Genomic DNA, 115343 nt, shown 5'->3' with positions numbered 1-115343 from the left:
AACGCCGACGGCGATCCCACAGCCGGAATGGCAGGCGGACCCTCACTCCACAAGAGGGTAGAAGCCGTTATGGTGACGCTGGGCAAGCAGGTGCGCGCCCAGCTGCCCGGGGATCACGAGATCATCGGGCATGCTTCCCGGCTCGATGAGTACGGCTCGCTCCTGGTGGTTGACTCCGCGTCGCGGGAACACGTAGTGACTGCAGGTGACGTTGTTCATTTGAGGCCCTGGACGCCCCCAGGCAAGGGCAACGAAAGCGGCTATGCGTAAAGACCTCCTGCCGGGGGAGCAGGTCATTGTCGTCACCCGGCCGCAGCCCAGGAAGCTGATACTCCCGGCGGCGGCATTTATCCTGGCCCCTGCGTTTGCCGCGTTCGCCATTGCCTGGATCATCCGGGGAGAGCCTGCTCGGCTGCTCCCGGTGGTTACCGGGGAATGGACATTCTGGCTGGTCGCGGCGTGCGTCTTGGCTGCCGCATGGGTACTGTGTGGATATTGCCTGCCTCGGCTGCTCAAATGGCATGGCACCCGCTACATACTGACCAGCCGGAGGATTGTTGCCCGCTACGGCGTGCTGCGGCGCAGGGACCAGCAGGTATCGCTGGCATCGTTGCGTAACGTGGTGGTCAGCCAGTCGCTGCTTCAACGCATATTGCGTTCTGGGAATATATCCTTGGAAGCCTGGCATCAGGGCAGCACCGTGGTGCCTGACGTTCCGGAGGTCGCCACGTTCCGTAACTACTTACTTGACGCAATCGATGATCTCCCGGATGGTGAGGTTTTTGACGCCGACGAAATATCGGAAGCGCTGCCATGGGACTTGAGAGAAGGTGGAAGAGATGAACGCTGAGCAACCGGACCAGGAGCCTGCCGGCGTGACTGGTGCCGTCTCCCCTCCCACCGGCACCCTCTCCTCGGAAAGGATGGCCGCCAAAGCCCTCGAAACCCGTCTTCTGGGCGGTGAACGCAAGCTCCGCCGCCGTGAGGTGGCGGCCGGGGCCGGCCTGTCACTCCTGTCCGCCCGCAAACTCTGGCGCGCCCTTGGCTTTCCGAACCTCGGCGACGAAGACGTCGCCTTCACCGAGCGGGACCAGGCCGCGCTGTCTACGGTGGTTGACCTGGTGCGTTCCGGAAAGCTCACCGAAGAGGCGGCCATTTCCGTGACCCGCTCCATCGGTCAGATGACGGACCGCATGGTGGTCTGGCAGATCGAGGCGCTGGTTGAGGACATGGTCCATGAGCAGGGTGTCACCGATGCAGTGGCCCGCAAACGGCTGGTGAACGACCTCCCCGCGCTGGTGGACGCGCTTGAGGAAATGCTGGTCTATTCGTGGCGCCGGCAGCTGAACGCCGGTGTCCAGCGGCTTGCCCTCCGGGCAGAAGCAGGTCTGCAGGCCAGCGAAGAGGGACGTGAAGGGGACGAAGACGATGCCCCGCTGCCCCTGGCGCGGGCCGTGGGCTTCGCCGACCTCGTCTCCTATACCAGTCTGTCCAGACGGATGAATGAAAAGACCCTGGCCAGGCTGGTCCAGCGCTTCGAGAATAAGTGTGCCGAGATCATTTCCGTAGGCGGCGGACGCCTCGTGAAGACCGTGGGCGACGAAGTCCTCTACATCGCCGAAACCCCGGCGGCCGGCGCGGAGATCTCGCTCGCCCTTGCGCAGGCATTTACCGAGGATGAAATCCTGCCGGAGGCCCGTGTGGCCATGGTGTGGGGCAGGATCCTGTCCCGGCTGGGCGACATTTACGGCCCCACTGTGAATCTCGCCGCACGGCTGACAACGCTGGCTGATCCGGGAAGCGTGCTCGTGGATTCAATGACCGCGGCAGCACTCAACCAGGACGAGCGTTTTGTGCTCATTCCGCAAGAGCCTGAGAATGTCCGCGGCTTCGGCGAAATCCATCCTGTGGTGCTCGCCCGGGGAAGCGGCCGGGGCCTGATCCTGGACTGATTTCCGTCGGATCCTGCGGATGCGGGCGAGTCCGGCTGGTTTCTCCAGTTGATGGTCAAACACGATATAGTCAGACGTATCTGGCGGCATCCGGCCAGCGTCCGGCCGCGCCCGGCGAGTCCTATTTGGGGGAACACTGGCAATGAGAATTCCTGGCACCGCGCGTTCCAAGGGCCTGGACGTCCGACGGGCCCGCCGCCCGCGCTGGCTCGGCGGCACTGCGCTCCTCGCAGCCTGTACGGTTCTGGCCGCCGCCGCAGTCATTTATCCGGGGTTTAAGACCACTGAGGTGGAGTTGAACGACGGTGGTGTGTGGGTTGTGAGTAAGTCCAGGAATGCTGTGGGCCGGTTGAATTATCCGTCGCGTGTTCTTGATGGTGCGGTGACTCCGGCGGGTTCGGCTTTTGACGTTCTTCAGAGTGCGGGGGATGTGTTTGTTGATGATGAGGTTGGTTCGACGTTGAATCAGGTGTCTGCGCCGAATATGCGGTTGGGCGGGGAGAAGCAGCTGCCGGGTTCGGCGGAGGTGAGTTTCGGCTCGAAGGTCTTGTCGGTGACGGATCCGGGGCAGGGCAAGGTGTGGGCGTTGTCGCCGTCCACGGTGAATGGTTTTGATGAGGAAGCCAGTGAGCCGGTTTTTGTGGGGTCCCGGGGTCTGGTGTCGGCGGTGGGTGCTGATGACCGGATCTTTTCTGCTGATCCGGAGACCGGGCAGGTGACTGTTACGGCGGTGGATGCCGATGGTGGGGCGGTGTCCTCGGAGTCGGAGACGTGGGATGGGCTTAAGGGTGCCGGTGATCTGCAGCTTGCTGTGGTGGGGGATGAGCCGGTGGTTCTGGATGCTGCGGGTGGGGGGTTGTTTTTGCCTGGCGGGCGGCGCCTGCAGCTGGACAACGCGCGTGATGCGAAGTTGCAGCAGAGCAGCCCGGCTTCTGATGTGGTGGCCATTGCCACTCAGAAGGCTTTGTTGAAGCAGCCGTTGGATGGTTCGCCGGCGAAGACTGTGGTGTTTGGTGGTGAGGGTGTTCCGGCGGCGCCGGTGCAGCTGGGTGGGTGTATTCATGCGGCGTGGTCGGGGGCGAACAGGTATGTCCGGGATTGTGTCAATGATGCTGAGGATAAGAATGTTGCTGTGCCCAAGGCCAGTGCGGCGCCGAGTTATGTGTTCCGGGTTAACCGGGATCTGGTGGTTCTCAATGATGTGAATTCGGGCAATGTGTGGCTGGTGAACCAGAACATGCAGCTCGTCAACAACTGGGACGACGTCATCCCGCCCAAGAACGAATCCGATGAGCAGGACGAGGATTCAGCGGACAACAACACCGTCAACGTCCTGCCGGACCGCACCAAACCCAACCGGCCGCCGGAAACCAAACCGGACACCATTGGCGTCCGCCCTGGCCGGGCCACCGTCCTGAGCGTGCTGGACAATGACTCCGATCCTGACGGCGACGTCCTCACGGCCTCCGTCGGCAACCGGGGCCCCGAATCCGGCAGCCTTGAGAACATCTACGGCGGAACAGCCTTCCAGATCACGGTCCCGTCAGATGCACGGTCCGGCAGCGAAACCTTTGACTACAACGCCGCGGACGGGCGCGGGCTCTCTGCCACCGGAAAAATCACCCTGAATGTTGTTGGCCCGGACGAGAACAAGCCGCCGGCCTTCAAACGCGGTGACTCCACCACCATGCTGGTGGAGCAGGGAAGAACAGTCAGCCTGAACATTCTCACGGACTGGAGCGACCCCGACGGCGATGACCTCGTGCTGATGGATGCCAAAGCCGACAACGATCAGGACCATGTAAAGGTCCGCCGCGACGGCTTGCTGACTTTCCAGGACTCCGGGGCAACGGCCGGCAAGAAGGAGGTCACAGTGACCATCTGGGACGGGCGGGCAACCGTCACCGGAAAGGTGGTGGTGAACGTCCAGCCGCCGGGTGCGCTGGCGCCGGTGGTCAACGCCGATCACGTCACCGCCGTCGTCGGGCAGGATCTGGTGATCGCCCCCTTGACGAACGACGTCGATCCCAACGGCGGCGCGCTGCGTCTGGCCCAGGTGGAGGCCAACGGGCCGGCAGAGCTTGGCCCGGTGTCGGACGGCGGAGCGTTCAATTTCCGCAGTTCCACCGCAGGGCCTGTCTACCTGAGTTATATTGCGAGCAATGGCCCGCAAAGCAGCCAGGGCCTGATCCGCGTAGATGTTGAATCCGGAAAGGACACCGGAAATCCCGTGGCTGTCCATGATGTTGCCCTGATGCCGGTGGGCGGCAGCGTGCTGCTGGATCCGCTTGCCAACGACTCCGATCCTTCGGGAGGAGTACTGGTGCTCCAGTCGGTCAAACTGCCTGAGAACTCCACCGCTTCGGTCAGCATCATTGACCACAGCGTCCTGCGCATCACCGATGTTGTAGGGACCAAAGATCCGTTCCTCTTCCACTACAGCATGTCCAACGGCAAGAAGTCTGCCACCGGGAGCGTCTCCGTTGTCCCGGTCCCGGCTCCCGCTGTCGTCGAAGCACCACAGCCGAAACCGGACGAAGTAAACGTCCGCGTCAACGATGTGGTGACTATTCCGGTATTGGAGAATGACACTCATCCGCAGGGCGAAAAGCTAACTGTGGACCCCGTCCTGCCGCAGGCAGTGCCCGCAGAGGACGGCAGGAGCTTCGTGTCGGAGAACACCGTCCGTTTTATGGCCGGGCCCCAGCCGAAAACTGTCCGCGCCATCTACAACGCCGTGGATCCGCAGGGCCAGAAGAGCGCCGCAGCCGTCACCATTCACATCCTGCCGCTCGAAGGCGCCGAGAACTCACGTCCCCAGCCCCGGAACGTGACGGCACGTGTGGTTGCCGCCGGATCCGTGCGCATCCCCGTTCCGCTGGACGGAATTGATCCCGACGGCGACTCGGTCCAGCTGACGGGAATCGACGGTACGCCCAATATGGGCACCGCGACGGTCGGAAGTAACTTCATTGATTTCACCGCCGCCGGCGACGGCGCCGGGACGGATATGTTCCGGTATAAGGTGGTGGACCGCCAGGGTGCCGTGAACACCGGTAGCGTCACTGTGGGCATCGCGCCCAGGAATGAGGCCAACCAAAAGCCCACACCGGTGGATGACGAGGTGAACGTCCGCCCGGGACGCCAGATTGCCGTGGATGCGACGGGCAACGACACCGACCCCGACGGCGACCTGATCCGTATCCTTGCCGACGGCATCGAAGCCGATGCCGCGCTTAAGGCCACCGTCAGTAAGCAGAGCGGACGCATCATCCTACTCGCGCCCGGGGCTGAGGGCACAGTAAACGTCCGTTACACCATCGCCGATGACCGGGACGCGTCCGCGCAGGCCGCCATCAAGGTGCTGGTGGACAGCAACGTTCCGCTGCAGGCCCCGACCGCCCGCGATGACAGGGTGACGTCCGCCCAGACGCTCGGCAAGACTGCGGTTGATGTTCCCGTATTGAAGAACGATGAAGATCGCGACGGCGTGGGGGAGAACCTCAAAGTCACCAGCGAAGCCGAAACGGCGCGGCCGGGTACCGATGGAAACATGATTGTCGAGCTGACTGAGAAGCCCCAGCTGATCCCGTACACCGTGGAAGACGTCGACGGGCAAAAGTCCACCGCCGTCATCTGGGTGCCGGGGGCCGGCCAGCAGGTTCCCGCGCTGGCCAAAGACGAGGTCCTTGAGGTCATTGCCGGACACTCAGTCATGGCGGACCTGAATGAGTGGGTGAAGGTCCGTGAAGGTCGCAAGCCGCGCCTGACACAGACCGACCGCGTCAAGTTGATCGGTGATGACGGCGGCGATTCTGTTGCCGGCAACGGAACCGCGGTCAAGTATACGGCCGGCGTGCATTACGTTGGCCCGGGTTCGATCAGCTTCGAGGTGACCGACGGTTCCGGTCCGGATGATCCCGCCGGGCTGAAGTCCACATTGAGCATCCGCACCATGGTGCTGCCTGATCCGAACCGCAATAACCCGCCAACGCTGCTCGGCGGCACGGTGGACGTGCCCAAGGGGGACTCCGCCAGTGCCGAGCTCGGCAAACTCACGGCCGATCCTGACCGTGACGACGTCGGGAACATGAAATACGAGATCGTCGGCGGGAACCCGACCGGTTTCAACGCCACCATCGAAGGCAGGTCCCTGAAGGTCTCTGCCAATGACAGCAGCGCCGCCGGTACCGCCGGCGCCATCCAGGTCAAGGCCAAGGACCCCCGCGGGCTCGAGGCTACTGCAACATTCCAGTTGGCCGTCACAGCGTCCAACCGGCCAAAACCGGTAGCGAACGACGACCTCGAACCCAACGCGGCGGCAGGCAAGCCGGTCACCGTCAAGGTCCTGGCCAACGATTCGAATCCATTCCCTGAATCGGCACTGAAAATCATTGCCACGTCTGCGGAAACCGGGCAGGGCAGCGCCGCAGCGAGCGGCGATTCAGTCACCGTTACACCCGCCGCAGGCTTTACCGGCACCATGATTTTTTCCTACACGGTGGCGGACAAAACCGACGACCCTTCGCGGTACGCCACCGCCCGCATCCGCCTGACCGTCAGGGACAAGCCCCTGGCGCCCAACGCGCCGCAAGCGCAGAGCGTGGGGGACCGCACTGCGCTCCTCAATTGGTCAGCACCCGCCGACCGAGGATCAGCCATCACCAAGTACACGGTGTATGGCGAGGGCTATAGGCAGGACTGTCCGGCCAACGCCTGCACCCTGAACGGCCTGACCAACAACGCCAAGTACCAGTTCCAGGTCACGGCGACCAACGAATTTGGCGAATCCGAGCGTTCACCCGCCTCTGCCGAGGTCCGCCCGGACGTAAAGCCGGACACTCCGCTGCCCCCGGAACTGAAGTTCGGCGACAAGCAGCTGGCCGTAACCTGGGTGGCTCCGGCCAGCAAGGGTTCCCCGGCCAAGTCCTATGATCTTGAGATCTCGCCGGCTCCGGCCGGCCAGAATGCCCAGGTCCAAAAGCTGACGTCGGTGAGTTACGTGTGGAAGGGCCTCAGGAACGGCGTGGCCTACAAGATGCGGGTGCTGGCCCGCAACGATGCCAAGGATCCGTCCGAATGGAGTCCCTACTCTGCTGCGGAAGTTCCCGCCGCTGTGCCGGTTACGCCGGCAGCCCCTTCGGTCGCGGGCGCCGGGTCCGTGGGGCCCCAGAGCCAGCTCAAGGTCAGCTGGACACCTCCCAACAATAACGGCGACACCATTTCGCCCTACACGCTGACCACCCTGCGTGCAGGAGCTGTCGTAGCCACCCAGAAGATCCCGTACGGCACATCACAGAATGTCACGGTGGCCAACTCGGAGGCAGATTACCGCTTCACAGTCTCTGCCACCAATAAGGCAGGAACCAGCGGTACCAGCGCAGCGTCCGCACCCATCAGGGCGGCCGGAAAGCCGGGCTCTGTCAACAGTGGAACAGCGAAGGCGACCGGCAGCAGCGGGCAGCTGGCCGTGACATTTACCCAGCTCACCCAGGCGCAGCGCAACGGTTCGCAGTCCGACGAGATCCGATACAGCTACCGCACGTCCAGCGGACAGACCGGGAGTATCGCGGCAGGCGGAGGTAATATCAGCGGGCTCCCGAACGGTACCAACGTGACGATCAATATCATCGCCACGTCCATAAAGAACAACACCGCAGGCGATGCCAAGGCGATCGACTCGGCGGATCCCTACGGGCCGCCCAACGCGCCAAACGTTGCCGGCGGAAAGTCTGCGTCGGGTGATGGCGAAGTGCATTGGACCTGGAATAATCCGGCAAACAATGGCCGTGCGATACAGCGCTTCGAAGTCAGTTACGACGGCGGCGGCTGGATCAACGTTGGCTTGGCCAACCGGTATGACCGTTCCGGGGGTGGCTGGGACAAGGGGCACACACTGCGGGTCCGGGCTTTCACGGTGGTCTATGGCTCCGCCGGCAGTGCTTCTTCCACGACCGGAAACGATCCGACTCCGCCACCTCCGGCATCGCAGATGCAGGTGGACGCTGCGAGTACCCGGACCTGTCCCGGTAAACCCGGAGTGAGTGATCAGTACAATCCCGGACCGCCCAAGACCTGCGGCTCAGGCTGGGTGGAACGGTCCTGGGGCAAGCTCAACATTGACTGCACCAAGGACATCTACGGCAACGGCACCCCGTGGTACCGGCTTGCCGAGCGGAAGACCGGCTGGTACGTAAAGTCCACAACCGTGGACCTCTACGGACCAAGGCCCGGCGGCTGCTGACGCAAGTGCAATCACTTAGACTAATCGCTGGATGAAGCCGACGAACAGGCCCGCAGTCACACCCAAACAGGGAAACACCCAAAACGGAAGAGGATCCACCCCATGACAATGACGACTGAGCAGGCTGCCTGGTTCTCAGGAACATTTGAAAAGCTCGTTGCCAACGTCGGCCAGGCGGTGCTCGGCAAGGCCCACGTCATCCGGCTGACCTTCACCGCCATGCTTGCCGAAGGCCACGTGCTGTTCGAGGACGCCCCCGGCACCGGCAAAACATCGCTGGCCCGCTCGCTGGCGGCCACGGTGCAGGGCTCCAACAACCGCATCCAGTTCACCCCCGACCTCCTGCCTTCGGACGTCACAGGTGTGACCATTTATGATCAGAAAACGCAGAAGTTCGAGTTCCACAAGGGGCCCATCTTCAACAACATCGTTCTGGCTGACGAAATCAACCGTGCATCGCCGAAAACCCAGTCCGCCTTGCTTGAGGTGATGGAGGAATCACGCGTCACTGTTGACGGCGTCACCTACGAGGCCGGACGCCCGTTTATGGTGATGGCAACCCAGAACCCGATTGAGCAGGCAGGAACCTACCGGCTGCCTGAGGCCCAGCTGGACCGCTTTCTGATCAAGACCTCCATCGGCTACCCGGACCACGCTTCCACCGTGCAGATCCTCGGCGGTGCCAACATCAAGGACCGTTCCAAGGAACTGTCCCCCGTCATCACCACCCAGGCACTCGCGGACATGGCGGATCTTGCCGCCACGGCACACGTTGACACCGCCGTGCTTGAATACATTTCACGGCTCTGTGAGGAAACCCGCAACGCCCCGGAAACGCGGCTCGGGGTCTCCGTCCGCGGCGCACTTGCCATGGTCCGGGCAGCCAAGGTCTGGGCCGCAAGCCAGGGACGCAACTTCGTCCTGCCGGACGACGTCAAGGACCTTGCCGCCGTGGTCTGGACGCACCGCTTTGTGATGGACCCGGAGGCTGAATTCTCCGGCGCCACGCCAGAAGCCGTGCTCAACCGGGTGATGACCGACGTCGCCGCGCCACAGCAGCGCGCCGCGGTCTGACGGACTCCCCGCCCTCACCGGCAAGCTAAATCACCAGCGCGAACAAAGGCCCATATATGTCCAGCAACACTCCGTTGACCCGGCTTGCTGAACGACTGAGGCAGCCCTTTTTGCGGGATGGCAGGCCCACCCGCCTCCACCCCTTAGCAGTCTGGGCGGAGGCCGGCAGCACTGCCGGCGCGGCCCTGGCGCCTGCCTGGCGCGCAGTTCGCGGCCTGTGGCTCCGCTCTGTGTGGCCGGTGCTGTCCGTCGTCAGTGTCCTGGGCTGGTCCGTCCTCGGCGCCTCCATTCTGCTGTGGTCCGCCGGCCAGGCATACGGCTGGCAAGAGGCCAAGGCCGCTGCCATGGCCGCGTTTGTGCTGTTCCTCATTGCGGTCGGGTTCATCCTCGGCAGGTCCTCATACGGCGTGCTGCTCGACCTGGCCAGGACGCGGGTGGCTGTGGGTGACAGCGCCGTAGGAAGCATTGCAGTTTCCAACACCTCAGCACGGCCGCTGATGCCGGCCACCCTCGAACTTCCGGTGGGCTCCGCAACGGCGGTCTTCCACCTGCCGCGGATGAAGCCGCAGCAGGTCCACGAGGACCTCTTTACGATTCCTACGGCCAGGCGGGCCGTCATCGTGGTGGGCCCCGTCCGTTCCGTCCGCGCCGATCCGCTTCTTCTGTTGCGCCGGCAGGTCCTGTGGACCGAGCCGGAGGACCTGTACGTCCACCCCAAAACGGTGGCACTGGCCGGATCCGCGGCCGGCTTCATTCGTGACCTTGAGGGCATGCCCACTGCTGACCTTTCCAGCGCGGACGTGTCCTTCCACGCCCTGCGTGACTACGTGCCGGGCGATGACCGCCGACACATCCACTGGAAGACCACCGCCAGGACCAACAAGCTGATGGTGCGCCAGTTCGAAGAAACACGCCGTGCACACCTGGCAATCTCACTGTCAATCAACACGGACGAATATTCTTCCGAGCACGAGTTCGAGATGGCCATCTCGGCTGCCGCCTCCATTGGCCGCCAGGCCATTCGCGAACAACGTGAACTGGACGTCCTGACCCAGAAGGGACCCCTCCGCTGCGAAACCGGCCGCAACATGCTGGACGAAATGACCAGGATCGTTGGAGCCCCGATGCGCAAGACCGCCGTCGACCTTGCGCGGACGCTGGCCGACACGGTTCCCAACGCGTCTGTGGTTTTCTTCGTGGTGGGTAGCAACGTCACCCCCACACAACTTCGATCAGCGTCTGCTTCGGTGCCGCCGGGTGTCCGTTGCCTCGCAGTGCGGATGCAGGCGGGCGCCGCACCGGCCCGGGCGAACATCGCGGATCTGACCGTGCTGACCCTGGGCGATCTGTCCGATCTGGCCATTGTCCTGAGAAAGGCGGCCGCATGAGCTCTGCAACCGGCCTCCGCCCACGCCGGCAGCAGCCGAAAGCCGCGCAGTCCGGCTTCGCGGACGGCCACCAGGCCTGGCACTTCGCGCTCGACGCCGGTGCACTTACAGCGTTGCTCGGGCTGGGTGTCCTGGGATTCAGCCTCAGTTTCGGCGGTGACGCTTCCTACCTGATCGCCGGTTTCGGCGGCATCCTCCTTGGCCTTGCGATCGCGGCCTGCAACGTGTATTTCTCGCTTGGGCTGCTGATCACCACCGCCATGGCGCTGGGAGCCTACCTGATCTTCGGGACAGCACTGGCAGTGCCGGATGCAGCCATTGCCGGATTCATCCCCGGCCTTGACTCGCTGCGGACGCTATTGCTGGGCATCGTCTTTGCATGGAAGGACATGCTCACAGTAGGGGTGCCGGTGGGAACCGCGGGCGGCGTGCTTATTGTGCCGTTCCTCAGCTCGCTCATCACGGCACTGCTTGCCGGCCTGCTGATCTGGCGCCTGAAGAGTCCCTATTGGCCGCTGCTCCCGGTGCTGGTTCTGTTCGTCACGGGCATTGCGTTCAGCACAAACGCCGGATTCCTCACCGTGGGGCGGGGCATTGCCCTGACGGTGGTGGCCATCGCCTGGGCAACGTTCCGCCGGGACGCGCTTCGCCGCAGCGACGCCCGCAAGGTGTCCGTCAACCGGCCTCAGAGCGATGCCGCCACGGCGAACCGCGCGAAAATCCGCCGCCTTGCCACCGCTGCCGCCGTTATTGCGGCCAGCGTGGGGATCACGGCCGTGGCGTCGCCGCTGCTGACCACAAGTGATGACCGGAAGGTTCTTCGCAACGCCATCGTGCCCCCGTTCGATCCCAAGGACTACATCACACCGCTGGCGAGCTTCCGCAACTTCGTCAAGGACAAAAAGGACGACAACCTCTTTCTCGTCGAGGGGCTGCCCAAGGACGCGAGAGTCCGGCTGGCAGCACTCGACGCCTTCAACGGCACCAACTACAACATGGATCCGAACGGTTCCGGCAACTTCAGTAAGGTGGGTGATGCCAAATCGATCAATACGCTTGCCGACTCCGCGGGCATCGTGCCCACAAACGACTACACGCTTGACATCACGATCGAGGATTACCAAGGCTACTTCCTACCCGGCGGCCGGAAGACCACGGGCATCAGTTTCGGCCAGAACACTTCCGGTGCAGCTTCCGGGCTGTACTTCAACCCGGGAACCGATACCGCAGTCACCACAAAGGGCCTGTCCGGCGGAGACTCCTACAGCATCCAGGTTGCAGATCCTGCCAAGCTCGAACACGGCCAGCTGACCCAGTACGACTTCGCCAAGGTGACCCTGCCTGAAGCTGCCGAAGTTCCGCCGGTGGTGGGCTCGCAGGCCAACGATCTCTCTGCCGGCGCTCCCACCGCGATTGACCGCGTGAGGCAGATCGAGGCGCATTTCCAGAAGAAGGGGGCTTTCAGTAACGGGCTGGTCACTGAAGGGCAGCTGCCGAGTGTTTCCGGGCACGGATCATCACGCATCCGGAACCTGCTGACAGCCAAGCAGATGCTGGGCGACGACGAACAGTACGCTGTGGCCATGTCACTGATGCTGTGCCACCTGGGAATCCCGTCGCGGGTGGTGATGGGTTTCTACCCGGACCCCACGAGCCCGGAAAACGGGGCGGGTGAATTGCAGATCACGGGCAAAAACGTCCATGCCTGGGTGGAAGTGGCTTTCGACAGGGTTGGCTGGGTTTCCTTCGATCCCACACCGCCCAAGGACAACATCCCCATCCCGCCGGACCCTGAAAACAAGTCCAAGCCCAAACCCCAGGTCCTTCAGCCGCCGCCGCCGCCCCAGGAACCGGCGGACCTGCCGCCGGATTCCTCACCGGACGCGTTGGACGCGGATCAGAAGAAAAACAACCCGTGGCTGTTCTGGGGGCCGCTCCTCAGCGCCATCGGCATCGCACTGATCCCCCTCGGGATTCTGGCCCTGCCGTTGCTGCTCATCGCCCTGCTCAAGTCGCGGCGACGGAAAGCGCGCTTTGTGGACGGGCACCCGGCCCAGCGTGTGGGCGGAGGCTGGAACGAAGTGCTCAGCCTCGCCACCGACATGGGTGCCGGAGTGGACACCCGTGCCACGCGGCGTGAGAGCGCGGAGGTGGTTGCTGACGCGTTCCCGGAAACCCAGGCCACAACTACCATGCTGGCGAACCGGGCTGACGCCTCTATTTTCGGGGCCGGCCAGCCGAGCGAAGCGGAAGTGCAGGAGTACTGGACCATTGTGGACAGTTCGCTGAAGGAAATGACGGGAACTGCCGGATTCTGGCGCCGCCAGCAGGCGCGGTTCTCGCCCCGCTCCCTGCTTGCCGACGGCCGCAACGCGCTCAAGCTGCGCGGGACCCGCACCGTCCCGCCAGGAAGAACCACACGGAACCATGAGCGTTGACGCCGAGCGCTGCCAGCGCTGCCAGCAGCTGATCCGTCCGGGGGCGACTTTCTGCACCGCGTGTGGCGCCCCCCTCACTAACCGGGCGGCGCGAAGCATGCGCAACGTTGACCATGCGCAGAATGCCCTGATGGAACAGGCCGCGGCGCACGGAACCCAGATTCCCGGTAATATCCCGGTAATGCAGACGGATCCGGCCGCGACAGGTCAAGGGAGCGCCGATTCCGGCGCCGGCGACCCGGGTCACAGCTACCCCGGTCAAAGCCAGGCGGGCCACGGGCCTGCTGGGCGTGGTCAACGGGGAGGAACTCGAATGGCAGCCAATTCAGGGCTGGTTCCCGCAGCCGCAGGCAGACGCCTCGGTGCAGCAGTACTGGACTGGCTGGGGCCCCTTGTCGTCCTGGTGGCTATGTTTGCCGTCGGCTTCGCCGGCGTCACCCGCACCCGGAGCGGGGGCTTCATCGTTTATGACACGGGATCGCTGGTTCTCTTCGGCGGCATCGCCATCGGGCTGGTGCTGATCTACATGTCTGTCATTATGGGTCTGGAAGGCCGGTCCGGCAACACCATCGGGAACCAGCTCATGGGCATCCGCAGCGCGGACAATGACGGCTATGCGCCGGGCGCAGGCGGGGTTTTTGTACGCGGGATCGTAACCGGAGGGGGCATTCTGCTGGCCGTCATCGCCGCCATCTTTGTGGTCATTTTCAAATGGTTCGATCCTGCTCTATTCATTTTGGGACCGTTGGTGGTCATCGGCGCCGCGTGGGCTGTCGTGGTGGTGCTCTCCAATTCCTGGGATAAAAATGCCAAGCTGAGGGGCTGGCACGACGCCGCAGCCAAAACCCTGGTTTTCGATGTCAAGGCCGGCCGCAATCCCATAGCCACAGGTGGCATCCAGGGCCCGTACAGCTTCGCGCCGCTGGATCTTCCTCCTATACAGCAGGTTTCCTCTCCGGTCGCCGCCACACAGTCGCCGGCCGCCGCTCAGCAGTCAACTCCGCAGCCGCAACCAATCCCGAAGCCACAGGCCGTCCAGCCGCCGCAGGCAATCCCGCAGCCGCAGGCCCACCTGGACGATGACCACGACCGCACGCAGATGAGGGGCGGCGCCCAACAGCCTGCTCCGCTGGCTGTGCTGCGGATCAGGCTCGACGACGGACGGGACTTCCGGCTGGACCGGAACGTTCTCATCGGCCGGAATCCGAACGGTCACCCGGGGGAGCAGCAGGCGCAGTTGTTTGCAGTTGTGGATCCGGGCCGCTCCATCTCCAAAACGCACCTCCATCTCCTGACGGATGGCGCCGGAGTCTGGGTCACGGACCGGAATTCCACCAACGGCAGCGCTGTCACCACACCGGACGGCGTCCGCACGCCCCTGCGTGCCGGCGTGCCGGCGTTCGTCAGCCCAGGTTCCACCGTCCACTTCGGTGACCGCAACTTCCACTTAGGACAGGCATGAATTCCCAGCCCGCCGCTTCCTCTCCCACCACCGGCCGCGAGCCGGGACTCAGTCTGAGCTACGGCTATGGCACGGACCGAGGACTGCGACGGGAACTGAACGAGGACTCATTTATTGCCTCTGACCCGGTGTTTGCGGTGGCTGACGGCATGGGCGGCCATGAAGCGGGCGAAATTGCCAGCGGGATGTGCGTCCGTGCTCTGGCCGGAATGCCGCAGCTTGCCACGGGCGAGCGGACGGCCACGGCAGCTGTCCTTCAGCAGTATCTGATCCAGGCCGACGACAGCATCCGCAGGGCCGCCGGCGCACGGGCCGGCACCACACTCACCGGTGTGGTGGTGGTTGAACAGATGGGCATGCCGTATTGGCTGGTGATGAACATCGGAGATTCGCGGACGTACCGGCTGAGCCAGGGCCAGTTTGCGCAGGTCAGCGTGGACCACTCCGAAGTCCAGGAACTTGTGGACGCCGGCGAGATCACCCCGGAACAGGCTGCGGTCCACCCCCGCCGGCATGTGGTCACACGGGCACTGGGCACCGGCGACGAGACCGAGGCCGATTACTGGCTTCTGCCGGTGGAGGAAGGCGACCGGATCCTGGTCTGTTCGGACGGTCTCAACGCAGAACTCACTGATGACCACATGTTCCGCATCCTCAGCACAGTGGGCCACCCGCAGGACGCGGTGGATGCGCTGATCCAGGCGGCACTCCGCAACGGAGGCAGAGACAACGTCACTGTGATTGTGATTGACGCCAAGAACGTGATGAACGACGCCGGCGTTGCCACCACCGCACCGCGCGCCTCCTCTTCTGCTGAGGACGAGGGCACACTTCCGCGCACGGAAGTTCCGGATTTCCAGGACCTTGACTCCTCTGCCGCTGGCCCCGACGGGACAGATGCGGCAGAGAGCGACGAACCCGAATCAGGTTCCGCCGAAAGCGAGGACTCCGGTCATGGTCGCCAGTAACTACATTTCCGGCTCCTGGCTTGGAATTGTCCGATCACGGACTGCCGTGGTGCTGCGGGCGGATACTACGCCTGCCCTGGTGCAATCGCTCTGGGAGCTTCTGGAAACCGGGCCTGAAGTCCATGAAGTGCTCCATGCCGTGACCAGGAGTTTCGGGGTGTCGCTGGCAAAGGTCCCGCCGTTCGGAATCGTTGATTTCCAGGACTCGCTGGGTGTTTTCCTGCGCGGCGACATCGATCTGACGGTGCAGTTGCCCACTGGCCCGGTGGAGCTCAACGGCCGCGACGTTACGACCTGGACCGAACGGTGGCTCTTGGCCCCGGAGTGGTACAGCCTGACTGTGCCGGGCGAGGCCACCGGCAGTGTGGAGCTTCCGCTGAGTGAGGGGGTGGTGCTGCTCCAGGGGCTGAGGGTGGCCGTTGCGGGCGCCGGGAATGGTGCCCGCGGCCGTCCTTCCCCTGCGTCAGCTGAAGCAGGTGCCACGCCGGAAGCCGCCGCGGCCGTTTTCGCCGCCCCCTCACCTGCCCCCGCACCTGCAATCGCCCCTGGGCCTGCAACCATGGCAGCGTCCGCTGCGCTGCCGTCACAACCGCCTCCTGCTGTTGTGCCGCCGTCGAAAATTACCGGTACGGAGGATCCGCAGGAAGCAGAGGATCCACCGGAATCAGCCAGCGCAGGTACCGCAGGATCCGGGGACGGTTCCGCACCTGAACCTTCGGCCGAGGAAGTGCCCGCTGAAGTTTCAACGGCTGCCGGTTCGGACGGCACTGTCACGGATGAACCGGCCACGGATGAACCGGTCGCGGAAAGCACCGAGCACGGCGCCTCCGCAGAGACAGTGATGGGCGTCAGCGACGACGACGCCCATCCGGACTTGGGCCGGCCAGCCCGCGCAGCTGTTCCGGCCAACGAGCATACGGGGACGTACGACCACCTGTGGGAAAAAACCGTAGTGCGCAGCATCGAGGACGCCGCTGTGCGTGATGAACCCGAAAACGGCGGCGGGCACGGCTCCGCCGGACAGCAGCCTGTTGCTGGAGAAGCCGGAGAGGCCGGCTCCGCCGGATCTGACAGCGACGGCCCCGATCCGGGTCGGGCGTCGGAAGACGCCGGCGCATCCTTGCCGCAGACACCTCCCCTCCCCGTTCAGGAAGCCGCCGCGCGGCCCCCGGCCAGCGTAGAGCTGATCGACTCGGTTCCCTGGCATTCAGGCGGGGATAACCCGCCCCGGCCAGGGACGCCGTCGTCCTTCAACGCCACTCCGGCCACTCCGGCCCCTCCGGTGGCGGGACTTCCCATGCCCCGCCGGCAGAACCAGCCCGGACGGCCAGTCGACAACGACGGCGACCACGACGGCCAGACCATCATGAAAAGCGATCTGGCCGGCACGGCCGCCCATCAGGCACGGCTCCCGGCTCCGGATTCGGAGGCAGCCTGCCCGCTGGTTCTGGCCCGGGTATGTGCCCAGGGCCATGCCAACCCGTCCACGAATTCACGGTGCTTCAGCTGCCGGATGCCATTGCCGGCCGACGCAGTGCAGGTTCCGCGGCCCCGGCTGGGGCGGGTGCGCCTGTCCACCGGCGAGGTTGTGGATCTTGACCAGTCTCTGGTGATCGGACGGCAGCCGTCGGTGTCCAGGGTCCAGGGCGGTGTGATGCCCAGGCTCGTCCAGGTGGCGAGCCCCAGCGGCGACATTTCGCGCTCGCACGTGGAGGTACGCCTTGAGGGGTGGCACGTGATGCTGTGCGATCTGAAGGCAACCAACGGCACAGTCCTGGTCCGGGAAGGCCAGCAGCCCCGTCGCCTGGCGCAAAATGAAATGGCGATCCTCCTGGACGGCGATATTGCGGAACTGGGCGATGACATTTCGCTGCGTTTTGAGGAGATCCTTTGAGCTCCAAGCGCCCAGTTGCGCCGCCGCCGCATATACCTGGCTTTAGCTACATCAGCCTGCTGGGCTCCGGCGGGTTCTCCGACGTCTACCTTTACGAACAGGACCGTCCGCGCCGAAAAGTGGCCGTTAAGGTTCTGCTTTCGGACCTGAAGACCGAGGGTGCCCGGCGCCGCTTCGAGTCCGAAGCCAACCTGATGGCCCAGCTGTCCTCCCACCCGTATATCGTGACCATCTTCGAAGCCGAAGTCACTGAGGGCGGCCACTCCTACCTCGCCATGGAATACTGCTCGCGCCCGAGCCTGGACGTCCGGTACCGCCGGCAGCGCTTCAGCGTGGATGAAGTCCTGGCCGTCGGCATCCAGGTGGCGTCCGCCGTCGAAACCGCCCACCGGGCCGGCATCGCGCACCGCGACATCAAACCGGCCAACATCCTGGTCACCGACTACAACCGCCCTGCCCTGACTGATTTCGGCATTTCCGGAACCCTGGGCAGCGACGCCGATGAAGACGCCGGGATGTCCATCCCGTGGTCACCGCCTGAACAGTTCCGCGACGGAAACGTTGACGGCGTCATGGTGGACGTGTGGGCTCTCGGCGCGACGCTCTACACCCTGCTGGCCGGCCGCTCACCGTTCGTCATGCCTGGCGCAGATAACTCCCAACGCGAGCTGATATCCCGGATCACCGGCATGCCCGTTCCGAGGCTGGGCCGCGCAGACGTTCCCGAGTCGCTCGAGCTGACGCTTTCGACGGCGATGGCGAAGTCCGCGGCGTCCAGATATTCCTCCGCCCACGCCTTTGCCCTTGCCCTGCAGCGGATTCAGGCCGAGCTGAACCTTTCGGTGACTCCCTTTGAGGTGCTCGAAGAGCAGCACCACGACGAAAGCCACCCCGACGACGGCTGTGAAGAGACCCGTGTCCGGAGCATCGCCTCCATCGATCCGGAAAGCACCGGCAGCGCGCCGACCTTTCCCGCGAGAACGCGTCCACTGGCTGGCCAACCGGCACCGGCCGCCTCCCCCCGCGCCCCGCAACGGTCCCAGGTCTCTGCGCCACGGCTTTTCGGCGGACAGGTTCCCGGGAGTCCCGGGCGAAGCAATGAAGCAAACGCAGGTCAAGGAGATGACTGGGCGCAGGCCACCATGCTGCGCAGCAGGGGCGGCACGGCTGCACCGGAAACGGCCAACGAGGATGCGACCATTCAGCATTCCGGCCCGGCGCCAACCGATCTCAACGTGCAGGCAGGGCTGCGCGCCCCGTCGGGGCAGGATCCGGATCTTGCGGCCACCGTCAACCGTCCGGCTCTTCCGGGGGAGTGCGAGGAGGAACTTCCCGCCGACCACGGGAAGCGCAACCTGTGGATGGCCATTTCCGGCGGCGCACTGCTGGTCCTCGCCGTGATCGTGGGAGTTGTGGTGGCAACCTCCGCCCCTGAACCGAAGGTCCTGCCATCGGATGTGATCAGCAAGGCACCGGCCGACGCGCTGGACAACGGCACCGTGCCGGACGTGACGAAACTGGTCGGAGTTGCGGGGTCTTCGGGCAGGGTGCGGTTCAGCTGGACCAATCCGCAACCGAAGGACGGCGACACGTACAAGTGGCGGGTGAAAACGGTCAGGGGCGGCGGGGACTACGCACCGGCGTCCGCTCCGCAGGCGGATGTCAGCGCCAACCCGGACGAGGCTACCTGCATTCAGGTGATCATCGTCAGATCCGATGGTTCGGCCTCTCCGGAAGGGGAGGATTCCATCGAGTGTGTGGACGCGAAATAACCCACGCAAGTGAAAGCAATCATTGCCCTAAGAGGAGGCACGGAAAATGGGGGATCTAGCAGTAGATTTCTGTGGCGAGTGGTACGAACCATCGGATGAGGACGTCTTCAGCATCGGGCGGGAGGGCGATCTTGAAGTGGATGACAATCCGTACCTCCACCGCCGGTTCCTGCACATCGCCCGCTACGACGGCATCTGGTGGCTCAGCAATGTGGGCAGCATGCTGTCGGCGACCGTGGCTGACGGTTCCGGCGGTATGCAGGCCTGGCTTTCGCCGGGCGCCAGAATACCGCTGGTGTTCAGCCACACCAACATCGTCTTCACCGCCGGGCCAACCACCTACGAGTTTGCGGTCCATCTGAAGACGCCGTCTTTCCGCCAGGAGGCCCGCGACGACGACAGCAACGGTGAGACCACCATTGGCCCGGTGGTATTCACGGACTCCCAGAAGGCATTGATCGTTGCGCTGTCCGAGCCCATGCTGCGCCGCGACGGCACCGGTTTCAGCGCCATTCCGTCTTCGGCAGCGGCCGCGAAGTCCCTGGGGTGGGCTCTTACCCGATTCAACAGAAAGCTGGACAACGTGTGCGACAAGCTGGACCGGGTTGGCGTGGTGGGCCTCCGGGGCGGTGGCGGAAAGCTCGCCACGAACAGGCGCGCGAGACTCGTGGAACATTCCGTGACGTCCCATCTGGTGACTGCCGATGACCTGTACCTGCTCGAAAAGATGAGAGGGGTCGAGGAAGGGTGAGAATCCGACTGACCCTGCGCCGGGACCCGGGCGAAGCCAAAGATCTCGCCGTGACCGTTGACGGCCGGGCAACCGTGGCAGACATCGCCACACAGCTCTGGGCAGCTGACCCGGAACGGCGGGGCACGCCGGCACCGGCCAACCTCTCGCTCAGCATTGACGAGGCCTTTGTGGCCGGCGGCATGAAGGGCAACATCCTGACCCGTACGGACAATCTGCTGGAATCAGGCCTCAGGCCTGGTTCCATTGTTTCGTTGACCCGGGTCAGCGAGCACTTCGCGGCACCCGGAGCCAACCGAGGACCCGCGGCAGCCACCCTGCGGATTCTCTCCGGACCCGACGTCGGCCAGGAATTTTCGCTGCCATCCGGCACCAGCTACATCGGCCGGGACCGGGACGTGGACGTCAGGCTTTCGGATCCGATGACCTCCAAGCGGCACGCCCGAATCACGGTGGGCGAGACCGTGGAGATCGTGGACACAAACTCTGCCAACGGCCTCCTGATGGACGGATTCCCGGTCACCCGGGCCACACTGGACTCCTCGGACACCGTGACGTTGGGCGACACCACGGTCACGGTGGTGCCGCTGGCCCGCAACCAGGCGGCAGCACCGACGTCGCCCCTGGTCGATTTCAACCGCTCGCCGCGGGTGGTTCCCCGGTTCGAGCCCGGAAAGCGCGTGGTGCCGGCCGGACCCAAGCGGCAGGATCATCAGCCGTTCCCCTACATCATGCTGATTGTGCCGTTGCTGATGGGCGGCATTGTGTTCGCCTTTACAAGCAACCTCCTTTCGGTGGTGTTCATGATGATGATGCCGCTGTTCATTGTGGGCCATTACATGGATCACAAGATGCAAGGCAAGCGCGAGCGCAAGGGGCAGCTGAAGCAATTCCGCGAATCCATGGCGGCGTTCAGGCAGGACATCACCGAACTGCAGCATGTGGAGCGCGCCGTCCGGCTCCAGGAGGCGCCGTCTGTCAGCGACACGGTGGACGCGATCTACAAACTGGGGCCGCTGCTGTGGACGCACCGGCCCGAGCACACCGGTTTCCTGGGGCTGAGGTTCGGACTCGGCACAGCGCCGACGCGCATTCCCCTTGAAGAGTCCAACAGCAACGACACCGAAGCGGAATACACGCGGGAAATCCAGGACTGCCTGAAGCAGTTCCAGGAGCTCGAGGGTGTGCCCGTTGTCTCGCAGCTGCGGACGGCAGGCTCGTTCGGCCTGGCAGGTTCCCGCGGGCTCGTTGATGACGTGGCCCGCGGCGTGGTGCTCCAGTTGGTGGGCCTTCACTCGCCTGCCGAAGTTGTGGTGGCCGCCATTACTTCCGCCCGGTCGAAAGAGCGCTGGAACTGGCTCCAGTGGCTTCCCCATGTTGGCTCCGGCCATAGTCCGCTCAGCGGTGACCACCTGGCGGCAGGCTCCGCCAGCGGCTCAACACTGCTGGCGCGGCTTGAAGACCTGGTAGATACCCGTGAGTCCGCGGTCAAAGCGTCCCATCCGGCACCGCGGCCCGGAATCCATCCGGATAAAGCGGAAGTGCCCGGACCCGTGTTGCCTGCCGTGCTGGTCATCGTGGAGGACGACGCCCCGGTGGACCGCGGGCGGCTCACCAAACTGGTGGAGCGGGGACCGGACTCGGGAGTCCACGTGATGTGGGTGGCTACGAGTGTGCAGGCGCTTCCGGCGGCATGCCGCGATTTCATGGCGGTCGACGGCGATCACGGCACCACTACGGGCCACGTCCGGCTGGGGCGACACACCTACCCGGTGAGCTGTGAGAGTCTCGACGCTGAACTGGCCGCCCAACTGGCCCGCATGCTGGCGCCGGTGGTGGATGTCGGCAAGCCGGTGGATGATGACTCCGACCTCCCGCGTGCCGTGTCCTATGCCACCCTCATCGGCAAGGATTTCATGGACAGCCCGCAGGCTGTTGCGGACCGCTGGAAAGAGAACAACTCTGTCCGCTCCACCGCCGTCGCGAACCGGAAGGACAACGGCACCCTGCGTGCGCTCGTTGGTTCCAAGGGCATCGAGCCGCTGTATCTGGACCTGAAAAACGAGGGCCCACACGCGCTGGTGGGCGGTACCACCGGTGCCGGAAAGTCCGAGTTCCTGCAGTCCTGGGTGATGGGCATGGCCGCGGCCTACAGCCCGGACCGGGTGAGCTTCCTGTTTGTGGACTACAAGGGCGGGGCAGCCTTCGCCGACTGCCTGCACCTGCCCCACACCGTGGGTCTGGTCACGGACCTGTCGCAGCACCTGGTCCGCCGCGCCCTGACCTCGCTCCGTGCTGAGCTGCACTTCCGGGAGCACCTGCTGAACCGGAAGAAAGCCAAGGATCTTCTGGGCCTGCAGCGTGAGGCCGACCCCGAGGCACCGCCGTACCTGATCATCGTTGTGGACGAGTTCGCGGCCCTGGCCACCGAGGTCCCGGAATTCGTGGACGGTGTTGTGGACGTTGCCGCCCGGGGCCGGTCACTGGGCCTGCATCTGATCCTGGCCACGCAGCGGCCGGCCGGTGTCATCAAGGAAAGCCTGCGGGCCAACACCAACCTCCGGGTGGCCTTGCGGATGGCCGATGAAGACGACTCGAGCGACATCCTCGGGGTGCCGGATGCGGCCTACTTTGATCCGTCGATTCCAGGCCGTGGAGCAGCCAAAACAGGCCCCGGCCGGATCCAAGGCTTCCAGACCGGCTACGCCGGCGGCTGGACCACGGAAAAACCCCAGCGGCCGCAGATCGACATCGTGGAGATGGCCTTCGCCTCGGGCCCGAGCTGGCATGCTCCGGCGCCTGAGAACAAAGTGAAGGAAGAACCGGCAGGTCCAAACGACATCGCCCGGATGACTGCCAACATCATCAGGGCCGCTACAATGCTCTCGATCGAACCGCCACGGAAACCATGGCTGAACGAACTGGCCACGACCTACGATTTCTCCAAGCTGCCCAACCCGCGCTCCGATGAACGGCTCCTTCTGGGGGTCGCGGACGACCCCGCACACCAGGACCAGCCCACGGTCTTCTACGAACCGGACAAAGTCGGCAACATGGCCATCTACGGAACGGGAGGCTCCGGGAAATCGGCTGCACTTCGCGGAATTGCCATTGCGGCGGCGGTCACGCCCCGCGGTGGTCCGGTGCACGTGTATGGAATCGACTGTGGTTCCTCGGGCCTGAAAATGCTAGACGAGCTGCCGCACGTGGGAGAGATTATCAACGGCGACGACGTCGAAAGGGTGGGGCGGCTCCTGCGCTGGCTGCGCGAGGTGGCCGACGACCGTTCCGCGCGGTTTGCCCAGGTCAGGGCTTCCACCATTGTGGAATACCGGAAGCTGGCCAACCGGCCGGAAGAAAAACGAATATTCGTCCTGGTGGACGGCATGTCAGCCTTCCGTGAAGCCTACGAATACAGCCGCCTGTCGGCCCTGTGGGATATCTTCCTGCAACTCGCCACGGACGGGCGTCCCCTTGGCATCCACCTGGTAGTCACCGGTGACCGCCCCAACTCTGTCCCGGCGTCGTTACTGGCCTCCATCCAGCGGCGGCTGGTGCTGCGCCTGTCCTCCGAGGACGATTACATGTCCATGGACGTCCCCAAAGACATCCTGGGCCAGAGCTCACCTCCAGGACGCGGGCTCCTGGGCAGCCATGAGGTGCAGATTGCAGTCCTGGGCGGCAACTCCAACCTCGCGCTGCAGGCCCGTGAAGTCCACAAGCTGAGCGAAGCCATGCTGCGCCAGGGTGTGGAAAAGGCCCCGCGGATCGAGCGGCTGCCGGACCAGGTGGCCCTGGATATTCTTCCCCCGGGCAGCATGGATCTCCCGGTCATCGGCGTGGACGACGAAACACTCCAGCCGGCCGACATCATGGCAAAGGGCCCATTGCTGCTGGCGGGACCGCCGGGCGCCGGACGAACCGTGGCCTTGGTGACCATGGCCTACGCGCTCCGCCGCTCCAACCCGGACACAAAACTGATCTACCTCGGCTCGCGCCGGTCCGCTGTGGCGTCCCTTCGGATCTGGACCCGCTCCATAGCGGGTCCGGACGACGTCGAGGAAGCCATCGACGAGCTGGTCGACCACTCCTCGGCGAACCCGGGCAAGCTGGGCATCTTCATTGAGGGCCTGACTGAATTCACCGACACCGGTGCGGAGTCCGGGGTGGAACGCCTGGTGACAACGTCCATCAAGGCTGACCAATGGGTGATCGGTGAGTCCGAGACCTCCACCTGGTCCTCGGCATGGTCACTCGCACAACCGTTCAAATCGGGGCGCCGGGGCCTCCTGATCAACCCGGGCGATATTGACGGCGACAGCCTCTTGAACACCTCACTGGGACGGATCAGTACCGACTTCATCCCGGGCCGCGGCTACATTGTGGGTCGTGGGAAGGTCCGGAAGCTGCAGATCGCTCTCCCCCCGGAAAACCGGAACTGAGCATCCTTCGGTGACACCATGGCGGACCCCGAAAGCGCCTGTTGGGTGAAGATGGGCAGTGCATGGGGAGCGGTGCCCATCGACAGAGTTTCGGCGCCGGGATAGTTTTTAGGTGATGGATCTTCCGGATGAGCCGGGGGCCGCTGGGGATGCCGATCTGGATCGGATCCGTAAATTTGAAGGAGAAAACCAATGGCTATTTGGGGTGCCGACATTGCTCAGCTCAAGAACCTGGGTACCAAGCTTCAGGCAGGTTCGTCTGAGATCGAAAAGCAGAAGTCCACGCTGACCAAGGTGCTCGAGGGCACTGACTGGAAGGGCCCGGACGCCGATAAGTTCCGCAGCGAATGGTCGGGCCAGCATGTTGCGGCTCTGGCCAAGGTTGCCCAGGCCTTGCAGGAAGCAGGCAAGCAGGCCGCCAGGAACGCCTCCGAGCAGGAGACCGCTTCCCGCTAGCGAATGCGGCTTCACGGCAGGGCCCGGACGCAGCAAAGCGTCCGGGCCCTGCCGAATTTCACCGGTGACCGGGTCTGGGCCTCCGTACGCCGCTAAACCGCCTCTTTCCGGGCTTGCCCGAAATCTGTCCGAACAATGTCCGGAGTGTAAGGCAAGATAGGTCTGTGAGCACAGCACCCGGCCCCGCAGACAAATCAGCCCCCGGTATTGAGCCGGAGGATGTCCCGTCCGAATCCCTCCGAGACGAATACGAGAATCTGGCAGATCGTGTCCGTACCTACCGGTTCGCGTATTACCAGGATGACTCGCCGGTTGTTTCCGACGCCGAGTTCGATGAACTGTTCCGGCGGCTGGAGGAACTGGAGGCGCTGCACCCGGAACTGGTGGCGAACGATTCGCCAACCCAGGAGGTAGGGGGCGAAGTCTCGGCGGCGTTTGCCGCCGTCGAGCATCTTCAGAGAATGTACAGCCTCGAGGACGTGTTCTCCCTCGAAGAGCTGGAAGCCTGGCTCACCAAGGCGGAAGCCAGTGTGGGCAAGCTCGGCGGAACCACAGCGGCGCCGGCCTGGCTGACGGAACTCAAGATTGATGGCCTTGCCGTCAACCTGCTCTACCGGGATGGAAAACTGGTCCGTGCCGCCACGCGAGGGGACGGCACCACCGGCGAGGACATCACGCACAACGTACTGACCATCAAGGAAATCCCGCAGGAGCTCTGCGGCAGCGGCTTCCCCGCCGAGATGGAGGTCCGCGGCGAAGTGTTCATCCCTTCCAAGGCTTTTGCCGAGTTCAACGAGGCACTGATTGAGGCAGGCAAAGCGCCGCTCGCCAACCCGCGTAACGCCGCCGCAGGCTCCCTCCGGCAGAAGGACCCGGCAGAAACAGCCAAGCGTCCGCTCCGGATGTTCGTCCACGGAATCGGTGCCCGTGAAGGGCTCGAAACCACCAGCCAGTCGGAAACCTACGCGCTGCTCGCGCAGTGGGGACTGCCCATCAGCCCATACTTTGAGGTCCTGGGCGGGCTGAAGGACGTTCTGGAGTTCATTGCGCGGTACGGCGAGCAGCGGCACAGCATTCTGCACGAGATCGACGGCATCGTGATCAAGATCGATGACTTCGCCACCCAGCGCGCCCTCGGCTACACCTCCCGTGTGCCGCGCTGGGCTGTCGCCTACAAGTATCCGCCCGAGGAGGTCCACACCAAGCTGCTGGACATCGCCGTCAATGTGGGGCGCACGGGACGAGTTACGCCCTACGGGATCATGGCTCCCATCAAGGTGGCCGGGTCCACCGTGGAAATGGCCACCCTCCACAATCAGGATGTGGTCAAGGCCAAGGGCGTGAAAATCGGCGACATCGTTATCCTCCGCAAGGCGGGGGACGTCATTCCGGAGATTGTCGGTCCGGTGCTCGCACTGCGGGGCCAGCAGAATCCGCCGGTCCGTGACTTTGTGATGCCGTCCGAGTGCCCTTCCTGCGGAACACCGCTGGCTCCCGCGAAAGAGGGCGACGTAGACATCCGCTGCCCTAATACCCGCTCCTGCCCGGCGCAGCTCAGCCAGCGTGTGGCGCACCTCGCCGGCCGGGGTGCCTTTGACATTGAAGCCTTGGGAGACGAAGCCGCTTTTGCCCTGACCCAGCCGGCCGAACCGGAGGCCCCTCCGCTGACCACCGAGGCGCGTCTTTTTGACCTGGTTCCAGAGGACCTTGCCGCCGTGCGGATCCGGCGCGAAAAGCGGTCCAGGGGTGTGGCCACCGGCGAGTTTGAACTCGTGCCCTACTTCTTCAGCAAAGCAACGGCGAAGGCCCCGTCCAAACCGACCAGCAACACCGGCAAGCTCTTCAACGAACTGGAGAAAGCAAAGACCCAGCCGCTCTGGCGCGTGCTTGTGGCCCTTTCCATCCGGCATGTGGGTCCCCGGGCCTCACGCGCACTGGCCACGGCGTTCGGCACCATGGACGCAATCCGCGAGGCGTCGGAGGAAGAACTCGCCAGTGTGGACGGCGTCGGCCCCACCATCGCCGCCGCGCTCAAGGAATGGTTCGCAGAAGACTGGCACCGGGAAATCGTTGACAGCTGGGCGGCCGCCGGTGTGCGGATGGCCGATGAGCGGGACGAATCAACCCCACGGACTTTGGCAGGGCTGACGATCGTTGTCACCGGCTCGCTGCCCAATTTCAGCCGCGACGAGGCAAAGGAAGCAATCCTCATCCGCGGAGGAAAGGCAGCCGGTTCGGTATCGAAGAACACCAGCTACGTGGTGGCCGGCGAAAGCGCGGGTACCAAACTGGACAGGGCCGAACAGCTCGGCGTTCCGGTCCTGGACGAGGACGGATTCCGCGAACTCCTGACCAACGGTCCGGCCGCGGCACCGGATGAAGCTGCTGAACCGGAAGGTGACTCCGAATGAGCCCGGATGCGCAGGCCCTGCCGGATCCAGCCGAGCTTCTTGCCGTTGCCAAACAGGCGGCTGCGGCCGGGGCTGCAGTGCTTTCCACCAGAAACGGTGCCGCGCTCGACGTCAGCAACAAGGGCGCAGCGGGGGACTGGGTGACGGCCTTTGACCTTGCCGCCGAGAACGCCGTCCGCGATGTCATCACACATGCCCGTCCGAACGACGCCATTACGGGCGAGGAACACGGCACCACGCGGCCGGAAACCCCCAGCGGTTACCGCTGGTCCATCGATCCGCTCGACGGCACTACCAATTTCATCCGCAATATCGTCTACTACGGCACCTCAGTGGCAGTGGCCGATTCCGACGGAGTCTGGTTGGCCGGCGTCGTCAACGCCCCTGCTTTGGGCCGCGTGTATTACGCGGTCCGTGGCCACGGTGCGTGGCTCGAGGAGCGGGGCCAGCTGGCACAGCTCAACGGACCGGTGCCCGGCCGCAAGGGGCAGATTCTCGCGACCGGGTTCAGCTACGATCCCGGTGTCCGCGCCGAGCAGGCCTCCCTTTTAGGTGGGCTCATGGACGGCTTCGCTGATGTCCGGCGGCTGGGATCGGCCGCTCTGGACCTGTGCCTTGTGGCAGACGGGACGCACGATGCCTACGGGGAACGCGGCCTGAATGAGCACGATTTCTCCGCCGGCGCGCTGATCGCGGAAGAAGCCGGCTGCTGGGTCCGCAGGCCCAGGCTCACCAGCCCTCTCGCCGGCGGGCCATCGGATGACGAACGGCTGGCAGCCTGGACCTGCGCCGGGACGTTGGAGCTGTCCGGCAAGTTTCCGCTCTGAGCAGTCCGCTGAGACCGCACGCTGAACCGCGCCCTGCAATCTCAGGCCCGGAGGCCGGCTGCAAGTCCAGTGGCATCCGAGTAGCGGTTGACCGGCCGCTCCAGCCCATAGTGGCCGCGAAGGGTCTCGGCCGTGTAGCCGTTCCGGAACAGGCCGCGGCGTCGAAGGATCGGCACCACCTGGTCCACAAACGTCTCCAGGCCTGAGGGCAGCACCGCGGGCATGATGTTGAAGCCATCTGCGGCGCCGTTGTCGAACCAGAGCTGGATGGCGTCGGCCACCTGTTCAGGAGTGCCGGAGAAGGTCCGGTGCCCGCGGCCTCCGCCCAGCCTGCCAATGAGCTCACGCACTGTCAGTTTCTCGCGGCGGGCGAGTTCCACGATGAGCGTGTAGCGGCTCTTGGCGCCCTGGACGGAGTCCTCATCCGGGAGCGCAACCGGCAGCTGACGGTCCAGCGGCAGGTCTTCGGGGCTCACCCGGAGTGTCCGGGCGAGCTCGATCCGGGCGTACTCCGGCCGGATAAGCTCATCGAGCTCCCGTTCCAGCTGCTTGGCTTCTGCTTCGGTGGGAGCAATGACAGGCACAATCCCGGGAAGGATCCTGATGCCCTTCGGATCCCTGCCCAGGCAGCCGTGCGGGCCTTCAGGTCGCTGTAGAAGGCCTGCCCATCCTCCAACGTCTGCTGCGCCGTGAAGACAGCCTCGGCATAGCGCGCCGCCAGTCCCTTGCCGTTCTCCGAAGACCCGGCCTGGACAATCAGCGGATGGCCCTGGGATGACCGGGGAACATTCAGGGGTCCGCGAACCCGGAAATGCGTGCCAACGTGGTGGATCGGGCGGACCTTTCCGGCGTCAGCCCAGACACCCGACTCCTTGTCCGCCACCACGGCGTCGTCATCCCAGCTGTCCCACAGCTTTCCTGCCACCTCAAGGAATTCCGCCGCCCGCTCGTAGCGACTGGCGTGGGCCGGTTGGTCCTCCATACCGAAGTTCCGGGCGGCCTCGGGCCCTGCGGTGGTCACTACATTCCAGCCGGCCCGGCCACCGCTGACGAAGTCCACGGACGCGAAGCGCCGAGCCAGGTTAAACGGATCGTTGTACGTCGTTGACGCGGTGGCGATCAGCCCGATCCTGTCCGTCGCGGCCGCGATGGCGGTCAGCAGGACTGTAGGTTCCAGCTTGCCGGCCGGCCGCCGGCCGCCGGCCCACATCCCCGAAAATCACCGGGGAGTCGGCAAAGAAAATGGAATCGAAAGTGCCGCGTTCGGCGATCCGGGCCAGATTGACATAGTGGCTGATCTCCGTGCCGGCGCGTGGGTTGCTTTCCGGAAGCCGCCACGACGCTTCGTGGTGTCCGGTGCTCATCAGAAAAGCGTTCAGGTGCAGGGTGCGCTGGGGCGTGGCCATGGGGTGTTCCTGTCGTTTGGGGCTGGTGTTGGAGCCAATCAATCACAGCGCCGCGGTGCCTGCCAGCATCCAGGACGCGGGGCGCAACGGCAGGAAACCGTGGGCAACAGCGGGCAATTCGGGGCAATGGTTCGCAACACGGCGGCCCGGGTTCGCAACACGCGGTCACGGGCTTGCGGGCTGATAGTTCAGTCACGGAAAGTACCATTTCGGCACCCGGGTTCCAGCACCGCCATTACCATGAACAGGTGCAGCCGCAGATACTCATACGTCCAGCCGTCGAGGCAGATTACGACGCCGTAGCCCGGATTACCCGGGACGCCTACCTAGCCGCGGGCTACTTTGAGAGCGCTGACCACCCCTACATGCAGCAGATCCAGAATGTTGCGCAGCGGGCGGGCAAGGCTACCGTCTGGGTGGCCGAACGCGACGGGCAGATTGTTGGTTCCGTGACTCTGGCTGTGGCCGGGGAACCGTACGCGGACATTGCTTTGGCTGATGAACTTGAGTTCCGCATGCTGGTGGTTGATCCGGCCGTGCAGCGCAGCGGGGCAGGGAAAGCGCTGGTGCATGCGATTATCGAGCACGCCAAGTCCAGCCAAGGCATCAAGGCCGTGGCGCTGACCACCGGCGCAACGTGGGAAAGCGCGCATGGCCTTTACCGGAAGACCGGCTTCCAGCGGGTCCCTGAGCGTGACTGGTTTGTGCCGGACACCGACATAAAGCTGCTGGTTTACCGGCTGGACGTCTAGCCGCCACAAAGTGGCGCCGAATCGCAGCCCTTGAATCACAGCCGCTAAATCGCGGATTTCAGGGCCTCAAGTGCTCGTTCGCGCTGGAAGTCCGGGGTGTGCGGGCTGCGGTGGGAGCCCGTAGCGGTGTTCCGGACGGCCGGTTGTTCCGTAGCGCAGCTGGATGTCTACGGCGCCGTCATCGGCGAGCGAGGACAGGTACCGCTGCGCAGTGGCCCGGGAAACCCCAACCCGCCCGGCGACCTCCGCCGCTGAATACTGTTCGCCGGGCAGCAGCGACTCCAGCACCGCGGCCTCGGTGGCGGACCGCGGTTTTACGGACGATGTGACGTCGCCCGGAATGAGCGCGCGCTTGGCCCGTTCCACCGTCTCCTGGACCGCGGCTCCTGGCTGCGCCAGGATGCGGCGGTAGCGGGCATATGAACGCAGTTGCCGGGACAGGGAGTCGGCAGTAAACGGCTTCAGCAGATAGCCGAGTGCTCCGCGCCGGAACGCCACCCTCAACGACGCGGCGTCCGAGGCCGCGCTCAGGATCATGGTGTCCACATCCAGCTGAAGCAGCAGGTCCAGCCCCGAGGCGTCCGGCAGGTAGACGTCCAGCAGCACCAGATCAGGGCGCAGGCTGTGGATGGCCTGCAGCGCCTGCGACGCCGATCCCACAGGTGCCAGCGACATAAACCCCGCCACAGAATCCACATAAGCCGCATGCAGCTTCGCCACGTGGAAGTCATCGTCCACAATCAGCACTCTGAAATCGTCAGACATCGTTGTCCCTTCCTGGTAAGTCTCCGCTTGAGGCCACAGAATTTCCGGCAGTGGTCCCGGGCAGCGTGGCCATGAATACGGCTCCCGGACCGCCCGCGGTTCCGGCTTCCAGAACCTTGACGTCGCCGCCCCTGCGGCGGGCGAGCTGCCGGGCAAGCGCCAGCCCGAGTCCCTGGCCGGCGCCCGTACGGACGGGGCCTGCCGACGTCGTAAATCCTTCGGCAAAAACTGTCTCCGGCCCTGTGGAATCCGCAAGCCCATCGCCGGAATCGGCGACGACGATGTGAAGCGTGCCGCCGTCGGCTCCCGGTTCGTCCAGCAGCTCCAGTTCCACCCAGCGGTCCGCTGAGGTGCCGGCGACGGCGGCGTTGACGGCGTTGTCGATCAGGTTGCCCAGCACGGTGGTGACGTCCTGCGGTTCCGTGACCTGGCCTCGGACCAATGTTTCCGGTCCAATCCGCAGGGCCACCCCGCGTTCGTCAGCCTCCACTCCTTTGGCCCCCACAAACGCCTGCAAATAGGGATCCTGAAGGAGCTCGGCCTGGTCCACCGGGAACTTCAGCGGGCCGGTGGCCGCAAGCCGGGCCAGATAATCGCGGGCCTGCTGGTGCTGGCCCATACTCATAAACCCTGCGATGGTGTGGAGCTGGTTGGCAAATTCGTGGCGCTGGGCGCGGAGTGCTGTGGACATGGTTCCCACGGCGTCGAGCTGGCGGGTGAGGTGCTGCAGTTCGGTGCGGTCGCGGAGCATGATCACCCAGCCAAGATCCTCCTGCCGGTGGAGTGCCTTTCGGGCGCTTGCCACGAGCACCTGCCCTCCGGCCACCAGCTCCAGCGCGTCTGCCTCGCCGGCATCGGGGCGGGTGAGTGACTTGAGTTGTTCCGGTACGGGTGCCTGGGCCCACGGCATTCCGGCCAGGTCAGCCTGCCCCAGCAGACGTTGGGCTGCCGCATTGAACACGCTGATCCTGCCGTCCGCAGCCACACCGATCACGCCGTCGTCCACGCCCTGGAGTACGGCAACCTGGTCATGGACCAGGGTGCTGATTTCCTCGGGTTCCAGGCCAAGGGTTAGGCGCTGAAGCCTGCGCCGCAGCAGGAACGAAGCCAGGACTCCGGCCAAGAGTGCGCCTGCTGCCGTCAGGAGGATCGGCCCGATATCGCGGGACAGGCTCTGGCCCACGGTCTCCATGGAATACCCCACGCTGACTTCGCCCACCACGGTGCCGGAATCCGGCCCATAGACCGGGACCTTGGCGCCGGCGGACGGCCCCAGCGTGCCGGTATTCCGGGTGGTGAGCTCCTGGCCCGCCAAGGCCCCGGAGGGATCGGTGCTGACTTTTTCTCCCAGCCGTTCCGCGTCCGGGTGGGCCAGCCGCAGCCCCGTTTCGTCCGTGATGACAACAAACAGTGCGCCGGTCCGTGCCCGAGCTCCTTCCGCCGCCGCCATCAGCGGGCCGGTTACGAGCTCGGACGCCGGGGGAGTGCCCGGCTCTTTGCTGATGGCCTGGACATCGTCCCGGACTGAAGGATCAGAGGCCACGGTTCTGGCCAGAGTCAGTGCCTGGTTTTCCGCTTCGCGTCCCAGCCTGTCGTAAGTCAGCCAGGCATGGACCGCGCCGCTCAGCAGCACCACCAGCAGGACCACGGCCAGCTGCAGGAGCAGCGTCTGAGTGGAGAACCGCAGCGGCAGCCGGGGTGCGGGGCTCTTCATGGTCCTCCTGGTCTGCAGTCGCAGTGATGGACACGGTAGGGACGGTCGAAGTCCGTGCAAAAGTCCGGGCAAAAGTCCGGGCAAAAGTCCTGGTGAGCTAAATGAGCAAAATGCTCCCAATAAGCAGTATGCCAATCAATTGAGCCAAAGGCACTGCCGTGACGGACGCCACTCTAACGTCTGTAGTGCGCATCACACCGTTGTGGTGCCATTCACAAAAGAAGGAGCCGGCCGTGCTGGTACTACTCGGGTTCGCCATGATTGCGGTATTCATGGTGCTTATCATGACGAAGAGGTTGACGCCCGTGCTGGCGCTGATCGTCGTTCCAACCATCTTCGGGCTGTTCGCCGGCGCCGGGCTGGGCATCGGTGACATGGTTCTGGAATCGATGAAGTCCATGACCTCCACCGCCGCCCTCCTCATGTTCGCCATCATCTACTTCGGCCTGATGATCGACGTCGGGCTCTTTGATCCACTGGTGCGGTTCATCCTGCGCAAGCTCGGCAACGACCCCGCCAAGGTTGTCCTGGGCACCGCCATCCTGGCCGCGGCGGTTTCCCTGGACGGCGACGGTTCCACCACGTTCATCCTCACCACCGCTGCCATGCTGCCCGTGTACCTGCGGCTGAAGATGAGCCCCGTTGTGCTCACCTGCGTAGCGGGTCTGGCCAACGGCACCATGAACATCCTGCCCTGGGGCGGCCCCACCGCCCGCGCCGCCTCCGCCCTGAAAATCAGCGTGTCCGAGGTCTTTGTCCCCATGATCCCGTCCCTGATAGCAGGCCTGGTCATCGTGTTTGTCTTCGCGTGGCTCCTGGGTCTGCAGGAGCGCAACCGTCTCCGTACCGTCGCCCCCGAGATCTGGGGTGAGCGTTCTGCCGAGAAGTTCGACGGCGGCGCGCCGGCTGGCGGCGGCACCGGCCGCTTCGGTTTCGGACGCAAGGGTTCCCGCCCCACCGGCGGAAGTACCGCCGTCGGGAGTTCTGCCGTTGCAGTCCTGGACCGGCCGGAAACGCTCGCGGACAACGGTCACACCGCCATGGCTGACACGGCCCTGGACCCCAACCGCAAGACCCTCCGCCCCAAACTGCAGTGGTTCAACCTGGGGCTCACCTTGGCCGTGATGGTCATGCTCGTGGCGGACCTGGTTCCCCTTCCGTTTGTATTCATGGTGGGATCCGCAATCGCCCTGCTGGTTAACTTCCCCAAGGTGAAGGACCAGAGCGCGCAGCTCATTGCGCACGCTCCGTCGATCGTGGCCGTGGTCAGCATGGTCATGGCAGCAGCGGTTTTGACCGGTGTTCTCAACGGCACGGGAATGGTCAAGGACATGTCCGCCTGGCTCGTGGCCATCATCCCCGCGGACATGGGTCCTTTCATGGCAATCATCACCGGCATCCTGAGCATCCCCATGACGTTCTTCATGAGCAACGACGCCTTCTACTTCGGCGTGCTTCCGGTCCTCAGCGAGACCGCGGGCCACTACGGCATCAGCGCCGCCGAGATGGCGCGGGCCTCCATCACGGGCCAGCCGTTCCACCTGCAGAGCCCGCTGGTGCCCGCCATCCTTCTGCTGGTCTCGCTCGCCAAGGTGGATCTGGGTGACCACCACAAGAAGGTCCTGTGGCGCACAGCAGTGGTTTCCCTCGTGATGCTCGGCGTGGGGGTGCTGACGGGAGCCATCGGTATCGGCTAACCTGAAGCTGCCGGCGGCTATGCTGCGGGCCCGAGGTGCCCGTCTGACGCCCGCTGGGGGTCGTCAGGCGGGCACTGACGTTTGCCACGTAGACTATGGGGAAACCAACTACATTGCAGGGGAGATCCATGGCTGCGATCAACCGTGACGACGTCGCGCATCTCGCGCGGCTCGCTCACATCGAGATGAGTGCCGAAGAGCTGGACAGGATGGCCGGCGAACTCGCCGTCATCGTTGATTCGGTCAAATCCGTCAGTGAAGCCGCCGGTGACGACGTCCCGGCCACGTCCCACCCCATCCCGCTGCGCAACGTGTTCCGCGAGGACATAGTGGGCCACACATTGACGGCCGAACAGGCTCTGTCCGGCGCTCCGGATTCCGATGAGAACCGCTTCAAGGTCCCGGCAATCCTGGATGAGGGCTAGAACATGACTGAAACCAACAGCGAACTGATCCGTTCCTCCGCCGCCGCTCTGGCCGGCAAGCTGGCTGCCCGTGAAGTCTCCGCCGTCGAGGTCACGCAGGCGCACCTGGACCGCATCGCCGCCGTCGACGGCAAGGTCCATGCGTTCCTGCACGTCAACACGGACGAGGCGCTCGCCGTCGCCGCCGAGGTGGACGCGATCCGCGCCGCCGGCGGTGCCGCTGCCGAGGAGCTCCACGCCCTCGCCGGCGTGCCGATTGCCGTCAAGGACCTCATCGTCACGATCGGCCAGCCCACCACGGCGGGATCGAAGATCCTCGAAGGCTGGCACAGCCCCTACGACGCCACGGTGGTCAAGCGCCTCCGCGCCGCGAAGATGCCGATCCTGGGCAAGACCAACCTGGACGAATTCGCGATGGGCTCCTCCACCGAGCACTCCGCCTTCGGTCCCACCCACAACCCGTGGGACCTGGACCGCATCCCGGGCGGCTCGGGCGGGGGCTCGGCTGCCGCCGTCGCCGCCTTCGAAGCGCCCCTGGCCCTGGGCACCGACACCGGCGGATCCATCCGCCAGCCCGGCGCCGTCACCGGAACCGTGGGCGTCAAGCCCACCTACGGCGGGGTTTCCCGCTACGGCGCCATCGCCATGGCCTCGTCACTGGACCAGATAGGCCCGGTATCCCGTACGGTGCTGGACTCTGCGCTCCTGCACCAGGTCATCGGCGGGCACGATCCTTTCGACTCGACGTCCCTGACCGACCCGCTGGCGGATCTTGTGGCCGCCGCGAGCCTCGGCAACGTGGACGGCATGAAGATCGGCATCATCAAGGAACTCCACGGCGAGGGTTACCAGGCCGGGGTAGAGAACCGCTTCAACGAGTCGCTGGAGCTGCTCAAGCAGGCCGGGGCCGAAATCGTTGAGGTTTCCTGCCCCAACTTCAAGTACGCGCTCGGCGCCTACTACCTGATCATGCCGTCGGAAGCCTCTTCAAACCTGGCAAAGTTCGACGGCGTCCGGTATGGCCTGCGTGTTCTGCCGGAAGACGCTCCCCTGACGATCGAACGCGTCATGGCAGCCACGCGCGCCGCCGGCTTCGGAGACGAAGTCAAGCGTCGCATCATCCTCGGCACCTACGCGCTGAGCGCCGGCTACTACGACGCCTACTATGGCTCAGCGCAGAAGGTCCGCACCCTGATCCAGCGTGACTTCGACGCCGCATTCGCCAAGGCAGATGTTCTGATCTCGCCGACAGCTCCCACCACTGCCTTCAAGCTGGGGGAGAAGCTGAACGATCCGCTGGCCATGTACCTCAACGATGTTGCCACCATTCCGGCCAACATGGCTGGAGTCCCCGGCCTGTCCCTGCCTGGCGGTCTGGCTGACGAGGACGGGTTGCCGGTGGGTATCCAGCTCCTGGCCCCGGCCCGCGAGGATGCCCGGCTGTACCGCGTGGGCGCCGTCCTTGAGTCGCTGCTGGAAGCGAAGTGGGGCGGTCCCATTCTGGACAGCGCACCTTCCCTGACGGAGCTCGTGAAGAGCCACGGAGGTTCAAACTGATGTCTGATGCAACCCTGAGCTTCGAAGAGGCCATGGAGAAGTACGATCCCGTTCTGGGGTTTGAGGTCCACGTTGAGCTCAATACCAAATCCAAGATGTTCTCCTCGGCCCCCAACGTCTTCGGCGACGAGCCCAACACCAACGTCAACGAGGTGGACCTCGGCATGCCTGGCGTCCTCCCGGTGGTGAACAAAACGGCCATTGAGTCTTCCATCAAGATCGGCCTGGCGCTGAACTGCAAGATCGCCGAATCCTGTACTTTTGCCCGGAAGCAGTACTTCTACCCGGACACCCCCAAGAACTTCCAGACCTCCCAGTACGAGGACCCGATTGCGTATGACGGGTACCTCGACATCGAGCTCTCGGATGGCACCGTGTTCCGCGTCGAAATCGAGCGTGCGCACATGGAAGAGGACGCCGGAAAGCTGACCCACATGGGTGGCTCCGCCGGCCGCATCCAGGGCGCGGACTTCTCGCTGGTGGACTACAACCGGTCAGGAGTTCCGCTCGTGGAAATCGTCACCAAGCCGATTGAAGGGGCCGGTTCGCGTGCCCCCGAGCTCGCCAAGGCCTACGTGGCAGCCGTCCGCGAGATCGTGAAGAACCTCGGCGTGTCCGACGCCAAGATGGAGCGCGGAAACGTCCGCTGCGACGCCAACGTGTCGCTGCGCCCGCACGGCCGCGAACGCTTCGGCATCCGCTCGGAAACCAAGAACGTGAACTCGCTGCGCGCCGTCGAACACGCCGTCCGCTACGAGATCCAGCGGCACGCCGCCGTCCTGGACTCCGGCGAGCCGGTGATCCAGGAAACCCGCCACTGGCACCAGGACACCCGCACGACGACGTCGGGCCGGGCAAAGTCCGACGCCGATGACTACCGCTACTTCCCGGAGCCGGATCTCGTCCCCATTGTGGCATCGCGCGAGTGGGTGGAGGAGCTCCGCGCCACGTTGCCCGAGCCGCCTGCCGAACGCCGCAAGCGCCTGCAGAGCGACTGGGCCTACTCGGACCTGGAGTTTCGCGATGTGGTCAACGCCGGCGTGATGGACGAGATCGAAGAAACCATTGCCGCGGGGGCCACCGCTTCGGTTGCCCGGAAGTGGTGGATGGGCGAGATCGTGGGCCGCGCCAAGAATGCGGACGTGGATCCCGGACAGCTTGGTGTTGAGCCGCAGACCATCGTTGAGCTGAGCAGGATGGTTGAAGACGGCAGGATCAACAATAAGATGGCCACCGAAGTCCTGGACGGTGTACTCGCCGGCGAGGGCACCCCTGCGGAGATCGTCGAGAAGCGCGGACTGGCCGTGGTTTCCGACGACGGCCCTCTGCTGGAAGCCATCGATGCGGCTCTGGCTGCGCAGCCTGACGTCGCCGAAAAGATCCGCGGCGGCAAGATCCAGGCCATCGGCGCGATAGTTGGCGGTGTGATGAAAGCCACGCGTGGCCAGGCTGATGCCGGTCGTGTCCGCGAGCTGATCCTTGCGAAGCTCGGCGTCGAAGGCTGACGCACCCGCTGTATCCAACTGGGTCGCAGCACATGCCGTTTTGAGGGCGGCGAAACGGCATTATCTGCGACCCAGCCGGGCATCATCGTTTCTGACTCCCGCCGTACACTGGGATTCAGGATGCCGTTGCCCCATCGCAGTCCTGCCGGTGCTGTGAAAGGACCGCCATGACACGTCGTGAGCCCGTGAAAATGCGCAAGGCACTGCTCGCCGGTGCACTAGTGGCCGCCCTGACGGTTACCGGTGCGGCCGTGGTCTGGGCCGCGAGCGACCCCGCCCTCGCCGCCCACCGCCTCACTATCCTCCACGGGGCCGTCCACTGAAAACGGCCACGGAAACGGCGACGTCCACGACAAGTCAAGGGTGCGCCCGGACAAGAGCCAGCGGACACGCCTGCTGCACAGCGAAAGTGTGTTCAAAAAGAGCGATGGCACGTTCGAGACACTTGTGACACAGCAGGGCACTGTGGACGCCATCAGTGATTCGGCCATCTCGGTCAAAAGCGAAGACGGTTTCAGCCAGAGTTACGCGCTTAACGCAGACACAAAAATAGTCAAGGTTCCCGGCCCCGCTGCGAACAGCAAGCCGTCAATGGGCGACGACGGCAAGCGGCGTAGGCCCGCGGACATTACCGCTGCCGAGATCGCAACGGGCGGCACCGTGCGGATTCTCGGCGTCAGGAACGGCTCCGACGTGGCGGCGCGCCAATTGATTGACGGGCCTCTATCCGAGCCGGGCGTGGGGTTCGGCCATGGGCGGGGCCTGGGTCACGGTCAGAGCCTCGGATTGGGACGCACCCCGGCCAAGGGCACCAAGGACTGACGCACCGAGCGCCCTATGCACCGAGCACCCCCGAGCACCAACCCCACCCCGGGCACCCGTTGGGCTTTAACCGCGCCAAGAACGGGGAGCGAACGCCTCGACCACATGACGAAACATGATGTTTACGTCGGCTTCCAATCATGTTCTTGCAAATGAGACCCCCATCACTTACGCTTTGTTAAACGGTTAACGAACGTGGTTTACATCACATGGCCCAAAAGACCAGTGCTTTGGACTGTGGCCGCATCAAACGAGGAGAGAGCATGAACTCGACGACGGAGGAGGTGCCGGCGCTCCCGGCGCCGGACCGCGTCCAGGCTTCGGCCGGAACCGGCACCACGCCATCCCCGAAGGCCCGCCGGTCACGGAAGTCAGGGCCGCAGACGGCATCGCCGGTACACCCACTTCAGAAGAAGAAGAGTTTCAAGAGCCGCCTGCGCAGCGACAAGCAGATGCTGCTGATGATGGTGCCTGGCATCCTGTTCCTGCTGCTGTTCTTCTACATCCCCATCATCGGGAATGTCATCGCGTTCCAGGACTACCAGCCGTACCTGGGCATCGGGGACAGCCTCTGGGTGGGCTGGCAGAACTTCTCGGATCTGTTTATCAACCCGGACTTCGTCCAGGCGTTCTGGAACACGCTCTACCTGGCTGCCTGGCAGCTGGTGTTCCTCTTCCCGGTGCCGCTGATCCTGGCCCTCATTGTGGATTCACTGACGAGTCCGCGCATCCGCAAGGTCTTCCAGAGCATTGCCTACCTGCCGCACTTCCTGTCCTGGGTGCTGGTCATCGCGTTCTTCCAGCAGATGCTCGGCGGGGCAGGGTTCATCAACAACTCGCTGCGCCACCTCGGCGTGGACGCCATCCCATTCATGACCAATCCGGACACCTTCCCTGTGCTGGTGGTTGTCCAGATGATCTGGAAGGACGCCGGCTGGGCCATGATCATCTTCCTGGCAGCCATTGCCAGCATTGACGCTTCGCTCTACGAGGCTGCCGCAGCCGACGGCGCCGGCCGCTGGCGCAGGGTCTGGCACATCACGCTGCCCGGACTGCGCCCCGTGATCGTCCTGCTGCTGATCCTGCGGATCGGTGACATCCTTTCCGTTGGCTTTGAACAGTTCATCCTCCAGCGCGATGCCGTGGGGGCAGGTGCAGCCGAAGTCCTTGACACATTCACGTACTACACCGGCGTTGTCGGGGGCGGCTGGAGCTCAGGTGCAGCGGCCGGCCTGGCCAAGGGCGTGGTCAGCCTGTTGCTTATCTGGGGAGCCAACAAACTGGCCCACAAGTTCGGTGAAGACGGAATTTTTGCGAAGAAGGTCGGCTAGCCGGATCCGGCCGCCGCAAAAGGAGACCCACATGGCAACAACACTGTTTACCAAGAAAGCTTCCGGGCTGAGCTACGATTCCAAACGGCCCGTCTGGAAAGAGAAACCCTCACCGCTCTACCAGAGCATAAAAGCGCTGGTTCTGGTGCTCTTCAGCATCTCCATCCTGGCTCCCATGCTGCTGGTGGTGTCCACCTCGCTCGCCGACAACGAGCAGCTCGTGGCCGCAGGCGGCTTCGTGATGTGGCCGGAGCGGCCAACGCTCGAGGCCTACCAGACCATCTTCCGTGGCCCCATGGTCCTGCAGTCGCTCGGAGTGAGCCTCTTCATCACAGCGGTCGGCACGCTGCTGGCGCTGTTCGTGACCATCACCATGGCCTACGCCACCAGCCGCTCGGTCCTGTTCGGCCGGCCTGTCATCCTGGCCATCCTGTTCACCCTGTTGTTCGCCCCCGGACTCATCCCTTCCTTCCTCATGATCCGTGAGCTCAACCTGCTGGACTCGCTGTGGTCACTGATCCTGCCCGGCGCCTTCGGGGCCTTCAACTTTGTGGTGATGCGCTCCTTCTTCATGAACATTCCGGGCGAACTGATCGAAAGCGCCCGGATTGACGGAGCCAGCGACTGGCAGATCCTGTGGAAGATCGTGCTTCCGCTTTCCAAGGCCGTGGTTGCCGTGGTGGGCCTGTTCTATGCCGTGGGCTTCTGGAACTCATTCTTCAACGCCCTCCTGTACATCAACGACCACAGCAAATGGCCCATCCAGCTGCTCCTGCGCAACTTTGTTGTCCAGGGCAGCGGTGCGGCCGACCAGCTGGGAATAACCACCACACCGCCGCCACAGTCCATCCAGATGGCAGTGGTTGTTGTGGCACTGGTCCCCATCCTCATGGTGTACCCGTTCCTGCAGAAGCACTTTGCAAAGGGCGTTATCACCGGCGCAGTCAAGGGCTAGCCCCCCCCCCAACCCTGAACCCATCGCACCTCACTACCAAACTCCCCAAGAAAAACTAGAAAGGTCCACGCCATGACGAGTACTACCTCCGGACAGACTGGATTCAGCCGACGCGGCTTCCTTGGCCTTGCAGGCCTGGCCGTCACCACTGCCGGCCTGGCCGCCTGTGGCACCGGCGGAGGTGGCTCAGGCAGCGGAGGCGCCGCTGCCTCATCTGCCGTGAAGCTCCCCACGTACAAGGAATTCACCGGCTTCACCGCCGACATTCCCGGCAATGAAAAGGGTCTGCAGGCAGCATTCTTCAAGCTCCCCGAGGCCATGCAGTCCGTCAAGGCTGCGCCGCTCAAGGGCAAGGTCACCGGCCTCACCGAGACTTTTGACACGATGAGCCCGGCCATGAAGGACAACCACTTCTGGCAGCGACTCAATGCCAAGCTCGGCGGCGAGCTGGAGCTGCAGATTGCCGAGGACATCGGAGACGGCTACCCGGCAAAGTTTGCCACCGTCCTTGCCAGCAACGATCTCCCCGACATGATGTGGGTTCCGCCGAACCAGGGGATCCCGAACATCGGTCCCATGCTTGAGGCCAAGTTCCAGGACCTGACCAAGTACCTTTCGGGCGATGCCGTGCTGGAGTATCCCAACCTGGCCGCGCTGAAGCCGGATTCCTGGAAGACCGCCGTCGTCAACGGCAAGATCTGGGGAGCTCCCATCCCCAGCACCCCGTTCGGTCAGGTAATGACCGGCCGAAGCGATATTTGGGACGCAGTAGGCGGCTTCAACGCAGCCAATGCCGACGAATTCCTGGAAAAAGCCAAGGAACTGACACGCCCGGGCGAGCAGAAATATGCGCTGGAACCCGCCTACACCAACATGCTGCACATGGTGACCGAGTGGTTTGGCGCCCCCAACAGCTGGGCCGTCAACAAGGACCGCACCCTGACCCACCTCTTCGAGACGGACCAGTATGCTGCCGGCATCGAGTTCACCGCGAAGATGTTTGCGGCCGGGGTGTTCTACCCGGACAGCAAGGCATCTGACATCAAAACGCGGGTGGCCAACGGAAGTGTTGCTGCTCAGGTCATTGTGGGTCCGCACGACATCAGGGGCTACCGGGCCCTCAACAAGTCCACCCGGTTCGATGTCCTGGTTCCGTTCAGCGCTGACGGCAAGATCAAGCCCACCTATGACATGGGCTACGGCACCGTCGGCTTCACACCGTTCAAGAAAGCCGAAGAAGGCAAGATCCGCGAACTTCTCGCACTGATCAACTACCTTTCGGCACCGTTCGGCACCGCGGAGTACATGCAGAAGAACTACGGCGAAGCGGGCCAGGACTACACCCTGAACGGCGAAGGCAACCCCGTGCTCAGCGAGTCCGGGTCCACCAACGTCCCAGGCCTCGCATCGGCGCTGAACATCATGTCCAGTCCGGAGAACGTCGTCTTCAACCCGGGCTTCGACGACGACACGAAGTACGTCAACGAGCAGGAGAAGAAGCTGCTCGAGCTTGCCTGGCGCAACCCGACCAACGGCAGCTACTCGGACACCAACGCGAAGGTGGGTGCAAAGCTCACCAAGCAGCTTCGCGACAAGGTGGTTGACATCATTACCGGCCGCGAGAAGATCGACGCCCTCAAGGACGCAGTCAAGCGCTGGCAGTCCGAGGGCGGCAATAAGATGCGTGAAGAATACCAGGCCGCATTGCCCGCGGGCGTGCCGGTCTTCAACTCATAGAATGACGGTTGTGCGGCGGGGCCAGTGGCACCGCCGCACAACCCGACATCCAGCAGCCAGCCGGCCCCGGTCGAAGGACTGCTGCCGGGTCCACAAGGGGGATTGATGACGGTGACAAATCGCACGGCACTTCGTCCGACCATCAGGATGGTCGCCGCGGAAGCCGGGGTGTCCACAGCAACTGTTTCCTATGTGCTGTCCGGCCGGCGCGGTGAATCCGGTCCGGGCGTCTCGGACGCCACTGTCAGCCGGGTCAGAACCGCTGCGGACCGGTTGGGGTACAAGCCCAACCAGGCCGCCCGCGCCATGCGGACCGGGCGCACCAACACCGTGATCCTGTCCCTGACCATGCTTTCGGACCCGTGGGCTCTTGCCGTGATTGAAGCTGTCCAGCGGGCGGCGGCTCCCTTGGGCATCACGCCCATGATTCTTGCCGACGCCGACTGGGCCAAGGTCCTCCAGAGCCACAGTGCCGATGCAGTCTTTGTGGATGCTGTCCAGGGGGACGACGAACAGGCACTCGTTAAATTGGCGGGCCGGGGGACCAAGCTGCTGGTGTTCCACGAGTCAATGGAGCCTGAGGGCTTTGACGTCATCCGGTCCGTTGCGGGACCCGGCTGTGAACTTGCCATGGGACACCTCTTGGCCAGCCACAGGAAAATAGCGTGCCTAACGGCCACGAGTGCCCTGCAGGGTCCGCGGTTCAAGGCATACCTGGACGCTCACAGAACGGCCGGGCTGCCTCTCCGGGACGACTACGTGGGGACTTTTGACGGAACATCCGCCGGCGCCTATGCAACCACCATCAGGTTGCTGTCGCTGGATGATCGGCCAACGGCCATCTATGCCACCACCGACTATGCGGCCGTCAGCGCCATCAATGCGGCGCACCGCATGGGTCTGGCTGTTGGCACGGACATCGACATCATCGGTGTGGGCAACACGGTGGAAGGGGAACGGATGACACCCTCCCTGAGTACCGTGGGCCCGGTTGACTTCTTTGACAGCCTGGCACGGCGGCTGATGGACCGCGCGCTGGGAGCCGATGAGAATCCCGGCGTCCTGGACTTCCCGTGGGAGCTGTTCGTCCGCGAATCGGCTCCGCTGAAACCGAAACACCCCGAAATTCAATAAGTTTCATGCGCCGGCGTTCCTGGGAATCCAGGCGCATCCGGGGACGCATGTTGGCCCCGAGGGGCTGCAACCAAGCAGGAGGAATCGTTTAGTAATGGGAACTGTTGACATGAAGGTCGGCCTGGTCGGATTCGGCCTGCGGGCAAGTCTGTGGAAGCACGTCCACAAGCCGGGCCATGGTTCTGCGGTGACTATTGTGTGCGATACCAGCGAACGCGGCCGGGCGGATGCCGCGGAAAAGATCCCCACGGCCAGGGTCACGGCTGATCTCAACGATCTGCTCACCAGCGGCATCGATGCGGTCATGGTCCTGACACCGGACAACAAGCACGCCCTGGTGGCCGTGGACACACTCAAGGCCGGTATTGCCACGTTCTGCGAAAAACCGCTTGACGTCACACTGGAGGCTGCGGACCTGATCCTGCAGACCGCCTATGAAACCGGAACACGGCTGTACGTGGGGCACAACATGCGCCATATGCCGGTGGTGGTGCAGATGCGCGAGCTGATTGAAGACGGCGTGATCGGAGATGTCAAAGCAGTCTGGTGCCGGCACTTTGTAGGCAACGGCGGCGACTATTACTTCAAGGACTGGCATTCCGAGCGCAAAAATGTCACGTCGCTCCTGCTCCAGAAGGGTGCCCACGACATCGACGTCATCCACTGGCTGGCGAACGGTTACACCAGGCGGGTGTCCGCCGTCGGGGATCTTGCCGTCTACGGCGACGTCAAGGACCGCCGGGACAACACCGGCCGGCGCATGGGTGACTGGTTCTCGCTGGAGAACTGGCCTCCCACGGAACAGACCGAGCTCAGCCCGGTGATCGACGTGGAGGACATCTCCATGATGCAGATGGTGCTGGACAACGGCGTGTTGGCGTCCTACCAGCAGTGCCACTTCACACCCGACTACTGGCGGAACTACACGGTGATCGGCACCAAAGGCCGGATCGAAAACTTCGGCGACGGCCCGGGCGACAAGATCAACGTCTGGACGTCCCGGACAGCCACCGGTTTCGCGGAGCCGGACCAGGTGATCGAGATTCTCGACGGCGAAGGCGGCCACGGCGGCGCCGATCCACTCCTGATCGCAGAGTTCCTGGAGTTCGCCTCACATGGCGGACAGACCCAGACCAGCCCCATCGCAGCCCGCCAGTCGGTGGCCGCGGGTGTGCTGGCCACCCAGTCCCTCCGCGGAGACGGTTCTGCCCGCGAAGTTCCCGCGTTGCCGGCGGAGCTGGAGGAGTACTTCAACGCGGGTCAGCCGGCCCGGAGTGAACAGGCGGTCTGAACGGAGTCCGGTGGTTGAGCCTGCCGACCCCCGCCGGGATCTCGGCAGGCTCGATCACCGGCGGCAGGCTCGATCACCGGGGACGGGCTCGATCACCCGATACAAGCCCGGTCATGATGGTCTGCAGCGCATCGCAGACCATCATGACCGAGGTCCGTTTAAGGTTCTCCGGCCGCGCCAGAATGTCGATCCGCCTGCGCGTACTGATGCCCTGCAGCGGCCGCAGCACAATGCCGGGGTTCAGCACCGGCCGCGCTGTGTGCCTCGGCAGCAGCCCGATCACACCGCCGGCGGCCACGAGCGCCGCCACTGTCGAGTAGTCATTGATCCGGTGGACAATGTTCAGTTCCCTGCTGGAAACGGCGGCGACGGCGGACAACACGTCAGCGGGGGAGTATCCGGTGTGGCTGGTCACCCATGGTTCGCCGACGACGTCGTCCGCCGTCAGCGCCTGCTGGCCTGCCAGCCGGTGCCCGGCAGGCAGCGCCACATCCAGCGGCTCATGTGCCAGCGGGATCACTGCCACGCGTTCCGCCGGCCACCGGGGGCTGTGGTCCATCCGGTGCGCCAGGACCAGATCATAGCGGGCCGTGAGTGCCGGAAAGTCCTGCTGTGCCACATCTTCGTCGGACAGCAGGACCTTCGGCTTGCCCGGCGCATCCAGGAGCCGCGCCAGCGGCGCAAAGAGTGCCTGGCCGGCACTGTGGAACCCGCTGACTGTTACCGGACCCACGGGGGAGCCGTGATAGGCGCCGATCGCCATTCTGGCATCAGCCATGGCACTGACGACGGCGGCACCCGCGTCAGCGAGCACCTGTCCGGCTTCGGTCAGCACGAGGTTCCGGCCCTCCTTGCGGGTGAGCGGAACCTCGACGCTCTTTTGCAGCAGTGCCAGCTGCTGCGAGACCGCGGAGGGCGTGACCAGCAGCGTTTCGGCAACAGCCTTGACGCTGCCCAGGGCGCCGAGTTCGCGGAGCATCTCCAGCTGATGGATTTCCATGTCTCAGATTCTATGCCTTAGTAAAACCTAAATCGTCGATTGAGAAATTCCCGGTTGTGCTAATGCTTTTTAGTCGCTCTAATGAAGTGAGTCATCCCACAGCCCCGGTGGCGCAAGCTGCCCGCGGCTCCAAGAGTAAGGAAGCCCATGAAGGCTCTGTACAAGGCCGGCGCGCATGCCGGGTTTGAGCTGGTTGACCGCCCCGAGCCCGAAACCGGCCCCGGCGACGTCAAGATCCGTGTGATGACCACCGGCATCTGCGGCACGGACCTGCACATCCAGTCCTGGGACGCCTGGGCGCAGAGCATCATCGCGGCACCGCTTATTGCCGGCCACGAGTTCTACGGCGAAGTGGTGGAGACCGGCGAGGACGTGATGGACGTCAGGGTGGGCGACCGCGTTTCCGGCGAAGGCCATATCGTCTGCGGGATCTGCCGCAACTGCCGCGCCGGGCGCAAGCAGATGTGCATCAACACCGTCAGCGTCGGCGTCCAGCGTGACGGGGCGTTTGCTGAGTACGTGGTCATTCCCGAGACCAACGTGTGGGTCCATCAGGATCCGTCCGTGACGCCGGAACTCGGCGCCATCTTCGATCCCTTCGGCAACGCCGTCCACACAGCCCTGAGCTTTCCGCTGGTAGGCGAGGATGTGCTGATCACCGGTGCCGGCCCCATCGGACTGATGGCAATCGCCGTCGCCCGCCACGCGGGTGCACGCAAGATCGCCATCACGGACGTTTCGGCGCCCCGGCTGGAACTGGCCAGTCAACTGGGCGTGGACCTGGCCATCGACGTCTCCAAGATGCGGATCAAGGATGCGCAGCGCGAACTCGGCATGCGCGAAGGCTTCGATATCGGCATGGAGATGTCCGGCCACCCAACAGCCCTGCCGGAAATGATCGAGAACATGAACCACGGCGGCAGGATTGCCATGCTTGGCCTGCCGAGCCAGTCCATCAACATCGACTGGGGCAAGGTGGTCACGCATATGCTGACCATGAAGGGTATTTACGGCCGGGAAATGTTCGAAACCTGGTACGCCATGAGCGCCATGCTGTCCTCCAACCCGGCACTGCATGCGAACATTTCCGCCGTGGTGACGGACAAGCTTCCCGCAACCGAATGGGAAAAGGGCTTCGAAATCGCCCGCGCCGGCGTCGGCGGCAAGGTCGTCCTCGACTGGACAGAAATCTAAGGAGAGCTATGTACACCGCAATCAAGGACCAGCTGCAGGCCGAGCTGGACGAGATCCGCACCGCCGGACTCTTCAAGACCGAGCGCAGCATCAACTCTGCGCAGTCCAGCCACATCAACGCCGGCCAGATCGGCGGGGCCGGCACCAACGTCCTGAATTTCTGCGCCAACAACTACCTTGGCCTGGCCGATCACCCGGAGATCATCGCCGCGGCAAAGTCCGCCATGGACGAGCGCGGTTTCGGCATGGCCAGCGTACGGTTCATCTGCGGCACCCAGGATCTGCACCTGGAACTGGAGGCCCGTGTCGCCAGGTTCCTCGGCACCGAGGACACCATCCTGTTCTCCAGCTGCTTCGACGCCAACGGCGGTGTTTTCGAATCCCTTTTCGGCCCGGAAGATGCCATCATCTCCGATGCCCTGAACCACGCCTCCATCATCGACGGCATCCGGCTCTGCAAGGCACAGCGGTTCCGCTATGCCAACCAGGACATGTCGGACCTCGAAGCGAAACTGATTGCTGCAAAGGGTGCGCGCCGCAAGATCATCGTCACGGACGGCGTGTTCTCCATGGACGGCTATCTGGCGCCGCTGGAAGCCATCTGCGATCTCGCGGAAAAGCACGATGCCCTGGTAATGGTGGATGACTCCCATGCCGTGGGCTTTATGGGCGCCACCGGCGCCGGCACGCCGGAACACGCAGGTGTCAGCCACCGCGTGGACATTTACACCGGTACGTTCGGCAAGGCCCTGGGTGGCGCGTCCGGCGGCTACGTTTCCGGCCGCAGCGAAGTGGTGGCCATGCTCCGCCAGAAGGCCCGCCCGTACCTTTTCTCCAACTCGCTGGCACCGGCAATCGTGGCGGCAACCCTGAAGGCACTGGACCTCGTGGAGACGTCCGGTGAGCTCCGCAGCAGGCTCTTCGAGAACGCCGCGCTTTTCCGCAGCCGCATGACGGAAGAGGGCTTTGAGCTGCTCGACGGCGAGCATGCCATAGTCCCCGTGATGTTCGGCGATGCCGTGATGGCCGCCAAGGTCGCAGACGAAATGCTGCACAACGGCGTTTTTGTCACGGCCTTCAGCTTCCCGGTAGTGCCGCGCGGGGCAGCCCGCATCCGGGTCCAGCTGTCCGCCGCCCACAGCCCGGACGACGTCGAGGCGTGCGTGCAGGCGTTCGTCAAGAGCCGTGACGCCGTGGCCGCCTGACGGCAGCCGGCAAAAGCCTGACGGCGGCCGGCAGTCGGGAAAGCCTGCCGCCGTCTGCAAGGATAGGGGCATGGCTGCGAATTATGATGTGGTGATCGTGGGCGGAGGCATTGCCGGGCTGTCCCTGGCCTCCGCACTTGCGGGAAAATGCACCGTTGCGCTCGTCGAAGCCGAGCAGGAGCTGGCGTACCACACGTCCTCACGCTCTGCCCGCCAGCTGATCCCGAGCTACGGACCTGCCGTGGTGCAGGAACTCACGGTCCGCACACTTGAGTTAATTGCCGCAAGAGACGCTCTGTTGCCCCAACCTGTCCTTTCGCCACGCAGCTTCATGCTGATCGGAGATGAGGACGCGGTCCGGGCAGAAGCAAGTGGCCACATGCGCGGGATCACGCATGCTGAGGCTCTGCAGTTCTGCCCCGCACTGGAACCAGGCTCCTTCACGGCGGCCGGTCTGGATGAGGGTTCGTTCGCGTGCAATGCGCCTGTACTGCTCGAGGACCACCGACAACAGGCAGCGGCCGCGGGCGTCGACATCATCACCGGTGCACGCGTCCACTCGGCCCAGCGGCTAGGCAGTGGTTGGCGGCTCGGTGCCGGCCAGGAGGCGTTCGAGGGGGGCGTGATGGTCAATGCCGCCGGCGCCTGGGCAGACGAGCTCGCCGTTATCAGCGGCGTGGAGAAGCTCGGGCTTCAGCCGTACCGCCGCACGGCGGCCATTGTCGACGTCGAGCATCCGCTCCCCGAAGGCACGCCCATGGTGGCGGCAGCTGACGGCTCTTTCTATTTCCGCCGCGACGGCGGCAACGTGCTGATTTCCCCGTCGGAAACGGTTCCCAGCGGTCCGGAGGATGCGCAGCCGTTCGCCGGCGATGTGGACCGGCTCATCGCGCGGCTCAACGCCCTGACCACCCTGGGAATCCGCGGCGTCCGCAAGGCGTGGACCGGTTTGCGTACGGAAGCGGCCGACGGCGTCCCGGTAGCGGGGTTCGACGCCGAGGCCCCCGGTTTCTTCTGGCTCGCCGGCCAGGGCGGCTACGGTTTCCAGACGTCCTCCGCCATGGCCGAACTGGCCGCCGCTCAGATCCTGGCCGGATCCGGGAGCAGTCCGGTATCCCGGACGGCGGAGTTGCTGGCCGCCACGCGCTGGTCCATCCGGCGCTGAACAATGGTCATATGAGCACACTTATCACCAACATCGGCGAACTGATGACCCAGGACCTTAATCACCGGGTCCTGAAGGACGCGGCCGTGGTGATCGAAGGCGAGCGGATCTCCTGGATCGGCACGGCAGCAGACGCGCCGGCGGCAGATGACGCCGTTGATGCCGGCGGGCGCGCCGTACTGCCAGGCTGGGTCGACTCCCACACACACCTCATCTTTGCCGGCGACAGGACCGCCGAATTCGAGGCCCGGATGGCCGGGGAGAGCTACAGTGCCGGCGGAATCGCCGTCACCACCGGGGCTACCCGGAGCACGTCGGATTTTGATCTCACCAGGCTGGCCATGGGCCGGGTTGCCGAGGCGGTCTCGCAGGGGACCACCTATCTGGAAACCAAGACCGGTTACGGCCTGGACGTTGAGCATGAGGCGCGCAGCGCACGGATTGCCTCCACGGTTGCTGACGAGGTGACCTATCTTGGGGCGCACCTTGTCCCGGCGGGCGCCGATCCGGACGAGTACACGGACCTTGTATGCGGGCCCATGCTTGAGGCAGTCCGTCCCTATGTGCGCTGGGCGGACGTGTTCTGCGAAGAGGGCGCGTTCACCGCTGAGCAGTCCCGTCGGGTGTTGCAGGCCTGCAGGGACGCCGGGCTGGGGCTGCGGGTGCATGGCAACCAGCTGGGAGAAGGAGCCGGGGTGCAGCTGGCCGTGGAATTCGGTGCGGCCAGCGTGGACCATGTGAACTACCTGTCCGCCGCGGACGTCGATGCCCTCGCGTCCAGCTGGTCTTCCTGGGACGCGGCATCCGGTTCCGGCATGCGCGGAACGGTGGCCACGTGCCTTCCGGCGTGCGACCTCTCCACGCGTCAGCAGCTGGCCGCAGGCCGCGAACTGCTCGACGCCGGCGTCCAGCTGGCCCTGGCATCGAACTGCAACCCAGGGACCTCGTACACGAGCTCCATGGCTTTCTGCGTCACCACCGCGGTCCTCCAGATGCGGCTCAGTGTCCACGAAGCCGTCCGGGCAGCGACCTACGGCGGCGCGCTGGCGCTGCACCGGGAATCCGGGAACGACGTCGACGGCGAACGCGCGGTGGGGTCCGTCGCCGTCGGACACCGGGCTGACCTGCATATTCTCAATGCACCGTCAGCCACACATCTTGCGTACCGTCCGGGGATCCCGCTCACCCATGCGGTGTGGCGGGCAGGGATCCGCGCCCGGTAAGTGTCCGGTCGAGATACGACCTGACTGGAAAAGGGCCCTCTCCGTGCGGAGGGGGCCCTTTTCCAGTCAGCTACTCAGGGGCTGCACAGAAACTTCGCGTCTGCCCAGTCGCCCCAGTCGTCGCCGGCGTCGTCACCATTCCTGTCTGCGATGAGCTGCACGTTCTGTTTTCCGGTGATGTTCACATTTACCGGAAGCGCTACAGAATCGGCACTGAGCACAGCACTGCGGAAGAGCTCCACACCGTCACCCTTCACGATGAACACCACGGATCCGTGCAGGCCCTTGGTGAGTTTGGTGTCATCAACACCAACGATCGCCTGGAGGGACTGGCACCTGGTCACGGTGGCGATCGTGACATCGGCATCCGCGTGGACGCCGATGCCCTTGGCGTAGGTCACACCGTCGAGCTTCAGCGCAGGGCCGTCACCGGCGTTCTGCTCGCCGTTTGCCTGGTCGCGTTCCGCCGGACCCCAGCCGTTCGTGGAGCTTGCCCACGGCAGGTCGGAGGCGAACACGGTGCCGGACAGAGCAGCCGGCGGCGCATCAACACGGGTGCCGGAGCACGTGAACCTGGCGTCCGCCCAATCAGCGTGGTCGTTGAAGTTCTGCGCACCGGCGTCGGCGAACAGATCCACGTACTGTGCACCGGTGACGTCTGCATCAATCTGAAAGGTAGTGGTGGAGGCACCCATCACGGGACTCTGCTTGACCATCTTGTTGTCAGCCTTGACCACAAAGGCCACTGAGCTGTTCGGGCCCGTCTGTGCGTCATCGATGCCAACGGATGCGGTGAATCTGGTGCAGTAGCCGCCCAGGAAGTACCGGACGGTTGACGGGGCGTGCGCGCCCAGGCCCTTGGTGAAGGTGACGCCGTTCAGTGTGAGTGGCTTGCCGTCGCCGGCGCCCTGCTCACCGTTCGACCGGTCCTTTTCGACCGGGCCCCAGCCGTTCGTGGCACTGACCCACGGGTGGTCGCTGGCGAACACCGTCGCCTGCGGAGGACGTGGAAGCGTGCGGACCTGCGTCATGGCGGAAACGGTACGCGGTCCCACAGGAGCCGACGTCGTGGTGTACGTTCCGGTCAAGCCGATGTCGAAGCTGCCGTCAGCACTGGCCGGTGCCGTCACCTTCCATCTGGTGGTCAGAGAACCGCCAGCCGGGAGAGTAGCCGCAGTGGCGGCGTCTGCCGCGGCGGCCGTCCAGCCTTCCGGCAAGGCGAGCCTGACCTCGACGTTGCTGATTGCGGCCGGTTCGGTGGACGTCAGCACCGTGGTGAAATCAGTGGCCCGGTCCTGCTGGATGACGGGTGTGGCCAGGGTTCCCGTCAGCGTAGCGCAGGCCGGGATTTCAGTGGATTCACCAAGGTCTTCAACCAGGACGTTGTCCAGGGTGAAGTCCGAGCCCTCGCTGGAGCCCGTCCGCTGCAGGCCCACGAAGTAGTCGCCGCAGTAACCGGCAGTGAACTGCTGCTCAAAGCGTGCTGTACCAGTCTGTTTGCCAAGCGTCTGCGACTGGGTGGTGGTGGGTCCGGACGTGGTGTCGTATCCGCTGACCCAGCTGTACTCGTTGGCCTTGGAGTTCTGGTAATCGAACGAGACCTTGTACTTGCGGCCTGACGCGAGCGGAACAGTAGCGTCCGTGGTGCGGTACACCAGTCCGGGGCCGCCGTCGGGCGCCTGATTTTCGTCATGCGCGATCAGGGACCAGGTTCCGCCCAGCACCTCATCGATGACATTCGTGTTCCACCCCTTCTGGGTGAAGGGCTGGTTGCGTTCGGTGAGGTGGGTGCGGGGGTCCGTGGAGCCGCCTGCGTTTCCCTTGACGAACGGGCCCCAGCCTTGGTCCACATTCTCGAAGTCTTCGCTGAGGACGCCTGTTGTCGGGACCCACTTGGTTTCAACTGCGCGGAAGTCATCCGCACGGACCTTGGCCGTACCCTCGCCTGCCGTCAGCGTGATCTTGGGCTTGGCGCCATTCCTGGGAACGTCGATCAGAGTGCGCACACGCTGGAAATTGGTGTCCGTCTTTTCATCACCGGCCACGTAGTTGATGGCTGAAGAGTTATCGATTGTGATGCTCTGGGTCTTGCCTCCGGGCACCTCCACCTTGAGCGTCGCGGCACGGGTCCGCCCCGGTTCAACCTCGACAAAGGCGCTGACGGAGTAGGTGCCTGCCTTGAACGGAAGAAGTTCCTGGGAAATTGAGGAGGCTCCGGCGCCCAGTTCGGCGTAGCGGCGGCCGAGGCTGTCACGGACGATCCCGGCGTCGCCGGACGTCGTCCACTTTTTCAGGTCCGCGGCATTGAAGCCTGGGTCCTTGATCCGGGTGCCTTCGCCGAAGGAGGCGTCAGCGGGAATGCTGACAGTCGCAGCGTTCGCCACCAGGACATATGGCTGTGCGGGGTCGGAAACCAGGGTGATTCCACCGTTGACTACCGGAATATCGGCTACCTTGACGCGGCCGGTGTCCGTCAGCTTGAACTGCTGCACGCTGGTGGCACCGGCAAAGGCATCGGTCAGCTTCCAAGTGGTGCTGCCGCCGTCAGGGTTGTAGTGGTAGAGCTTGTCCAGTGAGCCGCCTTCGGCGGAAGCCCACGGAAGCAGGTACTTTCCGCCCTTGAGCACGGAAGCGCCGTTGACGGTGATGTCGCGTGCGGCCGCCGTGTTGCCAGTGACGGCTACGCCGTCTGCGAGGTCGATCCGGTCAGCGGTCCACTTGGTGATTTCGTGGTGCTGCAGGAACTTGGCCGGCAGGTTGGAGGTCCAGATGTTCTTCGAGAAGGCGTTGAAGTCGTTCTGGCCGGTCCAGCCTTCGAACTCCACGATGTGGGAGACTCCCAGCCTGGCGTCCGGGTTCCAGACATCGGACTGGGTGTTGTTGATGAAGCGCAGGATCTGCGAATTAACGCCCTTGTTGGCGCTTCCGCCGTAGCTTTCATCGTTCGCCCAATGCGACCAGGTGTTGTTGCGGCTGAGGTGGTCGGCCCACTCGGAGCCCACGCGGAAACCGTTCTTGACCAGTTCGTCCTGAATGGTCTCGGCGAGCCATCCGTATTCGTAGTAGACATCAACGTAGGCGAAGTCCAGGTTGTCGTCCGTGGCATCGGCAAGTTCCTTGATGCGCTGGGCGAGCTTGCCGGAGATGATGTCCTGGTGCTGATTGATCTTGTAAGACTGGTCCAGCCAATTCCAGCCGAGCGCTTTGTTCGCGGTCAGCAGATCCTCGGCGAAGGATTTTGCCTCGGGGTAGATCTCCGTGGCGTTGATGTGGACGCCGAACCTGGCATTCCATTCCTTGCCGGCTGAGACCAGTCGGTTGAGATCCTTGAGGCCGCCGGCGCGGGTATTGAAATTGTTGCCGTAGTCGGTATTGGCCGAGTCATGACCCTCCGAGGTATAGCCCTTGAGCATGGCTACCTGGCCCAGGCCGTCTGTTGCCTGGGAAATCCGCTTAACGTCGTCCAGCGTGCGCAGGAACGGGTGTGTGGCCTGCGAGGCGAAGTTGAACGGAATGTGGGTGATGACGTTGTCCGGTGTCTGGCCACCCTTGTAGGCCCTGACCTCGATGGTCCGCATGGCGATCGCGGCGTCCTGCCAGTCCACCACGGAATCGGCGTTGGCATCCGGGGTGATGGCCACGCGGGTCCAGGGCAGTTCCTCGGTTTTATTGGATCCGTCCACGCGGTACAGCCATTGTCCGCTGGCCACACCCATCTGCACGCCGCCACTGCCGTTGCTGACGGCCTGGTGCCAGAAGCGTCCCTGGTCCTTGTAACCGGCTCCGGAGGAGGTGTCATAGAGGGAGTTGGACTCGAAGGCGGCCCCCAGCTTCGCTGTGTTGGCGAGTGCGTAGGCGGAGCCCTTAGCCGCGGCGTCCACCGGCGTGGTGGCAGTGACGGGTGTAAAGATGTCTCCTGTCTTGGCCCGGTCCACCGACAGGTTGGCGGTGGAAACCTGCGCGCCCGGTTCAGCGGAGGAGACAGTGGCGAGGTTCAACTTGGGGAGTTGCAGGGTCTTGACCTGGTTGGCCGGGGCGTCATTGATTTTGGTGACGTTGAAGGTCACCACGCTGTTGTCCGCGGAGAGGCGGGCATCCAGCGTGATCCCGCCCATGCCCGGAACCGTCAGGACGTAGTCGACGGCGGTCTCGCCGGACTTGCTGGACGTCACGGTCACGGGCTGTTCAGTCCCGTTGATGGTGATGGTGTTCAGCTGCTCGGCGGTGCCGGACAGGCTGGACTGTGTTGCTACGTCTGTGTAGCGGATGACCTGGGGGAAGGACTTTGAGACCAGTACAGAGATGTTTCCGGAGGTGATGGTCTCTGTTCCAGCCGGGGACAGGACGTCGGCGTGCGCCGGGGTGGTTGCCATGAGTGCGAGTGATGAGGTTGCCAGGACGCAGGCCAGGCTGAGGCTTGTGAGGCGCGCTGGTAGCGGGATGCGGGGCATCAATGCTCCTTGTTGATTGTTTCCGATAAGATTCGATCAGTTTGGTGCGGTTCTGTTCTAGAGTGTCCCACCTCACCACAATCTGACAAGAGCTAACCGAATAATGACTCAAACTCACAAAAGCGAACATCCAGGACGGCGGGGCCGTTGCCCCATTGCTTCCGGGCGATTTTCGGCGTAGGCGCGATGGAAAAATCAGAAGTGATTCTTGTGCGATTGATGTTGCTCGTTTAGTCTTAGTATTAGTCAAAAAACGTCACCAGCTATGCCGGAACTGCGCGCTGCAGCCGGGAAGGCACTGTTTCACCGCTTAAGGAGCACAAAACCTATGACTGACGCCACGCTTGGAGCGTTCATGGATGAAGAACTGACGTCCCAGCCCGAGGTCTGGACGCGAGCCATCGCCCAGGCCAAGGCCGAGGACCTCCTTCCTGCCGATGGCCAGCGTGTCGCCGTCATCGGCTGCGGGACCTCCTGGTTTATGGCCCAGAGCTACGCCGCTGCCCGCGAGACCGCAGGCAAAGGGCTGACGGATGCGTTTGCCGCATCCGAGGCGTTCCTGAACAGCAACAGTGACGCCCGTGACTACGGCGTTGTGGTTGCCATCACCCGTTCGGGCACCACCACCGAGGTACTCGGCCTGCTGGCCGATCTCAGGGGCAAGGTGCGCACCGTGGCGCTGATCGGCGACGTCGAATCCCCGATCGTCGGCCTGGCCGACGCCATCATCGGCCTGCCGTACGCCGACGAGAAGTCGGTGGTGCAGACCCGCTTTGCGACGTCCGCGCTGGCCTACCTCCTGACCAGCCTCGACATCGACCTCAGCCAGGCGGTTGAAGATGCCCGGACGGCAGTGACCGCAGATGTCCCGCAGGAACTGCTTGACGCCGAGCAGTTCACGTTCCTGGGCCGCGGCTGGACCGTCGGGCTGGCGCACGAAGCCGGGCTGAAGATGCGCGAGGCAGTGCAGGGCTGGACCGAGTCCTACCCGGCCATGGAATACCGTCATGGCCCTATCTCCATTGCCGCTCCCGGCCGGGTCACCTGGCTCTTCGGCGAGCAGCCGGAGGGACTCGACGCCGATGTTGCGCAGACCGGCGCCCTGTACATCAACACGGACAAGCACCCGCTGGCTGAACTTGCCCGCGTCCACAAGGTCACGCTGGAGCGCGCCCGGGTCCGCGGTCTCAACCCGGACCTTCCCCGCAACCTCACCCGTTCCGTCATCCTCGACGCCACGGTCTAGGCACAGCTTGATGTCACACGCCCCCACACCACGCCGACCAGTCTCCCTCGGTCCGGCACCCGCCGCTGTGATGGCGTTCGACGTCGGCGGAACAGACATGAAAGCCGGAATCGTTGATGCGTCCGGCGCCATCCGCGGCCTCAGGCGCGTTGCAACCCCACTCTCAGGGAACAGGACAGCGGAAGCCGTGCTGGACTGCGTGGCCGGACTCGCCGCAGATCTGGCAGGCGAGTTTCCGGATATTCACGTCGCGGCAGCCGGCCTGATGGTGCCGGGTCTTGTTGACTCTGCGGCCGGGACCGGTATTTTCTCGGCAAACCTCGGGTGGCGGAACTATCCCTTCACCCTCGAGGCCGAGCGGCGCCTTGGGGTGCCGGTGGCTTTCGGGCACGACGTCGGATCAGCCGGCAGCGCCGAGCTCCGTCTCGGTGCGGCCAAAGGGTTCAGCGACGTGGTGGTGATGATTCTCGGGACGGGGATCGCAGGCGCCGTGTTCTCCGGTGGCCGGCCCGTGGCTGCCGGCGGCTACGCCGGCGAGCTGGGGCACGCCCTGGTGCCGGATCCGTCCGGCAAAGGCACAGCCATCCTGGAATCCGTGGGTTCCGCCGGTGCCATTGCCCAGCGGTACACAGCGTTGACAGGTACTGAAGTGAATGGCGCCAGGGGTGTGCTGAGGCTTGCCCTGGCACATGATGCCACCGCGCAGCAGATCTGGATGGATGCCATCGAGGCCTTGGCATTCAGCATTGCCCAGTGTGTCAACATCATCGGCACCGAGGCTGTGGTGGTTGGCGGCGGGCTCTCGGAAGCCGGCGAGGAACTCCTGGCGCCCCTGCGCCGGCGCGTGGATGAACTTCTGACCTTCCACCGGCGCCCGCAGATCCTGAAGGCGCAGCTGGGACAGAATGCGGGCCTGATTGGCGCTGCATTGCAGGCCCGGATGCTGCTGACACCGGCGGGAGTCTCCACATGAGGCGTGTCATTACCGTCACGCCGAATCCCGCAGTCGACGTCACTTATCAGGTTGACGGCATTACCCCCGGCGGAAGCCACCGGGTGGAAACGCCGCTGGTCCGGGCCGGCGGCAAAGGACTGAATGTCGCCAGGGTGGCCCACCAGCTGGGGAACCCCGTCCTGGCCATCGTCCCTGCCGGTGGTGTTTCCGGTGCGGCGTTCGCCGCCGAGCTTGAAGCCAGCGGTGTGCCCCATCGTCTGATCCGGGCGCAGGCTGAGACCCGCCGGAGCATCGCGCTGGTGGATACCGTCAGCGGGGATACGTCCATTTTTAATGAACGTGGTCTGCCGCTGCAACCGGCTGAATGGCAGGCCCTGGCTGCCGCCGTCGTGGAAAGCCTCAGCGGGGATGATGGCCACCCGGCCGGTGTACTGGTGGGGTCCGGCAGCCTTCCGGCCGGCGCACCCCGGGACTTCTACCCGGCATTGGTGAAACTGGCGCACGACGCCGGAGTCCCGGCAATTATCGATACCTCCGGTCCCGGGATTGTCGCCGCTGCGAAGGCCGGAGCAGATCTTCTTAAGCCAAACAATCATGAACTGATCGAGGCAGTGGGGGAGCAGGACCTGGTTGCGGCCGCCCTCAAGCTCATTTCCCTTGGCGCCAAGCGGGTTCTGGTCAGCGCCGGTCCCGACGGCATGCTGGCATTTGATGCCGCCGCACCAGGCCATTACTGGCAAGCACGGCTACCGGAGGCCCTCTGCGGCAACCCCACCGGCGCCGGAGATGCGGCAGTCTCGGCCGCCGCCGTCGCACTTGCCAACGGCATTACTGACCTCGAGCAGATCCTCCGGGCGGCCACCTCCTGGTCCGCTGCAGCCGTGCTGATGCCCGGTGCAGGGGAGATCTCGCCCCGCCACACAGAACTTGCCGATCAGCTGATCGTCACCCACAAGGAGATTCCATGACCCTGGTCAACACCCGTGATCTGATGGACAGTGCTGCGGAACGCGGCGCCGGCCAGGGCGCCTTCAATATAGTCCACCTGGAGACCCTGGAGGGGCTGGTGGCCGGTGCCGAGGCGGCCGGGCTGCCGGTGATCCTGCAGATCTCCGAGAACTGCGCCGCTTTCCACGGCGGTCTGGAGCCCCTGGCGCTCGCCTCGCTGGCGGTCGCCAGGCAGGCCGCCGTTCCGGTGTCCCTGCATCTGGACCACGCCGAGTCCGAAGAGCTGGCCCTCCAGGCCGTTGATCTGGGCTTCGGGTCCGTCATGTACGACGGCGCCCACCTGGCCTATGAACTGAATGTCGCCGCTACCCGGCGAGTGACGGAATATGCACACAGCAGGGGCGTCTATGTCGAGGCCGAGCTGGGCAAAGTCGGCGGCAAGAACGGCGCCCATGCTCCGGGCGTCCGAACAGATCCCGATGAGGCCGCTGCATTCGTGGCAGCCACCGGAGTGGACGCGCTGGCCGTGGCCGTGGGCTCTTCCCACGCCATGACGGAACGAAGCGCAGCCCTGGACCTGGGGCTCATCACCCGGTTGAAGTCGGCACTTGGCGTGCCGCTCGTGTTGCACGGTTCATCGGGGGTCCCGGATGAGTCGATTGTGGCTGCCATCGGGTCGGGGATGACTAAGATCAATGTATCCACCCACCTGAATGGGTTCTTCACGCGCGCGGTCCGGGACTACCTGGTTGCGAATCCTTCAGTGGTGGATTCCCGGAAGTACATCAAGGCAGGCCGGGATGCCCTGGCGCCCGAGGTGTCACGGTTGCTGACGCTTTTTGCGAAGGCCATTTAATTCGACTCTTGAGAGGTTAGTGATGACGCGCACCGATCGACTGACTGCGATCCTGGATCTGCTGGCGGAGTCCGGGCAGGTTGACGTGGAGGACATTGTCACGCAACTCGGCGTGTCGCCTGCCACGGCGCGACGCGATCTGGACAGCCTTGCCAAGCAGCGGCTGCTCAGCCGGACCAGGGGTGGAGCAACCACAGGTTCGGTCGCCTACGACCTCCCTGGCCGCTATAACCGGGACGATCACGCCGAAGCGAAACAGCAGATCGCGCTGGCCGCCTCTGCGCTGATCCAGCCGGGGGCAGTGATCGGCCTCAGCGGCGGCACCACCAGCACTGCCTTGGCGCAGGTTTTGTCAACCCGCGCTGATCTGAACACGCACTCCAACCGCGCCACGTTGACGGTGGTCACCAATGCCATCAATATTGCGTCCCAGCTTGCTGTCCGGCCCAATATCAAGATCATGGTGACCGGTGGCATCCTGAACCCGCGATCCTACGAGCTGGTGGGGCCGTACACGGACATCATCATGCAGAAGGTCGCGCTGGACATCGCCTTCATCGGGGTAAACGGCATCGATCCTGCGTTTGGCCCTACCATCACGGACGAGGGGGAGGCCTCCGTCAACGCGCTGATGGCCCGCCGTGCCGCCGTGTCCTATGTGTTGGCGGACTCTTCCAAAGTGGGGCGGCGCGCGTTCGCCACCATGGCGGGTTACCGGTTCAGCAAGCTGATCACCGACTCCGGCATTTCAGACACGGACAAGGCTGCGTTCGAGGCCAACGGCACCGAAGTCATTGTGGCGCCGCCGGCACAGGAATCCTGATCCTCTTTCCGGCCGGACTCCTCACCAGATCATATGAGGAGCGTTCAGCACTGACTCGTTGACGCTTCGCTCCACCCACTGGCTGAACGGCTTGTCCAGCTCATACTTGCCGTGGTCCGTGCGCAGCAGCGTGCGGACCTCTGCGTTGTCCGGGTTATTCAGCGACTCGAAGTACTCAACGGACCAGTGGAACCAGCGCATGCAGAACAGCCGCATGGTCAGACCATGTGTCACCAGCAATGTGTTGGGCGCGTAGCTGGGCCTGGACCAGTGCCTGTAGAGGGTTTCCATAAACGAGGAAATGCGGTCGTAGACGTCTGAGCCCGACTCGCCCTCGCGGAACCGGTAGAAGAAGTGCCCATAGGCATTCCTCAGTTCCTTCTGGTCTTCGATTTCCCCGGTGATCTGGAAATTCGCCCAGTCCTGTTCGCGGAGCCGGGGCTCTTCGACCACCCGTTCAATAAGCGCGCCCAGGTCGAGTGCTTCCAGGGTCTGGTACGCCCGCAGATACGGAGACACATAAACGCAGACCTGGCGGCCATCGAGCTGGCGCCGGATCTGCTCCCCGGCTGCCTTGGCCTGCTCGAGGCCCTTCGGCGTCAGCGGTATCCGGTAGTCCGGCACCCGGTTGTAGATGGAGGTGTCGGCATTGGCCGCGGACTGGCCATGCCGGATCATGATGATTTTCCCGGGCGCACTCATAACCACCAAGCATAGGCCCGGCCCGAAAGAAGCAGGGCAACAGGAAAGAACCAGAAACTAAAGGCAAGATAGGAACATGTTGGTTCCTGCCCGCCGTCGTCTGCGGATTGAAGTCTGGATTGTCCTCGGACTGTCCCTCGGCCAGTCCGCTGTCTACTCCGTGGTGCAGCTCCTGGACAAGGTGACCCGGGCACCCCTTGCCCAGGGCACCTCCACGCTTAACCGTTCGCAGAGCACCCGCGAATACTTCGATCTCACCTATCAGCTGCTGGACATAGTCTTCGCGCTGGTGCCGGTGCTGCTGGTGATCTACTTCCTGACGGATCATGTCCGGACACCCAATGACGGGCGGACGAGCGGCTCGGCATTCCGGAAACTGGGCTTCAACTTCGCCAGGCCCGGTGTGGATCTGCTGCAGGGTCTGGGCCTTGCGGCACTGATCGGCATTCCCTCCCTGGGACTCTACGCAGGAGGCCGGGCGCTGGGCATCACCACAGCGATCATCCCCAGTGCGCTGGACTCCTACTGGTGGACTGTTCCTGTGCTGATACTGTCCGCGATACGGCACGGCGTCGTGGAGGAAGTCATTGTGGTGGGCTATCTGCTGGACCGGCTGGGCAAATTCGGCTGGAGCATGCCGCTGGCCATATTTGCCAGCTCCATGCTGAGGGGCAGCTATCACCTGTACCAGGGCTTCGGGCCGTTCATCGGGAACGCCGTGATGGGGGTGGTCTTCGCCTGGATCTATGCAAAGACCGGCCGTGTCATGCCGCTGGTGATTGCCCATGCGGTGCTGGACATCGTGGCATTCGTCGGCTTCAGCCTCTTCGGCAAGGCAGTCGGGCTTGGCTAGTGCACGCCGCCGCCACGGTAGGAACGGTCAGGCTTGTCGTATCGGGTCGCCGGCTCCCGCCGTTGTTTGAAAGTTTGAGAGACCGCCCGACGACGTTGCGGCGCTTATGCGCTTCCTGGTCTAGTACTACAGTCGCGTTTATTGGGTGTGTCCGCGGGCCTTGTAATGGCAGCGTCGGGCTCGGTGTTGGTGTTTTCGTCGCCAGGTTGAGTGTTCCAGGACGTGTTTCGGGCTGGTGGTGCGGTGCCAGACGAGGCGGACGAGCAGCCGCCTGATTTCGGGCAGTGAGAGCCGGATCAGTTCGCCGTCTGCGGCGGCAGGGCCCCTTTTTTGGAGCGGATCACGGTCAGGAAGGCCTGGGCGAACATGGAGAGGGTGATGTGCCGGTACCAGCCGGTGTATTGGCGGACCTGGTAGTGGTCCAGCCCGGTTTCGCCTTTGGAGGTTTGGAAGGTTTCCTCGATCGCCCAGCGGGCGCCGGCGATCCGCACCAGTTCGGCGAGGGAGACCCGGTTGGGGCCGTGGCAGATGTAGTAGGCCAGGTCGGTGGGGTCTTTCAGGGAGCGGCGGGCCAGCAGCCAGTGTTCTCCGGTTTCGGCGGGTCCGTTGATGCGGGTCCGTGCCCAGGAGTATCGACGCTCGCCCTTGGTTCCTGCCCCGGCGGTGCGGGTCCGCCAGGCGTTGCCGCGCAGGGAAGCGATTAGTTTATCCGCGCGCCATTGCTCGCCGATCCCTGCGGTGGGGGCGATGATGTTTTGGTTCATGGGAACGGCCAGCACGTAGTGCAGACCTCGGGCTTCCAGGCGGCGGCGCAGCCCCGTGTGCTGTCCGTAGACAGCGTCCCCGGTGGCCCAGCGGGCCGGGATCCCGGCATCCAGGGCGCGGTCGATCATGTCCGCGGCGAGCACCGGTTTCGTGGCGAATTCCCTGGTTTTGGGGATCCCGGCCCGGGTGCATCTTTCCCGGTCATCGGCCCAGGTTTTGGGCAGGTAAAGTTCCCGGTCCAGCAGGGTGCGCCCGGCCGGGGCGGAGTACGTCAGAAACACCCCGATCTGGCAGTTCTCCACCCGCCCGGCAGTGCCTGAATACTGGCGTGCGACCCCGGCCGATTCGGCGCCCTTCTTGAGGAATCCGGTCTCGTCGATGATCAGGATCCCGCCGGGATCGCCCAGGTGGCGATTGACGTAGGTGAACAAATCATCCCGCACAACCTCCGGGTCCCAGTCAGTGGTCGAGAGCAGGCGCTGCATGCCATCCGGGGTGCCGTGCCCGGCGCGTTCAGACAGGGTCCAGGAATTTTTCCGTTCCTCATCCGAAAGCAGCCCGCGCACATACCCAACAGCATTCCGCCGCGGTTCAGACCGGACAAACCGCGGCCCAATAAGATCGCCGATTTCCTCCAGACCTTCGGCCCACTCTTCTACCTCCGCCACACAAATATCATCACTCACCACCAACGATTAACAGGCCACGACCGGAAAGTCCGATTAAACCGCCGCGACCGCCTAAATTAAACGCGACTGTAGTACTAGGCCCGCCGGCGTCCGCCGTTGCCGGGTGTGCCAGCGGCGGACTTCCGCGTGCAGATTCGGACAATGCACGCCTTGTCACGGCGCCTTGTGAAAACGCAAAATGCGAAGACCCGCTTGTCAAGCAATTGCTTCCCCCCAAATCTGGGGGACCTCAGGGGTGAGCGCGGGGCCGGATGGCAGTCGGCGACCTTCAACGGTTTCGTCAATCCTCTGCTCAGAATCTGAGGTTCCGCGGACTGTGACACAAATTTACTTCGGCTGTAACCACACAAAGGCCGCCGTGACGCGCTGCCCGACCCTTCCGTAGAATCGCTCATTCTCTGGATATCCGGGCCCGGTGAGGACCTGCGGGAGACGTCGTAGGCCCGTGATGACTTCATCCATCCGTTGAATGGCAGCCTGGTGCTCCCTTCCGAGACGTCGGTGAGCCCTGATGCCGCCGGGAAGCGGTCATTGGGCGGTACGTCGGGCGCAAGGTTTTTCCAGTTTCTGTTGGCTATCTTTGGGACGCGTACTGGGAACGGGTATAGGTACGCGCCGGCGGGCGACTACCGATCGCCGGCGTGATGCGGTCTTAGCGAGAGGCACAGAGTCATGTCCAGAGAAATGAAGTACACGCGTTTGGCAGCCGCCGTCCTTGCGGGCGCGGTGGGGGTTGTTATGGTGCCGTTGGGTGCGGTGCCGGCGGCCGCGGCGGCGATTAATGATCCGCCCGTGGCGCCGCACAGTATCATTGTCTTTCCGGTCAGGGACTTTGTCTCGGCTGCAGGTTACGCGACCGGTGACCGGCCTACGGTTCAGATCGTCCGCGGCGGCGCCGTGGTGGGGACTGCAACGAATGTGGTTCCCCAAGACGACCCGGCGACCCCCGGGTTCGACGGGTTCGTGGAAGTAAACCACCCCGGAGGCGCGTGTTGGGAGGGAGTCACTCCGGATATCCGGCCCGGTGACGTTGCACGCATCCTGACGGCGCCCGGCATCGGGGACCAGACCAGCACAGCGAATGTCACCGTCACGCAGCCGGCAACGAAAGTCAACGCGTCCACGGTGGTGATGAAGGGAACGGCGATCGCCGCTGGCGGAGGCCAGATACCGGCTTCCCAGCTCGAGGCCAGGGTGGTCGCCGGCAGGCAGTCATTTGTCATCAACGGAAAGCGCACCATCCGTGCCGCGGCGGGCGGCGGTGACGGCACCTTGGCCTACGACGGGCCCGGGCTGACGTCGTGGACGGCCACCTTTACCGGACTCGGCCAGGTCAGCACCGTGGACGGCACGAGCGACGCCGACAGGGCGGTCGCCAACGAGAGCAGGGCTTTGTGGCTGGGAACAGACCCGGCGACCACCGCCGAGGCAACGATCTTCGAGTTCGGACAGTTCGCCGGCCCCGGAGCACCATGCACCGCGCCGTTGGCGAACGGCCCCTCGGCTCCGGACATGACTGCAGCCACTGACACGGGCAGCTCAAGCACGGATAACCTCACCGCGAACCGCTCCCCGGTCTTTACCGGTGCGACCGCCCTCACCACTTCCACAGGAGTGAACCTGTATGTGGACGGGGCGCTGCGGGGCACCGCCACCGTGGGTGCCGGGGGAACATACTCGGTGGCTCCGGATCTTCCCTTGGCCAGCGGGGCTCACAGCGTAACAGCCAGCGAATTCGCTACGGGAGTGCCCGAGACGATGTCCACCGGTACCCTTCGGGTCACCGTTGACATCGCCGGGCCGACCGCCAGGCCGGGCACTCCGGCAGCAGGCACCACCGCCGTCAGCCAGACCAGCAACGTCACGGCGACCTTCAGTGAAAACGTCACAGGCGTTTCGTCCGCAACGTTTACCCTGAAGAACGCAGCAGGGGCTGCGGTCGCATCGGCGGTGAGTTACAACGCCACCACCCGGGTGGCAACCCTCAACCCAGGGGTAACCCTGGCAGCGGACACCAGATACACCGCCACGGTGAGCGCCGGGATTAAGGACACCGCGGGCAACCCCCTCACTGCTAGCAGCTGGAGCTTCACCACCGGGCCGCGGCCAACCGTGGGCACGAAGTCACCGGCTCCAGGCGCTGTCGGGGTCAGCCGGGTGGCCAATGTGACGGCAGCCCTCAGCGAGAAGGTGACCGGTGTAACCAGTGGTACGTTCGCCCTGAGGAACGCCGCCACCGGCAGCGTGATCAGCGCGGTGGTCAGCTACAACGCCACCACGCGGGTGGCAACCCTCAACCCAGGGCTAACGCTCACCGCGCGCACCAAGTACACCGCGGGCCTCAGCGGCGGCATCAAGGACGCCGCGGGGAACAGTCTGCTCTGGACTTCCTGGAGCTTCACCACCGGACCATGAGCGACCGCGGAGCGGGCGGGCACCTCCCCGCCCGCTCTGCGGACATCACCGACGAAGCATCCGGTTCCCCGCGATAAAGGGCCCGGGGCTTTCGGCTGTACCAGCCGGGCCGGGCGTCAGCCGGGCTGATCGTTAAGGGGATTCGGCCGCCATCGGTGGGTGGCGTCATTGGCACCCGCTGATGGCGGCCGAAGTTCAGGTGGACACAGAGACCGGTGAAGCGAGGGTCAGATGGTGACCGCTCCGGATGCGGTTTCGAAGGTGACTGACAGGATGCCGGGCGTGCCGTGTGGAGCCAGCCAGTTCACGGCGACGTCCTCAAGCGGCTTCTCGACAGGTTCGCCCAGCCATTCGGTGACCCGCTCTGCTGAGCCGGCGATGGTGAGGCTGGACATCTTGACGTTGCTCTCGTAGGCGTTGGACGGATGAAGGTCCGGATCGCCTTCCCACTTGAGCATGTAGGGGACCTGCGGATCGGCAATGAGCCCAAGGATGCCGATCTGCTTCCAGACCAGTTCGCGCCCATCCGGGAACTTGCGATTGCCGTTGACGGCGGCGCGGCCCAGGCGGTCTTCGAACGGGGCGAGGTCGTCAACTTCGACGCACCATCCCATCCAGCCGCCGCCGGCTGCCGAGCGTGCCCGGACAGCCTGGCCGAAGGGTGCCTTGTCAGAAGCCGGGTGGTCCAGGACCTCCACAACCTCCAGATATTTGTGCCCGGCGAGCGGGATAATCATGTTCCTGGTACCAAATCGGGGATGGACACCACCCTTGACGGCTTCGACGCCGAGGGCGGTCGAAATACGGTCGGTGGTGGCAGCCAGGCCATCGTGTTCACAGGCGTAAGAGACGTGATCCATGCGCATGCCATCATCTTGACACTTTGTGATGGAGCTCTCAGCTAAGGCATCCCTAACCGTCATGGGATGTCCATTAAAGACCCTCATCCGACAGCCGTATCGCCGGTCACTGCGTTCCTGATTGCCCAAAGGCACCGGTGCCGCGGTGGCGTTCCACCTTGCCGGCGGCGCGGAAGCAGGGTGAGGCTCTCCGTGGGCCTCGAGCACATCCATGACGTCCTTGCTGATCTCGAGGCGGGCTTCCGCGCCGCCAGGGGCGTCTGAGCGGCAGCTGCAACGGCTGATCTGCAGCGGCTGTCCGGGTGCCTGACGGGCATCCGGACAGCGGGGAGTCATAAAGGTGTCACAATCTTCGCCATTGGGACTCCGCATTTCGTAGACTTGCCTCAGGTCATGAGTGCCAGCGACAGCCCCGGCTTGCTGGCCGGCAACCCTCCTTCTGCGGCGGGGTGCCCCGGGTGAAGACCTGGCCTGCCGGTCAGCTGACGGCGGGCAAGCGCGTAGAAAAGGTCCTCACATGACGATTGCCGTCGCCCGCACCGCCGTACCTGAAAACGGAAAGGCTGCCTTATCCGACATCGGAAACAATGACCGGATTCCCGCCGTTCCCGATCATCCGGCCAACGCCAACGCCAACGCCGACTCCAATCCCAAAGCAACTGCCGCGTCCTGCACTCCTGCTGTCGGAACGGTGCCGGACGGCATGGTCCGGTACCTGGGAATCGGCGGCCTTGAGCTGGAAGCCGGCGGGTTCCTGCCGGATGTAACCCTTGCCTACGAAACGTGGGGAACGCTCAACGCGGATGCTTCAAACGCGGTGCTCGTCCAACACGCCCTGACCGGCAGCACCCACGTGACAAAGGGGGCATCGGACGAAGCCGGCTGGTGGGAGCAGTTGGCCGGTCCCGGCGCCCCGGTGGACACGGACAGGTTCTTTGTTGTCTCCATCAACATTGTGGGCGGCTGCTACGGATCCACCGGGCCGTCGTCGGCTGCTCCGGATGGAAAGCCCTGGGGTTCCCGGTTCCCGCTGGTCACCCTCCGGGACACCACCGTGGCCGAGGGGCGGCTGGCTGACCAGCTCGGCATCGGCAGCTGGTTCGCTGTCCTGGGCGGCTCCATGGGCGGTGCGCGCGCACTTGAATGGGCGCTCACCTACCCGGACCGCGTGCAGCGCTGCGCGGTGATCTCGATAGGTGCCAGCAGCACCGCCGAACAGATTGCCTATGCCCAGGCACAGACGCTCGCCATCCGGCAGGACACCAACTTCAACGGCGGCGACTACTACGGAGGTTCCTTGCCCGAGGACGGACTGGCTCTGGCCCGCCGCATTGCGCACATCACCTACCGCTCGGCCCAGGAGCTCGATTTCCGGTTCGGCCGGAACGCGCAGGCCGCGGAATCGCCCTTGCGGGCGGCGTCACTGGGGGAGCGCGGCCGGTACCAGGTTGAGAGCTACCTGGACCATCAGGGCAACAAGCTGGTCCAACGGTTTGATGCGAACAGTTATGTCGCCATCACGGAGGCGCTGATGAGCCACGACGTGTGCCGTGGCCGCGGTCCGCTCAAGGAGACTCTCTCACAGGCAACGGCCGAGTTTTTTGTGGCCGCAGTTGATACTGACAGGCTGTACTTCCCTGCCCAGTCCCAGGAATTGGCGGATGCGCTGCCCGGAGACGTTGAGGTGCACGTGATCCAGGCACCTATCGGCCATGACGGGTTCCTGACGGAAATCGGCCAGCTCAATGACCAGCTGCGGAACAGCTTCTTCGCATAGAGCTGCGGCGCCGCACCTTCAGGGTTCAGCCCTTCATGATCTCCGCACGCTGGGCCATGTAGTCTTCCATGGCGAGTTCACCGTTGCTGTATTTCGTGTCCAGTTCAGCCAGTTTGCGCGCGCGGAAACCCTGCGGTTCCGACGGCGGCGGCGGCGTGGCCGGGGCGGCCGGCTGCTGAGGCTCCTGTTGTTGCGGCGGCAGGGGCTGATTCGGCTGGAACTCCTGATACGGCTGGAACTCCTGGTTGGGCTGATTCTGCGGCAGGGGCTGCTGGCCGCCGATCTGCCGGAAGCCGCCGCCGAGATAGTCCTGCTGCGTGTAACCGTCCCGGGGCTGGTTGCTCTGCGGACCGGAGGACCCAGGCGGGAACTGGTCCGGGTACCGGCCGGAAAAACTCTGGTCCTGGTTCCGGCGCTGGACGGATTTCCGGTACATCCGCATCCCCATCGGAATCAGGAATGACAAAACGATGATCCAGAAAAACAGGTTGTTCACAGGGCCGCGCCTCTCAGAAGTGTCCTTCCAGCTTAACCCCCATGGTCACAGCCGGACGGCCGGCATTTCCAGAAAAAGGCTGTAGCGGTCGACAGCCTGCTCCAGGGCTTGCCCGGCGGCGGGATCGAGTGAGCCAGCCGTGCGGACGTCCAGTTCGCAGCGCCCGCGGGAGAATGCATGCCGCCAGGTACGGATCATGCGGCCATCGAGAAGCACCACGTGCATGGGGGCCTGTTCCACAGGGAAGGCGGGGACGCTGCCGCCCAGGTAGTGCCTCGATTCCGAGTAGCGCATAACGAATTCGTCGTAACACTGGATCAGATCGATCCGGGATCCGGGATCCGTCAGCCCCATCAGGTTCAGCGCGGTGGCCAGCACGGAAATAGAATCCGACGCCGACAATCACCGTGGTTTCCAGCGCTCCCGGATCTGCTTCAAGGGTCAGCTTTACTCCCGATCGGATATCCGCCATGGTCAGGCCGGACCAGTCCGCGCAGTCCTTGATGGTGGCAGGACCACGGCTGACAAAGTACCGCAGCGCCAGTTCGGCAAGCGACTCTGCCCGGGACCTCAGTGCAGCCGGCGCGGCGGGGACGCGCTCGTCGAACAGTGCATAGGTCTGCTTGAGGGCCCCCGGCGCTCCGCACGGGGGCGCCGGGGACGAGCACCCCACCGATTTCCGCGTTCATGATCAGGTAAGCCAGTTCCAGACCCTTGGCCAGAAACCCTGCACGCTGCAGTTCAGTTGCCAGCTCGTCGCGGGTCAGATGGTTCCCGCCGGTCCCGGCCGCGGCGAGCACCGTGTTGCCCTTCTCAGCTACTTCGGTATCTATTCCGGTGCGGCGGTACATCCCGCGGTTGCCCTGGTGCAAACGCGGGCCCGAAAGCGACATTAGCCAGCGCAGATCATCGCGGTGCACAAAATGCCACGTGGGCCGCAGGATATGGGTGGGCAGGATCCGGCCGTCTGCCACAGCCTGCTCCACCTCAGCGGCGGTAGCTGACGTGGTCCGCTGGGCCAGCGACCAGCGGGCATACTGGAACTCCTGGGCCTGGACGGCAAGCAGGTTCTTAACGGCCATGGCCGGGGCGTCCGCATGCGGGCCACGGAGCTGCTGTCTGCTCAGCCTGAGCCGCACCACCCCGTCAGCGTCCATGCCGATTCCTGCCTCCGCCCTCAACACAGGTATGGCCGGCTACTTCCGGCTGGAGTCCCCGGACCCCAGCGGTCCCTCGCCGGATCCCATCGGGACACCGGGTCCGAAGACGGGCCCCGGCATCGGACGCTTGGCAGTGATGCCATCGCCTGATGAACGGTGGCGCAGCCGCCGGACAACCCACGGGACGAAGTATTCGCGTGCCCACACCAGATCGCCGGTGCGCGCTTGGCGCCAGCTTTGCGGGGGCAGCGGCTTGGGCATGAGTGGTTCCAGAGTGTGGTGGACGTTGAGGGAATCCAGCACCATGGCCGCGATGGTGTGATGGCCGAGCGGCGAGAAGTGAAGGCGGTCCACGTCCCACATCTGGGGATCGTTGAGCTGCCTCAGCGACCACATGTCTGCGATGACGGCGTCATGACGCGCAGCAACCGTCCGCAGGTTCTCGTTGTAGATGGCCACTTTGCTGCGGAAGCGCCCCAGAACCGAGGAACCGACGTCCGGGCCGTTGAACAGGACCACTGTTGCCCCGCCCATGGCCAGAATCTGGACCACCGAGTCGAGTTTCTCGGCCAGGGCATCGGGATCCCCGCCGGGGCGGATGAGATCGTTTCCGCCAGCGGAGAGCGTGACCAGATCCGGCTTCAGCGCCAGACAAGGGGCCAGCTGCTGGTCAACGATCTGCTGGAGGAGCCGGCCGCGGACCGCCAGATTGGCATACGCGAAGTCGCTGGAGCCACGGCTGAGTTCCTCGGCCACGCGGTCCGCCCAACCACGGTGTCCGCCAGGGTTCTGTGGCTCAGGATCTCCGATTCCTTCGGTGAAGGAATCACCCAGCGCCACGTAACGGCTCCAGGGATGGCTTCCCGCAATGTCAGGCGGATTCTGCATGGCTTTTATTTCACTCACGTTCTTATCCTGCCTCCTGAGTCTCAAGCTACGCCACCGTAGGTTGTTACCGTCGGGTAACTGTAAGAATGGAAGCATGACTGAAGCCGAAGTATTTCCTGCCCCCGTCGTTTCGTGGTCCAAGACCGAGGACTCCCGGGCCGGCAAACCCCTGTTGGTGGTGCTCCATGGCTATGGCGCAAACGAGCTGGATCTCCTGAGCCTCGCTGACATGCTTCCCGACGACTTCGCAGTGGCGTCCGTCCGCGCCCCCATCGCCATGGGCCCCGGCTTCACCTGGTTCCCGCTGACCGGCTCTGTCGACTATTCGCTCGACGCCGTCAAGACCGCCTCCGGGTACGTGCTGGACTGGCTGGACAGCGTCAAGGCCAACCACCCTTCGGTGACCCTGCTCGGTTTCTCGATGGGAATGGCCATGGCCACGACGCTGCTGAGGCAGCGCCCCGCAGATTTTGCCGCCGTCGTCGGGCTTTCAGGTTTTGCGGTCGACGCCGGTGCGGACGCCAGCTTCCGCGACGGCGAACTGGACGGTACAGTGCCGCTTTTCTGGGGCCGGGACCAGCAGGATCCTGTCATTACGCCGGACAAGATCGATTTCACGATCGGCTGGGTGCGGAAGCACGTCAAGCTGACAAAAGTGCTCTACACCGGGATGTGGCACGGTATCAACCAGCAGGAAATCGGCCACGTGTCCGAATTTCTGACCCACGAGGTGCTCAACTAGTAGCTCGGGACGGCAAAACGCCCGAAGGGAAGGCGGCCGCGTCAGCCAGCGTCCGTCTGCTTGGAAGGGGCGGGGGCGCTGATCCGGACGGTGCGGCCGCCCACCGTGATGGTGTCGCCGTCGTGCAGCTGGCGCCCACGGCGGTCGTCGATCTCGCCGTTGACTTTGACAAGGCCGCCCTTGATCAGTTCCGCAGCCTCCACACCGTCTTCCACCAGGCTGGCAAGCTTCAGGAGCTGACCCAGCCGGATCATGTCGTCGCGGAGGGTGATCTCTTCAATTTCCTGGTTGCTCATGTAAGCAATATTGCCTGACGTAGAGTGAACCCAATGACCCACTCACCCCGGCTTCCACTAATCGCCGGCCTGCCCATGGCGATTGGTGCCGGCCTGGCCATCCCCGTCCAAGGCCGGATCAACGGCGCCCTTGGTGCCCGGCTTGACGACGGAATTGCCGCCGCGGTAGTGAGCTTCAGCATCGGACTGGTGGTTATGATCATCATCTCCCTCGTGCTTCCAAAGGGGCGCGCCGGGCTCGCCAGGATCCTTCCTGCCGTACGGGAACGGGCTTTTCCGCCTGTCTATGTGATGGCCGGCGCGATCGGGGCCCTCTTTGTTTTTGCGCAGTCATTCACCGTCGGGCTCCTTGGCATCGCCCTGTTCACGGTTGCCACGGTTACCGGCCAGACTGTCAGCGGGCTTCTGGTGGACCGGCTGGGAATCGGGCCGGCCGGCAAGAAGCGGGTCACCGGCATCAGGGTGATCGGCTGCGTACTCACCATTGCCGCCGTGGCGTGGGCTGTGTCACCGCGATTCGGCACGGCAGGCGGTCCGGGCAGCACCGGTGAGCCGGGACAATGGCTGCTGCCGGTGCTGCTTCCCGTCCTGGCAGGATTTCTGATGAGTTTCCAGCAGGCCATGAACGGGACCGCCACCGTGCACTACGGCACTCCCATCGCCGCCACCCTTGTGAACTTCATAGCCGGCACAACAATCCTGTGGATCGCTTGGGGCATCAAGGCGGTGACCATGGGCCCGGCCAATCCGCTGCCCGGTGAATGGTGGTATTACCTGGGAGGGCCCATGGGCTGTGTGTTCATCGGTCTGGGCGCCCTTCTGGTCCGAAGCCTGGGTGTACTGGTGACAGGTCTGGGCATGATCGCCGGCCAGCTGCTGGGTTCACTGGGACTTGATCTGCTGTTCCCCGCGCCGGGCACGGTAGTGGCGCTGACTACAGTTCTGGGCACGGTGCTTACGCTAGGCGCCATTGTGCTGGCCACCTTGCCCTGGCCGCGGGGCGCCTTCAGGAGGCAGCGGCCGGTAGGCTAGGAGGCGCAGCTTCCTGCACAGCATTTCCTTCACACCGCCCCGCCCGGCAACCGGCCGGGTACCCGGGTCAAAACCGCGGACCGCACCCAGCGGCCTTGTAGAAATTGGAGTCACCATGGCAGCAAAATCCGTTCTCGACCAGGTCATTTCCCTCTCCAAACGGAGGGGCTTCGTGTTCCAGGCCGGTGAAATCTACGGTGGCTCCCGCTCTGCCTGGGACTACGGGCCCCTTGGCGCGGAGTTGAAGGAAAACATCAAACGCCAGTGGTGGCAGTCAGTGGTCCGCGGCCGTGAAGACGTGGTGGGCCTGGACTCCTCGGTGATCCTGCCCCGCCAGGTATGGGAAGCCTCCGGCCACGTGGACGTTTTCTCCGATCCGCTCGTGGAGTGCCTCTCCTGCCACAAGCGCTACCGTGCAGATCACCTCGAGGAAGAGTACGAGGAAAAGAAGGGCCGTCCGGCTGAGAACGGACTGAAGGACATCGCGTGCGCCAACTGCGGCACCCGCGGCGAATGGACTGAGCCGCAGGAATTCTCCGGGCTGCTCAAGACCTACCTCGGACCGGTGGCAAACGAAGAAGGCATGCATTACCTGCGCCCGGAAACGGCCCAGGGCATCTTTGTGAACTTCAGCAATGTGCTGACCACCTCCCGCAAGAAGCCGCCGTTCGGCATCGGCCAGATCGGCAAGTCCTTCCGCAACGAGATCACGCCCGGAAACTTCATTTTCCGCACCCGAGAATTCGAACAGATGGAGATGGAATTCTTCGTTGAGCCCGGCACTGATGAGCAGTGGCACGAGTACTGGATGAAGGAGCGGATGGACTGGTACACCGGCCTCGGCCTCAAGGCAGACAACCTGCGCTTCTTCGAGCACCCGCTGGACAAGCTCAGCCACTACTCCAAGGGAACTACGGACATCGAGTACCGCTTCGGTTTCCAGGGCTCAGAGTGGGGCGAGCTGGAAGGCATCGCCAACCGCACTGACTTCGATCTCAACACCCACGCCAAGGCGTCCGGTACGGACCTGAGCTACTTCAACCAGGCCACCAACGAGCGCTACACGCCGTACGTGATCGAACCCGCCGCCGGCCTGACCCGGTCGTTCATGGCGTTCCTGATCGATGCCTACACCGAGGACGAGGCCCCCAACGCCAAGGGCGGCGTGGATGTCCGCACCGTGCTGAAGCTTGACCCGCGCCTGGCTCCGGTCAAGGCAGCCGTCCTTCCGCTCAGCCGTAACGAGGACCTGTCGCCGAAAGCCAAGGCCCTCGGCGCCCAGCTGCGGAAGAACTGGAACATCGACTTCGACGACGCCGGTGCAATCGGCCGCCGTTACCGCCGCCAGGATGAAATCGGCACGCCGTTCTGTATCACGGTGGACTTCGAAACCCTCGAGGACCAGGCCGTCACCATCCGTGAGCGCGACACCATGAGCCAGGAACGCGTCTCCCTGGACAAGGTGGAGGGCTACCTGGCCGCCCGCCTGATCGGCGCCTAGGCATGGCGATCGAGTACCGTGAATGGCGTGAGGGAGACGACCTCGCGCTGCTGGAAATCTGGGGAGACCCGGAAACGCTCCAGGCCGGTCAGTTCCGCAGCGCTCTGGCACTGTCGGCTTCCGGCGAAAACGGAACGCCCTGGCGCCGCTGCATCGTCGCCGAGGACGTGGTGGGCGGGATCGGCATTCCGGTTGCTGCCGGTGTGGTGTACGAGGCATCCCTGCATCCGGAACGCCTCTGGGCTTATGTCGAAGTGGACCGGGACCACCGCCGCTCCGGCGTCGGCGCCACGCTCCTGACCATGCTTCGCCGCGAAGCGGAACAGTCGCCGTCGGGAGCCGGCAGGCTGCGGGCGAAAGTTCAGGCCGGTAGCCCGGGTGCTGCATTCGCGGAAGCCTTTGGCCTGAAGCCCATCCAGGGTTCCCGGCTGATCGTGGTTGATCCGGGAGCGCTGAGTCTCCCGGTCTTCCCGTCAAACAACGACGGCGGACGGCCGGCGAACGATGAGGACGCAGGTTCAGATGTGGTGATGGACCTTGCCACCGGTTCGGTTGAACTCACGGATGTGGTGGGGCGCTATTACAGTGCGATCCACGAGTGGGACTCCCCGGGGGTCCTGTCCGTGCGGCAAGTGCAGAAGCAGTTCCTGGACGAGCTCACGGGCGCGCACGGTGCGATTGTGCTGCGTGCCGAGCCGGAGTCAGCATTTGGAACGAGTGTGGCTCCCAGCAAAAAGGGCCGCATCCGTGCCTTCGCGGTGAGCTATGCGCATCCGGCACAGGGAGCTTCTGGTCAGGCCGAGGCCACGGACGCCACTGACGTGTTTCTTGGCCACGAGCCTGCTCTGGACCCTGCTGATGCCGCGGAAGCGGTGCGTGACCTGCTGGCGCTGATCGCGTATCAGCACCCGGTGATGCTGGAACTGGACGATTCGATGTCAGCGCTGCGCTCCGTCGTCGGACCTCTGCTGGAAAACGGCAAGGCCCGGAAAACAGGCCCGGAGACGCTGATCGTCTCCGACTGACCCCTTTACCCGAGTGGGTAGCAGCACACGTCGTTTTGCGGCGTCATATCAACGTCTGCTGCTACTCAGTTGGGGTCCCTGTTTTTGCCTCGTAGAGGGTGCCAGCCCTGGTGGTGCGCGTGACCACGCCCGGGAAGTTCAGCCGCCGGCATCAGGTCGTTTGGGTGACCCCTCGTGAATTTCCTCCTGCGTCCGTTCTCGTACGCGAAACCTACATACTCACTGGACTTCTGCGGGGGGACCCAACCACCAGTGTTTTCACAAGGTCCGCAGCCCACAGTGGTCGCGCGGGGGGAATCCCATAGCGAAGCTGACCCCACACGGCCAGGAGCCCCCCGTGATCAAACGTCAATCTGGGGAACGACGTACACGGGATGATGACCGGTGGCCGCAGGGCTGCCTTTCGTCCCAACGCGAAGGAGGCGCAGACTGATGTCCGAGGAATCTGCAAACACAGGCGGAATATCCCGCCGCACGCTCTTGCGGTTGGGGGCAGCCGGGGGAGCCGGAGCCGCACTGGTGGCCGCGCAGGGGTGGGCCGGCCCGCTGCTCGCCCAGAGGGGCCTGCTCTCGTTCGACGGCGCGTTCGCCGCTTCGTCGACAGCGCTTGGTGATCTGTTGTTTTACAAGGAGGCGTTCCCGACGAGCCCGTTGATCATGACGCCGTTCCGGGACCGGCTTCCGATCCCCAAGGCGCTGGCCCCGGTGCCGAAGTCGGAGTTCAGCGCGTGGGCGAAGCCGCCCGGTCCGGGCTACGACCAGCAGAACTCGCTGCTCAACGAGCGGCATCAGATATGGTGTCCTGTGCCCGGGGGTCCGGACCCGATCGTCTACAAGATCGACTTGCTGCTGCGGGGGCATGCGTTCACCACGTCGAAAGTGATGCCCATCAACACATTAGGGCATCCGACGGTCTCGTTTGATGCGAACGGCAAAACGATCGCCGCGGGCACGGCGCGGACTTTGCCCCTCAGCACCATTTACGGCTTCAACGGCACCTTCCCCGGGCCAATGATCAATGCCGAGTACGGCAAACCAGTGCTCGTCCGCTTCGCGAACCATCTGGACGAAAACCCGCTCAATCTCGACCGCCAGGACTTCGGATCCCCGGACTGGTCCTCACTGATTCACCTGCACAACGGGCACACCGCACCGGAGAGCGACGGCAACCCGCACTATTCGATGATGTACGGTCCCAAGCGCATGGGTTACCTGCCGCAAATGTTCGTCGACAACCTGTACCTGAACTGGCCGGCCGGGGGCGACGACCGCGAGAAGCAGAGCTTCTTCTGGTTCCACGACCACCGGATGGACCACACCGGCTCCAACGTCTACAAGGGCCTGGTGGGCCTGTACCCCATCTACGACCCGAAAAACGGTCTGGACATGGGAGACGAGCGCCGGGGCTACCGGCTTCCCGGAGTCCGCAAAGACAACTCGGACGGGTCCTTCGACGTCGAGTACGACGTCCCGCTGGCGTTCTACGACACACGCCTGGACGACGGAGTGACCGTGCACCAGGACGTCCACGACGGGCTGGGTGAATTCCCGGCCGCCAACAACCCTGCCAAGCACCCCAAGTGGTGGGGCAAGACGTTCTACAGGCACTTCCCCAACCACGGCTTCGTGGGCGACATCTTCACCGTCAACGGCACGGCGAACCCGGTGTTGGAGGTGAAGCGGCGCAAGTACCGCTTCCGGTTCCTGGACGCGTCGGTCTCGAGGATCTACGAGTTCAAACTGATGAGCTCGACGCAGGGCCCGAAGTCGGCGGCGTCGCTCGGCTACATAGGTGACGAGCTCGAGGGCCAGTACCGCATCCCCGACGCCCAGCAGTGCATGCGGTTCACCCAGATCGCCTCGGACGGCGGGCTCCTGCCGTTCCCGATCAAGCGGGACTCGTTCGAACTCTGGCCGGCCAAGAGGCGCGAAGTCATCGTCGATTTCACGCGGTACCAGGACGGCACGCCCACCACCAAGGGCGATGTCATCTACCTCACCAACGTCATGAAGATGCCCAACGGGCGGATGTGGTCCAACTCCTCGCGCTTCCTCCCGGATCCGGCCTACAAGGTGCCGGTGCTCAAGATCGTGATCGGCGACGACGCGCCGGACGACAGCCGGATCCCGACGGCCATGCGTCCGCTTCCAACGCTGCCCGGCAACTGGAAGAACCTGCTGGACAACCGCCTGATATTCGAGGTGGAGCGCGGCAGCCTGGGCGGCGAGATCGAGTGGCTCATCAACGGCCAGCCCTTTGAACCCTACACAGTGGCGACGAGCCTGAAGAACAAGGCAGGCCGCACGCCGCTGGCCCAGCAAAAGAAGGGCAGTTTCAACCTCTGGGAGATCCGCAACGGCGGCGGCGGCTGGGTCCATCCGTTCCACCTGCACATGGAGGAGCACCGCACCGTCATGCGGAACAACAAGGACGTGACCGGCGGGGGGGATCGCTCGCATCCGGACGACGTCTCGCGGGAGGATCTGGTGGCGCTCGACCCGGGTGAGTCGGTGATCGTCTACCGCGGCTTCCGGGACTTCGTCGGGCCGTATGTGGCGCACTGCCACAACCTGGCCCACGAGGACCACGCCATGATGTTCGGCTGGGAGATCACACCGTGACGGCCGTCCGCCTCCACCTGTGAACCAAACCGGCCGGGGTTTGCCACACCAGGCAGGCCCCGGCTCCGACAAAGGATATGAGAGGTAGCGGGAGATGATCGAGAAGACCAGGCTCCGCAACTCAATCAACAATCGCGGCGCGATCCGGGGCGGCCCGGCCGTCCCATGGTTGACTGTTGTATCGCTGGCGGCCGTGATGGCCTACGCTGACGGCTTCTGGATGATGTCGCTGCGGGGTGCCGTCGGGGCCATTGAACGCACACAGGAGCCATTCGCGGGCTGGCTGCGCGAGTCCACCGCCGCCCTCCCGGTGTTCGTTTTGGCTGTACTCGCGGCGCTCACGCTGGCGCTGCGCTGGTTCGGGCCCGTGCTCTCCAGAGCGCGGACCGTCGTGGCGACGGGGCTGCTGATCGTTGCGGCGGGCACGCTGGTCGGCATCGCAGAGGTTGCGGCCAGCTCCGCATGGGACTACCAGCTGCAGCTTCAGCTGATGGACTCGATGCACCACGGCGGTTCGGCAACCGTTCTGCCGGCCCTGGGTGAGGCATCCCTCGGGCTGCAGCTTGCTTCGGTGGGCTATGGCAGCGCGCTGGTTCTCGTCACCAACCTCGTGGTGACCGGGTGGATGGTGGCGATCCGCGGCGGCCGGCTGGACGTCAGCCAGGCACGACGGCGAACGGCTCGCAGCGGCCGAATTGGCCACGGACGGCTGTTTCTGGCTGCCGCGCTGTTCGGCAGCGCTGCCGTCCACGCGGCCGTCGTACCCGAGCATCTGAGCGAGTGGGGCGCGGCCGGTGCCTTCTTCCTTGTTCTCGCCGCAGCACAGCTTGCCCTTGGCCTCTTGTTGCTCATTCGGCCCCGACCCGGCCTGCTGCTGGCCATCGCTGCAGTCTCGATCGTTCCGCTAGCGCTGTGGTTGTACTCCCGCACCGTCGGACTGCCTTTCGGGCCCGCCGCCGGCGTACCCGAAACGGTCGGTGTGCCGGATTGTGCTGCCGGCGCCCTTGAGCTGGGCACGCTGCTGGTCGCCGTCATCGTACTCCGCCGCAGTGGCCGGCTCCCCGGACGCCCACCGGCGTCAGCCCACATCCGCTCACTCTCGGTGGTTGCGGTGATCGCCGTCAGCGTCATAGGTCTCGCCGGAACCGGCCCAGCCTGGTTCGACAACCCGGGAAGCTCCTTGGACGAGTCGGTGGAGGTCTCCCATCATTGAGGCACGCGGGGCCGGCCCCGCGCTAAACCGAAAATCCCGGAGATCATCCGGCCGCGGTGCCAGCTGGGTGGATCCGCAGGCTTGGGACTCCGACGGCGGCCTTTGGCAGCGTCGTCGGCGTCCAGCCGCTGGCGTTGATCTGGTCGACTCAACATACTCCCGGTAACGGGGGGCGTCCGGCCGCGCCTTTTTCGGAGAGCGGCTTTCCGGTCTTGCCAGCCAGGGCAGTCCAGGACAGGCCGGGCAGGAACTCAGGCCGCGGAGACGGGCTCACAGAACCAACGGGATGAGGGCTGATGCGGGGAGGAGGCGGCTAAGCCCCGGATCCTGGCGCAGCTCAGCGCCGGTCCTCTCAGCGAAGGCCTGCATCAGGAAACCCGTAGCCAGTGTGTGCCAGAGGCGGACCCGCCGGAACATAAAGTGCCCTGCACCTCGTAGCGAAACGTATTGCAGCGATTTGGCCTCCGCGGCAGCACGCCGGGCGAAGTTCAATGACTCCGCCGGGCTGGTCCAGCGGTCGTTTGCGCCATGCACCAGCAGGACTTTCCGGCCGGCCACCCGTGCGGCGGGTGTTTCGCCGCTGAGCCACGGAGCCAGGGCCACCACGGCGTCCACCAGGGGGTCGTCGGCCGCGCAGACGGCGGTCAGGCCTCCCATGGAATGGCCCAGCAGATAAACCGGAACACCCGGGTGCTCCCGGTGGACCTGTTCCAGGGCCCAGCGCGCATCCTGGAGCGGCGACATGTCCTCACCGTTCCAGCCGCGCACCCGGTTGCGCAGGGACCACACAGCAAGCCCGTGGGTCTTGCCGGCCCGGTGCAGATGCCTTGCGAACGGGACCATTCTGGCTGGACTGAGGTGCTGGGCCTGCACGGGCTCGAAGCTGTGGGACTGGCCGCCGTGCAGCACCAGGGCCACGCCCAGAGTGGGACCAGAGGCTTGCCGCACCGTCAGCACGGGGTTGTGGGCGACGTCCGGCCCGGAGTCAACGGCACCGGCCGCCCCGGGCGCAACACCTTTGCCTTCGCCTGTTCTGCGGTTGGTCACGCGTGCATCCTCCAGACTCACTGATGGTCCATTCATCAACCCTATGGTGCCGGACGTAGAGTTCAAGGCATGAGGTCAAACAACTGATGGGTTCCGGACACTCCCACGGTCATACAGAGCATTCGGCGCCGACGGTACAGGCGATTGCTGCCCGCCGAAGGGCCAACTGGATCCTGGCGGCAGTGCTGGTCCCGCTGACATTGCTTACCCTCGCAGCCATGGCCATGATGTGGCCCTCGGGCAGCAAAGAGGGCATGACCCTTGCGAGTCCCTACTCGACGGCGCCGGGCGTCACCTTCGACACCGGCAAGATCCAGAGCGTGGTGGTGGAGAGCTGCACGCCGGCCACCGCCCCTGCCGAGACCGGGCAGGACAGGCCAAAGGGCTCGGACTGCACTTTCGCGTTCACCCAACCGGATAAGGGCGGCAGCACGGTCAAGGTGGTCATCAACCCGGACATTACCAAGTCCCATGGCGTCAAACAGGGGGACAACATCCGGTACCTGAATCTCTCCAATGTCCAGGGCGCTTCGTCAGGGCAGGGCGCACCGGCCTACGTCTTTGTGGATTTCGTCAGGACCCTGCCCATTATTTTTCTGGCGATCCTGTACGCCGTGGTGGTGATCGCGGTGGCCCGCTGGCGCGGATTCCGCGCTCTGATCGGCCTCATCGGTGCGTACTTTGTGCTGGTGAGCTTCATGCTGCCGGGTCTCGTGGAAGGGAAACCGCCGCTGCTGCTGGCAATGGTGGGTTCCACGGTGATCATGATCGGGGTCCTGTACTTTGCCCATGGTTTCTCGGCCCGGACGTCCACCGCCTTGCTGGGAACCATGTTCGGACTGGGCATCACCTCGCTCCTGGCCGCGTGGGCCACTGATGCCGCGAACCTGGCCGGGGTAGGCAACCACGAGGCCTCCACGCTGGTGAACATTTCGGGCAACATCTCGATCTCCGGCATCATCCTGTGCGGCCTCATCATTTCCGGCCTGGGCGTCCTCAACGACGTCACCATCACGCAGTCCTCCGCCGTGTGGGAGCTCTACGAGCTGGCACCCAACACGAGCGCCCGCAGGCTTTTCGCTTCGGCGATGAGGATCGGCCGTGACCACATTGCCTCCACGGTGTACACCATTGCCTTTGCCTATGCGGGGGCCGCCCTGCCCATTCTGATCATCGTGATGCTGTACGACCGCCCGCTCGGAGATGCCCTCACAAGCGCCGAGCTGTCCGAGGAAGTCGTCAGGACTCTCGTCGGATCTGTCGGCCTGGTGCTCGCGATCCCGGTCACCACCCTGATTGCGGTCCTCGTGGTCAAAGCCACGGGCATCCGGGCCGCAGCTGTCGCTGCAGGCAGCGCCCCGGATCAGGAACGGATCACCGTTGACCCGGACGACGTCGGCGACACCGGTGCGCTCGCAGCGGCAGTTGCCGTGACTTCCGGGAAAGAGCTGGCACAGGAAGGGCGGACGCCGGAACCGGACTCCGGGCGCGGACGCCGGGCGGACAGAGGCTGACAGGCCGGCAGCCCGATTTGCCCGGATTTGAGACAATGGACGGGTGACTGTTGTAGCAACCCCGCCCGCCCCCAAGCTGGAGCTTCCCCCTCTGAAGCTGGGCCCCATCACGGTGGATACCCCCGTGGTCCTGGCGCCCATGGCCGGCATCACCAACTCCGCCTTCCGCAGGCTTTGCCGTGAATACGGCGGCGGCCTCTATGTGGCCGAGATGGTCACGTCCCGCGCCCTGGTTGAACGCACTCCGGAATCGCTGCGCATCATTTCCCATGACGACGACGAAAAAGTCCGCTCTGTCCAGCTCTACGGCGTGGATCCGGTCACCGTTGGCCAGGCCGTCCGCATGCTGGTGGACGAGGACCGAGCAGACCACATCGACCTTAACTTCGGCTGCCCGGTCCCCAAAGTGACCCGCCGCGGCGGGGGTGCAGCCCTGCCCTGGAAGATCGATCTGTTCACGTCGATTGTCCGGACGGCCGTCCGCGAAGCGTCCAAGGGCAACGTGCCGCTGACCATCAAGATGCGCAAAGGCATCGACGAGGACCACCTGACGTACCTCGACGCCGGCCGTATCGCCCGCGATTCCGGTGTTGCCGCCGTCGCGCTTCACGGCCGTACCGCGGCGCAGTTCTATTCCGGCCAGGCGGACTGGTCCGCCATCGCCCGGCTCCGTGAGGCCCTGCCGGATATTCCGGTGCTGGGCAACGGGGACATCTGGTCCGCCGAAGATGCCGTCCGGATGGTCCGCGAGACCGGTGTGGACGGCGTGGTGGTGGGCCGTGGGTGCCAGGGGCGTCCGTGGCTCTTCGGCGATCTGATGGCAGCCTTCGAAGGAAGCGATGTACGGCACAAGCCGGCCCTGCGCCAGGTGGCTGAGGGTGTCTACCGCCACGCCCAGCTGATGATTGAGACGTTTGGCGATGAAAACAAGGCCCTCCGGGAAATCCGCAAGCACATGGCCTGGTACTTCAAGGGCTATGTGGTGGGCAGCGAACTGCGTACCAGACTCGCCATGGTGACCACGCTCGAGGTGCTGCGCGAGACCCTGGACCAGCTGGATCTCGAGTCGCCGTACCCGGGCGTAGACGCAGAGGGTCCACGTGGCCGTGCGGGTTCACCCAAGCAGCCTGCCCTCCCCAAGGACTGGCTCCTGGACCGCGCCATGGACGCTGACCAGTCACGCGACATCTCGGCTGCAGAGCTGGACGTTTCAGGTGGCTGAGACCAGGACAGCCGCTCCGGTGCTCCCCGGTTACGATGCCCGTGACTCTGCCCGCTGGGTGGAGGAACCGGTCAAGAGCAACTACCGCTCCGACTTCGAACGTGACCGCGCCCGGGTGCTGCATTCCTCGGCCCTGCGCCGGCTCGGCGCCAAAACCCAGGTGGTTGCCCCGGACACCGACGACTTCGTGCGGACCCGGCTCACGCACAGCCTCGAGGTGGCACAGGTGGGCCGCGAGCTTGGACGCGCGCTCGGCTGCGATCCCGATGTTGTGGACACCGCATGCCTCAGCCACGACCTCGGACACCCGCCGTTCGGCCACAACGGCGAATCGGCCCTGAACGAGGTGGCGCACGGGATCGGCGGCTTCGAAGGCAACGCCCAGACCCTCCGGCTGCTGACCCGGCTGGAGCCCAAGGTGCTGGATTCCGTAGGGCGGCCGGCGGGCCTGAACCTGACACGCGCGAGCCTTGACGCCGCGGCAAAGTACCCGTGGTCGGCGCTGGACGCACCTGTGATCCATGGGCAGCGCACCAGCAAATTCGGCACTTATGAAGACGATCTGCCCATCTTCAACTGGATCCGGGAAGATGCTCCGGTGCGCCGGTCCTGCCTGGAGGCGCAGGTCATGGACCTCGCGGATGATATCTCCTACTCTGTGCACGATGTTGAGGACGCCATTGTGGCCGGCCACTTCCAGCTGCGCTGGATGGACAACCCGGACCACCGTGCGCGTGTGGTGGGCTATGCCAAGCAGTGGTACCTGCCGCACAATGACCCGGCTGCAATTGACGCAGCGCTGGCCCGGCTCGAGGCGACAGACGTGTGGGTCCGTGAGGCCGACGGCAGCCGCAAGTCCATGGCCGCGCTCAAGGACATGACCAGCCAGTTCATTGGTCGCTTCTGCCAGAGCGCGCTGGAGACCACACGAGCCGTCTACGGGCCGGAAAACCTGACGCGCTACAACGCCGAGCTGATGGTCCCGGATGAAACCGTGATGGAAATCGCCGTGATGAAAGGCCTGGCCACCACGTTTGTGATGACCACCGATCACCGGCAGCCCATATACGAACGCCAGCGGGAAGTCCTGCACGCCTTGGTCACTGCGCTCAGTGCCACGGGGGACCGGAACCTGGAACCGATGTTCGCCGCTGACTGGCGGGACGCAGCCGACGACGGCGCACGGCTCCGCGTGGTGGTGGACCAGGTGGCATCCCTGACGGACGGCTCCGCCCTGGCCATGTACGAACGGCTCGTCGGCAGCCTGCCGTCGCTGTGGTGACGTTGACCGCAGACGGCCTGCCGCCGTCGTCCGCCCCTCAATTCATGTCTGACCCGGGTATTAGGATGGCACTGTGGCTGGGCTGATCAAACGTGAAGATATCGACGAAGTACGCCAGCGCACGGACATCAAGGAAGTGGTTGACGGCTACGTCACGCTTAAGGGCGCCGGGCTGGGAACGTTCAAGGGCCTGTGCCCCTTTCACGACGAGCGCTCGCCGTCGTTTACCGTCCGCCCCCAGGTGGGCAGGTACCACTGCTTCGGCTGCGGCGAGGATGGCGACGTTATTGCCTTTGTGCAGAAGCTGGACCACACCACCTTCCACGAGGCCGTGGAAAAACTGGCGGCCCGGATCGGCTTCGAACTGCGCTATGAGGACGGCGGCACCGGCCCTAACCGCGAGGAAGTCGGGAAGCGCCAGCGCCTCCTGGACGCCCACAAGATTGCCGATGAATTCTTCCGCGCCCAGCTGCTGACAGCCGACGCAGCGGAGGGCCGCAAATTTCTGCAGGGCCGCGGGTTCGACCGGGCGGCGGCGGACCAGTTCGGCGTCGGCTATGCCCCGCAGGGCTGGGACGCCCTGCTCAAGCACCTCCGCGGCCGCGGTTTCACTGACCCCGAGCTTAAGCTGACGGGGATGTTTTCTGAGGGGAACCGTGGCATCTACGACCGCTTCAGGGGCCGTCTGATCTGGCCCATCCGGGACATCGCCGGCGATACCATCGGCTTCGGCGCGCGCAAGCTCTATGAGGAGGATCAGGGCCCCAAATACCTGAACACGCCCGAAACCACGCTGTACAAGAAGTCCCAGGTGCTTTATGGGATCGACCTCGCCAAGCGCAGCATCGCCAAGGAACGCCAGCTGGTGGTGGTGGAGGGGTACACGGATGTCATGGCCTGCCATCTCGCGGGAATCCCGACGGCGGTGGCCACCTGCGGCACGGCCTTCGGTACTGAACACATCAAGATCGCCCGCCGGCTGCTGTCCGACGACGGCACCGGGGGAGAGGTCATCTTCACCTTCGACGGCGACGCAGCCGGACAGAAGGCGGCGCTGCGGGCTTTTGAAGAGGACCAGCGCTTCGTGGCGCAGACCTACGTCGCTGTGGAGCCGGGCGGCTCTGACCCGTGTGAGCTGCGGCAGGCCAAGGGTGACGAAGCAGTGCGTGACCTCATCAACACCCGGCGCCCGCTGTTTGAATTCGCCATCCGCGCGGCCCTGAAGCGCCACAACCTGGACACCGTCGAAGGGCGCGTTGCCGCGCTCCGGGAATCGGCTCCGGTAGTGGCACAGATCCGCGACGCCGGCATCAGGCCCGCCTATGCCCGCGAACTGGCGGGCTGGCTCGGAATGGCCATTGAAGATGTCAGCCGGGCTGTTGGTGCGGCCGCCAAGCGGCTCGCCCAGCCGGCTGCCCAAGCCGCCGGCGCTCCGGGAGCCCCGGCGCAGGGCGGAGGGCCAGGCGTTGCCTTGTTGCCGCCGTCGGGAGTTGTCCCGTCCTACAACCGTCCGGACCCTCGCGACCCTGTGGCTTCAATGGAGCGGCAGGCGCTGGAAGTCGCGCTGCAGGAGCCTGCAATGCTCGAGGGCGAGACCTGGGAGCGTTTCACCGCCGCCCGCTTCTCCACGCCCGCCTATCAGGCCGTCCACGACGCCATCAGGGCTGCTGGACTCGGCAATGCCGGTGATCCTGTGCGCTGGGTGGAGCAGCTGCTCCAGGAGGTACCGGAGCCGCTCCGGCTGCTGGTTTCGGAGCTGGCTGTGGTGCCTTTGCCGGCCAGCACGGCAGAAGGCGTACAAAAGTACTGCAGGGACATCCTGGCCCGTCTCTTCGAACTGCAGATCACCAGGGTCAAGGCGGACAAGATGGGCCAGCTGCAGCGACTGGACTCCTCGGCTGGCCCAGAGGACTTCCAGCGGCTCAACCGGGAGCTCATGCTGCTGGAGATGGAGCGGCGTTCACTGCGTTCTGACTCCTGAACAGGGCTGACCGCTGCGGCTGGGCAGTCAATTTCGTTTCCCGGCCAGGTGTTTGCTAGGCTTATATCCGCTTCATTCCTCCTTAGCTCAATTGGCAGAGCATTCGACTGTTAATCGAAGGGTTGCTGGTTCAAGTCCAGCAGGAGGAGCGCGCAGTCCCCGTTCCGGTCACCGGGACGGGGACGTTTTCATACCCGGCGGGGGTATTTTCTTCCTGGCCAACCGCCGATTTCCCATAGCGGCAAAACCTTTGCTAGTGTCATAGCTGCTTCATTCCTCCTTAGCTCAATTGGCAGAGCATTCGACTGTTAATCGAAGGGTTGCTGGTTCAAGTCCAGCAGGAGGAGCTTGGCTCCGGAATCCCCGTCCTCCACGTGAGGGCGGGGATTTTTCGCTGTCACAGCCTGAGGTCCGAGCAGTTCAGCGAGTGAAATCCCAAACCACGCTGAGATTATTCCTAGATCATCAAGAGTGAATGGCACTTTGCCGTTCAGACGCAGGGACGCCGAGCTTGGGGTCAGCTTGCCACCGGGAAACCGCAGTGGGACGAGGAGCGGGCCGTGTAACCCTGTTGTAACCCCCGGCGGCATTTACTTGTGATGCGGGTCACCGCATGGTCTAGGCGCCAAGCATCGGGAGTGACCCACTGTCAGTCGCCGGGGTCCGGCGGGATGACCGGTACACGGACCGTGGCGTCAGCGGCGCACGGGACAGCCGGCCCGAATTCGACAAGGCCCTGGAGGCTTTGTACGAGGGCGACACTTTGGTCATGACCACCTTGGACCGTCCAGGCAGGTCCACGGCCAACATGCTCGGGCTCTTCGCTGACCTGCGGGCGAGGGGCATCAACCTGCGCGTGCTGAACCTGGGTGGCGGGAACGTGGACACCGGCACCCCCATGGGCGGCATGGTGTTCACCGTCATGGCGGGCCCTGGCCCAGATGGAACTTGAAATCAAACGCCAACGCATCAACGACAGCGTGACCAAATCGTCGGGCCGCAGGCAAAGACCTCGGCGGACGCCGGCCCCAGTTCACCGACAGTCAAATCAGGAATGCCCGCCCGCTCATCGATGGCGGCCAGCTGGCCAAACAGGTAGCCAAGGACCTGGGAATGTCACGGGCCACCCTGTACCGGCGAATCGCGGGGGTCGCAGCGCAACAGTGGATCAGCTCCCAAGCTGAACGACCCGCACGACCCCCGTTACCCCCAGCACAAGTTAGTAAGTCACCCGCGCCCGGGTGGCCTGGGCACCGAAAGATGTACGAATGCTGGGACGGTCTGGCCACGCGGCACCGGACCCCGCAGCCGGCGGCGCAGCGGACGCCGGCATGGGTGCCTGGAGCGAGGCGGCGGGCGCGGCTTTGCGCCGGGTTACATCCAGTGTGGACAGCCCTGAGCGGTTCCAGGGGCTCCGCCTGACCACAATGGGCATAAACCGGCGTCCTCAACGATGCCCGGACGGTCCTGCATCAGGTGCAACTTGGGGCTGATCCCGCTTCAATCCCGCGGGCGAGGGTTTCCGGCGCTGGCGGGCCGCAGCTTCCCGATCAGCTGGTCAATGACCCCTGCATCGTCGATGGTGGACGGGATCACGTACTCTTCGCCGTCGGCGATCTGCCTCATGGTCTTGCGGAGCATCTTCCCTGACCTGGTCTTGGGCAGTGCGTCCACGACGGTGACGTTCTTGAAGTCGGCCACGGCGCCGATGTCCCGCCTAACGAGTGCGATCAGCTCCTGGACCAGTACCGGTTCTGCTACCTCTACGCCGGATTTCAGGACCACGTATCCGCTGGGATGTTGGCCTTTCAACGGATCGAACACACCAATGACCACACACTCTGCGACTGCAGGGTGCTGCCCGATGACTTGTTCCATGGATCCGGTGGACAGCCGGTGGCCGGCGACATTGATGATGTCATCGGTCCGCCCCATCACGAAGAGGTACCCGTCTTCATCCTGGTATCCGGAGTCACCTGTGGCGTAGTAGCCATCGAACGCCTTCAGGTACGAGGAGATGTAACGGTCATCGTCCCGCCAGAGTGTAGTCAGGGTGCCTGGTGGCAAGGGAAGCCCAAGCACAATATTGCCCTCTTCCCCGGTATTCACGGCCCTACCGGCCCCATCCACGATGGCGAGCTGGAAGCCGGGCATCGGCACGCTCGGCGAGCCGGCCTTGATCGGCAGCTCATCGAGTCCCCGCGGGTTGGCGCAGATCGCCCAGCCAGTTTCGGTCTGCCACCAGTGGTCCACCACCGGGACGCCCAGGACCCGGGAGGCCCAGCGGAAGGTGTCCGTGTCGAGCCGCTCGCCGGCGGCAAAGAGCGTGCGCAGGCTGGAAATGTCGTACCGTTCCAGCAGTGTCGCCTCGGGGTCCGCCTTCCGGATGGCCCGCAGCGCGGTGGGCGCCGTGAACAGGACATTGACTTTGTGGTCCTGGATCACCCTCCAGAACGCCCCGGCATCCGGGGTGCCCACCGGCTTTCCCTCGTAAAGGACAGTGGTGGCGCCGGCCAGCAGCGGCCCGTACACGATGTAGGAGTGCCCCACCACCCAGCCGACGTCCGAGGCAGTCCACATGACGTCCCCCGGACCGACGTCGTAAATGTTTTCCATGCTCCAGCCGAGGGCCACGGCATGGCCGCCGTTGTCCCGGACAACTCCCTTTGGAGCTCCGGTGGTTCCCGAGGTGTAGAGGATGTAGAGCGGATCAGTCGAGCTGACCTCGACGGGACCGGCGGGCTCGGCGGCGGCCATCTCCGTGTCCCAGTCCATCCAGCCGGGGTGGTCCGCGGCTGCCGAGGCGAAGCCCTCCCGCCCCTTCACCAGAACGGGGGTGTCCGGCACCCCGGCCAGCTCGAGGGCTTCCGCCACCGCGGGGAGGTACTCGACGCGGCGGGACGGCTCGATGCCGCCGGAGGCCGTGACCACCGCGGCGGGTGCGGCGTCCCGGATGCGGGCGGCGAGTTCCTTGGGCGCAAAGCCGCCGAAGACAACCGAGTGCACGGCACCGAGCCGGGCGGTCGCCAGCATGGCGATGGCGGCTTCGGGGATCATCGGCATGTAGATCACCACGCGGTCGCCCTTGCCCACACCGTGGCCGCGCAGGACCCCCGCAAACCGGGCCACGAGCTCCGTGAGTTCCGCGTAGCTGAAGCGCTGCTGCGAACCCAGCATGGCGGAGTCGTAGATCAGGGCGTCCTGCCCGCCCCGCCCGGCCAGCACATGGCGGTCCAGGGCGTTATAGGAGGTGTTGAGGACGCCGTCGGGGAACCAGCCGTACAGCGGTGCCCGGCTGGCATCGATTCCCTGCCGGGGCGGCGTTGACCACGAGAGCATGTTCGCGGCTTCCAGCCAGAAGTCCGCGGGCTGTTCCAGGCTGCGTTCGTAACTGTCCCGGTAGCTGTTGGTGAGCATGAGTGCTTCCTTGTCCACGTCGTTGTGATGTTGCCCATGCTAGCCCTGCGTTGGATCCGGAGACAAGGGTTTTGTATACATACATTGCCAAATTCCTTCATTTGAGAGCAAATACTGTGATTTTCCGTTATTTGTGTATACAGTGATTCTGCTGAACCAACGAAGGAGGCCTGATGCGCGCTGGCGAAAGAGCCTATGCCGCACTGCGGGAGGACATCATCGAATGGCGCCTCCTCCCCGGAGCTGTACTGGCCGAGGTGGAGCAGTCCGAGCGGCTCGGTGTATCACGCACGCCCCTTCGGGAGGCGCTGGGCCGACTCACCGCCGAGGGACTGACGACGGCGGCGGGCGGCCGCGGCGTCGTCGTCACCGATATCTCGCTGGAGGATATTGACGAACTTTTCGAACTCCGCGAAACACTCGAAGGAAAGGCAGCAGCACTGGCCGCCGAGCGCGGTGACGCCGCTACATTCCTGCAGCTGCAGCGGGAGCTCCTGGAGGCGCCTGCGCTGATCAGCGGCGCGGATCCCGCCACCCAGGAGTACTACGAACTGGTGGGGCGCCTGGACTCGGCAATCGACGCCGCGATCTCCAATTCCTACCTCGTCCAGGCGATGCGCAGCCTGCGCGTGCATCTGGTGCGCGTCCGCAGGCTTGCGTCCGACGACGCCGGGCGGCTGACCGCCGCCGCGGCCGAGCACGCCGCCATTGCCGAAGCGATCGCCGCAGGCAACCCGCGCCTCGCGGAAGCCGCCACCACGCTCCACCTGCACCGCAGTCTTTCCCACGTCAAAGCCACGCACATACCTCACTAAAAGGAGCAGCACCATGGTTAAGGAACACCACGTCCGCGTTTACAAGAGCGAGGAAAACCTGCCCCGCGAGGATCAGCTCGCCTACAAGATCGCCAAGGTCGCCGCGGATCCCGTGGCCGTCACGGACGAGGTCACCGACATGGTGATCAACCGGGTCATCGACAACGCCTCGGTGGCCATCGCCTCGCTGAACCGCGGGCCGATCATCGCTTCCCGCGCCCAGGCCCTGACCCACGGTCCCACGTCCGGAGGCAACGGTTCGAAGGTCTTCGGCATCGAGGAGCGCGTCGCCCCTGAATGGGCCGCCTGGGCCAACGGCGTCGCGGTCCGCGAACTCGACTACCACGACACCTTCCTCGCGGCTGACTACTCCCACCCGGGAGACAACATTCCGCCGGTCCTCGCCGTGGCCCAGCACGTGGGCTCCAGCGGCCAGGACCTGATCCGCGGCATCGCCACCGGGTACGAGATCCAGGTCAACCTGGTCAAGGCCATCTGCCTGCACAAGCACAAGATCGACCACGTGGCCCACCTCGGCCCCTCCGCCGCCGCCGGCATCGGCACCCTGCTGGGCCTCGACGTCGAGACGATCTTCCAGTCCGTCGGCCAGGCGCTGCACACGACCACTGCCACGCGGCAGTCCCGCAAGGGCGAGATCTCCACCTGGAAAGCCCACGCCCCGGCGTTCGCGGGCAAGATGGCCGTCGAGGCCGCGGACCGCTCCATGCGCGGCCAGACCTCCCCGGTTCCGATCTATGAGGGCGAAGACGGCTTCATCGCCTGGATGCTCGACGGACCGGATGCCTCCTACACAGTGCCGCTGCCCGAAGCCGGCGAAGCCAAGCGCGCCATCCTGGACACCTACACCAAGGAACACTCCGCCGAATACCAGGCCCAGGCGTGGATCGACCTCGCCCGGAAGCTCCACGGCGAACACCCCGAGGTGACCGACCCCGCCAACGTCGAGTCAGTGCTGATCAAGACGAGCCACCACACCCACTATGTGATCGGCTCCGGCGCCAACGACCCGCAGAAATACAGCCCCACGGCCAGCCGCGAAACGCTGGACCACTCCATCCCGTACATCTTCACGGTCGCCCTGCAGGACGGCGCCTGGCACCACGTCGATTCCTACGCCGCCGAGCGTGCCGGCCGTCCCGACACCGTGGAACTGTGGCAGAAGGTCACCACCGTGGAGGACCCGGAGTGGACGCGCCGCTACCACTCCCTCGACATCGCCGAGAAGGCCTTCGGCGGCTCCGTGGAGATCACGCTCAAGGACGGCACGGTCGTCACCGACCAGATCGCCGTCGCGGACGCCCACCCGCTGGGCGCCCGGCCGTTCGCCCGGGAACAGTACGTGAACAAGTTCCGCACCCTCGCGGCCGGCCTCGTGGCCGAAGCGGAAATCGAACGCTTCCTCGCCGCTGCTGAGCGGCTCCCCAAGCTGGCCGCCGGCGAACTGGACCAGCTCAATATCCGGGCCGCCGACGGCGTGATCGACCTCGCGGCCGCACCGAAGGGACTTTTCTGATGCTGTACTCAAAGACCACGCCGGAGCAGAAGCGGATCCGCCTTCGGGAACTGTTGGCCTCCGGCACCATCGCGCAGTTCCCGGGGGCGTTCAACCCGCTCTCGGCACGGCTGATCGAGGAGAAGGGCTTCTCCGGGGTCTACATTTCCGGAGCCGTGCTGGCCAACGATCTGGGCCTGCCGGACATCGGGCTGACCACGCTGACCGAGGTGGCCACCCGTGCCGGCCAGATCGCCCGGATGACCGATCTGCCCTGCATCGTCGACGCCGACACGGGCTTCGGCGAGCCGATGAACGTGGCCCGCTCGGTCCAGGAACTCGAGAACGCGGGCCTGGCCGGCTGCCACATCGAGGACCAGTTCAACCCCAAGCGCTGCGGCCATCTGGACGGTAAGAACGTGGTGGACCTCGACACCGCCACCAAGCGGATCCGCGCCGCGGCCGACGCGCGGCGTGACCCCAACTTCCTGATCATGGCGCGGACGGACATCCGCGCGGTGGACGGGCTCGAAGCCACGCAGGAGCGCGCCAGGGCGCTCGTGGAGGCAGGTGCGGACGCCATCTTCCCGGAGGCCATGAAGGACCTCAGCGAATTCCAGGCGATCCGCGACGCCGTCGACGTGCCGATCCTGGCCAACATGACCGAATTCGGCCAGAGCGCCCTGTTCACGGTGGACGAGCTGGCCGGCGTCGGGGTCAACATGGTCATCTATCCGGTGACCCTGCTCCGTAGTGCCATGGGCGCCGCGGAGCGAACCCTGGAATCGATCAAGGCCGACGGAACCCAGGAGGCACAGGTAGAGCACATGCTGACCCGTGCGCGGCTCTATGACCTCGTTGACTACGAGGCCTACAACCGCTTTGACACCGGGGTCTTCAATTTCCGGATACCCGGTACGGACGGCCCCTCAGCGGGTGCTGACCAGCAGATTACCTCGCGATGAATATCGACGTGTACCAGAGAACTTTCAACGGTTAAGGAGCGAGCATGAGCACCAACATACTTCAGATTCATAAAGGACTGGCCGGCGTCGTCGTGGACACGACCCGCATATCCAAGGTCAACCCGGACACCAACTCCCTGCTCTACCGCGGCTACCCCGTCCAGGAACTGGCCGCATGCTGCAGTTTCGAAGAGGTTGCCTACCTGCTCTGGCACGGTGAACTTCCCACCGAGGCCGAGACGGCAGAGTTCTCCGCTCGCGAGCGGGCAGGACGGGCACTGGACCCGGCAGTGAGGTTGGTAATCGATTCGCTGCCAACCACCGCCCATCCCATGGACGTGTGCCGAACCGCGGCCAGTGTTATCGGAGGACGGCATCCACTGGCCGAGGATTCCTCGCCGCAAGCGAACCTCGCCAAAGCGAAGGACCTGTTCGCCGTATTCCCTGCCGTGGTTGCCTATGACCAGCGCAGGCGGCGCGGTCAGGACCTTGTGGAACCACGGGACGACCTGGGCTATTCAGCAAACTTCCTCTGGATGGCCTTCGGCGAAGAGGCCGCTCCAGAGGTAGTCGACGCGTTCAACGTCTCCATGATCCTATACGCCGAACACTCCTTCAACGCCTCCACATTCACCGCCCGTGTCATCACCTCCACGCTCTCTGACCTGCATTCGGCCGTGACAGGCGCCATCGGCGCTTTGAAGGGGCCACTGCACGGCGGCGCCAACGAGGCCGTCATGCATACATTCCAGGAGATCGGACTCGAGGGCCCGGACATCGCAGCGCGTGCCCATGCGTGGCTGGAGGACGCACTCGCCACCAAAAAGAAGATCATGGGCTTCGGACACCGCGTCTACAAGCACGGCGACTCCAGGGTGCCCACCATGAAGGCGGCCCTGGACAAAATGATTGCCCATTACGGCCGCCCAGACATGGGTGAGCTGTATGCGGCGCTGGAATCGGCCATGGGCGCGAAGAAAAACATCAAGCCCAATCTGGATTACCCCGCCGGACCGGCATACCACCTGATGGGCTTCGACACCCAAACGTTCACACCGATTTTCGTCGCCAGCCGCATCACCGGCTGGACAGCCCACATCATGGAACAGCTCGAAGCCAACTCCCTCATCCGCCCGCTCAGCGCGTACAACGGCGTCGACGAGCGGCACGTCCCCTAGGCCCCGGGAGCGGCCAAAGCCACCCGCCCAGGGCCGCTGCCTCCACGAAGCCCTCACCTCCGATGACTCGGAATCCGGAGCCATCCAGGGCTCCGGACCCCGGAAAATACCCGCCGGCCGGATCTCCCGCATTCCATCGCAACAGGAAGCCCGATCGCCGGGCGCGGGGGATCGAGCCGGATGCGGTGCCCGGCAGGGTGCCACGGAACCTACCGTGGCACCCTGCCTCAATCACGAACACGCGCTTGATGCTGGAACCGAAAGCAGATTGACGCTCAGCTCCAACAACGGCACGACGAAGGGTTTTACGATGACGAGAATGCTGATTATCGGTCCGCCCGGATCCGGCAAGGGCACCCAGGCCGAACGAATCTCCGGACGTCTTGGGGTCGTGGCGATCTCCACCGGAGACATCTTCCGCGACAACGTCAGATGGCGGACGCCGCTTGGCGTTGAGGCCGGGAAGTACATGGACAACGGCGACTTCGTCCCGGACAGCGTCACCAATTCCATGGTGCGTGACCGTCTGCAGCAGCAGGATGCCCGGGAGGGTTTCCTGCTGGACGGCTACCCGCGCACCGCCGGGCAGGTGGATGAACTGGACGGCATCCTGGCCGGCGAAGGGCAGGAACTCGCGCTCGTCCTCCAGCTGACCGCCGACGATGAAGAGCTCGTCCGCCGCCTCCTGGGCCGGGCCAAGGACTCCGGCCGCAGCGATGACAATGAAAAAGTCATCCAACACCGGCTGGACCTCTACCATGGGCAGACCGAGGCCATCGTCGCCCGCTATGCCGAACGCGGCATACTGGCCAAAGTGGACGGCACCGGGGACATCGACGAGGTCACCGACCGCGTGATGGGCGCCATCGAAACAGCCAGGGCCGCGTCGGTCAACTGAGCAGGCCAGCCGCCCGCAGCATCCTGATGGGATCGGGATAGAGTCCCAGCGTGCCGATCCATGAGCAGAACATTGACGGCATCGTGCTGGGGCGCATTGAGACGCCCGACGACATTGCCAAGGTCGTCTCCTTTCTTGGGGTTTAACCTGCAGGGGAACAGTGGTTGGCGCTAAGCGCTAGGGATTGGCTTTAGGTTGGTGGTGTGCCAGTTGAGTTCCTGAGTGATGATCAAGTATCGGTGTACGGGCAGTTCGCGGGTCCGGTTTCTCGGGCTGAGTTGGAACGGTTCTTCTTCCTCGATGACCGGGATCTGGAGTTGGTTGGTCGCCGTCGTGGCGCGGGTAACCGGCTGGGTTTCGGGGTGCAATATCAGCGTGCGCGCAGACGCCGCGCGATGCCCGATACATTTACTGAGTCCCCGACCCGACATTCCAGACACGGTTCGCGCTGGTGGAGAATGCGTTCATGACAAATGATGATCCCCGCCCGGTCTACTTCCTCTCGGACAGTACGGGCATCACCGCAGAAACGCTCGGCAATACCTTGCTGACGCAGTTCCCTGCCAGCAATTTTGACCGCACTACGATCCCCTTCATCATGACTGTCGAACAAGCGCAGGCCGTCGTGAACATCATCGATGATCTGGCCGCCCAGGGCCTGGCACCGATCGTCTTTTCAACCGCGGTTGGAAGCGACATCCGCAATACCCTGGCCATGTGCAAGGCAACCATCGTGGATCTTATCGGGACGCATGTCGGACAGCTGGAGCGGGCCCTTGGCGCCCGGGCCAGCGGGGAACCGGGCCGGGCGCACGGCCTGGGCAACGCGGCGCGCTACCAATCCCGGATGGCCGCCGTCGAATATGCCATGGAGCATGATGACGGCCAGAGCCTGCGTGCGCTGGAAAAGGCGCAAATCATCCTGGTGGCACCCTCCCGCTGCGGCAAAACGCCCACCACCATGTATCTGGCGCTGCAGCATGGTATCTTCGCCGCGAACTTCCCGCTGGTGGACGAAGATTTCGAAAGGGAGGGGCTCCCCAAGCCGCTGAGGCCGTTCGTTGGGAAGTGCTTTGGCCTCACATCCAATCCCCTCCGCCTGAGCCAGGTCCGCACTGAGCGCCGTCGCGGCTCGCCGTACGCGTCGCTGCGGCAGTGCGGATTTGAGCTGCGCAGCGCCGAGCGTTTGTATGTGTCCCATGGGATTCCCTACCTGAATTCGGCCAGTGTGTCTGTGGAGGAAATGGCTGCCACCATCCTGCAGCGGATGAAGTTCAAGCATTAGGGAAAAGTTTCACAAATACCATGTGGCGTACGTCATGTGGAAAGACTGGCGGAGACCTGTCACTGTGGACAGGGCCTCCGTCCAAGCGGTGATCGCCGCACACGGAGGCAGCGCCGCGCATGCCACCATTTGCAAAGGAGCAGTGACAATGACGACAGACATCCTGTGGTTCTCAGAACTCGGACTCAAGGACCTTGATCGGGTGGGCGGTAAGAACGCCTCCCTCGGTGAGATGGTGCAGAACCTGACCTCCGCCGGCGTCCGGGTACCGGACGGTTTCGCCACGACAGCAGACGCCTATCGCGGGTTCCTGGCGGATTCCGGTCTGGATCAGAAGATTGCCGACAGGCTGGTCGGCCTGGATACCGATGACGTGACCGCCCTGGCCGCCGCGGGCCAGGAGATCCGGACCCTGATGCGCGAGACGCCCTTCCTGCCGGACTTTGAAGCTCAGGTCCGCACCTCCTACCAGAAGCTGGTGGACAAGCACGGGGGCTCGGCGGACCTTTCCTGGGCGGTCCGTTCCAGCGCGACGGCGGAGGATCTTCCTGATGCCTCCTTCGCCGGGCAGCAGGAAACCTTCCTGAACGTCCGGGGCATCGAGAACATCCTGCTGGCCATCAAGGATGTGTTCGCGTCCCTCTACAATGACCGGGCCATCGCCTACCGGGTGCACCACAAATTCGAGCACGCAGAGGTGGCACTCTCGGCGGGAATCCAGCGTATGGTGCGTTCCGACGTCGGGGCTTCCGGCGTCATGTTCACCATGGACACCGAATCCGGGTTCCAGGACGCTGTGTTCGTCACGTCCTCCTACGGTCTCGGTGAGGCCGTGGTCCAGGGTGCTGTCAACCCGGATGAGTTCTACGTGTACAAGCCCGCGCTGCAGGCGGGCCGCCCCGCCATCCTCAAGCGCGGGCTGGGCGAGAAGGCGCTCCAGATGACGTACACGGCCAGCCGTGAAATCGGCCGTACTATCGACTTTGTGCCGGTAGAGGCTTCATTGCGGAGCCGCTTCAGCATCACGGACGACGACGTCGCGCAGCTCGCCCGCCACGCCGTGGCGATCGAGACCCACTACGGTCGCCCCATGGACATCGAGTGGGGTAAGGACGGGATCGACGGCGGCCTGTACATTCTGCAGGCGCGCCCGGAAACCGTGCAGTCCCGCAGACCCGCCGGCCAGCTGAGCCGTTTCCGCCTGAACGGGACCGGCCGGGTGCTGTCCGAGGGCCGCGCGATCGGCCAGCGTATCGGCGCCGGGCGCGTCCGGATCCTCACGGCCATTGACCAGATGGCCGGCTTCGAAACCGGCGACGTCCTTGTCGCTGACATGACCGACCCGGATTGGGAACCGATCATGAAGCGTGCCTCCGCCATCGTGACCAACCGCGGCGGACGTACCTGCCACGCGGCGATCATCGCCCGGGAACTGGGGATTCCCGCCGTCGTCGGCACCGGGGACGTCACGGACATCCTGTCCGACGGCACCGAGGTGACGGTCTCGTGCGCCGAGGGCGAGACCGGTCTGATCTACGAAGGACTTCTGGACTTCAGCGTCGAAGAAACCGAGATCACCCAGCTCCCCGAGGCCCCGGTCAAGGTCATGATGAATGTCGGCACCCCGGAGCAGGCGTTCACTTTCGCGCAGCTGCCCAACCACGGTGTGGGCCTGGCACGGCTGGAGTTCATCATCAACCGCCAGATCGGCATCCACCCCAAGGCGCTGCTGAACCCGGACGACCAGCCGGCGGACGTGGCCGCGCAAATCAGGGATCGGATTGCCGCCTACGACGGCCCGCGCGACTACTACATCAAGCGCCTGGCCGAAGGGGTGGCAACCATCGCCGCGGCGTTCGCACCCGAGCCGGTGATTGTCCGCATGTCCGACTTCAAGTCCAACGAGTACGCGAACCTGCTCGGCGGGCCCGCCTACGAGCCGCACGAAGAGAACCCGATGCTCGGCTTCCGCGGCGCCTCCCGATACCTGGAGCCGTCCTTCCGGGACTGCTTCGACCTCGAGTGCGAGGCCCTCTCCTTTGTCCGCAATGAGATGGGGCTGACCAACGTCAAACTGATGATCCCCTTTGTGCGCACCCTCGACGAGGCCCGCGGCGTCATCGATCTGCTCGCGGAGAACGGACTGCGCCGCGGCGAGAACGGCCTTGAGGTCATCATGATGTGCGAGCTGCCGTCCAACGCGCTGCTGGCCGACGAATTCCTGGACCACTTCGACGGGTTCTCCATCGGCTCCAATGACATGACTCAGCTGACCCTCGGCCTGGACCGGGACTCCGCCATCGTCGCCGGCAGCTTCGACGAACGCGACCCCGCGGTCAAGAAGCTGCTGAGCATGGCCATCAAGGCCTGCAAGGCCCGCGGCAAATACGTGGGGATCTGCGGCCAGGGCCCCAGCGACCATCCGGACTTCGCCGAGTGGCTGGTGGGCGAAGGCATCGATTCCGTCTCACTGAACCCCGACACCGTGGTGGACACCTGGCTCCGCCTCGCCGGTGCATCAGCCGGCAATGGGATGAAGGGAATGCATACCCCTGCGGTCACGACTTAGGGCCGAAGCCCGGCCCGCTTCTGCCGCTGTGCCGCCACGAGCCCAGCCGAGGGTGGATTGATGTATGTGGTGGACCGGTTGGGGGTCACCGGATCGATGGCAGCAGCATGCTCTTCAGGGGGCTGACGTTGAGACGGCGCCTGCCGAAGTCTCGCTTTCCGCCTTGCCGGGAATCCACAACGATCTGATTGTGGGCATGATCCATCAGCTGGGCTCCGAGCAGCAGCGCCTCGATTGGCTGCCCGGATTGACCGTTTCAAGAAGGTTGGAGCGTTTGCTCTGACTGAGCCGGAGCACGGCTACGACATCGACGGCGGGCTGAAGACAACCGCCACACGGGACGGTGATCATCGCTACGAAAGTCATTCCACCGACGTCCATGGCGGATCCAGATATGCTTTCGCCGGATGAATCGGGGGAGGAGTTGGGGGCCGCGTCGTCCTCCAGACGGGCTGCGGCAACGGAGATCAAGGCGTAAGCAAGGGCGTAGGAACGGATCAAAACGGACCAACAATCGAAGGGTTGCTGGTTCAAGTCCAGCAGGAGGAGCTGACAGGTCCCGTGGCCGGCGAACAGCCGGCTGCGGGACTTTTTTATGCGCTGCCTCCTTGAAGCGACGCCGGGCTGGAGCCGCGGCTCAGACGAAGTCCATCTCCACCTGCAGGAACCGCTCTGCTTCGGCCACAGCCGCCTGGAAGGCTTCCTCCTCGGTGGGGGACTGCCTGGGTTCACGTGGGTGCCACTCGTGGGGTGCTGAGTGTACCCGGGTGAAGCCGCTGTCCGGCGGGGCGTAGAAGATGCCGAAGCGCTGTACCGGCCATTCGGGGGATGTCTCGGGAGCCACTAGCAGCGCTGCGTTGAACGCGGGGTTGAACCATTGGGCAATGGGGCGCCGGCGATCCTCGGTGAATAGGCCGGCCGCGTAGAGTGCGGCGGACTGGGTGCTGGTCTGCGTGCACAGGCGATCCCACCACAGAGGCAGAATGCCGGCGTCGTACCGCTGCCACGTGGCCGGAAGAGGCGGAGGATTCTGCCAGCTGGGCACATTCCAACTTTATCGCGCCCACATGTCCGGGCGACAGGGCCCGCTACGGCCGATTCCACGGACCCGGGTTGAGCCGGTACAGCAGGGCGGAGCCGGCTAGGGCACCCAGAATGATGCAGATGGCCGTGTTTCCGACGGCGCGGCCGGCAAAATAGCCGACGACGGCGCCAATCACCGCTCCGAGGAACAGCCCCCGGCGGTTTCGGTTCGGTCTCGTAGTCATGCGCCCAGACTAGTCATGTGGCCGGCCTAGTGGATGGACGGGACGGTCTTTGGCCGCACCACGAGCCACAAAGCCGCTACGGCCAGCAGGATGCAGACCGCCTGCACTGCGCCCATTGGGGTGGGGGAGCCCACGCCCAGCCAGCCCACCACGGGTGAGACGAGGCCCGCCATCATGAATGTTGCTGCCCCAAGCAGTGAGGCTGCCGTGCCTGCCTGTGCGCCGTGATTGGCCAGTGCAAGCACCTGGACACAAGGGAACGTGAACCCGGTACCCAGGATGTAGAACCAGAGCGGCACCATGACGCCCCAGAGCCCGAAGCCCAGCTGGTCGAAGATGACGATGAGCACGGCCATCACGAACATCCAGGCCGTGGAGCAGGCAAGAATCCATTGCGGGGGAACACGCCTTATGAGCCGGGAGCTCGTCTGTACCCCGGCCACGATGCCCAGCGAATTGACGCCGAACAGCAGGCCGTACTGCTGGGGCGAGAACCCGTAGACGTCCTGGAAGAGGAATGGCGATGCCGAGAGGTAGGTGAACAGCCCGGCGAAGTTCATGCCGCCCAGCAGGAGAAGGCCCACAAAGACCCGGTCCGCGAACAGCAGTTGGTAGCGCTGGCCCGCCGTCAGGCCGGACTTCCCGCGCTTGTCACGGGGGAGCGTTTCCCGGACCAGGAAGATCGCGGCGATGATTACGGCCGTGCCGTAGGACGCCAGGAAAACAAAGATCCCTGGCCACGGCATGACCAGCAGGAGTTGGGAACCGATGACCGGGGCCAGAATGGGCGCCAGCCCGTTGACCAGGGCCATCCGGGAGAACATCCGCACCATGGCATAGCCGCTGAAGAGGTCGCGGACCATGGCCATGGCCACTACGCCGCCGCCGGCGGCACCCATGCCCATCAGGACCCTGAACAGCCCCAGTGTGGCAATGTCCGTGGAAAGCGCAGCCCCCACTGATGCTGCAATGTGCACGGCGGTGGCCAGGATCAGGGGGAGCCGCCGTCCGAACTTGTCGCTGAATGGACCCACCACCAGCTGGCCAAGGGCAAAACCGATGGTGGTTCCGGTCAGCGTCAGTTGGACGGCCGCCTCGGAGACCCCGAGGCTCGTTTCCAGTGCGGGGAACGCCGGCAGGTAGAGATCGACGGTGAACGGGCCCAGCGCGGTCAGTGCGCCAAGCAGGAGGATGTAAAGAAGCTTCTGACGGCGGCTCAGGGAATCGCCCGGATTCGTGGGAATGCTCACAGGGATCAATCCTAGGGCCCACAGATCATACTTTTACATCGTTGGAGGTGCCGCCGCGCAGTATTACCAGAAGTCCGGCCGGTACCTGAATGATAGTTTTGTCAGCGGGGGCTGTGCGAAGCAACACAGGCCCTGAATCCAGCGGAAGTCGAATCGACCATGGAACCAGTTAGGCGGAACCGATGAGTGGACGGCACAGCGGACGGATAAGTCCGGGACTGCGCATTTCTGCGCTGCCCAAAACACTTGGCCTCATTTTCCGGCTGGCCCCGCGCCAGCTAAATGATGAGATCGCGCTGGCCAAGTTCGAGATCAAGCGCAAGGGCATTCAGCTCGGCGTCGCCGCCGCCTTCTTCGCCGTTGCCCTGGCCTTTCTTGCTTTTCTTCTCATCGGACTGATAGTTGCCGCCATCATGGGACTGGCCACCGTCATGCCGGCGTGGCTTGCCGCGCTGCTGGTGTGCGGCGTGTTTCTGCTCATTGCTGTGATAGGCGCCCTGATTGGCCTGCGCAAGTTCAAGAAGGCCATGCCGCTGGTGCCGGAGGAAACCATCCGCGGACTCAAGCATGACCTCGGCATCGCCAAGGAGGGCTCGGCCTACAACGCCGCGCTCCTCGATCCCAGCACAGCCCAAGCCAAGGCTGCAAAGGCGGCCAAAGCCGAGGCAGCAGCCAAGGCCAAGGCGGAAAGGGCGGAAAAGGCCGCGGCAAAGTCCAATGAGGTCCCGGCCCCCACGGAGGCTGAACTCCGCCGCCGACTGGTTCAGAGGCGCCAACACCTCACCGGAGTACGGGACAATCTCGGGCAGGAACTCGACGTCAAAACGCAGGCACAGGCCCTGCTTGGAGCGGCCCAGGACCGTCTGAGGGGCGGCAAGGATCTCCTGATGGACGGCAAGGACAAGGCCGGAGAAAGGCTCGCCGCCTTCAGCGCCTCTTCCCCGTCCGCGTCGGGCGGCACGTCACAGGCCACAGTGGTGCCTCTGGACGCGCGGTGGAAACCGCTGCTGGCCCTGGCAGCATCAACTGCGGTTCTGCTGGTCCTGTTGCGCAAACTGTTCAAGAGTTAGGCACTGCCCTGAGCCCAAACACGTTGCCGGAAACGGAAAGGGGGACCGGATGAGATTCATCGGCGCCGGTTCCCGGCCCGGCCAGCCGCAGATCGATCACGATCTGATCTTCACCGTCCCCAACTTCCTCACCGTTTTGAGGTTTTTGGGCGTTCCGCTGTTCGTCTGGCTGGTGCTGGCCCGGGAGGAATACGGGTACGGGGTGCTGGTGCTCGCAATTATGGGCGGCACCGACTGGATCGACGGCTACGTGGCGCGCCGCTTTAACCAGACATCCAAGCTGGGCCGTGTCATGGACCCGATAGCGGACCGGCTGGCGCTGATAGCGGTTGCCGTCACCCTGGTGATTGCCGGTGTTGTGCAGTGGTGGTACCTGGCCGCACTTGTGGTGCCTGATGCCGTCCTGTTGGCGATGTCGCTCTTCTTCTTCCGCAGCCATCCCGATTTGCCTGTGAGCCGGATCGGGAAGACCCGCACGGGACTGCTGCTGCTGGGCACTCCGCTGCTGGTGCTCTCCAAACTGCCAATTCCGCTGGCGGAGGTCTGTTTTTTCGTTGCCTGGATCGTGCTGGGTCTGGGCCTGATAGGCCACTGGATCGCTGCCTACAACTACTTCTGGGCCATTCTCAGGAAGGGCAGAAATCAGACAGCCGACGACGGCGGAGCCGCCTGATGGTCTGGCTGGCGGTTCTTCTGGCGGTGCTTGGCGCTTTTTTCCTGGCGTTCGGCGCGCAGCGCCAGGGGAGCGCAGTAAAAGCCGATACCGGCGGACTTGCGTTGAGCTCCAAAGGATTCCTTCGGCTCCTGCGGAATCCGCGCTGGGTTTTTGGTCTCCTGCTGCTGTGCGCCGGAATGGTGATGAATGCCATCGCGCTGGTCTCCGCACCGCTCACGGTGGTGCAGCCCATCGGCGCGATTGCCTTGGTCATCACCACCATCGTCAACGCCAAAGACCAGGGGCTGAGCATCAACCGGGCCACGGTGGTTGCCATTTCAGCCTGCGTCACAGGTTCTGCGCTCTTCGTCCTTTTGGCTGTGAACGTTACTCAGGAAAACCATCACGTCAGTTCCTATGACGAACTGACCATCGTGCTGCTCCTGGCTCTGGCGGTGGGAATTTTCGGGACGTTGGCGGTGATGTTCAAACACCGGATGAGCGCCTTCGTTTACATCCTGGGCGCCGGCGTTCTTTTCGGCTTTGTTGCCGTGCTCACGCGGATCATCGGCAAGCACCTGCTGGATCCGAACGGGCAGGCCCTGCTGAACGTCCAGTGGTACTCCGTTGTGGCCATCTCGGCAGCCGGCGGACTGGGATCCTGGTTCGTCCAGAGTGCCTACTCGGGCGGCCCTCCTGACCTCGTGATCGCCGGACTCACTGTGATTGACCCCATTGTGGGCATTGCCATCGGGATCGCCATCTTGGGCGAACTGCGTCCGGACGTCCACGCCGTGTTGGCGATTGCCATGGCTACGGCGGCATCCCTTGCTATCGTGGGGGTGATCGCCCTTTCCAGGCACCATCCCGAGGTCACCAAGCGCAAGAAGGAAGCGCGGAAGGCTGCGGGCAGGGCGTCCCATTAGCCGATTTTCACTTTGAGGCCCGGCGCAATATGCCAGCGGCCATCCGGTACCGGCAGCAGCAGCTGTCAGCACCGTGACCACCAGGAGCACCCCACGTGACCACGCCCGCTAACCAGCGACCACTGACCATCCTGATTGCTGCGGACACCTACCCGCCCCACATCAACGGAGCCGCCATGTTCGGCTACCGGCTGGCCAAGGGCATGAGAGCCCGCGGGCATAACGTCAACGTCCTGGCGTGCCGGGCGGACAACGGCAAGGCCTTTACGGAGTTCCGCTCCGAGGCCACCGTGCACCGGCTCCGTTCGCACGGGGTGTTTACGCACGAGTACTTCCGGATCTGCTTCCCGTGGGAAATCAAGAAGGACATCAGCCTCCTCTTCGACCGCATCAAGCCGGACGTTGTGCACATCCAGAGCCACTACATGATCGGCGAGCAGGTCCTGTACGAGGCCGTGAAGCGTGGCATCAGGGTTGTGGCCACTAACCACTTCATGCCGGAAAACCTGAACCCTTTCCTGCCGTTCCCGCAGTGGTTCAAGGATATTGTGGGCCGGATCTCCTGGAAGGACATGGGCAAGGTCATGGGCCAGGCAGATGTTGTGACAACACCGACGCCCCTGGCCGCCAAAGCAATGCACCAGCATGCCTTCCTGCGCAAGGTGCTGCCGCTCTCCAACGGGATCGATGCCTCGGCATATGAGCGGCGGGCTGGCGAGGTCATAGACCGCCATGTCAAACCCACGGTGATGTTTGCCGGCCGTTTGGCTGAAGAGAAGCATGTGGATGTGCTGATCAATGCCGTTGCCAGGACACCCGCAGAGCTGAACGTCCACCTGGAAATCGTAGGCGGCGGGGAGGTGCGTCCTGCCCTCGAGGCGCAGGTTGCATGCCTGGGGCTTCAGGACCGCGTGAGGTTCCTTGGCCTGGCGAGCGATGAGGACCTGAGGGAGGCCTACATCAAGGCGGATTTGTTCTGCATGCCGGGAACCGCCGAGCTGCAGTCACTGGTCACTCTGGAAGCCATGTCTGCATCCACGCCGGTGGTGCTCGCCGACGCCATGGCGCTGCCGCACCTCGTGCGCGACGGCGAAAACGGCTACCTGTTTATACCAAACGACAGCAATGACCTCGCCTCCAAGATAACGCGGATCCTTCAACTGCCTGCCGCCGATCTGGCCGCCATGGGAGAAGCAAGCCGGCGGATGGTGGAACCCCACAGCATCGAAAGGACCCTCCAGACGTTCGAGGACCTGTACCGTGGCGCCAGCTACGACGACATGGTGGTCTGAACGGCCGTCGGGCGACGCAGGGACCAGATCCATGCGAATTGGCACGCCTCTGGCGATTACTATTGCTAGAGTGTTTTTGCCCCGCAACGGAATGGCTCCGGTTTGAGCCGGTCCGGGCAGGGCGCACGGGGCTATAGCTCAGCTGGTTAGAGCGCGGGACTCATAATCCTAAGGTCCTCGGTTCAAGTCCGAGTAGCCCTACCGTTCCAAGCAGGATCGTGGAGGAGCCGTGGCTGACGTTTCGAACGTCGGCTGCGGCTCTTTCCATGTTCGGGCCCTCTGTCCGTGGCTCGGCAGTTGCAGCCTCCGGACGGACTGCGGTATGTTACCCATGAGTAACTTACCGCCGGCCCTATGCCGGGACCTCTTGGTCACTGCTGATCACATGCGAAGGAACATCATGTCCAAAGCTGCTATCGACATCAATAGCCTTCCCTACGCCGACGGCGACTTCTTCGCCTTCGAGCAACTGCTCAGCCAGAAGGAGAAGGACAGGCTGGCGGAGATCCGCGCGTTCCTTGCCCGCGAGGTCAAGCCCATTGCGGTTGACTGCTGGAACCGTGGCGAATTCCCCATGGACCTCATTCCCAAACTGGCAGAAATTGACCTGGTCAGCCCCGTGAAGCGCCAGGGCTACTCCAACCTCTTTGCCGGACTGGTCCACGCCGAGGTCACCCGGGCGGATACGTCGATCGCCACCTTCATGGGTGTTCACGACGGACTGTTCACCGGCTCCATCGAGGCTCTCGCTTCGCAGGAACAGCAGGATGCCTGGCTGCCGGACATCTATTCGCTCAAGAAGATCGGCGCGTTCGGCCTCACCGAGCCGCTGGGGGGATCTGACGTTGCCGGCGGAACGCGCACCACCGCCCAGCGCGACGGAAACCACTGGATCCTGAACGGAGCCAAGCGCTGGATCGGCAATGCCACGTTCTCGGACTGGGTTGTTATTTACGCGCGGGACCTCGCAGACAACCAGGTCAAGGGTTTCCTGGTGGACACCAAACTGGCCGGCTTCAGTGCCACCAAGATCGAAAACAAGATTTCGCTGCGCACCGTACAGAACGCCGACATCACGCTCGAAAACGTGGTGGTTCCGGACTTCTTCAAACTGGCCAATGCCAACAGCTTCCGAGACGCCAATAAGGTCCTCAAGGTCACGCGCCTCGCCGTTGCCTGGCAGGCCGTCGGCCAGCAGCTCGCCGCTTTTGACGTCGCCCGCCGCTATGCCGTGGATCGTCACCAGTTCGGGCGCCCTCTGGCCTCCTTCCAGTTGGTGCAGAGCCAGCTGGTCCAGATGCTGGGCAATGCCGTCAGCTCCATGGGCATGATGGTGCGGCTGTCGCAGCTGGAGGACCTCGGGCAGGCCAAGGATGAACAGTCGGCACTGGCCAAGGCGTTCACCACCGCCCGCATGCGGGAGAGTGTGGCCATGGGCCGCAGCCTCCTTGGCGGCAACGGGATCGTGACCGACTTCGAAATGGCGAAGATCTTCTCGGATGCGGAGGCCATTTACTCCTACGAGGGCACTCACGAGGTCAACACGCTGGTGACCGGCCGGGCCATCACCGGGATCTCGGCGATCGTCTAGTCTGGTCCTGAAGCCGCCTCGAGCGGAAGCAGGATGGACGGCCGCAGGTCCAGCACGAACTGCAGCGGATTGACGTACTCATCGCCGCGGCGGACACCCCAGTGGACGCATGCCGGTACGGCGCAATGCCCGGCTATCAGTGTGCCGATCTCCTGGCCCCTGGCAACAACCGTCCCGGCTGTAAGGCTGCTGTGCACTGGCTCGAAACTGCTGCGCAGGCCGTTGCCGTGGTCGATCGTGATCACGGGCCGGTCCACCACTACCCCCACGAAGCTCACGGTGCCGGACTCCGGAGCGGTGACCGCGGCGCCGTCGTGCGCTGCCCAAAGGTCCACGCCGCGGTGGCCGCTCATCCAGGGCTTGTCCGGAGGGTCGAACGGGCGAAGCACTTCGGGTCTGGGCGAGAGCGGCCAGCTCCACGGCGCCCGGGCGTCGGTGGTCTCTGCCGCGGCAGGCAAGGCCGCGGAGCCCTGCGGCATGCTGCTCGACGCATGGGCAGTCGGGGCTGCGGCGGCGGTAGCCAGCAGCAGCGCGGATAGCAGGGCGGAAACTTTCATTCCCCCAGCCTCGCCCCGCAGCACGGCGTTCGAAAGTGGCGTGTGCACCTATGTGGAAAACCTCCGGGACGTGCCTGGGTCCGGTCCGTCAGGGCGGGGGCCCTGTAGTACACTTGGTGGAGCAGTTTGCTGTGCCCTCAACGTATTCCGGGTCATCGGATTCACGTCAGCACGTCTCATTCAGAGGTGCGGGGGAGCAGCAGCTGACTACGCGTATCCAGCCCTCCAACTTTGAAGCCATGCGGCTTCCTGCTGAGGAGGATTGTGCCTCTTGCGGTCCGGACCGGAAACAGTCCTGATGAGAAGTGCAATGGATGCCAGGAGCTGTGCCCGCCTGGGCGCGGCTAAGTAACCGTCAACTATTGGCAGGGTAAGAGAGCCATGGGCTCTCTCATGAATGACCTGCCGGAAGGAGCGTCGGCATATGCCCGTCGTAACTATGCGCCAGCTGCTTGACAGCGGCGTCCACTTTGGACACCAGACCCGTCGTTGGAACCCGAAGATGAAGCGATTCATCTTTACGGAGCGCAACGGCATCTACATCATTGACCTGCAGCAGTCGCTGTCCTACATCGACCGCGCCTTCGAGTTCGTCAAGGCCACCGTTGCACACGGCGGCACTGTCTTGTTCGTCGGCACCAAGAAGCAGGCACAGGAATCAATCGCTGAGCAGGCTACCCGCGTGGGCCAGCCGTACGTCAACCAGCGCTGGCTCGGCGGTATGCTGACCAACTTCCAAACGGTCTCCAAGCGCATCCAGCGTATGAAGGAACTCGAAGAGATCGACTTCGACGACGTCGCCGGCTCGGCTTACACCAAGAAGGAACTGCTGCTCCTTCGCCGCGAACTCACCAAGCTGGAAACCAACCTCGGTGGTATCCGCAACCTCACCAAGGCGCCCTCCGTGCTGTGGATCGTTGACACCAAGAAGGAACACCTTGCTGTTGACGAAGCCAAGAAGCTGAACATCCCGGTTGTTGCCATCCTGGACACCAACTGCGATCCGGACGAGGTTGACTTCCCGATCCCGGGCAACGACGACGCCATCCGCTCCGTGAACCTGCTGACCCGCGTTGTTGCTGACGCCGTTGCAGAGGGCCTCATCGCCCGCAACCAGCGTGCAACCGGCACCACGGAAGCTCCGGAAGAACCCCTGGCCGAGTGGGAGCGCGAGCTTCTCGAGGGCAGCAAGTCTGAAGATGCACCGGCTGCTCCCGCCGCAGAGGCGGCTCCGGTCGCTGAAGCACCGGCTGCTGACGAAGCTCCGGTTGCAGAGGAAGCACCGGCTGCTGCCGAGGCTCCCCTTGCAGAGGAAGCACCGGCTGCTGCCGAGGCTCCCGTCGCAGACGCAGAAAAGTAAAGAAGAGTAAATCCGGACTTCCCCGGCGCTGTCCGCAGCATCGGGGTTACTGACAGGATGGCGGCTCACCCGGTGGGCTGCCGTCCTGTCAGTCCGTACACCACATAAATTTCTAGACAGAGGGGTTCACATGGCGAACTACACTGCCGCTGATATCAAGGCTCTGCGCGAGCGCACCGGCGCCGGCATGATGGATGTCAAGAAGGCTCTTGACGAAGCCAACGGTGACGCCGAGAAGGCCATCGAGATCATCCGCATCAAGGGCCTGAAGGGCGCTACAAAGCGTGAAGGCCGCTCCACCGCTGAAGGTCTGGTTGCTGCCAAGGTCAACGCCGGTGTTGGCGTAATGATCGAGGTCAATTGCGAGACCGACTTCGTTGCCAAGGCTGACAAGTTCATCCAGCTCGCCGACAAGGTCCTGGCTGTAGCTGTCGAGTCCGGTGCCGCCGATCTCGAGACCCTGCTGGCCACCGAGGTTGACGGCAAGCCGCTGTCCGAGGTTGTTATCGAAGAGGGCGCTGTTCTCGGGGAAAAGGTTGTTGTCCGCCGTATTTCCCGCATCGAGGGCGGCACTGTTGACGCTTACCTGCACAAGACATCCAAGGATCTCCCGGCCCAGGTTGGCGTGCTGTTTGCTGTTGACGGCGAGGGCGAAGCCGCTGCCACCGCTGCCCACGACGTTGCAGTCCACGTCGCAGCAATGGCTCCGAACTACCTGACCCGCGAAGACGTTCCGGCCGAGCTGGTTGCGTCCGAGCGCCGCATCGCCGAGGAGACCGCCAAGGCTGAAGGCAAGCCCGAGGCCGCCATGACCAAGATCGTTGAAGGACGCGTAACGGGCTTCTTCAAGGGCGAGGTTCTGGTTGACCAGGCATTCGCCAAGGATGCCAAGAAGTCCGTGGCGCAGATCCTCTCAGAGGCAGGCGTCAAGGCAACCGCGTTCACGCGTTTCCGCGTCGGTTCCTAGCCGCACACGCAAAGGGGTGGTCACTTCGGTGGCCGCCCCTTTTGCATGCACTGTCGCATGCGCCGGCCAGGGCAAAAATGAGACCTTTGGCCGCCCAGCACGATAACCTAGCTCAGAGTTCACCAACGGGAAGGCACCATGGAATCCGTCAACACTTCAGTCCAGTCAGAGAAGAGCAGGCGCCGCGTTCTCCTGAAGCTGTCCGGCGAGGTCTTCGGTGGAGGGAAACTGGGCGTTGACCCGGATACTGTCCGCGGCGTCGCCAAGCAGATCGCAGCGGCGGTCACCGAGGTCGAGGTGGCGATCGTCGTCGGCGGCGGTAATTTCTTCCGTGGGGCCGAACTTTCCCAGAGCGGCATGGACCGTTCCCGGGCGGACTACATGGGCATGCTTGGCACCGTGATGAACTGCCTGGCACTGCAGGACTTCCTGGAGCAGGCAGGGGTGGAAACCCGCGTCCAGAGCGCCATCACCATGGGGCAGGTGGCAGAGGCCTACATTCCGCGCCGTGCCATCCGGCACATGGAGAAGGGCCGTGTTGTGATCTTCGGCGCAGGCGCCGGGCTCCCGTACTTTTCCACCGACACCGTTGCCGCCCAGCGTGCGCTGGAAGTCCACGCCGACGTTGTGCTGATGGCCAAGAGCGGTGTTGACGGTGTCTATACTGCGGATCCCAAGAAGGACCCCGCGGCGGAAAAGCTGGACGTCCTCAGTTACGACGACGCACTGCGCCGTGACATCCGGGTGATGGACCAGACGGCAATGACCATGTGCAAGGACAACAAGCTCTCCATGGTGGTCTTCGGGATGGAGGGTGAAGGAAACGTCACCCGCGCCATACTCGGTGAAAAGCTGGGCACCCTGGTCACCCCGTAGCAACGGCTAGGATGTTTTGAGGACAGTTCCGCCCCTCGGGTGGAACCAAGATTGTGCAATGCCCCGGCGTGCCGGGATGCACCAATTTCTGAGGAGAGATCGTGATCGAAGAAACCTTGCTCGAGGCCGGGGACAAGATGGACAAGGCAGTTGAGGTAGCCAAGGAAGACTTCGCCTCGATCCGTACGGGCCGGGCAACGCCGGGCCTGTACAACAAGGTGACTGTGGAGTACTACGGTACGCCCACCCCGTTGCAGCAGCTCGCCTCGTTCGCGGTTCCGGACGCCCGCACCATCCTGATCACGCCCTATGACAAGACGGCGCTGCGCGACATCGAACGTGCCCTGAGCGATTCCGAAGTCGGGGCCAACCCGTCCAACGACGGCAACGTTATCCGGATCACCATCCCGGACCTGACCCAGGAACGCCGCAAGGAATACGTCAAGATCGTCAAGACCAAGGGCGAAGACGCCAAGATCTCCATCCGCAACATCCGCCGCAAGGCTAAGGAAACGCTGGACAAGCTGGTCAAGGACGGCGACGCCGGCGAGGACGAAGGCAACCGGGGCGAAAAAGAACTCGACGCAATGACCAAGCAGCACGTTGACGGAATCGACGAGCTGCTTAAGCGCAAGGAAGCAGAGCTGCTCGAAGTCTGATGAGCCAGGCACAGCAGGCCCCCGGACCGCGGGCACGGAAGCGGGGCAAGCCGCCTCGCAGCAACCCCACCCCCAAGGCGGGAAGAAACCTTCCGGCGGCGATCGCCGTCGGGCTTGCCATGCTCTTTGCCGTGTTGGGCGGTCTGCTTTTTCTCCCGCTAGGCTTCGTCGCAGTAACCACCGCATTCGCGATATTCGGCGTCTGGGAGATCTTCCGGGCGCTTGAGGCAAATGGCACCCGGCTGCCTGTCATTCCCGTAATGACAGGGACCATAGCCATGCCGTTCGCGGCATACTTCGGCGGACTTGAAAGCCTGCTGTTCGCAATGCTGCTGAGCAGCATTGCGGTGCTGCTGTGGCGTTCCATAGAAAGCGCTTCAGGTTCCGCGCGCAGCATCTTCGCGGGCGTTTTTACACTGGCGTGGGTTCCGTTCCTGATCAGCTTCGCGGCGCTGCCCCTTCACGCGGCCGGCGGCCCGACTCCCCTTGGCCTCTGGCCCAGAGGTACGGTGCCGGAAGGCGCGTGGCAGATTGTGGTGATGCTGCTGCTGGTGGTCTCCAACGACACGTTCGGTTACCTCGTTGGGGCGTCGCTGGGCAAACATCCCATGGCCCCCAAGATCAGCCCCAAAAAATCATGGGAAGGGTTCGGCGGATCGATTGCCGGCGCCATGGTGATCGGCATCCTGGCGAGCATCTTCCTGCTGGGCAAGCCCTGGTGGGTCGGTGCGATCCTGGCTGTGGGCATGGTGGCCGCGGCTACGGCCGGGGACCTGGCCGAGTCCATGGTCAAGCGCGAACTCGGTATTAAGGACATGAGCAGCATCCTGCCCGGACACGGAGGGGTGATGGACCGGCTGGATTCGATCGTTTTTGCATCCCCCGTGGCTTTTGTCCTGTACGCCCTGTTGGCCGGAGCCTGACACAACGCCTCGCCGTACCCCCGGCCCGCGCCATAGAATGGTGCGAACAAGACCCAGCTGAAGAGCATTAAAGGAAACATAGTGACAGTGGATATTCAACGGCAGATTCCCGCGTCCTTTGAGCGCGTGCAGCGGAACGAATACGGTTACAACGCCAAGCAGGTGGATCAGTTCCTTCAGCGGTCCCGGGTTTCGCTGGAAACGCCGAAGGCCGCCGTCCACGTCATCAGGAGTGCCGATGTCAGGGCCGTGTCCTTTGACCCGGTCAAGGGAGGGTATTCCGCGGCAGCGGTGGACGCTGCCCTGGACCGGCTGGAAGATGCCTTTGCCCGGCGCGAGCGGGACGAACTCATCGCCGCGAGCGGTGAAGAGACCTGGCTGCGCGAGATCGGAAAACTCTCCGGCATTCTGCGCGGCCGGCTGCACCGGCCCGACGGGGAACGGTTCCGCCGCCCGTCGAAGGGCAAGTCGCGGAGCTACAACACCTTGGACGTCGACAACCTCTGCGTGGACCTGATCGGGTATCTGGAAGACGACAAACCCCTCAGCGTCGACAACGTCCGCCGTGCAGTATTCCGCCCGGCAGTGGGCAAGAACGGCTACGAAGAGACCCAGGTTGATGCCTTCCTGGACCGCGTTGTTGAACTGATGGCAGCCATCGACTGAGTCCCGGTCACAAGGTAGGCGCAGCAGGCCTCAGGCTCCCCTCTCTGGACATACCGTCATTCTCCAGCCGAGAACGTCCGGCGCGGGGCCCGTTCTGCCTTAGCGTTCCGTCGCCAGTGGTCTTTCCGGGGTGTGGAGTCTTGTCATGACCCTGGTGATGGTCCGCGGTACCCGGTCGTTGGTGGCGAGCGAAACCAGGATCATCACGGTGAACGCAGCCGGAACGGTCCAGGCTGCAGGCTGCGCCAGCCAAAACGGCGTACCGGCGGCTCCGAAGAGCGCCCCGGCCACCATGGCGCCGCCGCAGAGCCCACCGCCGGTGATCATGCCGGCGATCGCTCCCGTGTCCGTAAGTCCCCGCCACCAGATCCCCAGCAGGAGCACCGGGCAGAGGGTGGATGCCGTGAAGGCGAATACCAGCCCTACGCTTTCGGCCAGGGCCAGGGAATCCGTCATGAAGGCGAAGCCCAGCGGAACCATTGCCGAGATGACGGCTGCGAGCCGGAAACCACGGATGCTGCCGCCCAGCACGTCCTGGCTGATGACACCGGCCAGCGATACCACCAGGCCGGAGGTGGTGGACAGGAAGGCCGCGAACGCACCGGCCACCACAAGGGCGGACAGCAGGTCACCCGCTGTTCCTCCGATCAGGCGCCCGGGCAGAAGCAGGACCACGGCATCAGCCTGCCCCGTCTGGGCCAGCTCCGGCGCGAACATACGTCCGGTCATGCCGTAGGCGGTGGGAAACAGATAGAACACGGAGAGCAGACCAAGCACAATCAGCGTGGTGCGCCGGGCCGACTGGCCGTCGGGGTTGGTGTAGAACCGCACCAGGACATGGGGGAGTCCCAGCGTTCCGAACAGGAGAGCAACCAGCAACGAGATGTTCTGGTACGCCCCCGCCGGCGCGAGGCTGGTGGGATTGGTGGCCGGTTCGGCCACGGCGGGGGAGCCTGCACCTGCCAGCGCGAAGGCAATGAAAAGTATGGGCACGGCGAGGGCCGTGAGCTTGAGCCAGTACTGGAAAGCCTGCACAAAGGTGATGGAGCGCATGCCGCCCGACACCACTGTCAGGCACACCACAACAACAACCGCCACAGACCCAACCCAGGCGGGCAGGCCGGTGGTAATCCGGATGGTGAGGGCCGCCCCATGAAGCTGCGGGACAATGTACAGCCAGCCGACCGCAACCACCACCAGGCTTGTGACCCGCCGGACAGGCCTGGAGTCCAGCCGGGCCTCGGTAAAGTCCGGGATGGTATAGGCGCCGGACCGCCGCAGCGGGGCGGCCACAAAAAGCAGCAGCATCAGATAGCCGGCCGTGTAACCCACAGGGAACCACAGGGCATCCGTGCCGGACAGCAGGATCAGCCCGGCCACGCCCAGGAAGCTGGCCGCTGACAGGTACTCGCCGCCAATTGCCGAGGCATTCCACCAGGGCCTGACGGTCCGCGAGGCCACATAGAAGTCACCCGTGGTCCGCGAAATCCGCAGCCCGTAGAAACCGATCACGGCGGTTGCCAGCGAGACGCCGACAAAGGCTGCGATACCTACTGCGGGATTCACAGGAACATCATTTGTCCTCCGCCAGGTCCCGGTAGCGGGCCTCGTTTCTGGTGGCGGTACGGACATACAGCCACGCGCTGATCCCGATCACCGGGTAGATCCCGATGCCCAGCAGGAGCCAGTCAAAGGGGATGCCGGCCACGCGGGATTCAGCTAGGCCGGGGACCGCGGCAAGCATCAAAGGAAATGCACAGACAATCACCAGAAAGCCACCGGCCACCACAAGAGCCAGCCGCAGCTGAGTGCGGATGAGAGAGCGTACAAACACCTGACCCACCTCGGATTCCTCAGCCGCCTCGCGCGAATCCCCGGCCGGTCTGGCCACGGAACGCGGGCCCCTCACCCGGACGCGCGTCATGCCTGAGGCCGGATCCGGGTGGTTTCCAGCTTCTCCCTGACAGAGGGCAAGTGACGCCGGCTGATGGGGAGCTCGGCGCCGGCCACGGTCACGCTGGGCCGGGCAGCAGCCAGTTTCATGTGACTCACATGCTTCAGCGCAATGAGGTAGGAGCGGTGAGTCCGGATGAACCCTGCCTCGGCCCACTGCTGTTCAAGATCTGCCAGAGGCACCCGGATGAGGTAGCTGGCGTCTGCTGTGTGGAGGCGCGCATAGTCTCCTTGCGCCTGAACGTACGTGACGTCGTCGCGCCTGATCATTTTGGTGGTGCCGCCCAGATCCACGGTGATCATCTCCGGGGCCACACCGCCGTCGCGGATCAAGTCGCTGATCCTTCCGACGGAACGCGCCAGGCGTTCTGC

General features: G+C 64.3%; 87 protein-coding genes, 3 tRNA genes, 6 pseudogenes and 1 riboswitch (2 of these 97 only partly in view). Of the genes and pseudogenes, 74 read left to right on the top strand and 22 right to left on the bottom strand.

Annotated features, from left to right (window positions below):
- The 17 genes and pseudogenes from V3C33_00750 to V3C33_00670 form a co-directional block, all read left to right on the top strand.
- Positions 1–270: the 3' portion of a biotin--[acetyl-CoA-carboxylase] ligase gene (locus tag V3C33_00750; protein XAS67901.1), read on the top strand. The gene continues 657 nt to the left of window position 1, outside the view; the window shows 270 of its 927 coding nt (coding positions 658–927); its start codon lies off the left edge, out of view; it ends in the stop codon at positions 268–270.
- Complete coding sequence (locus V3C33_00745; GenBank protein XAS67900.1) at positions 263–850, top strand: PH domain-containing protein; 588 nt, start codon at positions 263–265, stop codon at positions 848–850. The genes V3C33_00750 and V3C33_00745 overlap by 8 nt, the downstream gene beginning before the upstream one ends.
- Entirely contained in the window at positions 840–1952 is a 1113-nt protein-coding gene (locus V3C33_00740; protein XAS67899.1) for an adenylate/guanylate cyclase domain-containing protein, read from the top strand. Before V3C33_00745 ends, V3C33_00740 begins: the two co-directional genes overlap by 11 nt.
- A 125-nt stretch (positions 1953–2077) precedes the next feature.
- Positions 2078–8196: pseudogene (locus V3C33_00735) on the top strand (Ig-like domain-containing protein).
- 102 nt (positions 8197–8298) lie between these two features.
- The gene (locus tag V3C33_00730; GenBank protein XAS67898.1) at positions 8299–9270 is read left to right on the top strand and encodes a MoxR family ATPase; all 972 of its coding nucleotides are present in this window, start codon (positions 8299–8301) and stop codon (positions 9268–9270) included.
- Between the two features lie 56 nt (positions 9271–9326).
- Complete coding sequence (locus V3C33_00725; GenBank protein XAS67897.1) at positions 9327–10658, top strand: DUF58 domain-containing protein; 1332 nt, start codon at positions 9327–9329, stop codon at positions 10656–10658.
- A complete protein-coding gene (locus V3C33_00720) occupies positions 10655–13096 on the top strand; it encodes a transglutaminaseTgpA domain-containing protein (GenBank protein XAS67896.1) in 2442 nt (813 codons plus the stop codon). Before V3C33_00725 ends, V3C33_00720 begins: the two co-directional genes overlap by 4 nt.
- A pseudogene (locus V3C33_00715) lies at positions 13086–13166 on the top strand (zinc-ribbon domain-containing protein). The gene V3C33_00720 and the pseudogene V3C33_00715 overlap by 11 nt, the downstream one beginning before the upstream one ends.
- 243 nt (positions 13167–13409) lie before the next feature.
- The gene (locus tag V3C33_00710; protein ID XAS69602.1) at positions 13410–14558 is read left to right on the top strand and encodes an RDD family protein; all 1149 of its coding nucleotides are present in this window, start codon (positions 13410–13412) and stop codon (positions 14556–14558) included.
- Positions 14555–15526 carry a protein phosphatase 2C domain-containing protein gene (locus tag V3C33_00705; protein ID XAS67895.1) on the top strand — a complete coding sequence of 324 codons (972 nt, stop codon included), beginning with the start codon at positions 14555–14557 and terminating at the stop codon, positions 15524–15526. The genes V3C33_00710 and V3C33_00705 overlap by 4 nt, the downstream gene beginning before the upstream one ends.
- The gene (locus V3C33_00700; protein ID XAS67894.1) at positions 15513–17420 is read left to right on the top strand and encodes an FHA domain-containing protein; all 1908 of its coding nucleotides are present in this window, start codon (positions 15513–15515) and stop codon (positions 17418–17420) included. Before V3C33_00705 ends, V3C33_00700 begins: the two co-directional genes overlap by 14 nt.
- On the top strand, positions 17417–19192 hold the full coding sequence (locus tag V3C33_00695; protein ID XAS67893.1) for a serine/threonine-protein kinase: 1776 nt from the start codon (positions 17417–17419) through the stop codon (positions 19190–19192). The genes V3C33_00700 and V3C33_00695 overlap by 4 nt, the downstream gene beginning before the upstream one ends.
- Before the next feature lie 46 nt (positions 19193–19238).
- Positions 19239–19943 (top strand): hypothetical protein, encoded by a 705-nt coding sequence (locus V3C33_00690; GenBank protein XAS67892.1) that lies wholly within the window; start codon positions 19239–19241, stop codon positions 19941–19943.
- Positions 19940–24385: an FtsK/SpoIIIE domain-containing protein gene (locus tag V3C33_00685; protein XAS67891.1), complete on the top strand. Its 4446-nt coding sequence runs from the start codon at positions 19940–19942 to the stop codon at positions 24383–24385. Before V3C33_00690 ends, V3C33_00685 begins: the two co-directional genes overlap by 4 nt.
- Positions 24386–24577: 192 nt before the next feature.
- Positions 24578–24841, top strand: coding sequence for a hypothetical protein (locus tag V3C33_00680; protein ID XAS67890.1), 264 nt, complete (start codon positions 24578–24580; stop codon positions 24839–24841).
- Between the two features lie 164 nt (positions 24842–25005).
- Positions 25006–27252 (top strand): NAD-dependent DNA ligase LigA, encoded by a 2247-nt coding sequence (ligA, locus tag V3C33_00675; GenBank protein ID XAS67889.1) that lies wholly within the window; start codon positions 25006–25008, stop codon positions 27250–27252.
- Positions 27253–27269: 17 nt separating this feature from the next.
- Positions 27270–28079, top strand: coding sequence for an inositol monophosphatase family protein (locus V3C33_00670; GenBank protein ID XAS69601.1), 810 nt, complete (start codon positions 27270–27272; stop codon positions 28077–28079).
- Between the two features lie 41 nt (positions 28080–28120).
- Here V3C33_00670 and V3C33_00665 read toward each other — a convergent pair.
- Positions 28121–29485, bottom strand: a pseudogene (locus V3C33_00665) (LLM class flavin-dependent oxidoreductase).
- A gap of 248 nt (positions 29486–29733) precedes the next feature.
- Between V3C33_00665 and V3C33_00660 the strand changes: the two are divergent.
- On the top strand, positions 29734–30237 hold the full coding sequence (locus tag V3C33_00660; protein XAS67888.1) for a GNAT family N-acetyltransferase: 504 nt from the start codon (positions 29734–29736) through the stop codon (positions 30235–30237).
- Between the two features lie 66 nt (positions 30238–30303).
- Here V3C33_00660 and V3C33_00655 read toward each other — a convergent pair whose 3' ends face one another.
- The gene (locus tag V3C33_00655) at positions 30304–31002 is read right to left on the bottom strand and encodes a response regulator (GenBank protein XAS67887.1); all 699 of its coding nucleotides are present in this window, start codon (positions 31000–31002) and stop codon (positions 30304–30306) included.
- Positions 30995–32716: an ATP-binding protein gene (locus V3C33_00650; protein ID XAS67886.1), complete on the bottom strand. Its 1722-nt coding sequence runs from the start codon at positions 32714–32716 to the stop codon at positions 30995–30997. The genes V3C33_00655 and V3C33_00650 overlap by 8 nt, the downstream gene beginning before the upstream one ends.
- 191 nt (positions 32717–32907) lie before the next feature.
- Here V3C33_00650 and V3C33_00645 point away from each other — a divergent pair, with 191 nt between their 5' ends.
- From V3C33_00645 to V3C33_00595, 11 genes are all read left to right on the top strand, one after another.
- Positions 32908–34413, top strand: a complete 1506-nt coding sequence (locus V3C33_00645; GenBank protein XAS69600.1) for a CitMHS family transporter — start codon at positions 32908–32910, stop codon at positions 34411–34413.
- 128 nt (positions 34414–34541) lie between these two features.
- Positions 34542–34838, top strand: a complete 297-nt coding sequence (gene gatC / locus V3C33_00640; protein ID XAS67885.1) for an Asp-tRNA(Asn)/Glu-tRNA(Gln) amidotransferase subunit GatC — start codon at positions 34542–34544, stop codon at positions 34836–34838.
- A gap of 3 nt (positions 34839–34841) precedes the next feature.
- Entirely contained in the window at positions 34842–36395 is a 1554-nt protein-coding gene (gene gatA, locus V3C33_00635; GenBank protein XAS67884.1) for an Asp-tRNA(Asn)/Glu-tRNA(Gln) amidotransferase subunit GatA, read from the top strand.
- The gene (gene gatB, locus V3C33_00630; protein ID XAS69599.1) at positions 36392–37900 is read left to right on the top strand and encodes an Asp-tRNA(Asn)/Glu-tRNA(Gln) amidotransferase subunit GatB; all 1509 of its coding nucleotides are present in this window, start codon (positions 36392–36394) and stop codon (positions 37898–37900) included. The genes gatA and gatB overlap by 4 nt, the downstream gene beginning before the upstream one ends.
- A gap of 167 nt (positions 37901–38067) precedes the next feature.
- Positions 38068–38223, top strand: coding sequence for a hypothetical protein (locus tag V3C33_00625; GenBank protein ID XAS67883.1), 156 nt, complete (start codon positions 38068–38070; stop codon positions 38221–38223).
- A gap of 40 nt (positions 38224–38263) precedes the next feature.
- Positions 38264–38722: a hypothetical protein gene (locus V3C33_00620; GenBank protein ID XAS67882.1), complete on the top strand. Its 459-nt coding sequence runs from the start codon at positions 38264–38266 to the stop codon at positions 38720–38722.
- A gap of 263 nt (positions 38723–38985) precedes the next feature.
- Positions 38986–40053: an ABC transporter permease subunit gene (locus tag V3C33_00615; protein XAS67881.1), complete on the top strand. Its 1068-nt coding sequence runs from the start codon at positions 38986–38988 to the stop codon at positions 40051–40053.
- A gap of 31 nt (positions 40054–40084) precedes the next feature.
- Positions 40085–41008, top strand: a complete 924-nt coding sequence (locus tag V3C33_00610; protein ID XAS67880.1) for a carbohydrate ABC transporter permease — start codon at positions 40085–40087, stop codon at positions 41006–41008.
- Positions 41009–41080: 72 nt separating this feature from the next.
- Positions 41081–42745: a sugar ABC transporter substrate-binding protein gene (locus V3C33_00605; GenBank protein ID XAS67879.1), complete on the top strand. Its 1665-nt coding sequence runs from the start codon at positions 41081–41083 to the stop codon at positions 42743–42745.
- Positions 42746–42850: 105 nt separating this feature from the next.
- The gene (locus V3C33_00600; protein XAS67878.1) at positions 42851–43879 is read left to right on the top strand and encodes a LacI family DNA-binding transcriptional regulator; all 1029 of its coding nucleotides are present in this window, start codon (positions 42851–42853) and stop codon (positions 43877–43879) included.
- Between the two features lie 94 nt (positions 43880–43973).
- Positions 43974–45170 (top strand): Gfo/Idh/MocA family oxidoreductase, encoded by a 1197-nt coding sequence (locus V3C33_00595; protein ID XAS67877.1) that lies wholly within the window; start codon positions 43974–43976, stop codon positions 45168–45170.
- Positions 45171–45243: 73 nt separating this feature from the next.
- On the opposite strand, the gene V3C33_00590 is transcribed toward V3C33_00595, so the two are convergent.
- A complete protein-coding gene (locus V3C33_00590) occupies positions 45244–46170 on the bottom strand; it encodes a LysR family transcriptional regulator (GenBank protein ID XAS67876.1) in 927 nt (308 codons plus the stop codon).
- A 147-nt stretch (positions 46171–46317) separates the two neighbouring features.
- Here V3C33_00590 and tdh point away from each other — a divergent pair, with 147 nt between their 5' ends.
- The 4 genes from tdh to hutI all read left to right on the top strand — a co-directional run bounded on the left by tdh (position 46318) and on the right by hutI (position 50957).
- Positions 46318–47364, top strand: a complete 1047-nt coding sequence (gene tdh, locus V3C33_00585) for an L-threonine 3-dehydrogenase (GenBank protein XAS67875.1) — start codon at positions 46318–46320, stop codon at positions 47362–47364.
- Positions 47365–47372: 8 nt separating this feature from the next.
- Positions 47373–48569 (top strand): glycine C-acetyltransferase, encoded by a 1197-nt coding sequence (locus V3C33_00580; GenBank protein ID XAS67874.1) that lies wholly within the window; start codon positions 47373–47375, stop codon positions 48567–48569.
- Positions 48570–48639: 70 nt separating this feature from the next.
- The gene (locus V3C33_00575) at positions 48640–49734 is read left to right on the top strand and encodes an FAD-dependent oxidoreductase (protein ID XAS67873.1); all 1095 of its coding nucleotides are present in this window, start codon (positions 48640–48642) and stop codon (positions 49732–49734) included.
- A gap of 11 nt (positions 49735–49745) precedes the next feature.
- Positions 49746–50957 (top strand): imidazolonepropionase, encoded by a 1212-nt coding sequence (gene hutI / locus V3C33_00570; GenBank protein XAS67872.1) that lies wholly within the window; start codon positions 49746–49748, stop codon positions 50955–50957.
- A 74-nt stretch (positions 50958–51031) separates the two neighbouring features.
- On the opposite strand, the gene V3C33_00565 is transcribed toward hutI, so the two are convergent.
- Positions 51032–55408, bottom strand: coding sequence for an endo-alpha-N-acetylgalactosaminidase family protein (locus tag V3C33_00565; protein XAS67871.1), 4377 nt, complete (start codon positions 55406–55408; stop codon positions 51032–51034).
- Positions 55409–55736: 328 nt separating this feature from the next.
- Between V3C33_00565 and V3C33_00560 the strand changes: the two genes are divergently transcribed.
- Genes V3C33_00560 through V3C33_00540 form a run of 5 tightly spaced genes read left to right on the top strand, consistent with a single transcriptional unit; the run spans position 55737 to position 60236 of the window.
- On the top strand, positions 55737–56654 hold the full coding sequence (locus V3C33_00560; GenBank protein XAS67870.1) for an SIS domain-containing protein: 918 nt from the start codon (positions 55737–55739) through the stop codon (positions 56652–56654).
- A gap of 10 nt (positions 56655–56664) precedes the next feature.
- Positions 56665–57627, top strand: a complete 963-nt coding sequence (locus tag V3C33_00555; protein XAS67869.1) for an ROK family protein — start codon at positions 56665–56667, stop codon at positions 57625–57627.
- On the top strand, positions 57624–58577 hold the full coding sequence (locus tag V3C33_00550; GenBank protein ID XAS67868.1) for a 1-phosphofructokinase family hexose kinase: 954 nt from the start codon (positions 57624–57626) through the stop codon (positions 58575–58577). The genes V3C33_00555 and V3C33_00550 overlap by 4 nt, the downstream gene beginning before the upstream one ends.
- On the top strand, positions 58574–59413 hold the full coding sequence (locus tag V3C33_00545; protein ID XAS67867.1) for a class II fructose-bisphosphate aldolase: 840 nt from the start codon (positions 58574–58576) through the stop codon (positions 59411–59413). Before V3C33_00550 ends, V3C33_00545 begins: the two co-directional genes overlap by 4 nt.
- A 22-nt stretch (positions 59414–59435) precedes the next feature.
- Positions 59436–60236 carry a DeoR/GlpR family DNA-binding transcription regulator gene (locus tag V3C33_00540; GenBank protein XAS67866.1) on the top strand — a complete coding sequence of 267 codons (801 nt, stop codon included), beginning with the start codon at positions 59436–59438 and terminating at the stop codon, positions 60234–60236.
- A 21-nt stretch (positions 60237–60257) separates the two neighbouring features.
- Here V3C33_00540 and V3C33_00535 read toward each other — a convergent pair whose 3' ends face one another.
- Entirely contained in the window at positions 60258–60938 is a 681-nt protein-coding gene (locus tag V3C33_00535) for a histidine phosphatase family protein (protein ID XAS67865.1), read from the bottom strand.
- Positions 60939–61014: 76 nt separating this feature from the next.
- On the opposite strand from V3C33_00535, the gene V3C33_00530 reads away from it, so the two are divergent.
- Positions 61015–61791 (top strand): CPBP family intramembrane glutamic endopeptidase, encoded by a 777-nt coding sequence (locus tag V3C33_00530; GenBank protein ID XAS67864.1) that lies wholly within the window; start codon positions 61015–61017, stop codon positions 61789–61791.
- A gap of 296 nt (positions 61792–62087) precedes the next feature.
- Here V3C33_00530 and V3C33_00525 read toward each other — a convergent pair whose 3' ends face one another.
- Positions 62088–63224: an IS701 family transposase gene (locus V3C33_00525; protein XAS67863.1), complete on the bottom strand. Its 1137-nt coding sequence runs from the start codon at positions 63222–63224 to the stop codon at positions 62088–62090.
- A 693-nt stretch (positions 63225–63917) separates the two neighbouring features.
- On the opposite strand from V3C33_00525, the gene V3C33_00520 reads away from it, so the two are divergent.
- Entirely contained in the window at positions 63918–65660 is a 1743-nt protein-coding gene (locus V3C33_00520; protein ID XAS67862.1) for an Ig-like domain-containing protein, read from the top strand.
- Between the two features lie 227 nt (positions 65661–65887).
- Here V3C33_00520 and V3C33_00515 read toward each other — a convergent pair whose 3' ends face one another.
- On the bottom strand, positions 65888–66526 hold the full coding sequence (locus V3C33_00515) for a VOC family protein (protein ID XAS67861.1): 639 nt from the start codon (positions 66524–66526) through the stop codon (positions 65888–65890).
- A 383-nt stretch (positions 66527–66909) separates the two neighbouring features.
- Positions 66910–67025, top strand: a riboswitch (SAM riboswitch).
- Positions 67026–67223: 198 nt separating this feature from the next.
- Here V3C33_00515 and V3C33_00510 point away from each other — a divergent pair.
- Complete coding sequence (locus V3C33_00510; protein XAS69824.1) at positions 67224–68297, top strand: homoserine O-acetyltransferase; 1074 nt, start codon at positions 67224–67226, stop codon at positions 68295–68297.
- Positions 68298–68322: 25 nt separating this feature from the next.
- On the opposite strand, the gene V3C33_00505 is transcribed toward V3C33_00510, so the two are convergent.
- The 4 genes and pseudogenes from V3C33_00505 to V3C33_00490 form a co-directional block, all read right to left on the bottom strand.
- On the bottom strand, positions 68323–68793 hold the full coding sequence (locus V3C33_00505; protein ID XAS67860.1) for a hypothetical protein: 471 nt from the start codon (positions 68791–68793) through the stop codon (positions 68323–68325).
- Between the two features lie 45 nt (positions 68794–68838).
- Complete coding sequence (locus V3C33_00500) at positions 68839–69171, bottom strand: crosslink repair DNA glycosylase YcaQ family protein (protein ID XAS69823.1); 333 nt, start codon at positions 69169–69171, stop codon at positions 68839–68841.
- A 43-nt stretch (positions 69172–69214) separates the two neighbouring features.
- Positions 69215–69875, bottom strand: a pseudogene (locus V3C33_00495) (winged helix DNA-binding domain-containing protein).
- 114 nt (positions 69876–69989) lie between these two features.
- Entirely contained in the window at positions 69990–70841 is an 852-nt protein-coding gene (locus tag V3C33_00490) for an SGNH/GDSL hydrolase family protein (protein ID XAS69822.1), read from the bottom strand.
- A 94-nt stretch (positions 70842–70935) separates the two neighbouring features.
- Between V3C33_00490 and V3C33_00485 the strand changes: the two genes are divergently transcribed.
- Entirely contained in the window at positions 70936–71583 is a 648-nt protein-coding gene (locus V3C33_00485; protein XAS67859.1) for a phospholipase, read from the top strand.
- Between the two features lie 41 nt (positions 71584–71624).
- Here the strand turns inward: V3C33_00485 and V3C33_00480 are convergent, their stop codons facing one another.
- The gene (locus tag V3C33_00480) at positions 71625–71879 is read right to left on the bottom strand and encodes an RNA-binding S4 domain-containing protein (GenBank protein ID XAS67858.1); all 255 of its coding nucleotides are present in this window, start codon (positions 71877–71879) and stop codon (positions 71625–71627) included.
- Between the two features lie 33 nt (positions 71880–71912).
- On the opposite strand from V3C33_00480, the gene V3C33_00475 reads away from it, so the two are divergent.
- The 5 genes from V3C33_00475 to V3C33_00455 all read left to right on the top strand — a co-directional run bounded on the left by V3C33_00475 (position 71913) and on the right by V3C33_00455 (position 79272).
- Positions 71913–72911: a DMT family transporter gene (locus V3C33_00475; GenBank protein XAS67857.1), complete on the top strand. Its 999-nt coding sequence runs from the start codon at positions 71913–71915 to the stop codon at positions 72909–72911.
- A gap of 115 nt (positions 72912–73026) precedes the next feature.
- Entirely contained in the window at positions 73027–74412 is a 1386-nt protein-coding gene (locus tag V3C33_00470; GenBank protein ID XAS67856.1) for a glycine--tRNA ligase, read from the top strand.
- 2 nt (positions 74413–74414) lie between these two features.
- Positions 74415–75437: a GNAT family N-acetyltransferase gene (locus V3C33_00465; protein ID XAS67855.1), complete on the top strand. Its 1023-nt coding sequence runs from the start codon at positions 74415–74417 to the stop codon at positions 75435–75437.
- A gap of 432 nt (positions 75438–75869) precedes the next feature.
- Positions 75870–78059 (top strand): multicopper oxidase domain-containing protein, encoded by a 2190-nt coding sequence (locus V3C33_00460; protein XAS67854.1) that lies wholly within the window; start codon positions 75870–75872, stop codon positions 78057–78059.
- Positions 78060–78153: 94 nt separating this feature from the next.
- Positions 78154–79272, top strand: coding sequence for a hypothetical protein (locus V3C33_00455; GenBank protein XAS67853.1), 1119 nt, complete (start codon positions 78154–78156; stop codon positions 79270–79272).
- A 270-nt stretch (positions 79273–79542) separates the two neighbouring features.
- Here the strand turns inward: V3C33_00455 and V3C33_00450 are convergent, their stop codons facing one another.
- A complete protein-coding gene (locus tag V3C33_00450; protein XAS69821.1) occupies positions 79543–80229 on the bottom strand; it encodes an alpha/beta fold hydrolase in 687 nt (228 codons plus the stop codon).
- 176 nt (positions 80230–80405) lie between these two features.
- On the opposite strand from V3C33_00450, the gene V3C33_00445 reads away from it, so the two are divergent.
- The 7 genes and pseudogenes from V3C33_00445 to V3C33_00415 all read left to right on the top strand — a co-directional run bounded on the left by V3C33_00445 (position 80406) and on the right by V3C33_00415 (position 87461).
- On the top strand, positions 80406–81833 hold the full coding sequence (locus V3C33_00445; protein XAS67852.1) for a YibE/F family protein: 1428 nt from the start codon (positions 80406–80408) through the stop codon (positions 81831–81833).
- A gap of 43 nt (positions 81834–81876) precedes the next feature.
- A complete protein-coding gene (gene dusB / locus V3C33_00440) occupies positions 81877–83055 on the top strand; it encodes a tRNA dihydrouridine synthase DusB (protein XAS67851.1) in 1179 nt (392 codons plus the stop codon).
- Complete coding sequence (locus tag V3C33_00435; GenBank protein ID XAS67850.1) at positions 83048–84337, top strand: deoxyguanosinetriphosphate triphosphohydrolase; 1290 nt, start codon at positions 83048–83050, stop codon at positions 84335–84337. The genes dusB and V3C33_00435 overlap by 8 nt, the downstream gene beginning before the upstream one ends.
- A 73-nt stretch (positions 84338–84410) precedes the next feature.
- The gene (gene dnaG, locus V3C33_00430; protein ID XAS67849.1) at positions 84411–86318 is read left to right on the top strand and encodes a DNA primase; all 1908 of its coding nucleotides are present in this window, start codon (positions 84411–84413) and stop codon (positions 86316–86318) included.
- A gap of 76 nt (positions 86319–86394) precedes the next feature.
- Positions 86395–86467, top strand: a tRNA-Asn gene (locus tag V3C33_00425).
- 125 nt (positions 86468–86592) lie between these two features.
- Positions 86593–86665, top strand: a tRNA-Asn gene (locus tag V3C33_00420).
- Positions 86666–86949: 284 nt separating this feature from the next.
- A pseudogene (locus V3C33_00415) lies at positions 86950–87461 on the top strand (recombinase family protein).
- Between the two features lie 357 nt (positions 87462–87818).
- On the opposite strand, the gene V3C33_00410 reads toward V3C33_00415, so the two are convergent.
- Positions 87819–89735 (bottom strand): AMP-binding protein, encoded by a 1917-nt coding sequence (locus V3C33_00410; GenBank protein XAS67848.1) that lies wholly within the window; start codon positions 89733–89735, stop codon positions 87819–87821.
- Positions 89736–89908: 173 nt separating this feature from the next.
- Between V3C33_00410 and V3C33_00405 the strand changes: the two genes are divergently transcribed.
- The 8 genes and pseudogenes from V3C33_00405 (at position 89909) to V3C33_00370 (ending at position 99306) form a co-directional block, all read left to right on the top strand.
- The gene (locus V3C33_00405; protein XAS67847.1) at positions 89909–90550 is read left to right on the top strand and encodes a GntR family transcriptional regulator; all 642 of its coding nucleotides are present in this window, start codon (positions 89909–89911) and stop codon (positions 90548–90550) included.
- A 13-nt stretch (positions 90551–90563) separates the two neighbouring features.
- Positions 90564–92084 carry an MmgE/PrpD family protein gene (locus V3C33_00400; protein XAS67846.1) on the top strand — a complete coding sequence of 507 codons (1521 nt, stop codon included), beginning with the start codon at positions 90564–90566 and terminating at the stop codon, positions 92082–92084.
- Positions 92084–93028 carry a methylisocitrate lyase gene (prpB, locus tag V3C33_00395; protein ID XAS67845.1) on the top strand — a complete coding sequence of 315 codons (945 nt, stop codon included), beginning with the start codon at positions 92084–92086 and terminating at the stop codon, positions 93026–93028. The genes V3C33_00400 and prpB overlap by 1 nt, the downstream gene beginning before the upstream one ends.
- 44 nt (positions 93029–93072) lie before the next feature.
- Entirely contained in the window at positions 93073–94206 is a 1134-nt protein-coding gene (locus V3C33_00390; protein XAS67844.1) for a bifunctional 2-methylcitrate synthase/citrate synthase, read from the top strand.
- Positions 94207–94525: 319 nt separating this feature from the next.
- Positions 94526–95104 carry an adenylate kinase gene (locus V3C33_00385; protein ID XAS69820.1) on the top strand — a complete coding sequence of 193 codons (579 nt, stop codon included), beginning with the start codon at positions 94526–94528 and terminating at the stop codon, positions 95102–95104.
- Positions 95105–95570: 466 nt separating this feature from the next.
- Entirely contained in the window at positions 95571–96389 is an 819-nt protein-coding gene (locus V3C33_00380) for a pyruvate, water dikinase regulatory protein (GenBank protein ID XAS67843.1), read from the top strand.
- A 148-nt stretch (positions 96390–96537) separates the two neighbouring features.
- Positions 96538–98958, top strand: a complete 2421-nt coding sequence (ppsA, locus tag V3C33_00375; protein ID XAS67842.1) for a phosphoenolpyruvate synthase — start codon at positions 96538–96540, stop codon at positions 98956–98958.
- 77 nt (positions 98959–99035) lie between these two features.
- Positions 99036–99306, top strand: a pseudogene (locus V3C33_00370) (acyl-CoA dehydrogenase family protein).
- Between the two features lie 289 nt (positions 99307–99595).
- On the opposite strand, the gene V3C33_00365 reads toward V3C33_00370, so the two are convergent.
- Genes V3C33_00365 through V3C33_00355 form a run of 3 tightly spaced genes read right to left on the bottom strand, consistent with a single transcriptional unit; the run spans position 99596 to position 101482 of the window.
- Positions 99596–100003: a hypothetical protein gene (locus tag V3C33_00365; GenBank protein ID XAS67841.1), complete on the bottom strand. Its 408-nt coding sequence runs from the start codon at positions 100001–100003 to the stop codon at positions 99596–99598.
- A 43-nt stretch (positions 100004–100046) separates the two neighbouring features.
- Positions 100047–100226: a hypothetical protein gene (locus tag V3C33_00360; protein XAS67840.1), complete on the bottom strand. Its 180-nt coding sequence runs from the start codon at positions 100224–100226 to the stop codon at positions 100047–100049.
- 26 nt (positions 100227–100252) lie between these two features.
- Positions 100253–101482: a multidrug effflux MFS transporter gene (locus tag V3C33_00355; protein ID XAS69819.1), complete on the bottom strand. Its 1230-nt coding sequence runs from the start codon at positions 101480–101482 to the stop codon at positions 100253–100255.
- A 176-nt stretch (positions 101483–101658) separates the two neighbouring features.
- On the opposite strand from V3C33_00355, the gene V3C33_00350 reads away from it, so the two are divergent.
- The 6 genes from V3C33_00350 (at position 101659) to V3C33_00325 (ending at position 107010) form a co-directional block, all read left to right on the top strand.
- Entirely contained in the window at positions 101659–102546 is an 888-nt protein-coding gene (locus tag V3C33_00350; protein ID XAS67839.1) for a phage holin family protein, read from the top strand.
- A gap of 49 nt (positions 102547–102595) precedes the next feature.
- The gene (locus tag V3C33_00345; GenBank protein ID XAS67838.1) at positions 102596–103219 is read left to right on the top strand and encodes a CDP-alcohol phosphatidyltransferase family protein; all 624 of its coding nucleotides are present in this window, start codon (positions 102596–102598) and stop codon (positions 103217–103219) included.
- A complete protein-coding gene (locus V3C33_00340) occupies positions 103219–104127 on the top strand; it encodes a DMT family transporter (GenBank protein XAS67837.1) in 909 nt (302 codons plus the stop codon). Before V3C33_00345 ends, V3C33_00340 begins: the two co-directional genes overlap by 1 nt.
- Positions 104128–104222: 95 nt before the next feature.
- Positions 104223–105419 (top strand): glycosyltransferase, encoded by a 1197-nt coding sequence (locus V3C33_00335; protein ID XAS67836.1) that lies wholly within the window; start codon positions 104223–104225, stop codon positions 105417–105419.
- A 127-nt stretch (positions 105420–105546) separates the two neighbouring features.
- Positions 105547–105620 (top strand) — tRNA-Ile (locus V3C33_00330).
- 199 nt (positions 105621–105819) lie between these two features.
- Positions 105820–107010, top strand: coding sequence for an acyl-CoA dehydrogenase family protein (locus tag V3C33_00325; GenBank protein XAS67835.1), 1191 nt, complete (start codon positions 105820–105822; stop codon positions 107008–107010).
- On the opposite strand, the gene V3C33_00320 is transcribed toward V3C33_00325, so the two are convergent.
- Positions 107007–107567 (bottom strand): M23 family metallopeptidase, encoded by a 561-nt coding sequence (locus V3C33_00320; protein XAS67834.1) that lies wholly within the window; start codon positions 107565–107567, stop codon positions 107007–107009. The two genes, V3C33_00325 and V3C33_00320, sit on opposite strands and share 4 nt — an antisense overlap.
- A 424-nt stretch (positions 107568–107991) precedes the next feature.
- Between V3C33_00320 and rpsB the strand changes: the two genes are divergently transcribed.
- From rpsB to V3C33_00290, 6 genes are all read left to right on the top strand, one after another.
- Positions 107992–108927 carry a 30S ribosomal protein S2 gene (gene rpsB, locus V3C33_00315; GenBank protein ID XAS67833.1) on the top strand — a complete coding sequence of 312 codons (936 nt, stop codon included), beginning with the start codon at positions 107992–107994 and terminating at the stop codon, positions 108925–108927.
- Positions 108928–109057: 130 nt separating this feature from the next.
- On the top strand, positions 109058–109894 hold the full coding sequence (tsf, locus tag V3C33_00310) for a translation elongation factor Ts (GenBank protein XAS67832.1): 837 nt from the start codon (positions 109058–109060) through the stop codon (positions 109892–109894).
- 138 nt (positions 109895–110032) lie between these two features.
- Positions 110033–110770: a UMP kinase gene (gene pyrH / locus V3C33_00305; protein XAS67831.1), complete on the top strand. Its 738-nt coding sequence runs from the start codon at positions 110033–110035 to the stop codon at positions 110768–110770.
- A 101-nt stretch (positions 110771–110871) separates the two neighbouring features.
- Complete coding sequence (frr, locus tag V3C33_00300) at positions 110872–111429, top strand: ribosome recycling factor (protein ID XAS67830.1); 558 nt, start codon at positions 110872–110874, stop codon at positions 111427–111429.
- Positions 111429–112352: a phosphatidate cytidylyltransferase gene (locus V3C33_00295; protein XAS67829.1), complete on the top strand. Its 924-nt coding sequence runs from the start codon at positions 111429–111431 to the stop codon at positions 112350–112352. The genes frr and V3C33_00295 overlap by 1 nt, the downstream gene beginning before the upstream one ends.
- 81 nt (positions 112353–112433) lie before the next feature.
- Entirely contained in the window at positions 112434–113018 is a 585-nt protein-coding gene (locus V3C33_00290; protein ID XAS67828.1) for a DivIVA domain-containing protein, read from the top strand.
- Between the two features lie 99 nt (positions 113019–113117).
- Here the strand turns inward: V3C33_00290 and V3C33_00285 are convergent, their stop codons facing one another.
- The 3 genes in view from V3C33_00285 to V3C33_00275 are tightly spaced (at most 7 nt apart) and all read right to left on the bottom strand, a layout consistent with a single transcriptional unit that may run on beyond the window.
- On the bottom strand, positions 113118–114584 hold the full coding sequence (locus V3C33_00285; protein XAS67827.1) for a cation acetate symporter: 1467 nt from the start codon (positions 114582–114584) through the stop codon (positions 113118–113120).
- Positions 114585–114591: 7 nt separating this feature from the next.
- Positions 114592–114942, bottom strand: a complete 351-nt coding sequence (locus V3C33_00280) for a hypothetical protein (protein ID XAS67826.1) — start codon at positions 114940–114942, stop codon at positions 114592–114594.
- Positions 114939–115343: the 3' portion of a LytTR family DNA-binding domain-containing protein gene (locus V3C33_00275; GenBank protein ID XAS67825.1), read on the bottom strand. The gene runs 315 nt beyond the window's last position; only the last 405 of its 720 coding nucleotides appear in the window; its start codon lies off the right edge, out of view — the gene reads right to left on this strand; its stop codon occupies positions 114939–114941. The genes V3C33_00280 and V3C33_00275 overlap by 4 nt, the downstream gene beginning before the upstream one ends.

Source organism: Micrococcaceae bacterium Sec5.7 (assembly GCA_039636785.1).
Taxonomy (GTDB): Bacteria; Actinomycetota; Actinomycetes; order Actinomycetales; family Micrococcaceae; genus Arthrobacter.
This window is presented reverse-complemented; position numbering and strand designations above follow the sequence as displayed.

What these genes read in the sequence shown, in the direction of transcription:
- tdh (XAS67875.1), top strand. Translation starts at nt 46,318, where the DNA reads ATGAAGGCTCTGTACAAGGCCGGCGCGCATGCCGGGTTTGAGCTGGTT.
- V3C33_00510 (XAS69824.1), top strand. Translation starts at nt 67,224, where the DNA reads ATGGTCCGGTACCTGGGAATCGGCGGCCTTGAGCTGGAAGCCGGCGGG.
- V3C33_00320 (XAS67834.1), bottom strand. Translation starts at nt 107,567, where the DNA reads ATGAAAGTTTCCGCCCTGCTATCCGCGCTGCTGCTGGCTACCGCCGCC.
- V3C33_00410 (XAS67848.1), bottom strand. Translation starts at nt 89,735, where the DNA reads ATGCTCACCAACAGCTACCGGGACAGTTACGAACGCAGCCTGGAACAG.
- V3C33_00705 (XAS67895.1), top strand. Translation starts at nt 14,555, where the DNA reads ATGAATTCCCAGCCCGCCGCTTCCTCTCCCACCACCGGCCGCGAGCCG.
- V3C33_00445 (XAS67852.1), top strand. Translation starts at nt 80,406, where the DNA reads ATGGGTTCCGGACACTCCCACGGTCATACAGAGCATTCGGCGCCGACG.
- hutI (XAS67872.1), top strand. Translation starts at nt 49,746, where the DNA reads ATGAGCACACTTATCACCAACATCGGCGAACTGATGACCCAGGACCTT.
- V3C33_00400 (XAS67846.1), top strand. Translation starts at nt 90,564, where the DNA reads ATGGTTAAGGAACACCACGTCCGCGTTTACAAGAGCGAGGAAAACCTG.
- V3C33_00580 (XAS67874.1), top strand. Translation starts at nt 47,373, where the DNA reads ATGTACACCGCAATCAAGGACCAGCTGCAGGCCGAGCTGGACGAGATC.
- V3C33_00485 (XAS67859.1), top strand. Translation starts at nt 70,936, where the DNA reads ATGACTGAAGCCGAAGTATTTCCTGCCCCCGTCGTTTCGTGGTCCAAG.
- V3C33_00455 (XAS67853.1), top strand. Translation starts at nt 78,154, where the DNA reads ATGATCGAGAAGACCAGGCTCCGCAACTCAATCAACAATCGCGGCGCG.
- V3C33_00295 (XAS67829.1), top strand. Translation starts at nt 111,429, where the DNA reads ATGAGCCAGGCACAGCAGGCCCCCGGACCGCGGGCACGGAAGCGGGGC.
- V3C33_00550 (XAS67868.1), top strand. Translation starts at nt 57,624, where the DNA reads ATGAGGCGTGTCATTACCGTCACGCCGAATCCCGCAGTCGACGTCACT.
- ppsA (XAS67842.1), top strand. Translation starts at nt 96,538, where the DNA reads ATGACGACAGACATCCTGTGGTTCTCAGAACTCGGACTCAAGGACCTT.
- gatA (XAS67884.1), top strand. Translation starts at nt 34,842, where the DNA reads ATGACTGAAACCAACAGCGAACTGATCCGTTCCTCCGCCGCCGCTCTG.
- gatC (XAS67885.1), top strand. Translation starts at nt 34,542, where the DNA reads ATGGCTGCGATCAACCGTGACGACGTCGCGCATCTCGCGCGGCTCGCT.
- tsf (XAS67832.1), top strand. Translation starts at nt 109,058, where the DNA reads ATGGCGAACTACACTGCCGCTGATATCAAGGCTCTGCGCGAGCGCACC.
- V3C33_00385 (XAS69820.1), top strand. Translation starts at nt 94,526, where the DNA reads ATGCTGATTATCGGTCCGCCCGGATCCGGCAAGGGCACCCAGGCCGAA.
- V3C33_00605 (XAS67879.1), top strand. Translation starts at nt 41,081, where the DNA reads ATGACGAGTACTACCTCCGGACAGACTGGATTCAGCCGACGCGGCTTC.
- V3C33_00575 (XAS67873.1), top strand. Translation starts at nt 48,640, where the DNA reads ATGGCTGCGAATTATGATGTGGTGATCGTGGGCGGAGGCATTGCCGGG.
- V3C33_00560 (XAS67870.1), top strand. Translation starts at nt 55,737, where the DNA reads ATGACTGACGCCACGCTTGGAGCGTTCATGGATGAAGAACTGACGTCC.
- V3C33_00535 (XAS67865.1), bottom strand. Translation starts at nt 60,938, where the DNA reads ATGAGTGCGCCCGGGAAAATCATCATGATCCGGCATGGCCAGTCCGCG.
- V3C33_00710 (XAS69602.1), top strand. Translation starts at nt 13,410, where the DNA reads ATGGCAGCCAATTCAGGGCTGGTTCCCGCAGCCGCAGGCAGACGCCTC.
- V3C33_00540 (XAS67866.1), top strand. Translation starts at nt 59,436, where the DNA reads ATGACGCGCACCGATCGACTGACTGCGATCCTGGATCTGCTGGCGGAG.
- V3C33_00565 (XAS67871.1), bottom strand. Translation starts at nt 55,408, where the DNA reads ATGCCCCGCATCCCGCTACCAGCGCGCCTCACAAGCCTCAGCCTGGCC.
- V3C33_00700 (XAS67894.1), top strand. Translation starts at nt 15,513, where the DNA reads ATGGTCGCCAGTAACTACATTTCCGGCTCCTGGCTTGGAATTGTCCGA.
- V3C33_00325 (XAS67835.1), top strand. Translation starts at nt 105,820, where the DNA reads ATGTCCAAAGCTGCTATCGACATCAATAGCCTTCCCTACGCCGACGGC.
- V3C33_00465 (XAS67855.1), top strand. Translation starts at nt 74,415, where the DNA reads ATGGCGATCGAGTACCGTGAATGGCGTGAGGGAGACGACCTCGCGCTG.
- V3C33_00725 (XAS67897.1), top strand. Translation starts at nt 9,327, where the DNA reads ATGTCCAGCAACACTCCGTTGACCCGGCTTGCTGAACGACTGAGGCAG.
- V3C33_00680 (XAS67890.1), top strand. Translation starts at nt 24,578, where the DNA reads ATGGCTATTTGGGGTGCCGACATTGCTCAGCTCAAGAACCTGGGTACC.
- V3C33_00610 (XAS67880.1), top strand. Translation starts at nt 40,085, where the DNA reads ATGGCAACAACACTGTTTACCAAGAAAGCTTCCGGGCTGAGCTACGAT.
- V3C33_00600 (XAS67878.1), top strand. Translation starts at nt 42,851, where the DNA reads ATGACGGTGACAAATCGCACGGCACTTCGTCCGACCATCAGGATGGTC.
- V3C33_00730 (XAS67898.1), top strand. Translation starts at nt 8,299, where the DNA reads ATGACAATGACGACTGAGCAGGCTGCCTGGTTCTCAGGAACATTTGAA.
- V3C33_00545 (XAS67867.1), top strand. Translation starts at nt 58,574, where the DNA reads ATGACCCTGGTCAACACCCGTGATCTGATGGACAGTGCTGCGGAACGC.
- V3C33_00590 (XAS67876.1), bottom strand. Translation starts at nt 46,170, where the DNA reads ATGGAAATCCATCAGCTGGAGATGCTCCGCGAACTCGGCGCCCTGGGC.
- rpsB (XAS67833.1), top strand. Translation starts at nt 107,992, where the DNA reads ATGCCCGTCGTAACTATGCGCCAGCTGCTTGACAGCGGCGTCCACTTT.
- V3C33_00460 (XAS67854.1), top strand. Translation starts at nt 75,870, where the DNA reads ATGTCCGAGGAATCTGCAAACACAGGCGGAATATCCCGCCGCACGCTC.
- V3C33_00345 (XAS67838.1), top strand. Translation starts at nt 102,596, where the DNA reads ATGAGATTCATCGGCGCCGGTTCCCGGCCCGGCCAGCCGCAGATCGAT.
- V3C33_00490 (XAS69822.1), bottom strand. Translation starts at nt 70,841, where the DNA reads ATGCAGAATCCGCCTGACATTGCGGGAAGCCATCCCTGGAGCCGTTAC.
- V3C33_00655 (XAS67887.1), bottom strand. Translation starts at nt 31,002, where the DNA reads ATGTCTGACGATTTCAGAGTGCTGATTGTGGACGATGACTTCCACGTG.
- V3C33_00650 (XAS67886.1), bottom strand. Translation starts at nt 32,716, where the DNA reads ATGAAGAGCCCCGCACCCCGGCTGCCGCTGCGGTTCTCCACTCAGACG.
- V3C33_00480 (XAS67858.1), bottom strand. Translation starts at nt 71,879, where the DNA reads ATGAGCAACCAGGAAATTGAAGAGATCACCCTCCGCGACGACATGATC.
- V3C33_00360 (XAS67840.1), bottom strand. Translation starts at nt 100,226, where the DNA reads ATGACTACGAGACCGAACCGAAACCGCCGGGGGCTGTTCCTCGGAGCG.
- V3C33_00530 (XAS67864.1), top strand. Translation starts at nt 61,015, where the DNA reads ATGTTGGTTCCTGCCCGCCGTCGTCTGCGGATTGAAGTCTGGATTGTC.
- V3C33_00470 (XAS67856.1), top strand. Translation starts at nt 73,027, where the DNA reads ATGGCAGCAAAATCCGTTCTCGACCAGGTCATTTCCCTCTCCAAACGG.
- V3C33_00280 (XAS67826.1), bottom strand. Translation starts at nt 114,942, where the DNA reads ATGACGCGCGTCCGGGTGAGGGGCCCGCGTTCCGTGGCCAGACCGGCC.
- V3C33_00625 (XAS67883.1), top strand. Translation starts at nt 38,068, where the DNA reads ATGACACGTCGTGAGCCCGTGAAAATGCGCAAGGCACTGCTCGCCGGT.
- V3C33_00380 (XAS67843.1), top strand. Translation starts at nt 95,571, where the DNA reads ATGACAAATGATGATCCCCGCCCGGTCTACTTCCTCTCGGACAGTACG.
- V3C33_00340 (XAS67837.1), top strand. Translation starts at nt 103,219, where the DNA reads ATGGTCTGGCTGGCGGTTCTTCTGGCGGTGCTTGGCGCTTTTTTCCTG.
- V3C33_00475 (XAS67857.1), top strand. Translation starts at nt 71,913, where the DNA reads ATGACCCACTCACCCCGGCTTCCACTAATCGCCGGCCTGCCCATGGCG.
- prpB (XAS67845.1), top strand. Translation starts at nt 92,084, where the DNA reads ATGCTGTACTCAAAGACCACGCCGGAGCAGAAGCGGATCCGCCTTCGG.
- V3C33_00515 (XAS67861.1), bottom strand. Translation starts at nt 66,526, where the DNA reads ATGCGCATGGATCACGTCTCTTACGCCTGTGAACACGATGGCCTGGCT.
- V3C33_00745 (XAS67900.1), top strand. Translation starts at nt 263, where the DNA reads ATGCGTAAAGACCTCCTGCCGGGGGAGCAGGTCATTGTCGTCACCCGG.
- V3C33_00405 (XAS67847.1), top strand. Translation starts at nt 89,909, where the DNA reads ATGCGCGCTGGCGAAAGAGCCTATGCCGCACTGCGGGAGGACATCATC.
- V3C33_00350 (XAS67839.1), top strand. Translation starts at nt 101,659, where the DNA reads ATGAGTGGACGGCACAGCGGACGGATAAGTCCGGGACTGCGCATTTCT.
- V3C33_00690 (XAS67892.1), top strand. Translation starts at nt 19,239, where the DNA reads ATGGGGGATCTAGCAGTAGATTTCTGTGGCGAGTGGTACGAACCATCG.
- V3C33_00555 (XAS67869.1), top strand. Translation starts at nt 56,665, where the DNA reads ATGTCACACGCCCCCACACCACGCCGACCAGTCTCCCTCGGTCCGGCA.
- V3C33_00595 (XAS67877.1), top strand. Translation starts at nt 43,974, where the DNA reads ATGGGAACTGTTGACATGAAGGTCGGCCTGGTCGGATTCGGCCTGCGG.
- V3C33_00740 (XAS67899.1), top strand. Translation starts at nt 840, where the DNA reads ATGAACGCTGAGCAACCGGACCAGGAGCCTGCCGGCGTGACTGGTGCC.
- V3C33_00520 (XAS67862.1), top strand. Translation starts at nt 63,918, where the DNA reads ATGTCCAGAGAAATGAAGTACACGCGTTTGGCAGCCGCCGTCCTTGCG.
- V3C33_00720 (XAS67896.1), top strand. Translation starts at nt 10,655, where the DNA reads ATGAGCTCTGCAACCGGCCTCCGCCCACGCCGGCAGCAGCCGAAAGCC.
- V3C33_00615 (XAS67881.1), top strand. Translation starts at nt 38,986, where the DNA reads ATGAACTCGACGACGGAGGAGGTGCCGGCGCTCCCGGCGCCGGACCGC.
- pyrH (XAS67831.1), top strand. Translation starts at nt 110,033, where the DNA reads ATGGAATCCGTCAACACTTCAGTCCAGTCAGAGAAGAGCAGGCGCCGC.
- V3C33_00390 (XAS67844.1), top strand. Translation starts at nt 93,073, where the DNA reads ATGAGCACCAACATACTTCAGATTCATAAAGGACTGGCCGGCGTCGTC.